This window comes from Limnospira indica PCC 8005 (assembly GCF_000973065.1).
Classification (GTDB): domain Bacteria; phylum Cyanobacteriota; class Cyanobacteriia; order Cyanobacteriales; family Microcoleaceae; genus Limnospira; species Limnospira fusiformis.
On sequence record NZ_FO818640.1, the window covers coordinates 4,408,146 to 4,523,488 of the forward strand.

Annotated in this window: 84 protein-coding genes and 34 pseudogenes (2 of these 118 cut by a window edge); 66 read left to right on the forward strand and 52 right to left on the reverse strand. The window is 44.8% G+C overall.

The genetic code is table 11. From position 1 onward, the window contains the following. Positions 1-229: the 3' portion of a methylmalonic aciduria and homocystinuria type D protein gene (locus tag XZ46_RS19175; protein ID WP_228116375.1), read on the forward strand. 110 nt of this gene lie to the left of the window's left edge; the window shows 229 of its 339 coding nt (coding positions 111-339); its start codon lies beyond the left edge, outside the window; the stop codon is at positions 227-229. A 129-nt stretch (positions 230-358) separates the two neighbouring features. Here the strand turns inward: XZ46_RS19175 and XZ46_RS19180 are convergent, their stop codons facing one another. Then, positions 359-781 carry a hypothetical protein gene (locus XZ46_RS19180; RefSeq protein WP_006620193.1) on the reverse strand — a complete coding sequence of 141 codons (423 nt, stop codon included), beginning with the start codon at positions 779-781 and terminating at the stop codon, positions 359-361. Between the two features lie 130 nt (positions 782-911). Here XZ46_RS19180 and XZ46_RS19185 point away from each other — a divergent pair. Continuing rightward, positions 912-1,546: pseudogene (locus XZ46_RS19185) on the forward strand (M23 family metallopeptidase). Between the two features lie 78 nt (positions 1,547-1,624). Here the strand turns inward: XZ46_RS19185 and XZ46_RS19190 are convergent. Continuing rightward, entirely contained in the window at positions 1,625-2,284 is a 660-nt protein-coding gene (locus XZ46_RS19190; RefSeq protein WP_048895177.1) for a hypothetical protein, read from the reverse strand. Between the two features lie 461 nt (positions 2,285-2,745). Between XZ46_RS19190 and XZ46_RS30330 the strand changes: the two are divergent. Together XZ46_RS30330 and XZ46_RS19195 are read left to right on the forward strand one after the other, a co-directional pair. Then, a pseudogene (locus XZ46_RS30330) lies at positions 2,746-2,883 on the forward strand (MerR family DNA-binding transcriptional regulator); the annotation flags it as partial. Positions 2,884-3,047: 164 nt separating this feature from the next. Further along, a pseudogene (locus XZ46_RS19195) lies at positions 3,048-4,128 on the forward strand (IS4-like element ISAtsp3 family transposase). An 86-nt stretch (positions 4,129-4,214) separates the two neighbouring features. Here XZ46_RS19195 and XZ46_RS30335 read toward each other — a convergent pair. Continuing rightward, a pseudogene (locus tag XZ46_RS30335) lies at positions 4,215-4,473 on the reverse strand (transposase); the annotation flags it as partial. 50 nt (positions 4,474-4,523) lie between these two features. Between XZ46_RS30335 and XZ46_RS19200 the strand changes: the two are divergent. Further along, positions 4,524-5,004: pseudogene (locus tag XZ46_RS19200) on the forward strand (IS630-like element ISAtsp1 family transposase); the annotation flags it as partial. Positions 5,005-5,044: 40 nt separating this feature from the next. Here the strand turns inward: XZ46_RS19200 and XZ46_RS19205 are convergent. Continuing rightward, positions 5,045-6,699: pseudogene (locus XZ46_RS19205) on the reverse strand (IS1634-like element ISAtsp2 family transposase). Positions 6,700-6,783: 84 nt separating this feature from the next. Then, positions 6,784-7,228, reverse strand: a pseudogene (locus XZ46_RS19210) (IS630 transposase-related protein); the annotation flags it as partial. Between the two features lie 157 nt (positions 7,229-7,385). On the opposite strand from XZ46_RS19210, the gene XZ46_RS19215 reads away from it, so the two are divergent. Continuing rightward, positions 7,386-7,580, forward strand: a complete 195-nt coding sequence (locus XZ46_RS19215; protein ID WP_006669249.1) for a hypothetical protein — start codon at positions 7,386-7,388, stop codon at positions 7,578-7,580. Between the two features lie 18 nt (positions 7,581-7,598). On the opposite strand, the gene XZ46_RS19220 is transcribed toward XZ46_RS19215, so the two are convergent. Further along, positions 7,599-8,021, reverse strand: coding sequence for a heavy metal-responsive transcriptional regulator (locus XZ46_RS19220; protein WP_006616244.1), 423 nt, complete (start codon positions 8,019-8,021; stop codon positions 7,599-7,601). Between the two features lie 9 nt (positions 8,022-8,030). Next, positions 8,031-8,330 carry a hypothetical protein gene (locus tag XZ46_RS19225; RefSeq protein WP_006616243.1) on the reverse strand — a complete coding sequence of 100 codons (300 nt, stop codon included), beginning with the start codon at positions 8,328-8,330 and terminating at the stop codon, positions 8,031-8,033. Between the two features lie 362 nt (positions 8,331-8,692). On the opposite strand from XZ46_RS19225, the gene crtD reads away from it, so the two are divergent. Both crtD and XZ46_RS33005 read left to right on the forward strand, forming a co-directional pair. Next, positions 8,693-10,258 (forward strand): C-3',4' desaturase CrtD, encoded by a 1,566-nt coding sequence (gene crtD / locus XZ46_RS19230; protein ID WP_006624164.1) that lies wholly within the window; start codon positions 8,693-8,695, stop codon positions 10,256-10,258. Positions 10,259-10,318: 60 nt separating this feature from the next. Then, positions 10,319-11,195 (forward strand): IS630-like element ISAtsp1 family transposase gene (locus tag XZ46_RS33005; protein ID WP_157883454.1). Its coding sequence is split into 2 segments (ribosomal slippage): positions 10,319-10,648 and positions 10,650-11,195, totalling 876 coding nucleotides; the frame shifts between segments, so codons are not numbered across the junction. A gap of 548 nt (positions 11,196-11,743) precedes the next feature. Here XZ46_RS33005 and XZ46_RS19245 read toward each other — a convergent pair. From XZ46_RS19245 to mnmG, 6 genes and pseudogenes are all read right to left on the reverse strand, one after another. Next, positions 11,744-12,137: pseudogene (locus tag XZ46_RS19245) on the reverse strand (hypothetical protein); the annotation flags it as partial. A gap of 70 nt (positions 12,138-12,207) precedes the next feature. Then, a complete protein-coding gene (locus XZ46_RS19250) occupies positions 12,208-12,915 on the reverse strand; it encodes a Uma2 family endonuclease (protein ID WP_006624159.1) in 708 nt (235 codons plus the stop codon). A 57-nt stretch (positions 12,916-12,972) separates the two neighbouring features. Next, positions 12,973-14,196, reverse strand: a complete 1,224-nt coding sequence (locus tag XZ46_RS19255; protein ID WP_006624158.1) for a glycosyltransferase family 2 protein — start codon at positions 14,194-14,196, stop codon at positions 12,973-12,975. 3 nt (positions 14,197-14,199) lie between these two features. Further along, positions 14,200-14,412: a hypothetical protein gene (locus XZ46_RS19260; protein WP_006624157.1), complete on the reverse strand. Its 213-nt coding sequence runs from the start codon at positions 14,410-14,412 to the stop codon at positions 14,200-14,202. 82 nt (positions 14,413-14,494) lie between these two features. Then, a complete protein-coding gene (locus XZ46_RS19265; RefSeq protein ID WP_006624156.1) occupies positions 14,495-14,989 on the reverse strand; it encodes a DUF1269 domain-containing protein in 495 nt (164 codons plus the stop codon). Between the two features lie 173 nt (positions 14,990-15,162). Then, positions 15,163-17,076, reverse strand: coding sequence for a tRNA uridine-5-carboxymethylaminomethyl(34) synthesis enzyme MnmG (gene mnmG, locus XZ46_RS19270; protein WP_006669245.1), 1,914 nt, complete (start codon positions 17,074-17,076; stop codon positions 15,163-15,165). A 1,092-nt stretch (positions 17,077-18,168) separates the two neighbouring features. On the opposite strand from mnmG, the gene XZ46_RS19280 reads away from it, so the two are divergent. After that, the gene (locus XZ46_RS19280; protein ID WP_006669243.1) at positions 18,169-19,158 is read left to right on the forward strand and encodes a hypothetical protein; all 990 of its coding nucleotides are present in this window, start codon (positions 18,169-18,171) and stop codon (positions 19,156-19,158) included. A gap of 27 nt (positions 19,159-19,185) precedes the next feature. Here XZ46_RS19280 and XZ46_RS38415 read toward each other — a convergent pair. From XZ46_RS38415 to XZ46_RS30370, 9 genes and pseudogenes are all read right to left on the reverse strand, one after another. Then, positions 19,186-20,245, reverse strand: a pseudogene (locus XZ46_RS38415) (adenylate/guanylate cyclase domain-containing protein); the annotation flags it as partial. Positions 20,246-20,431: 186 nt separating this feature from the next. Next, the gene (locus XZ46_RS19295; protein ID WP_006669242.1) at positions 20,432-20,653 is read right to left on the reverse strand and encodes a hypothetical protein; all 222 of its coding nucleotides are present in this window, start codon (positions 20,651-20,653) and stop codon (positions 20,432-20,434) included. Between the two features lie 86 nt (positions 20,654-20,739). Next, complete coding sequence (locus XZ46_RS19300; protein WP_006624149.1) at positions 20,740-21,273, reverse strand: Rab family GTPase; 534 nt, start codon at positions 21,271-21,273, stop codon at positions 20,740-20,742. A 4-nt stretch (positions 21,274-21,277) separates the two neighbouring features. Beyond that, on the reverse strand, positions 21,278-22,246 hold the full coding sequence (locus tag XZ46_RS19305) for an OmpA family protein (protein WP_006624148.1): 969 nt from the start codon (positions 22,244-22,246) through the stop codon (positions 21,278-21,280). A 12-nt stretch (positions 22,247-22,258) separates the two neighbouring features. Beyond that, positions 22,259-22,903, reverse strand: a complete 645-nt coding sequence (locus XZ46_RS19310; protein WP_006624147.1) for a hypothetical protein — start codon at positions 22,901-22,903, stop codon at positions 22,259-22,261. 61 nt (positions 22,904-22,964) lie between these two features. After that, a pseudogene (locus XZ46_RS33015) lies at positions 22,965-23,908 on the reverse strand (IS630 family transposase). Then, on the reverse strand, positions 23,905-24,297 hold the full coding sequence (locus tag XZ46_RS19330) for a hypothetical protein (RefSeq protein ID WP_006624145.1): 393 nt from the start codon (positions 24,295-24,297) through the stop codon (positions 23,905-23,907). Before XZ46_RS19330 ends, XZ46_RS33015 begins: the two are co-directional and overlap by 4 nt. 306 nt (positions 24,298-24,603) lie before the next feature. Continuing rightward, positions 24,604-24,894, reverse strand: a complete 291-nt coding sequence (locus XZ46_RS19335; protein ID WP_006624144.1) for a hypothetical protein — start codon at positions 24,892-24,894, stop codon at positions 24,604-24,606. A 107-nt stretch (positions 24,895-25,001) separates the two neighbouring features. Continuing rightward, positions 25,002-25,343: pseudogene (locus tag XZ46_RS30370) on the reverse strand (HNH endonuclease); the annotation flags it as partial. Positions 25,344-25,508: 165 nt separating this feature from the next. Here XZ46_RS30370 and XZ46_RS34610 point away from each other — a divergent pair. After that, positions 25,509-25,691: pseudogene (locus XZ46_RS34610) on the forward strand (IS4 family transposase); the annotation flags it as partial. Positions 25,692-25,696: 5 nt separating this feature from the next. On the opposite strand, the gene XZ46_RS19340 reads toward XZ46_RS34610, so the two are convergent. Further along, positions 25,697-26,573, reverse strand: a protein-coding gene (locus XZ46_RS19340; protein WP_006669240.1) for an IS630 family transposase whose coding sequence is annotated in 2 segments (ribosomal slippage) — positions 25,697-26,044 and positions 26,046-26,573 — 876 coding nt in all. Because the reading frame shifts where the segments join, the coding sequence is not laid out codon by codon here. 59 nt (positions 26,574-26,632) lie between these two features. Here XZ46_RS19340 and XZ46_RS19345 point away from each other — a divergent pair. The 5 genes and pseudogenes from XZ46_RS19345 to XZ46_RS19370 form a co-directional block, all read left to right on the forward strand. Further along, positions 26,633-27,040, forward strand: a pseudogene (locus tag XZ46_RS19345) (transposase family protein); the annotation flags it as partial. Between the two features lie 63 nt (positions 27,041-27,103). Further along, positions 27,104-27,980 (forward strand): IS630 family transposase gene (locus XZ46_RS19350; protein WP_006669238.1). Its coding sequence is split into 2 segments (ribosomal slippage): positions 27,104-27,850 and positions 27,852-27,980, totalling 876 coding nucleotides; the frame shifts between segments, so codons are not numbered across the junction. A 17-nt stretch (positions 27,981-27,997) separates the two neighbouring features. Then, a pseudogene (locus tag XZ46_RS19355) lies at positions 27,998-28,495 on the forward strand (IS4-like element ISAtsp3 family transposase); the annotation flags it as partial. After that, positions 28,496-29,646 (forward strand): annotated as a pseudogene (locus XZ46_RS37395) (reverse transcriptase domain-containing protein); the annotation flags it as partial. It lies immediately after the preceding pseudogene. A gap of 165 nt (positions 29,647-29,811) precedes the next feature. Then, entirely contained in the window at positions 29,812-30,882 is a 1,071-nt protein-coding gene (locus XZ46_RS19370) for an IS4-like element ISAtsp3 family transposase (RefSeq protein ID WP_006669216.1), read from the forward strand. On the opposite strand, the gene XZ46_RS19375 is transcribed toward XZ46_RS19370, so the two are convergent. Then, positions 30,859-31,164, reverse strand: a complete 306-nt coding sequence (locus XZ46_RS19375; protein WP_039932918.1) for a reverse transcriptase N-terminal domain-containing protein — start codon at positions 31,162-31,164, stop codon at positions 30,859-30,861. The genes XZ46_RS19370 and XZ46_RS19375 overlap by 24 nt on opposite strands. A gap of 889 nt (positions 31,165-32,053) precedes the next feature. Here XZ46_RS19375 and XZ46_RS33025 point away from each other — a divergent pair. Beyond that, a pseudogene (locus XZ46_RS33025) lies at positions 32,054-32,996 on the forward strand (IS630-like element ISAtsp7 family transposase). A 214-nt stretch (positions 32,997-33,210) separates the two neighbouring features. Here XZ46_RS33025 and XZ46_RS19395 read toward each other — a convergent pair. Next, a complete protein-coding gene (locus XZ46_RS19395) occupies positions 33,211-33,627 on the reverse strand; it encodes a hypothetical protein (RefSeq protein ID WP_006669234.1) in 417 nt (138 codons plus the stop codon). A 235-nt stretch (positions 33,628-33,862) separates the two neighbouring features. Here XZ46_RS19395 and XZ46_RS30385 point away from each other — a divergent pair. Next, positions 33,863-34,397 (forward strand): annotated as a pseudogene (locus XZ46_RS30385) (IS630 transposase-related protein); the annotation flags it as partial. Positions 34,398-34,417: 20 nt separating this feature from the next. On the opposite strand, the pseudogene XZ46_RS19410 reads toward XZ46_RS30385, so the two are convergent. Together XZ46_RS19410 and XZ46_RS33030 are read right to left on the reverse strand one after the other, a co-directional pair. Beyond that, a pseudogene (locus XZ46_RS19410) lies at positions 34,418-34,687 on the reverse strand (transposase); the annotation flags it as partial. An 18-nt stretch (positions 34,688-34,705) separates the two neighbouring features. Next, a pseudogene (locus tag XZ46_RS33030) lies at positions 34,706-35,777 on the reverse strand (IS630-like element ISAtsp4 family transposase). Positions 35,778-35,927: 150 nt separating this feature from the next. On the opposite strand from XZ46_RS33030, the pseudogene XZ46_RS19425 reads away from it, so the two are divergent. Continuing rightward, a pseudogene (locus XZ46_RS19425) lies at positions 35,928-37,077 on the forward strand (reverse transcriptase domain-containing protein); the annotation flags it as partial. Here XZ46_RS19425 and XZ46_RS33035 read toward each other — a convergent pair. Then, positions 37,073-38,016 (reverse strand): annotated as a pseudogene (locus tag XZ46_RS33035) (IS630-like element ISAtsp7 family transposase). The pseudogenes XZ46_RS19425 and XZ46_RS33035 overlap by 5 nt on opposite strands. A gap of 67 nt (positions 38,017-38,083) precedes the next feature. Between XZ46_RS33035 and XZ46_RS19445 the strand changes: the two are divergent. Both XZ46_RS19445 and glgA read left to right on the forward strand, forming a co-directional pair. Next, positions 38,084-38,746 (forward strand): annotated as a pseudogene (locus XZ46_RS19445) (group II intron maturase-specific domain-containing protein); the annotation flags it as partial. Between the two features lie 483 nt (positions 38,747-39,229). Then, entirely contained in the window at positions 39,230-40,657 is a 1,428-nt protein-coding gene (glgA, locus tag XZ46_RS19450) for a glycogen synthase GlgA (protein ID WP_006617251.1), read from the forward strand. 85 nt (positions 40,658-40,742) lie between these two features. Here the strand turns inward: glgA and dxr are convergent, their stop codons facing one another. Together dxr and XZ46_RS19460 are read right to left on the reverse strand one after the other, a co-directional pair. Beyond that, a complete protein-coding gene (gene dxr, locus XZ46_RS19455) occupies positions 40,743-41,933 on the reverse strand; it encodes a 1-deoxy-D-xylulose-5-phosphate reductoisomerase (protein WP_006624138.1) in 1,191 nt (396 codons plus the stop codon). A gap of 176 nt (positions 41,934-42,109) precedes the next feature. Beyond that, positions 42,110-43,831, reverse strand: coding sequence for a glycosyltransferase family 39 protein (locus XZ46_RS19460; protein WP_006624137.1), 1,722 nt, complete (start codon positions 43,829-43,831; stop codon positions 42,110-42,112). Positions 43,832-44,692: 861 nt separating this feature from the next. Between XZ46_RS19460 and XZ46_RS19465 the strand changes: the two genes are divergently transcribed. The 3 genes from XZ46_RS19465 (at position 44,693) to XZ46_RS19480 (ending at position 48,318) form a co-directional block, all read left to right on the forward strand. Further along, positions 44,693-45,253, forward strand: coding sequence for a hypothetical protein (locus XZ46_RS19465; protein ID WP_006624135.1), 561 nt, complete (start codon positions 44,693-44,695; stop codon positions 45,251-45,253). Between the two features lie 430 nt (positions 45,254-45,683). Next, the gene (locus XZ46_RS19470) at positions 45,684-47,549 is read left to right on the forward strand and encodes a 3'-5' exonuclease (RefSeq protein WP_008052966.1); all 1,866 of its coding nucleotides are present in this window, start codon (positions 45,684-45,686) and stop codon (positions 47,547-47,549) included. 262 nt (positions 47,550-47,811) lie between these two features. Next, positions 47,812-48,318 carry a hypothetical protein gene (locus XZ46_RS19480; RefSeq protein WP_006669227.1) on the forward strand — a complete coding sequence of 169 codons (507 nt, stop codon included), beginning with the start codon at positions 47,812-47,814 and terminating at the stop codon, positions 48,316-48,318. Positions 48,319-49,914: 1,596 nt separating this feature from the next. Here XZ46_RS19480 and XZ46_RS19515 read toward each other — a convergent pair. Continuing rightward, a complete protein-coding gene (locus tag XZ46_RS19515; RefSeq protein WP_006669223.1) occupies positions 49,915-51,027 on the reverse strand; it encodes a CAP domain-containing protein in 1,113 nt (370 codons plus the stop codon). A 480-nt stretch (positions 51,028-51,507) separates the two neighbouring features. After that, the gene (locus XZ46_RS19520; protein WP_006624129.1) at positions 51,508-53,103 is read right to left on the reverse strand and encodes a sensor domain-containing diguanylate cyclase; all 1,596 of its coding nucleotides are present in this window, start codon (positions 53,101-53,103) and stop codon (positions 51,508-51,510) included. Positions 53,104-53,731: 628 nt separating this feature from the next. Between XZ46_RS19520 and lpxC the strand changes: the two genes are divergently transcribed. The 7 genes from lpxC (at position 53,732) to XZ46_RS19555 (ending at position 59,401) form a co-directional block, all read left to right on the forward strand. Beyond that, positions 53,732-54,577: a UDP-3-O-acyl-N-acetylglucosamine deacetylase gene (lpxC, locus tag XZ46_RS19525; RefSeq protein ID WP_008052971.1), complete on the forward strand. Its 846-nt coding sequence runs from the start codon at positions 53,732-53,734 to the stop codon at positions 54,575-54,577. Positions 54,578-54,587: 10 nt separating this feature from the next. Further along, entirely contained in the window at positions 54,588-55,082 is a 495-nt protein-coding gene (gene fabZ / locus XZ46_RS19530) for a 3-hydroxyacyl-ACP dehydratase FabZ (protein ID WP_006624126.1), read from the forward strand. Between the two features lie 118 nt (positions 55,083-55,200). Further along, a complete protein-coding gene (lpxA, locus tag XZ46_RS19535; RefSeq protein WP_006617111.1) occupies positions 55,201-56,013 on the forward strand; it encodes an acyl-ACP--UDP-N-acetylglucosamine O-acyltransferase in 813 nt (270 codons plus the stop codon). Further along, positions 56,010-57,167, forward strand: coding sequence for a lipid-A-disaccharide synthase (gene lpxB, locus XZ46_RS19540; RefSeq protein WP_008052972.1), 1,158 nt, complete (start codon positions 56,010-56,012; stop codon positions 57,165-57,167). Before lpxA ends, lpxB begins: the two co-directional genes overlap by 4 nt. A gap of 18 nt (positions 57,168-57,185) precedes the next feature. Beyond that, on the forward strand, positions 57,186-58,535 hold the full coding sequence (locus XZ46_RS19545) for an AAA family ATPase (protein ID WP_008052973.1): 1,350 nt from the start codon (positions 57,186-57,188) through the stop codon (positions 58,533-58,535). 44 nt (positions 58,536-58,579) lie between these two features. Continuing rightward, positions 58,580-58,909: a DUF4435 domain-containing protein gene (locus XZ46_RS38420; protein WP_008052974.1), complete on the forward strand. Its 330-nt coding sequence runs from the start codon at positions 58,580-58,582 to the stop codon at positions 58,907-58,909. Between the two features lie 312 nt (positions 58,910-59,221). Then, positions 59,222-59,401: a hypothetical protein gene (locus XZ46_RS19555; protein ID WP_228116376.1), complete on the forward strand. Its 180-nt coding sequence runs from the start codon at positions 59,222-59,224 to the stop codon at positions 59,399-59,401. 167 nt (positions 59,402-59,568) lie between these two features. On the opposite strand, the gene XZ46_RS19560 is transcribed toward XZ46_RS19555, so the two are convergent. Continuing rightward, positions 59,569-60,789 carry an HhoA/HhoB/HtrA family serine endopeptidase gene (locus tag XZ46_RS19560; protein ID WP_006669221.1) on the reverse strand — a complete coding sequence of 407 codons (1,221 nt, stop codon included), beginning with the start codon at positions 60,787-60,789 and terminating at the stop codon, positions 59,569-59,571. 360 nt (positions 60,790-61,149) lie between these two features. Between XZ46_RS19560 and XZ46_RS19565 the strand changes: the two genes are divergently transcribed. The 11 genes and pseudogenes from XZ46_RS19565 (at position 61,150) to XZ46_RS19620 (ending at position 68,644) form a co-directional block, all read left to right on the forward strand. Further along, positions 61,150-61,590: a response regulator gene (locus XZ46_RS19565; protein ID WP_006617108.1), complete on the forward strand. Its 441-nt coding sequence runs from the start codon at positions 61,150-61,152 to the stop codon at positions 61,588-61,590. Further along, positions 61,591-62,064 (forward strand): annotated as a pseudogene (locus tag XZ46_RS19570) (GAF domain-containing protein). Positions 62,065-62,166: 102 nt separating this feature from the next. Further along, on the forward strand, positions 62,167-62,493 hold the full coding sequence (locus XZ46_RS19575; protein WP_008052980.1) for a GAF domain-containing protein: 327 nt from the start codon (positions 62,167-62,169) through the stop codon (positions 62,491-62,493). Between the two features lie 12 nt (positions 62,494-62,505). Continuing rightward, entirely contained in the window at positions 62,506-62,808 is a 303-nt protein-coding gene (locus XZ46_RS19580) for a histidine kinase dimerization/phospho-acceptor domain-containing protein (RefSeq protein ID WP_006624115.1), read from the forward strand. 36 nt (positions 62,809-62,844) lie between these two features. Continuing rightward, positions 62,845-64,074: an ATP-binding protein gene (locus XZ46_RS19585; RefSeq protein WP_006624114.1), complete on the forward strand. Its 1,230-nt coding sequence runs from the start codon at positions 62,845-62,847 to the stop codon at positions 64,072-64,074. Positions 64,075-64,168: 94 nt separating this feature from the next. Continuing rightward, positions 64,169-64,579, forward strand: a complete 411-nt coding sequence (locus XZ46_RS19590; RefSeq protein WP_006624113.1) for a hypothetical protein — start codon at positions 64,169-64,171, stop codon at positions 64,577-64,579. A 272-nt stretch (positions 64,580-64,851) separates the two neighbouring features. After that, positions 64,852-65,460, forward strand: a pseudogene (locus XZ46_RS30420) (IS607 family transposase). Next, complete coding sequence (locus XZ46_RS19600) at positions 65,423-66,532, forward strand: RNA-guided endonuclease InsQ/TnpB family protein (protein WP_230428117.1); 1,110 nt, start codon at positions 65,423-65,425, stop codon at positions 66,530-66,532. Before XZ46_RS30420 ends, XZ46_RS19600 begins: the two are co-directional and overlap by 38 nt. A 129-nt stretch (positions 66,533-66,661) precedes the next feature. Then, the gene (locus XZ46_RS19605) at positions 66,662-67,183 is read left to right on the forward strand and encodes a photosystem I assembly protein Ycf3 (protein ID WP_006624111.1); all 522 of its coding nucleotides are present in this window, start codon (positions 66,662-66,664) and stop codon (positions 67,181-67,183) included. 20 nt (positions 67,184-67,203) lie between these two features. After that, positions 67,204-67,497, forward strand: coding sequence for an Asp-tRNA(Asn)/Glu-tRNA(Gln) amidotransferase subunit GatC (gene gatC / locus XZ46_RS19610; protein WP_006624110.1), 294 nt, complete (start codon positions 67,204-67,206; stop codon positions 67,495-67,497). Positions 67,498-67,768: 271 nt separating this feature from the next. Then, positions 67,769-68,644 (forward strand): annotated as a pseudogene (locus tag XZ46_RS19620) (IS630 family transposase). A gap of 30 nt (positions 68,645-68,674) precedes the next feature. On the opposite strand, the gene XZ46_RS19625 reads toward XZ46_RS19620, so the two are convergent. The 5 genes from XZ46_RS19625 to XZ46_RS19645 all read right to left on the reverse strand — a co-directional run bounded on the left by XZ46_RS19625 (position 68,675) and on the right by XZ46_RS19645 (position 73,159). After that, entirely contained in the window at positions 68,675-69,745 is a 1,071-nt protein-coding gene (locus tag XZ46_RS19625) for an IS4-like element ISAtsp3 family transposase (protein WP_006669216.1), read from the reverse strand. 498 nt (positions 69,746-70,243) lie between these two features. After that, positions 70,244-71,233 carry a nucleoside hydrolase gene (locus XZ46_RS19630; RefSeq protein WP_006669215.1) on the reverse strand — a complete coding sequence of 330 codons (990 nt, stop codon included), beginning with the start codon at positions 71,231-71,233 and terminating at the stop codon, positions 70,244-70,246. An 8-nt stretch (positions 71,234-71,241) separates the two neighbouring features. Beyond that, complete coding sequence (locus XZ46_RS19635) at positions 71,242-72,057, reverse strand: hypothetical protein (RefSeq protein WP_006617174.1); 816 nt, start codon at positions 72,055-72,057, stop codon at positions 71,242-71,244. A 262-nt stretch (positions 72,058-72,319) separates the two neighbouring features. Next, positions 72,320-72,613 carry a TIGR03792 family protein gene (locus XZ46_RS19640; protein WP_006617175.1) on the reverse strand — a complete coding sequence of 98 codons (294 nt, stop codon included), beginning with the start codon at positions 72,611-72,613 and terminating at the stop codon, positions 72,320-72,322. Positions 72,614-72,634: 21 nt separating this feature from the next. Next, complete coding sequence (locus tag XZ46_RS19645; RefSeq protein WP_006624102.1) at positions 72,635-73,159, reverse strand: DUF937 domain-containing protein; 525 nt, start codon at positions 73,157-73,159, stop codon at positions 72,635-72,637. 368 nt (positions 73,160-73,527) lie between these two features. Here XZ46_RS19645 and XZ46_RS19650 point away from each other — a divergent pair, with 368 nt between their 5' ends. The 3 genes and pseudogenes from XZ46_RS19650 to XZ46_RS30425 all read left to right on the forward strand — a co-directional run. Next, entirely contained in the window at positions 73,528-75,249 is a 1,722-nt protein-coding gene (locus tag XZ46_RS19650; RefSeq protein ID WP_008052988.1) for a sensor histidine kinase, read from the forward strand. A gap of 217 nt (positions 75,250-75,466) precedes the next feature. Further along, entirely contained in the window at positions 75,467-78,085 is a 2,619-nt protein-coding gene (gene clpB / locus XZ46_RS19655) for an ATP-dependent chaperone ClpB (protein WP_008052989.1), read from the forward strand. 57 nt (positions 78,086-78,142) lie between these two features. After that, positions 78,143-78,388, forward strand: a pseudogene (locus tag XZ46_RS30425) (transposase); the annotation flags it as partial. An 803-nt stretch (positions 78,389-79,191) separates the two neighbouring features. Here the strand turns inward: XZ46_RS30425 and XZ46_RS33045 are convergent. Together XZ46_RS33045 and XZ46_RS19680 are read right to left on the reverse strand one after the other, a co-directional pair. Beyond that, positions 79,192-80,072, reverse strand: a pseudogene (locus XZ46_RS33045) (IS630 family transposase). 544 nt (positions 80,073-80,616) lie between these two features. After that, positions 80,617-81,240 (reverse strand): annotated as a pseudogene (locus XZ46_RS19680) (group II intron maturase-specific domain-containing protein); the annotation flags it as partial. 164 nt (positions 81,241-81,404) lie between these two features. Between XZ46_RS19680 and XZ46_RS19685 the strand changes: the two are divergent. Together XZ46_RS19685 and XZ46_RS19690 are read left to right on the forward strand one after the other, a co-directional pair. Further along, a complete protein-coding gene (locus XZ46_RS19685) occupies positions 81,405-82,475 on the forward strand; it encodes an IS4-like element ISAtsp3 family transposase (RefSeq protein ID WP_006669216.1) in 1,071 nt (356 codons plus the stop codon). Positions 82,476-82,507: 32 nt separating this feature from the next. After that, a pseudogene (locus XZ46_RS19690) lies at positions 82,508-82,840 on the forward strand (helix-turn-helix domain-containing protein); the annotation flags it as partial. 27 nt (positions 82,841-82,867) lie between these two features. Here XZ46_RS19690 and XZ46_RS33055 read toward each other — a convergent pair. Further along, a pseudogene (locus XZ46_RS33055) lies at positions 82,868-83,802 on the reverse strand (IS630-like element ISAtsp7 family transposase). An 87-nt stretch (positions 83,803-83,889) separates the two neighbouring features. Here XZ46_RS33055 and XZ46_RS33060 point away from each other — a divergent pair. Then, positions 83,890-84,766 (forward strand): IS630 family transposase gene (locus XZ46_RS33060; protein WP_157883455.1). Its coding sequence is split into 2 segments (ribosomal slippage): positions 83,890-84,219 and positions 84,221-84,766, totalling 876 coding nucleotides; the frame shifts between segments, so codons are not numbered across the junction. Between the two features lie 64 nt (positions 84,767-84,830). Here the strand turns inward: XZ46_RS33060 and XZ46_RS19715 are convergent. Beyond that, positions 84,831-85,401, reverse strand: a pseudogene (locus XZ46_RS19715) (reverse transcriptase N-terminal domain-containing protein); the annotation flags it as partial. An 842-nt stretch (positions 85,402-86,243) separates the two neighbouring features. On the opposite strand from XZ46_RS19715, the gene XZ46_RS35070 reads away from it, so the two are divergent. The 4 genes and pseudogenes from XZ46_RS35070 (at position 86,244) to XZ46_RS19735 (ending at position 90,548) form a co-directional block, all read left to right on the forward strand. Continuing rightward, complete coding sequence (locus tag XZ46_RS35070; protein ID WP_162198544.1) at positions 86,244-86,405, forward strand: hypothetical protein; 162 nt, start codon at positions 86,244-86,246, stop codon at positions 86,403-86,405. 227 nt (positions 86,406-86,632) lie between these two features. Beyond that, positions 86,633-86,791 (forward strand): hypothetical protein, encoded by a 159-nt coding sequence (locus XZ46_RS35900; RefSeq protein WP_228116377.1) that lies wholly within the window; start codon positions 86,633-86,635, stop codon positions 86,789-86,791. A 771-nt stretch (positions 86,792-87,562) separates the two neighbouring features. Next, positions 87,563-89,342: pseudogene (gene ltrA, locus XZ46_RS19730) on the forward strand (group II intron reverse transcriptase/maturase). A gap of 99 nt (positions 89,343-89,441) precedes the next feature. Continuing rightward, on the forward strand, positions 89,442-90,548 hold the full coding sequence (locus XZ46_RS19735; protein ID WP_006616179.1) for a sensor histidine kinase: 1,107 nt from the start codon (positions 89,442-89,444) through the stop codon (positions 90,546-90,548). An 88-nt stretch (positions 90,549-90,636) separates the two neighbouring features. Here XZ46_RS19735 and rpsU read toward each other — a convergent pair whose 3' ends face one another. The 3 genes from rpsU to XZ46_RS19750 all read right to left on the reverse strand — a co-directional run bounded on the left by rpsU (position 90,637) and on the right by XZ46_RS19750 (position 91,822). Continuing rightward, entirely contained in the window at positions 90,637-90,834 is a 198-nt protein-coding gene (gene rpsU / locus XZ46_RS19740) for a 30S ribosomal protein S21 (RefSeq protein WP_006616180.1), read from the reverse strand. Between the two features lie 139 nt (positions 90,835-90,973). Further along, the gene (locus XZ46_RS30460; RefSeq protein ID WP_006669199.1) at positions 90,974-91,174 is read right to left on the reverse strand and encodes a hypothetical protein; all 201 of its coding nucleotides are present in this window, start codon (positions 91,172-91,174) and stop codon (positions 90,974-90,976) included. A 321-nt stretch (positions 91,175-91,495) separates the two neighbouring features. Then, the gene (locus XZ46_RS19750) at positions 91,496-91,822 is read right to left on the reverse strand and encodes a calcium-binding protein (protein WP_006624095.1); all 327 of its coding nucleotides are present in this window, start codon (positions 91,820-91,822) and stop codon (positions 91,496-91,498) included. Positions 91,823-91,987: 165 nt separating this feature from the next. Between XZ46_RS19750 and XZ46_RS19755 the strand changes: the two genes are divergently transcribed. Further along, a complete protein-coding gene (locus tag XZ46_RS19755; RefSeq protein WP_008053036.1) occupies positions 91,988-92,863 on the forward strand; it encodes an IS630 family transposase in 876 nt (291 codons plus the stop codon). Positions 92,864-93,020: 157 nt separating this feature from the next. On the opposite strand, the gene XZ46_RS19760 is transcribed toward XZ46_RS19755, so the two are convergent. After that, the gene (locus tag XZ46_RS19760) at positions 93,021-93,260 is read right to left on the reverse strand and encodes an ABC transporter permease (RefSeq protein WP_006619180.1); all 240 of its coding nucleotides are present in this window, start codon (positions 93,258-93,260) and stop codon (positions 93,021-93,023) included. 201 nt (positions 93,261-93,461) lie between these two features. Between XZ46_RS19760 and XZ46_RS19765 the strand changes: the two genes are divergently transcribed. The 3 genes from XZ46_RS19765 (at position 93,462) to XZ46_RS19775 (ending at position 97,935) form a co-directional block, all read left to right on the forward strand. After that, a complete protein-coding gene (locus XZ46_RS19765) occupies positions 93,462-94,604 on the forward strand; it encodes a DegT/DnrJ/EryC1/StrS family aminotransferase (RefSeq protein ID WP_008053038.1) in 1,143 nt (380 codons plus the stop codon). A gap of 155 nt (positions 94,605-94,759) precedes the next feature. Further along, positions 94,760-96,436 carry an ABC1 kinase family protein gene (locus XZ46_RS19770; RefSeq protein ID WP_008053046.1) on the forward strand — a complete coding sequence of 559 codons (1,677 nt, stop codon included), beginning with the start codon at positions 94,760-94,762 and terminating at the stop codon, positions 96,434-96,436. A 104-nt stretch (positions 96,437-96,540) separates the two neighbouring features. Continuing rightward, the gene (locus XZ46_RS19775; RefSeq protein ID WP_228116378.1) at positions 96,541-97,935 is read left to right on the forward strand and encodes an AAA-like domain-containing protein; all 1,395 of its coding nucleotides are present in this window, start codon (positions 96,541-96,543) and stop codon (positions 97,933-97,935) included. Positions 97,936-97,996: 61 nt separating this feature from the next. Here the strand turns inward: XZ46_RS19775 and XZ46_RS19780 are convergent, their stop codons facing one another. Then, positions 97,997-99,007: a dihydroorotate dehydrogenase-like protein gene (locus tag XZ46_RS19780; protein WP_006624090.1), complete on the reverse strand. Its 1,011-nt coding sequence runs from the start codon at positions 99,005-99,007 to the stop codon at positions 97,997-97,999. 141 nt (positions 99,008-99,148) lie between these two features. Then, entirely contained in the window at positions 99,149-102,727 is a 3,579-nt protein-coding gene (gene nifJ, locus XZ46_RS19785; protein ID WP_008053047.1) for a pyruvate:ferredoxin (flavodoxin) oxidoreductase, read from the reverse strand. Positions 102,728-102,749: 22 nt separating this feature from the next. Between nifJ and XZ46_RS34625 the strand changes: the two genes are divergently transcribed. Continuing rightward, positions 102,750-102,935, forward strand: coding sequence for a hypothetical protein (locus XZ46_RS34625; RefSeq protein ID WP_157234454.1), 186 nt, complete (start codon positions 102,750-102,752; stop codon positions 102,933-102,935). A gap of 183 nt (positions 102,936-103,118) precedes the next feature. On the opposite strand, the gene XZ46_RS19790 is transcribed toward XZ46_RS34625, so the two are convergent. Further along, a complete protein-coding gene (locus XZ46_RS19790; RefSeq protein ID WP_006669195.1) occupies positions 103,119-103,385 on the reverse strand; it encodes a HypC/HybG/HupF family hydrogenase formation chaperone in 267 nt (88 codons plus the stop codon). Positions 103,386-103,743: 358 nt separating this feature from the next. On the opposite strand from XZ46_RS19790, the gene hoxE reads away from it, so the two are divergent. From hoxE to XZ46_RS19840, 10 genes are all read left to right on the forward strand, one after another. Beyond that, positions 103,744-104,280 (forward strand): bidirectional hydrogenase complex protein HoxE, encoded by a 537-nt coding sequence (gene hoxE / locus XZ46_RS19795; RefSeq protein ID WP_006669194.1) that lies wholly within the window; start codon positions 103,744-103,746, stop codon positions 104,278-104,280. Between the two features lie 48 nt (positions 104,281-104,328). Continuing rightward, a complete protein-coding gene (locus XZ46_RS19800; RefSeq protein ID WP_006669193.1) occupies positions 104,329-105,942 on the forward strand; it encodes a NuoF family protein in 1,614 nt (537 codons plus the stop codon). A gap of 59 nt (positions 105,943-106,001) precedes the next feature. Continuing rightward, a complete protein-coding gene (gene hcp / locus XZ46_RS19805; RefSeq protein ID WP_048895447.1) occupies positions 106,002-107,651 on the forward strand; it encodes a hydroxylamine reductase in 1,650 nt (549 codons plus the stop codon). 75 nt (positions 107,652-107,726) lie between these two features. After that, positions 107,727-108,443, forward strand: coding sequence for a bidirectional hydrogenase complex protein HoxU (hoxU, locus tag XZ46_RS19810; RefSeq protein ID WP_174447165.1), 717 nt, complete (start codon positions 107,727-107,729; stop codon positions 108,441-108,443). Beyond that, entirely contained in the window at positions 108,431-108,979 is a 549-nt protein-coding gene (locus XZ46_RS19815; protein ID WP_008053055.1) for an NADH-quinone oxidoreductase subunit B family protein, read from the forward strand. The genes hoxU and XZ46_RS19815 overlap by 13 nt, the downstream gene beginning before the upstream one ends. A gap of 98 nt (positions 108,980-109,077) precedes the next feature. Next, on the forward strand, positions 109,078-110,508 hold the full coding sequence (locus tag XZ46_RS19820) for a Ni/Fe hydrogenase subunit alpha (RefSeq protein WP_008053057.1): 1,431 nt from the start codon (positions 109,078-109,080) through the stop codon (positions 110,506-110,508). 111 nt (positions 110,509-110,619) lie between these two features. Beyond that, a complete protein-coding gene (locus XZ46_RS19825) occupies positions 110,620-110,898 on the forward strand; it encodes a (2Fe-2S) ferredoxin domain-containing protein (RefSeq protein WP_048895188.1) in 279 nt (92 codons plus the stop codon). Continuing rightward, a complete protein-coding gene (locus XZ46_RS19830; RefSeq protein WP_008053061.1) occupies positions 110,898-111,401 on the forward strand; it encodes a PAS domain S-box protein in 504 nt (167 codons plus the stop codon). The genes XZ46_RS19825 and XZ46_RS19830 overlap by 1 nt, the downstream gene beginning before the upstream one ends. 39 nt (positions 111,402-111,440) lie before the next feature. Then, a complete protein-coding gene (locus XZ46_RS19835; protein WP_008053062.1) occupies positions 111,441-112,607 on the forward strand; it encodes a SpoIIE family protein phosphatase in 1,167 nt (388 codons plus the stop codon). Between the two features lie 74 nt (positions 112,608-112,681). Next, positions 112,682-113,161 (forward strand): hydrogenase maturation protease, encoded by a 480-nt coding sequence (locus XZ46_RS19840; RefSeq protein ID WP_008053063.1) that lies wholly within the window; start codon positions 112,682-112,684, stop codon positions 113,159-113,161. An 86-nt stretch (positions 113,162-113,247) separates the two neighbouring features. On the opposite strand, the gene XZ46_RS19845 is transcribed toward XZ46_RS19840, so the two are convergent. The 3 genes and pseudogenes from XZ46_RS19845 to XZ46_RS19850 form a co-directional block, all read right to left on the reverse strand. Further along, the gene (locus XZ46_RS19845; protein WP_008053064.1) at positions 113,248-114,237 is read right to left on the reverse strand and encodes a glycosyltransferase family protein; all 990 of its coding nucleotides are present in this window, start codon (positions 114,235-114,237) and stop codon (positions 113,248-113,250) included. Between the two features lie 149 nt (positions 114,238-114,386). Then, positions 114,387-114,767 (reverse strand): annotated as a pseudogene (locus XZ46_RS30465) (zinc ribbon domain-containing protein); the annotation flags it as partial. A gap of 329 nt (positions 114,768-115,096) precedes the next feature. Next, positions 115,097-115,343 (reverse strand): annotated as a pseudogene (locus XZ46_RS19850) (Uma2 family endonuclease) (it continues 610 nt past the right edge of the window).

The window sequence follows — 115,343 nt, forward strand, 5'->3', positions numbered from 1 at the left end:
TATTTGGATAGTGATTTTTTTACAGCGATCGCAGTTCCCCTTAACCACAACTAATGATATCATTGAGCAGGAGAAAAACAGATTATGCGATCGCTTTTTAGAATTCGCCCAACCCGTAGCCCAACAACTCAATTCCCAGGGATGGATGACCGATATCATCTACCCTCCCAGCGGTTATCCGTTGCTGTCCTGTCCCAACCCGGAGAAATCAACCATAGCGATGCTTTAACTGTCGCCACATCCTTAAACCTTTCTCTGCAAAAGGGACCCTGTACCATCGTAATTCATCCCCAATGGGGAACCGCCGTTTATCCCAGTGTGTTGATATCCTCTGCGCCGCCAGATGAAATCAACAAAGCTATCGATTTTGCTGGCTATCGCGTCGCCCCAACTCATAAACCCCACAGGTAACCGCCGCAATGACTCCCACACTGATAGACCAAGAAGGTCCCAACCCCAATTCAACTCCCCAATTCAATAATCCCCCCACCATTAGAAACGGTACAACGCTGAAGATAGAAGCAAAAAAAATATTTCCCGACTCCCTGCTAGTGCGCGTTTCCTCAAATTGTTCATCTGACCCATAAAAGGGACGTTCAGCCCAATCTAGCCAACCCGTGAGTTTTTCCATGAGTAATTCACTGAGGGGGGAAAACCCCAAACTTAATGCCAGCGACCATAACGCCGTCCCAGCCATAGCCGTTGTATTCAACGGGAACCAACCCAGAAATATCGATATAACAGGGGTTTCCATCGCCCATGAAAAATAATCAGTTAACATTATGTTCTGTTTATGCCTAATGGTGGCAGAATATCAAATGTGTGCTATACGGGAATTGATTTAAATATAACCCTTGTGGGTGCATCCGGTAATTCATTAATAGATTTTGGTGATTGAGGAATCAATAATCATGGCAAAACTCAACCCCCTGCAAGTTTTCAAGCGTCCGACCCTCCTGAAACGAATGCTATGGGTTCTGGTCGGTTTCGTGTGTCTGACTCTAATTCCTTGGGGGGGACAACAGTTAGATATAGGTGCAACTAAGGCATCAGCCTCCCAAGTAGCGGTAGGGGTCGATTGGGGTAATGCTTCTTTTCCGGTGGAAAATTTCCAGCAGTATACATCACCTTTTGGCTATCGTGCTGGTGGGTTTCACTATGGTTTAGACTTAGCCGCACCTATGGGGAGTTATATCCGCAATTGGTGGAGCGGACAGGTAGTCGAACTCTGGGAGGATAATCGCTGCGGCACGGGAATTATTATCCAGTCAGGACAGTGGGAACATATCTATTGCCACGTTCAGGGTCATGTACAAAGTAATGCTAATGGTACTTACTTTATTGACCGTGGCGGCGGTCTGGAACTTCGCAAAGGTCAAATTGTGGCAGCCGGGACTAGAATTGCGCGGGTTGGGATGACCGGGAGAACTACCGGACCTCACTTCACTTGCACTGGGGACTCAAGTATAGTAATCGGTGGGTTGATCCAGCCCGTGTTCTGATTGCTATGTATCATCAACAAAACCAGCGTTTGTCTCAACGTTGAACAAATAGCTGGTTAGGTGTTGTGGGGCGTAGAGTACAGGTTTGTACTGTGCGCCCGGTTGTTTTGTTTTTTGTGGTCTTAGTTAGGATTGCTAACAGAGGTCAATTTAGCCCTGGGAAAGTAGAGTAGATCAATGGATACCCGTTCCGATGGACTGCTTTGGGAAAAGGTGGGCAATTCTACGGAATTCTGACGCAATGCTGCTACTGGGTTAGTGGCGTTGCAGGCGTAGGTGTTGTCAGTATCGCCGTGGGTGAGGAAATTACAAGGTTGACTTGGGTTGGACTGTTGCCAAGTACACTCAAGGGCTGCATAGTAAGCATCCTCATTTCGACTTTTCAGACATCTCGCCCAGGCTTCAGGATCGTAACCTGAACCGATACATTGGAGACTGAGACCTAAACCAATGGCTTTTAAGGCGCAGTCGGCATTCACACTACAGCCGTTTTTGTGGAAGACACCGAAGCTGTCTCTGTTGATTTCTTGTTTACTGCCAGTGTGCAAGCCATCCATTTGGCTAGGATCATTGAGTAAATCTTCGGTGGTAATTCCTAGGAAATCTGTTACATCATAGACAAACTCTGTTTGGTCATCATTGAGGACTTCGCCATTAAAGATTAATTCCTCATCTGGTTCTTCTGGTGGCATTGCCCAAGGGGGAAAGGCGGCGGCGGGAGACACACTCCAGCCTACTACCAAGAAAGAGACGGTGCCGATGGTTGTTAGTAATTTTTTCATAGTTAGTTATAATTTAGAATCAGTTGGTGAGGGAATTTCACAGTTAATAGCCGGGGTCTGAATCCATCAAAAAATCAAGACAATTATGGGTTGCTGAAGTCGCTTAACTTTCCTCCAGCATAGCTAAAGATAGGTGTTGATGTCAATATTTGTTGTGTAAAGATGTTGTAAAATCTGAGAAAATTATGTAAAGGTGGTTGAGGGTAAGTGTCTACTTAAAATCTGCTGTCAAGTCGGTATTTTCACGGAAAAAGTGGCTAGGGTTTTGGGGATAAAGGGGAAGCCGGCAATCAATATTGAGCGGAAAAATGGTGGCGAGACGGTGGTTTTGAGGTAATATCATAGCGAGTTCAGGGGAATGGTGGCTAAGGATAGAATGAGAGAGCATGATTTCATCTCAAATTAGGTTAACATTTTAGGGCAATACGGTATAATAAGCGAGAAGAGTTGAGGATAAACCTATTGCCAGATATGTCAAACCCAAGGAAGCGGCCCAAATCCTTGGAGTCCATGAAAGAACACTCCGCAGATGGGACGACAATGGCTCAATCGAGACCATCAGAACCCCCGCTGGGCAACGACGATACAACGTTGAGTCCTCAGTACAGGACAAAAAAGCTGAAAGTCTTAGCCAAAAGGGAATCTAGCCGAAAATTCTGAAGGGGGCGCTCCGGGCTGAGGTGAAAGTCGAGGGGTGGGGGGGTAGCGCCAAGTTGGGGTGAGAGGGTTACATCGGAATTACCACAAACCAAACTTCCCTCTCATGAACGAGCTTAACCGATTACGAGACACTTTGCGCCCTCACTTGCCCTGGCACGGGGCGAGATTAAACTTTGTCTGCCTGTTCCTGATGGCGCTATTCCAAACAAAGACGGTTAATCTGATGGAAATAGCGACTGTATTCGCAAATCCTGTGCAAATTTCCTCAAATTACCAGCGATTACAACGTTTTTTTCGGGAATTCAAATTTGACCGGGCAGAGATTGCCCGTTTCGTCGTTAGCCTCATTGACATTCCCCAACCTTGGACTGGACTCTTAGTCTCGACCGCACCTGTTGGTCTTTCGGTCAAACCCATTTCAACATCTTGATGTTGGCAGTCGTCCACGAGGGGATTGCCTTTCCCCTGCTGTGGACGATGCTTGACAAAAAGGGCAATAGCAACAGTGGCGAACGCATGGACTTATTCGACCGCTTCGAGGCACTATTTCCTGACGTGGAGGTGGCTTGTCTGACCGCTGACCGGGAATTTGTGGGGCGAGATTGGCTCTCGTATCTTCTCATCGACCCCGAGGTTCCTTTCCGCCTACGCATCCGCCACAGCGAGCTGATTAGTCCTAAGTTAGGAGGAACTCGGCGTAGCGGCGAACGAATGTTTGATTCTCTGCGACCCGGAGAATTTCGCCAGCTTTCGGGTCGCCGTTGGGTTTGGGGACGGCAGGTTTACGTCATTGGCTCTCGTCTGGCTGATTCGGGGGAGTTGTTGATTCTCATCACTAACGCTTGCCCCGAAACGGCCCTCCCCGACTATGCTCGGCGTTGGGGTATTGAAAACCTCTTCGGAGCCTTGAAGACTCGGGGCTTCTGTCTCGAATCGACTCACTTTAAGGACCCTGAGCGCTTGAGCCGTTTATTGGCTTTGCTTAGCCTGGCTTTTACTTGGGCTATGAAGGTGGGTTTGTGGATTCACCAAGGTTCACCCATTCCTTTGAAGTGAAGGCTCACGGACGACGCTCCCAGAGTCTTTTCCGCACTGGCTTCGATTTTCTACGCCGCACTTTCTCTAATCTGCCTTTGTTTTCAGGGCGGTTTCACCAGGCTCTACAGCTTTTGTCCTGTACTTAGCGTTGAGTCATATTCTGATTCCATATCAGGCAGTGACAAACGCAAAGTCGTTATCTATGCCAGAGTTATAGCATTAGTCAAGGTGGTTAGGACGCAGCTTTGAGAACGGAATCCATGGCATCATGGAGAGAATCAAACTGCTCACGTGCAGTGGCGAATACGGGCTTTCAGCTACGACCAACATTTCTCTATCTTGTTGAGGTCTGGCGAATAAGGTGGTAGATAGAGTAAACGGCATTGAGCTGCCTCCACCAGTTCAGCAATCCGCCCCCCTTTATGAAACGTTGCATTGTCCAATACTAGAGTCTGACCTGGCTTCAATGTTGGAATTATAGCACAAGACAGAACACTTAGGACGTATAATGGAGAGGACGAGATGACTAAGAAGACCAAAAATGCCAGCCCCCTATAGTTACGACCTCAGACAAAAAGTTATTGATGCCATTGAACTAGACGGTATGCCCAAAACAGAAGCCAGTCAAGTTTTCCATGTCAGCCGGAACACCATTAATCTCTGGCTGCAAAGAAAAGCACAGACCGGAGACTTCCTCCCTAAACCTCATCACCGACCTGGCAATAACCACAAAATTACCGACTGGCAGAAATTCAAGGCTTTTGCCCAAGAGCATGGCGACAAAACAGCAGCTCAAATGGCTGAACTTTGGGATGACGACATCTCTCCTCGCACCATATCCAGAGCCTTGAAGAAAATTGGCTTCACCAGAAAAAAAAACTTACGGCTACCAAGAACGTGATGAGCAACAGCGAGAGGAGTTTATGGCTCAGATTGAACAGATGGAGCCGGAAGAAGTGGTCTACCTCGATGAAGCCGGCATGAATAGTCAGGACTCGGATTACCCTTATGGTTACTGCGAGTCTTGACTATTCATCCTACATTCCGCAGGTTGATAGGTAATTAACCGGATGCGTAGTAATAGCGCTCAACGGGTGGACCGAAGAGGTGAATAATCAATCGCCGTTCATCATTGAGATTGCTAATCTGCCTTTGCCCATCGAGATTAACCCAGTGGATTCCTTGAAACTTCTGCATAATCCAGCGAAAGGTCGGTTTAGCGGTGGGTTGTTGGCGTTGGTCGCGCACCGTTTGCTTCTGAGCATCTAGCGCCTGTCGCAGTTGGCGTTCGGCGAGGGTATACACCATAAGGGTTAGGGCCATGATGAGAGCTAAGGCCTCGACCCGCTGCGGCTTTTTGACAAAGACGCTACTGGCAAAGAAGAGGGGGTCTTGGAGGAAGCGAAAGCCTCTCTCGACGGTCTGTTGCCCTTTATATTCGCTCAAGCAGGTCTGAGCCGGCCAGAGGGATTGCTCCAGTTGATTGGTGGCTAGAATAAAGCGACTACGCTGACGGCTAAAGCGGTCTTCCGCCGTGGCGGTCTGCTGTAACGTGGCCTGGAGCCGATAGCCCTGAACTGGGGTGGGTTCGGCGGATTTGGCGGGACGACCGGGGGGTCGCTTGGCCCGCACCGTCTCCAGGGAGACCTGAGTGAGCTGATGCACCTCGAGTCCATCTTGAAACTGCATCAAGGCCTCGAGGGCATCGGGTTTGCAAGCAAAGACCCGCTGGGTCAGCTTTTTCAATTGGCGGTTGAGGCGGTGTTCGAGCTTCTCTAATTCGGGTTGCCAGAGGTCGGCATTGGCTTTGCGGGTTTGGCTTTCGACGAGGCGCCAGCGCTGGCGCACTCCGGCATAGGTCTGCTCAATCTCCCACATCCGGTAATCCTTGGAGTTGCAGGGGACTTCAGTCAGTCGGGTGACATCGCTGTGCACCAGCTCTTGAGCCGCTTTTAGGGTCAGCGGCATCCGTGATAGCCACCCCGTGGTCTCCATCTGCTGCAGATTGGCTGCTGTGTAAAAGGCGGCATCCATCACAACGATACCGTCGCTAGTCCATTGGTCACCAAACGCCTTGAGCACCTCTGCAAACTGCTGAGTGTCCTGTTCATTGCCACTGGCCAACTGCAACCATAGCGGCACGCCACCGTCGGCGGCACAGACTAGAGTCATCAAAAACTGTTTCAAATCTGGACGATGGTCTCGGGAATAGCCTCGACACAGCCGAATTGGGCTGGGTTCTGCTGATGTCTCACCGGGGGGAGCTGACTCAAGTCCTACCTCGGATTTCCCCTTCGAGCACCGCTGATACTTCCCTTCTACTGAGATCGAGGTGGCATCGAGATGACGCTGTTGAATATCAATTCCAAATCGTTCCACAGCCTGGAGCGCCACCTGGAGAAAAAATGATGTCGTCCCTTCTGCGTAGAGTAGAGTTCATCCAACACTCGACCTAAGCGGTCGTCATTCAAGTGACGAGCCTCTACCCCTTCCCCGAGCAGATGAGACACCGCTTTACTCTCAAAAAACTCGCTGAATAAATACAACGGTGCACTGAGAAAGCCTAGGGCGTTCAAAATCATGGCTTTAACCACTTGTCCGGCACTCACATGCTCCAAGCTATGAGGTTCAATCCGCTTATCCGTCAACTCGACCAGGCCAAGTTCGTCAATCACTCCAGCCACTAAACCCAGATGGTCTAAATTTTTAATCTGCATCGCCAGAGCCTACCGCTCGAAGGAACCCTTTCTAGCCTAGACTAGCACCATATCTTTTATTCCCTGTCAACCTGCGGAATGTAGGTTCATGCCAGCTTCATCGAGGTAAACCAACCCTTCCGGCTCCATCTGTTCAATCTGAGTCATAAACTCCTCTCGCTGTTGCTCATCACGTTCTTGGTAGCCGTAAGTTTTTTTTTCTGGTGAAGCCAATTTTCTTCAAGGCTCTGGATATGGTGCGAGGAGAGATGTCGTCATCCCAAAGTTCAGCCATTTGAGCGGAGGTTTTGTGGCCATGCTCTTGGGCAAAAGCCTTGAATTTCTGCCAGTCGGTAATTTTGTGGTTATTGCCAGGTCGGTGATGAGGTTTAGGGAGGAAGTCTCCGGTCTGTGCTTTTCTTTGCAGCCAGAGATTAATGATGTTCCTGCTGACATGGAAAACTTGACTGGCTTCTGTTTTGGGCATACCGTCTAGTTCAATGGCATCAATAACTTTTTGTCTGAGGTCGTAACTATAGGGGGCTGGCATTTTTGGTCTTCTTAGTCATCTCGTCCTCTCCATTATACGTCCTAAGTGTTCTGTCTTGTGCTATATTTTCGGGCATTGCAGCCCTATTTGATGCCTGAACGTCTCGCACAACTCAGTTACACTATAGGTATTATCCTAAAAATAATAATATAACCCCATGGCACAACAACTAAAGCGCTGGGAGTCCCCGCGTCGCCAAGGGCGCAACCACAAAGGTAAAGGTGGTGCGGCTAGAATGCGACAGCTAAAAAAACAACAGCAACAGTTGCGTAAACAACTCCAAACCAACCAACCCAAAGACCAACACCAACACCAAAACCCAAAATCACCAATTCAGGGGAAGGATAAATGATCCTTCCCTCTTTTGATTTTAGGGTTTCAGTTGAATATTGGGGCAAATAGTATCAGCCATGCGACTCGCTGACGGCTGATCTTCCCACTGACTCAGTAACTCCTGAAGTTCTCCCTTCAAGCCTTCTAGGGCGATAATTTGTTGATTAATATCCGCTACCTTAGCTTGTAAACGCTGCTTCACTTGGTCACAGGGAATGTCACCACGATCGCGAATTTTCAGAATTTCCGCAATTTCCGCCAAACTCAACCCCAACCCTTGCGCGCGTTTAATAAATGCCAGTCGGGTCAATACTTCCGGAGCAAATAGCCGATAACCCGACCTGCTACGATCAACAGTCGGCCAGAGTAACCCAATATCATCATAGTAGCGAATTGTTTTCACCGATAAACCACTTTCGGCCGCTACCTCTCCAATTTTCAGCAACTTATCAACCCCCAACCTAACTCATTAGTAGGGAGGACGAGGCTTTTTATTCTGAGTCAGCATAGGTAAGGAAGGACGGGAACCACTCGGCGGTAAATAGTATTCCGGCGCGGTTTCGGTTTGTTGTTCCACTGGCGATCGCTGTATAAGCCACCAACGCCAGGCTACCGCTACTCCCACGGTTCCCAGACCGAGACTCAACAGCGGTAAACTCGCAGTTACACCACCAATTACAGTATCAACCGCCCCAACTGTAATCACAAAACTGACAATTGGTTCTCTGCGGTAAGCAGACTTTAAAATTCTCGGTAACAAAGCGTTCATATTACTTTGACTCTGCTGTTTAGTATTAGTTTAGACGGAATCAGACTCAACCAGGTTGCTACAGCATTTAGGCTCCTTGTGAATTGTAGGGCAGCTAGGTCAACTTGAAAAGTCGCTTAGGTATCAATTTTTTGATCACCCCCCTACTCGTCCCTACTGGTCCCTACTCCTCCGACCCTCACCCTTACCCTTCCCCAATACGATTATAACTTCAGTCTCGGTGAACTGGAAACCGGGATAGTTTGACAAACCTACTCACCACCCGCCCGATTAGATTTTAACACAATACAGAGCCAAAATAGGTAGTTAAGATTCCCCAAAATTTGCTATAATCCAAAACCAGCATTCCCACCTAATAATTAATGAAAGAAATTGATAACCTTCCCCGTCCAAATAGGGTAATTGTAATTGGTGCTGGTATAGGCGGATTAACCACCGCCGCACTACTGGCTCATCGAGGATATTCCGTGTTAGTCCTCGACCAAGCCATAGTTCCGGGCGGCTGTGCTTCCACGTTTAAACGTAAAGGTTTTACCTTTGATGTAGGGGCGACCCAAGTGGCTGGTTTAGAACCCGGCGGCATTCATCATCGGATTTTCTCGGAATTAGAAATAGACTTACCAGCCGCCACCTTCTGCGACCCTGCTTGTGCGGTATTTTTACCCGGAGAAACCCAGCCGATTCGAGTTTGGCGAGACCCAGAAAAATGGCAGCAGGAACGACAAGAACAGTTCCCAGGGAGTGAAAAGTTTTGGCAATTAATGGGAACTCTATTTGAAGCTAGTTGGCGGTTTCAAAGTCGCGATCCGATTTTACCTCCTCGGAATTGGTGGGATTTAGTGCAACTGGTGAAAGCCTTGCGTCTCGATACCATGATTACCCTACCTTTTACCCTATTGACGGTAGGGGATCTATTGCGGATCTATGGAATAGACAACGATCGCCGTCTGAAAACCTTTCTGGATTTACAATTAAAATTATACTCCCAGGTGAACGCCGATGAAACGGCATTACTGTATGCAGCCACAGCGTTGGGAGTATCCCAATCACCCCAAGGACTCTATCATTTACAGGGGAGTATGCAAGTATTAAGCGATCGCCTAGTAGCCAGCCTGAAACGGGACGGAGGAACCCTATTAATGGGTCATACCGTAGAAGCGATCGAAACCGAAAACCGTCAAGTCGTAGCGGTCAAAATTCGCGATCAAAAAACCGGGAAAGTGTGGCGAGAAACCACCGATCTAGTAGTTGCTAACGTCACAGTTCAGAACATAGTTAAGCTATTAGCTTGGGAAAACCACATTTCCACCAATCCCCTCGATCGCATTTACCACCACCGTATTAATAAACTCCCCCCAGCTTCTGGGGCTTTCGTCATTTATTTAGGAGTTGATCAGTCAGCCATTCCCCCCGAATGCCCCCCCCATCTCCAATTTCTTTACGACTATAACCGACCCATTGGCGAAAACAATTCCCTATTTGTTTCCGTCAGCCACCCAGGGGACGGACGCGCCCCCCACGGACAAGCCACCATTATTGCTTCTAGTTTCACAGATACGCAGCAATGGTGGCATAACCCAGATTATCAGAAACTCAAACACGAATACACCCAACAGGCCATTAATCGTCTAAGTTCCTACTTTCAGCTTACCCCAGAAACAATCATTTATTCCTGTGCTGCCACCCCCCGCACTTTCGCCCGTTATACCGCGCGTGACCAAGGCGTTGTCGGTGGTGTAGGTCAGCGGATTTCCACCTTTGGACCCTTTGGCTTTTCCAATCGTACCCCCATTAATGGATTATGGCTAGTGGGAGACTGTACCCACCCCGGAGAGGGAACAGCAGGGGTATCCTATTCAGCTTTAACCGTAGTCCGACAACTCGAAAACCAGTTCACCCCTCCAAAACATGAGGGCGGCGCAGTATAGCACAAGACAGAACACTTAGGACGTATAATGGAGAGGACGAGATGACTAAGAAGACCAAAAATGCCAGCCCCCTATAGTTACGACCTCAGACAAAAAGTTATTGATGCCATTGAACTAGACGGTATGCCCAAAACAGAAGCCAGTCAAGTTTTCCATGTCAGCAGGAACACCATTAATCTCTGGCTGCAAAGAAAAGCACAGACCGGAGACTTCCTCCCTAAACCTCATCACCGACCTGGCAATAACCACAAAATTACCGACTGGCAAAAATTCAAGGCTTTTGCCCAAGAGCATGGCGACAAAACAGCAGCTCAAATGGCTGAACTTTGGGATGACGACATCTCTCCTCGCACCATATCCAGAGCCTTGAAGAAAATTGGCTTCACCAGAAAAAAAAACTTACGGCTACCAAGAACGTGATGAGCAACAGCGAGAGGAGTTTATGGCTCAGATTGAACAGATGGAGCCGGAAGAAGTGGTCTACCTCGATGAAGCCGGCATGAATAGTCAGGACTCGGATTACCCTTATGGTTACTGCGAGGAAGGAAAACGCTTCCATGCACTCAAATCAGGGAAGAGGCAGGGCAGGGTAAGTATGATAGCCGCATGGTGTCATCAACAACTCTTAGCTCCCTTTAGCTTTGAGGGTTGTTGTAATCGGACAGTGTTTGAGTTGTGGTTGGAGTTCATCTTAATTCCAACATTGAAGCCAGGTCAGACTCTAGTATTGGACAATGCAACGTTTCATAAAGGGGGGCGGATTCCTGAACTGGTGGAGGCAGCTCAATGCCGTTTACTCTATCTACCACCTTATTCGCCAGACCTCAACAAGATAGAGAAATGTTGGTCGTGGCTGAAAGCCCGTATTCGCCACTGCATTGAGCAGTTTGATTCTCTCCATGATGCCATGGATTCCGTTCTCAAAGCTGCGTCCTAACCACCTTGACTAATGCTATACCTGCCGAGAGCCTAAAAGGGGTTTAAACGTACCGTTTATATGGGCATTCCATCTTTAGACTTGTCCTTTCCACCGGGGTACCTTTAAAGGTCTGTGTAGGTGATAACAAGATTACCCTACTTTTCCCCTTGCCCTTTTGGACGCAGCGTATCAACCTATTTCGCTGCTTCTAGATTACGATGGTTCAAGCCGGAACATTCAGATTTCCTTAGTCATGGATGGTTGGCAGTGGTCGGATTGTTGGGATTAGGTTTCCCTCATGCCTTCCGTTCCCCGCTTCAATCTCACGGGTTGTGAATCCTGAAACTGGGGGTGGCTATCGCCGTTACTCTCAACGCCCTGATTTCTCAGTTTGTTTATGACCTTGAGTCCCCTGCCTTGCTTAGATTTCTCCAAGCGTCGGGACATATAAACAGTTATGGGATGGTCAGGAATGTGAATCCCTTATATTCCACCAAGGGGTGAAAGTCCCATTAGGAAGTTATTTCAGGCATTGCAGCCTTATTTGATTCCTAAACGTCTCGCACCTCATCCTCTAGTTGTTGGAATATTTCCCGATAGGTTATCAGATTATCCTCAATCTGGTTCTTTCCTAAGATAGTCGCATCGTACCAGTCCCAGAATTCACTATCGCTGCTGATAGTTCCCAGGGCTTGGTGCCACTAACTTGGCTTTCTTAACCCCGTCTATCACCCCTTGGGGTGTACACTCAAGATTAGCTGTCTTGGGTAGCCGTTTTCCGGTAGGTGGCTGCTTAAACTGCAATAGCAAATTATACCTAGTCCCGGACTTTTGTAACTTGAGTGTCACTCCTTTGGGACATTCCCCTTTAAAGTCTTGATAGGCTTTCAGGAATCTGCTATAGCTCTCATCATAGTTACCCTTTCCCCCCACTGTAGGGAGTTTAGTAGCACTACTCATTTTTTACTCACTTGTTACTCTACTACGGTTTTGAGTAACACCTAAGTAACAGTAGAATGGGGGTTATAGGCTATGTATCAGGTTCAATACCCGCCGCCCGCAATTGGGCGATTAATTTTTCAGATCGTTGACGTTCCTGGTCTAATAGTTCAGTCGCCCATAGGAGTAGGTTTCCCTGTTGATCCCACCAACGTAGCCAGTAGCCAGTGAGATTTTCGCGGGTTCCTTGCTCTGCACCTAAGAAAAGCTGCATTTCTGGTATCCAAAATCTGCCCTGTTCATTAGGTGACTCTAGGTGATATCGTTGGTTCTCGTCTAAACGGTAGAGTTCTAATGTGCCTGTGTCTGTATCAAAAATGCCATAATTAGGTACTTGCAGAATCTGTTGATAGAAAAAGAACTTTCCAGGAGGATAGGTTTCTTTTATTGAATATTCACTCCCACCTGGATCTGATAAAAATTCTAGTACCAGTGCGGGAATATCCCCTTGTAGTCGGGGGGTATAACTACGAACTACCTCTTCCCGATTGACGGTAATTTGCGGAATATACGCCCAATCTGGCGCTTTTATGCTTATTTTACCGTTTATGGTGGCACAAATGCCGTAGTTGGTCGGAGTGAGCGATGTTTCTGGCAGTTTTCCGGCTAACCTTAAACTTTCGGTAACGGCTGCTGCTAGGGCTGGTTGATATATATTATCCACGGGGTCATCGGGTAACACAAAATCATCTGGCAACTTTTCCCAAGTGATAGTGTAAGTTGGGGAAGTGGCTAACATGACTAACCTTGCAGGTATTTGAACACTTTGATGATATCACAATTTGAGAAAGTGGATCTATATTTTATCGGAATTTAGCGAAGATTTATCCAGGGGTTCTCTTTGAGTCCTTACCCATTCTTTTTGGGGTTTAATGAAATAGGTTAAATATAGGGGAATTTTCCACAGTATATACAGGGGGATACCTAAGAGGGTTTTGAGGGGGATAAGCGATCGCCCAAAATTTGCCCAAGCCATACCAATGGCAGTAGTTAGCAGCAGCCCCTCTAGGGCTATGATGATGGTGGGAATAGCAGAGACTCCTAGGCTACTAGCGATTAAGGATATGGCGGATGCACCGACCCACAAAATTACCAGAAGGGAGAGGGGGGGAACACATAGATCTAATGCCATTTGTAACAGTTCAAAACGTCTTTGGCTTAGGGAGGCTTTGAGCAGGCGCGGCACTTGAGTTTTCAGGGTTTGTAAATGACCGTGTTCCCAACGGGTGCGTTGACTGGTGCTGGCGGTTTCGTCTTGGGGAAGGTATCCAATTACTTTGGCTTTGGCTGTAAATTGGGGGGAATAACCAGCGATCGCTAAATCGACACCTAGCTGCATATCTTCGACTATATTACTACTCGCTAAGGATATGCTTTGAATAATTGACCAGGGAAAAGCCATCCCAGTTCCGGTTAATAAACAAGGTCCCCCTAGTTTCGCTAATCCTTGGGGACGCACCCAATTTTTGACTAAGAATGCCAACGCAGAAATGGAGTTCTTGACAGATGGATTGGGGGGTGTTTCCATTAAATATAATGCTTGCACTGGCTTGGCTGTGATTAATGCTTGTTGAGCAATAGTGGCGATCGCTCCTGGTTCCACTAAACAATCAGCATCAATCATAACTACCACCTCTGGCGGGTTTGGCGCTAGGTGGCGTAATCCATAATCGAGAGCATATCCTTTTCCTCGGTTGTCTGGATCTTGCCTTTCCAGAACTTGCACTCCGTTTTCAGTGGCGATCGCTACAGTTTCATCTGTGCAGTTATCCGCAATTACAATTATTTCATCGTCCGGTTTCAGTTGAGGTAAAATATTAGCCAAAGTTTGACCAATAACTAACCCTTCATTATGAGCCGGAATTAATACAGAAATTGTCGGTTCTGGTAGGTCGTCATTTGATATAAAACCTGGGAAATTAAACCCGGCTGCCAAACATTCAACGAACAGAACCATGATCGGAATTGCCCAACCAAAAGCTATTAATCCCAGCGTGAAACCAACCCAGATAGTGATCATTTTTTACATAGGCTCCATTTCAGGCACATCGGCTTCTGGCGCATCTAAATCAACTACAACATTGAGAGATTGGGAAATGAACCATTGACGCGGCACACCTTGAATAGTAATCTTTTTACCATCTCTTTCGATTTTCACATTGCCGCTTACTTTCTCAATATGTATATCTGAATTCATTAAGTAGGTAGCTTTATCTGTAACTTTAATCCACATCATTTAATTGCCTTATTGGGGGGTATATTTGGGGGAATAATTCCAGCTTATCCCCCACATTTTACCAAGCTAAATTAGGGAAAAATTACTCGTCTGCGCCGAAATCTTCCCGTAACTTAGCTTCCTGTTCATTGGTCAAGTTGGATTTAATCAACTCACCTTTTTCTTCATCTTTGAAGGCTTCCTCTACTTTATCTAAAGTCACACTACTGGTTAGTAAAAATAGTGCGGAAGTACCTTCAGTTACTTGATTTCGGACATCTTTGATAAATTCATCATCAATGCCGTAGTCAGTGAAATATCCTGACAATGCTCCGGCTAATGCACCGACCGCCATTCCTAATACCGGAACAAAGAAAATCAAGCCGAATAATAGACCCCAAAAAGCGCCGCCAAATGCACCAGAACCCACTAGGTCAACGGCTTGGGTGGTTTTGGGCTTCTTGCGACCTTGTGGCCAGAATACTATAGCCGCATCTTCGATTTGAATTAAACGTTGTTTCTGGAGTTCAGCGAGTTTAGCCAGAGCATTTTTAGCACCATCAGCGCTATTGTATTTCCAAACTGTTAGAGTTGCCATTGTTATCAATCTGGTGATAATTGTATGAGGGTAGTATAATGATAATTGTATAAAATTGTACAAATTTAAGAAAAATTTTATGATTCGTAGATGGCAATGTGGTTATATTGAAAATAAAAACCGGATTTCTGAATCAATAGAAACCCGGCGAATAGATAGTTAATCATCAACCCTTATTTAATGGCGATCGCCGGTTGACGGTGGCGCACTTCCAGATAAATTAACAAGGCGTTAATATCTGCGGGGTTGACCCCACCAATACGGGAAGCCTGACCAATAGTTAAAGGTTTGATCCGGTTTAATTTTTCCCGTGACTCCATAGATAGGGTTTCAATGGTAAGATAGTCTAAGTCTCGAGGGAGTTGGCGGTTAGCATGACGGCTGATCTGATCAATTTGGTTTTGCTGGCGTTCCATATAGCCGGAATATTTAATCTCAATTTCTGCGCCTTCTTTTTCCTCTAAGGATAACTGAGAATTACCTAGGTGATAATGTTCTAAATTACCATAGTGGAAACCGGGACGACGCAACAATTCCGCCAGACTAATTGACCCTTTAATTTTTTGTTGAGTATCAGAGGCGATCGCTATACCAATTTCGTCGCGTTCCTTAACTCTGGTCTGGTCTAGCCGCTGCTTTTCCGCGATAATATTAGCCTGTTTTTGTTGGAATAATTCCCAACGGCGATCGTCAATTAAACCAATTTCCCGACCCAAGGGAGTTAGGCGGCGATCGGCATTATCCGATCGCAATAATAACCGATACTCCGACCGACTGGTTAACATTCGATAGGGTTCTCGCAGATCCTTCGTACACAAATCATCAATTAAAGTACCGATATAACTTTGTTCCCGAGGAAACACAATCATATCTTCACCGCGCACCAATTTAACCGCATTAATTCCCGCTACAATTCCCTGTGCGGCTGCTTCTTCATATCCAGTTGTACCATTAATTTGACCCGCACAAAATAATCCCTCAATTTTCTTAGTCATCAACGTAGGATAACACTGAGTTGCCGGTAAATAGTCATACTCCACCGCATAAGCAGGTCGTAGCATCACGCAGTTTTCTAAACCCGGAAGACTCCGTAACATTTCTAACTGTAATTTTTCCGGTAAACCCGTAGAAAATCCCTGAATATAAAGTTCAGGAATATGACGGCCTTCTGGTTCAATAAAAATCTGGTGACTTTCCTTGTCAGCAAACCGCACAATTTTATCTTCAATACTCGGACAATAACGGGGTCCTTTGGCATCCACCCAACCGCCATAAACGGGGGATAAATGCAAATTTTCCCTAATTAATCGATGGGTTTCCGCCGTAGTTCTGGTTAAATAACAGTTCATTTGTTCCCTTTCAACCCACACTTCAGGGTCAAAACTGAACCATCGCACTCGTTCATCTCCGGGCTGAGGTTCTAAGTTGCTATAATCAACCGATCGCTTATCGACTCGCGCGGGAGTTCCGGTTTTTAGTCGTCCCGTTTCAAACCCTAAGCGGTTCAGGGTGTCTGTAAGTCCTACGGCGGCGAATTCTCCGGCTCGTCCCGCTGGCATGGATTTGTTACCCACCCAAATAATTCCACCTAAAAAAGTCCCTGTAGTTAGGATGAGCGCTTTACAGGCAAATGCTACACCAAAATAGGTTTTTACTCCTATGATTTCGTCATTTAATCCTAAGACTAAATCCGTTACCATTCCCTCCCGGATTGATAGATTTTCTTGGTTTTCGACTATTTGTCGCATTACTGCTGCATATTCGCGCTTATCCGTTTGCGCCCGTAACGCCCAAACAGCCGGTCCGCGAGAGTTGTTAAGTAGCCGTTTTTGCAGGTAGGTGCGATCGGCCATTTTGCCAATTTCTCCCCCCAGTGCATCGACTTCGTGGGTGAGTTGAGACTTCGCCGGAGCCCCCACAGCCGGGTTACAGGGTTGCCAGCCAATTTTATCTAAATTTAGGGTCAGCAGCAACGTGCGACAACCCAAACGCGCTGAGGCTAAAGCCGCTTCGCAGCCTGAGTGTCCGCCACCGACTACGATGATCTCAAATTCTTCTTGAAAGTCTACGGGTGAATTTACTGTCATAGTTGGGATATTTTACAATGTCGCTCTATTTGATTTTAGGGATATCTAATGATGTTATGGTCGAAGGGAAAGTCACCTTTCCCAACTCCAATTCAAAACCGTGCTTGCGAGTTTCCCAGCACACGGCTCCTGATGTGGATACCCTCTTTGTCAAAGGAACAAGGTTACGACCCCCTGCTTTATGACTTCAACTTTGGGAGCTATATGCTTGCGTTAGTCTTTAAACTCGCTTTCGCCATTAAACTCTTACTTATCGCAGTCTCTATATCCACACCGTGACTAGTGGGCATATCCCAACCATTACAGTTAGGCATTGGCTTTCAGTCACATCCCTTCCCCTTATGAGCTTGCGCTTACACTTTTCACTACTCTACGAGATGTACTCGTAGAGAGCCCAACAGGGGTTTCAACGTTCCGTATATATGGGCATTCCATCTTTAGATTTGTCCTATCCACCGGGGTACATTTTAAAAGTCTGTGTAGGTGTTGATAACAGTACCCTACTTTTCCCCTTACTCTTTTGAGCGCAGCGTGTCAACCTATTTCGCTACTTAATACTTACGGTGGTTCAAGCCAGACATTTGGTTTCCCTAATCATGGATGGTTGGCAGTGGTCGGATTGGGAATAGGTTTCCCTTACGCCTTCCGTTCCCCGCTTCAATCCCAGATTTGTGATTTCTGAAACTGGGGGTGGCTATCGCCTTTACTCTTTCCCAAATCACCCCAAGTGGGTTAAATACTCCTCCTTATAGTATACTTGGAGGATAAATAGTGTATTCTGTGATTTCTTATATGGGATTGACCTTGAGTTCCCTGCCTTGCTTAGTCTATGCTTAGTCTATACTCTAAGCACTCTAAGCGTCGGGACATATATACAGTTAAGGGGTTAGACTGGTTGAAGGTCTAATTGCCCTCTAGGAGGTTATTTCAGGCATTGCAGCCTTATTTGACTCCTAAACGTCTCGCACATTATAGTTATTTTAACATTGATTGGGGATTATCCTATAGATAATTGGGGGCATCACCCTAATTAATTGTGTCCCAGAGGTATAATTGATTAATTAAATGCTGATTTAATCACCCACCCAAATTATGAATATACCCGCTTTAGTGAATGTGGCTATCGGTCTGTTTTTTATTTACCTGATTTTTAGTCTTTTCGTCTCAAATTTACAGGAACTTATTGCCTCTTATTTGTTTGACTGGCGCGCCAAAAATCTGAAAGCATCTATTCAGAGTATTTTGGGGGAACCCATGACCGAAAAGATTTATAATCATCCTTTAATCGGGTCTTTACAAGATTATAAAATTGATAGATTTAACCGGGGTGTGGGTCCTTCTTATATTCCTGATGATACCTTTTCTTTGGCGTTGATTAGTGTGTTGATGGAAACGGCGGGACAAGAATCAAAAATTGTCACTTTATCTGTGGATGATTTTAAGGAGGCGATCGCTTCTCAACCCGTCGCCAAAATTCTCAAGCCGGAACATATAGGATTAATGCGATCGCTCGCTAATCAAGCACAAATTAATTGCTTTGAAAATGATTTTATTAAGGCTTTAGAAAATCAAATAATGGCATGGTTTAATCAATCAATGGAACGCGCTTCTGGTGTATTTAAGCGTCGCGTTAATTTGATGATTTTAGCACTCGGATTTGGTGTGGCTGTCATCATGAATGTGGATAGCATAAATATTGCTAACCGCCTCTCTTTAGAACCTGTCATTCGCCAACAAGTTAGCCAAGATATTCAGATAATTTTAAGTGATAGTGAGTCCTGGCAAAACTATATCAATTGTTTAAGTCAAAATTCCTTAGATAAAAACGACTGTGAAACCATTGTCAGTCGCGATTTTATCAAGATAGCACAAGAGAAACTCTTAGCTCTTCCTTTGGGTTGGAGTTCCGCTAATTTAGCCTACCAATTCGGCGGTGAAATTTCGGGATTGACAATTCTTAGAGTCATTGGTGGTTGGCTATTAACAGCGATCGCTATATCCATGGGTTCTTCATTTTGGTTTGATCTCCTCAACCGATTGATTAATGTTCGCAACGGGGGCAAAAAACCAGATGATACATAACAGTAAATAGTTAACCGTGACAAGTTATCAATTCACATTAGTTGTGGCTTCACTATGATTAAGGCTCGTATTTCTTTTGGGTACTAACAAAAAATAGGTAATCATTTTACCTTTCCCTTTGACATCTATCATCTCTCGCTTTTCAAATAAATACTGATGTTGTAGGAGTTGATAAGTATCCTCAGAAACATGAATTTTACCAGGTACGCCATGGGACTCCATGGGAGATGCAGTGTTAACCGTATCACCCCATAAATCATAAATAAATTTTTTCAAACCAATCACACCCGCCACTACTGGTCCGCTGTGAATACCGATGCGGATACTTAATGTTCGGCTTTGTGTCTTATTTAATTCAGCCATAACTTTTTGCATATTAATAGCCATTTCCGCAATAGCAATAGCATGATCATCTCGACGGTGTGGGAGTCCTCCCACTACCATATAAGCATCTCCAATAGTTTTAATTTTTTCCAATCCATAGGCTTCTGTAAGCATATCAAAAGCCGAAAAAATTTTGTTTAAAAAGTTGACTAAATCCACAGGAGAAAGTTCCGATCCTAACTGGGTAAAACCGACAATATCAGCACATAATACTGTAACTTCCGCAAAAATTTCCGCTACCCGGTTGTTGTTTCAGCTTATCAGCAATTTTTTTAGGCAATATATTAAGTAAAAGACGTTCCGTTTGTTCTCGCTCATGCTGTCAAGCTGCTTCTGTTAATAAGCGTTCCGTAATGTCCCGTAAAATGGCTCATGTGGCGATCGCTTTACCATTTTATAATTTACAATTAATACTACCTTCTACGGAAATTTTCTGACCATCTTTAGTAATTAATTCTGCTTTAATATAATTGACCAACTCTCCCGCCATTATGCGAGCTAAAATCTGCAAAAAATGAAATTTATTATCAGGATGAATCATATCAAAAATAGTGATATTAGATATTTCAGATTCAGTATATCCCAGGGTTTCTTTCCAAGCTCTATTGACATAGATAAAATGACCATCCATCCCAAAAGACTGAATTAAATCACTAGCATTTTCAAATAAATCTCGATATTTTCCTTCACTTTCCGCTAACGCTAGTAATAACAGGATAGTTTCGTTCGTACTTTGAACTAATTTCTGCTCTAAAACCATTCTATCTGTCACATCAGAAAAAAAGATAATTAGCTGATATTCTTGTTTCTGATCATCATAATAGCGATTGACAAAAAAATCTAAGTAAAGGGGGGAGTTGGGGTCAGGAAAACGACCAATTGCTTTTAGTTAAAAAGATGGTAACTCTCCCCGCAATACCTCTATTAACATCTCCTCAGTTCCGAATAGTTCTGGTAAACCATTGCGGATATCTTCACCCGGTTTAAATTGCTCCGGTTCCTCAGAAAAACGATCCACGTTGGTTGACACTTCACAGATGGTTAAATTAGCATCAACAATTAAATATTCTAAGTGATGGGGAACTACAATTTGGGAGCCAAGTTGCTTCATATAATCCTCTGGTATATTCAATCTTGTTTGAGACCCTGATTTTCACTAATTATACCTGATTCGCGCCCTCCTAAAATTGGGAATGATTAAATTTTAACCACCATACTGTAAGCCAATTTTTGGAATATTTCATCCACATAATCACCGGTTTTAGCCGAAGTTTGATAAATACCCAGGGCTTTTTCGGCAACCGGTTGGGGTACATATTGAGTCAATTTTTCCAGGTCTTTTTCCGCCACTAAGTCAGCCTTATTTAAGGCTACAATTATTTCACATTTCGGGTTCATATATGAAAACAAATTCAAGTGTTCAATTAACCGCTCAATAGTTTCTTGGCGACTGAGATCGGCTACCAAAATCACCCCACTGGCTCCCTGTAGGTAAGAAGGCGCAATGGCTTTAAATTTGGTGTGCTCTTCTATATCCCAAATTAACAACTGTAAATTAACCGTTTCTTGCTGTTTGACGTTCTGTAATTCAACCGCTTTGCGGGAAATTTTCACCCCCACTGTTGACAGATATTGGTCGCTGAATTGACGATCTACAAAACGCCGAATTAGGCTGGTTTTTCCCACACTGAAATCACCAACCATACACATTTTTTTAGAAATTGTAGACATTTGATTAAGGTTGTTCTCCCTGGTTATCGTCTGGGTTGTCTATTATTTCAAATACCACAGTTCTCCCCAATAAGAAAGGCTGATGAGATATAACATCTGTAGGTGGCTGGGCGTTACCTACTATCTCTAGGCGCTTGGGGTCGATTCCTTGTTTGGTCAAAGCGTCGCGAACTGCTGTCGCTCGATTGAGGGCTAATTGCTGATTTATAGCAGCACTTCCCCTGAGATCTGTATGACCAATAATTCTCAGCGACAGTTTTGGATACTGATCCAAAAATTCTGTTATTCTGGTTATGATTTTCATATCCTGGGGGTTAATTTGTGCTGAACCGAAATTAAAGTAGATGCGATTTTCTATGCGGACTGGATCTATTTTTAAGGTGCTAAAAACTGATTTGACGCCGGGAATATTATCAAAGGCAGCGGGAATTATTTGAGCATCTCTCATGTGTCTGACTTGACCACTAATAATAACTTGGCGATCGCTATAATTGCTTTCAATATTAACGCAAGCCATTTCATTGCAAATCCCCGTCATGCGTTCCACTTCTCCAGCCGTTACTATAGGCTCTGGCGGTACATCAACAGCGATAATTTGGTTATCTATCTGCAAGTCAGAAGCCGTATATACAGCTAAGTTTTCCGCTAATTCCCGTAATCTTTCATTAGGAACCTTTCCACTCAGTCTTAATTGCTCACCTTCCACTGAGACAGCAATCTTATAAATCGCTAACTCAGGAGTTGCCGCTAGGGTTTGGGCGGTTTTATCTGCTATGCGTCTTTGTAGGTATTCTTGATAAGAAAAATATCCCCAGGGAATTAAAATTAACAACCCGCTCAATACCCCTAAACTGATTAGAGCCACAGGTACTCGCTTCAGTCTTTGTTCACTTACAAATTGAATTAAACTTTCTAATAACTGATGTACAGCAATCGGAATATTGTCGCGATCGCCATCAAAATTCTCGATCAATTCTCCGTAATCTCAAACAATTATACCCATAGTTTGTCGCATTTTTGTGATAAATTCTGGGCTGGGTTCCCCTTTAGTTACCACAGCGAAATAACAGTAACCTGCCACCTCTAGGATGATTTTAGAATTCCCATACTCAATCTCATTTAGTTCTGAATAATTATTAATTTGGACAATGCAATCATTCACAAAACTGCGAATAGCAGTTAACATCCCTGCCACCATTTCTGACTCAAGGCTATAGCTACCAGAAGCCTGCACCTCCGAAATCACTAACCCTGAGTTTTTATGAATTAAAAATATGGCTTGAACTGCAAAAGGTATAGATTCTTGAAGGATTAATTCTGCTTCCGAAACCCCCTTAACTTTAGCTTTAATTTTCCGCGCCACTCCCTCCACACTAAAAGCATTAGCTACTTTGTCGTTAATATTCTGAACAGCCTCGGCTAGATATTTACTGATGGTATTACCAATCACCGGATATAAAGCATCTACCATCGCATCACTTTCTAGGCGAATTTGCTCCTTAATAGCTTTACCCATTTCTGGCGCTAAAGCATTAGCTATGGCATTTTGATCTAATTTTCTTTGCTCACGAAGAGCGATCGCTATTTCCTGCGCTAAAGCCTTCGCCACTTCTTCCGGGCAGTTTTTCATGTGCTGAGAAATAGCCCCAGGTAATAAATCAGCGATCGCACTACAGCCTTTATCTCAATCATTAAGCACAGTAACAACACTTGGTAAACCAGTTATTCAAACACTGTAAATCCACAAGGCTTACCGCCACTTCTACCAATCTCACTAATAATTCCATGGTCTCCGTCCTGAACTTGCACACTACACTTTTGAGCTGTGACCACATCATCTCTATCGGGTTAAACTCAGGGGAATACACCGGCAGATATTCTACCCTGGCTCCTACTGACTCTATCATTTCTTTGACTTCTTCTCGATGATGAGAATTTCAGTTATCCATTACCACTACATCTCCTTTTTTTAATTTTGGCAATAAATCTAACTTGATGAATTGGAGAAAATCCTCTTTTTTCATTGACCCTTATAATGTTTGAGTCGCTACCACTCCGGAGAGCTTAATTGCACCAATTATTGTCATTTTTTGACCTCGATAGGATTTCCGCAGTTCATAGACTTTTTTCCCTTTCGTCGCTCTGGCTAAGGGTCTGCTCATCCCTACCCATAACCCACTGTCATCAATAAACACAAGCTTTTCAGGAGCTACATCTCTAATTCTTTACCAATAATCTACTCGCGCTTTCTGTACTTCTTCAGTTACTACTTTTTCGCTCCTGTATGTTTTTTTTTGAGACTTATATCGTGCTGCTTTAAAAATCTATCTATCATGGTCGTACTGACATTTATGCCCAGCTTGTCTCTGAGCTTCTCACTATATTGCCATAAGGTCAGGTCGGGGTGGGCTTCTACAATATCTATCACGGCTTCCTCATGCTGAGATCAAATGCTTTTCTTTTTAGTGCCACACTTACGAGGAGATAAGTCTCCCGTTAATCGATACTGTTTGACCAGTCGCCTTACCGTGTCTGGACTCACCAAAAAGCGTTTCGCTACTTTTCGGATAGAAGTGTCTCCTTTTTCATAGGCTTCTACTATCTTTTTCCGAAAATCTAAAGAGTAACGGCTCATGGTAGTTGGTTGTGATAACTTATACAATAGCCATACATTATACCGTACTTTGTGTTTTGTGTAAAGGCTGTAATCATCCCCGACTTGTCTTGTCGCTTTTTCCCCGCAATAATTTCATCAATAATCGGCACAATTGAGTCTATAACGTCTTGTTTAGACAGAACCATTTTATCATTAATGATAGCTGTTAGAGCCGGGAGTAATAGGTTAAAAATCTGGTCAGGATCATCAAATTTATCCTGAACCGCTTGCAGTTTCTGTTCCGCTGACTGAATTGGGCTCTGTAGCCTCGGTAACTCAGTCTCAAGATAACTTTTAGTGACTTTTTCAAACTCCGAGAATTTGGAACCTAGCAGCAGATCCTGTAATGGGTCGAAAGGGTCGGACAAGTCCTGACTTAGATCTACTTCTGTATCGCTGGTTTGGTTTTATGGCGGCGCAGAAACAGAGGTTTTCTCCTCCTCCAAATCATAACCATTATTATTATTTGCATGAGATTTAGCAGTTTCTCCAGACTGGACAGACACTGGATCATCAAAATACTTACTAAACTCATTTGGGGAAATTTAAATTAATCGAACCGCCTTAGTCACCACTTCCTCATCCTCTGGGATTAACTCAGAGAATGCTGTCTCTACCTGAGTCTCTATCTTCTTAGTAGTCTCTACCTTCTTAGTCTCTACCTGGGTAAAATCTTATGGTTGAGCAGAAAGTAGATCCTCCCTTTTCACACCCAGATTTTGTGAATTACTTTTCCGAGAATATGAGGATTTGTGTTCATGCTTAATATTGCTATTTTGAGATGGATAATTATCAACTTTGGGAGTTTGAGGTGAGTTAGTGATAGATTCATCATTAGGCTTCCCAAGCAACACATCAATCAAAATATCAACCAACTCATCCAGTTGTGGTTCAGACTCAACAGATTCTAACTCAACCTCTTGTGATTGATTTATGCTCTTGGGAGTTTCTTGCGATCTAGTCATAAATGCCACCCCTGATAGATAATTCAGTCAAGTAGGGGTCGAGAGAGATGTCGCCATCTCCCCCTCCCATACAAAACCGTACTTGAGACTTTCACCTCATACGGCTCCTAATTTGATTGCTCCATTGTTAGGGATACAGCGTTGACATTATCTAATGCCGTCTTATCATCGTGGGTGTGGCGATGTAGTAGTTGAAGATTTTTGTATTCATCCTTTCCGCCTAAGCTTCGAGGTACAATGTGGTCTACTTCAATTAAATCCGATGGTGCAAAATACTGTCCGCACCAGGTACATCTGCCTTTTTGCTTTTTGAGTAGTTTTGCTACCCTATTTGGCGTGTCAATTGCTTGTCCTTTCCTAGTTGCCCAGTAAGTCCAATTTCCGTCATATGGTGTTGCGTCAGGGCGTATCAGGGTGTGTCTGACAATCGGAGTCCAATTATGTTGCCACTCAGTACAGGACAAAAAAGCTGAAAGTATTAGCGAAAAGGGAATCTAGCCGAAAATTCTGAAGGGGGCGCTCCGGGCTGAGGTGAAAGTCGAGGGGTGGGGGGGTAGCGCCAAGTTGGGGTGAGAGGGTTAGATCGGAATTACCACAAACCAAACTTCCCTCTCATGAACGAGCTTAACCGATTACGAGACACTTTGCGCCCTCACTTGCCCTGGCACGGGGCGAGATTAAACTTTGTCTGCCTGTTCCTGATGGCGCTATTCCAAACAAAGACGGTTAATCTGATGGAAATAGCGACTGTATTCGCAAATCCTGTGCAAATTTCCTCAAATTATAGCACTAGTCAATACGGTTAGGACGCAGCCTTGAGAACAGAATCCATGGCATCATGGAGAGAATCAAACTGCTCAATACAATGGCGAATGCGGGCTTTCAACCACGACCAACATTTCTCTATCTTGTTGAGGTCTGGCGAATAAGGCGGAAGATAGAGTAAACGGCATTGAGCTGCCTCCACCAGTTCAGCAATCCGTCCCCCTTTATGAAACGTTGCATTGTCCAATACTAGAGTCTGACCTGGCTTCAATGTTGGAATTAAGATGAACTCCAACCACAACTCAAACACTGTCCGATTACAACAACCCTCAAAGCTAAAGGGAGCTAAGAGTTGTTGATCACACCATGCGGCTATATAGCTCACCCCTGCCCTGCCTCTTCCCGGATTTGAGGGCACCGAAGCGTTGTCCTTCCTGGCAGTAACCATAAGGATAATCCGAGTCTTGACTATTCATGCCAGCTTCATCGAGGTAAACCAACCCTTCCGGCTCCATCTGTTCAATCTGAGCCATAAACTCCTCTCGCTGTTGCTTCCAACGTTCTTGGTAGCCGTAAGTTTTTTTTCTGGTGAAGCCAATTTTCTTCAAGGCTCTGGATATGGTGCGAGGAGAGATGTCGTCATCCCAAAGTTGAGCCATTTGAGCGGAGGTTTTGTGGCCATGCTCTTGGGCAAAAGCCTTGAATTTGTGCCAGTCGGTAATTTGGTGGCTATGACCAGGTGGGCGATTAGGTTTAGGGAGGAAGTCGCCGGTGTGTTCTTTTCTTTGCAGCCAGAGATTGATGGTGTTCCTGCTGACATGGAAAACTTGACTGGCTTCGGTTTTGGGTATACCGTCTAGTTCAATTGCATTAATAACTTTTTGTCTAAGGTCGTAACTGTAGGGGGCTGGCATTTTGGGTCTTCTGTAGATATCCTTGCCATTATACGTCCTAACTTTTCTGTCTTGTGCTATACAAGCGATTACAACGTTTTTTTCGGCAATTCAAATTTGACCGGGCAGAGATTGCCCGTTTCGTCGTTAGCCTCATTGACATTCCCCAACCTTGGACTCTTAGTCTCGACCGCACCTGTTGGTCTTTCGGTCAAACCCATTTCAACATCTTGATGTTGGCAGTCGTCCACGAGGGGATTGCCTTTCCCCTGCTGTGGACGATGCTTGACAAAAAGGGCAATAGCAACAGTGGCGAACGCATGGACTTATTCGACCGCTTCGAGGCACTATTTCCTGACGTGGAGGTGGCTTGTCTGACCGCTGACCGGGAATTTGTGGGGCGAGATTGGCTCTCGTATCTTCTCATCGACCCCGAGGTTCCTTTCCGCCTACGCATCCGCCACAGCGAGCTGATTAGTCCTAAGTTATAGCACAAGACAGGAAAGTTAGGACGTATAATGGAGAGGACGAGATGACTAAGAAGACCCAAAATGCCAGCCCCCTATAGTTACGACCTCAGACAAAAAGTTATTGATGCAATTGAACTAGACGGTATGCCCAAAACAGAAGCCAGTCAAGTTTTCCATGTCAGCCGGAACACCATTAATCTCTGGCTGCAAAGAAAAGCACAGACCGGAGACTTCCTCCCTAAACCTAATCACCCACCTGGCAATAACCACAAAATTACCGACTGGCAAAAATTCAAGGCTTTTGCCCAAGAGCATGGCCACAAAACCTCCGCTCAAATGGCTCAACTTTGGGATGACGACATCTCTCCTCGCACCATATCCAGAGCCTTGAAGAAAATTGGCTTCACCAGAAAAAAAACTTACGGCTACCAAGAACGTGATGAGCAACAGCGAGAGGAGTTTATGGCTCAGATTGAACAGATGGAGCCGGAAGGGTTGGTTTACCTCGATGAAGCTGGCATCAATAGTCAAGACTCGGATTATCCTTATGGTTACTGTGAGCAAGGACAACGCTTCCATGTCCTCAAATCCGGGAAGAGGCAGGGCAGGGTGAGCATGATTGTGGCATGGTGTCATCAACAACTCTTAGCCCCCTTTACCTTTGAGGGTTGTTGTAATCGGACAGTGTTTGAGTTGTGGTTGGAGTTCATCTTAATTCCAACACTGAAGCCAGGTCAGACTCTAGTGCTAGACAATGCAACGTTTCATAAAGGGGGACGGATTCCTGAGCTAGTGGAGGCGGCTCAATGCCGTTTGCTCTATCTACCACCCTTATTCGCCAGACCTCAACAAGATAGAGAAATGTTGGTCGTGGTTGAAAGCCCGCATTCGCCACTGCATTGAGCAGTTTGATTCTCTCCATGATGCCATGGATTCCGTTCTCAAAGCTGCGTCCTAACCACCTTGACTAATGCTATAGGAGGAACTCGGCGTAGCGGCGAACGAATGTTTGATTCTCTGCGACCCGGAGAATTTCGCCAGCTTTCGGGTCGCCGTTGGGTTTGGGGACGGCAGGTTTACGTCATTGGCTCTCGTCTGGCTGATTCGGGGGAGTTGTTGATTATCATCACTAACGCTTGCCCCGAAACGGCCCTCCCCGACTATGCTCGGCGTTGGGGTATTGAAAACCTCTTCGGAGCCTTGAAGACTCGGGGCTTCTGTCTCGAATCGACTCACTTTAAGGACCCTGAGCGCTTGAGCCGTTTATTGGCTTTGCTTAGCCTGGCTTTTACTTGGGCTATGAAGGTGGGTTTGTGGATTCACCAAGGTTCACCCATTCCTTTGAAGGCTCACGGACGACGCTCCCAGAGTCTTTTCCGCACTGGCTTCGATTTTCTACGCCGCACTTTCTCTAATCTGCCTTTGTTTTCAGGGCGGTTTCACCAGGCTCTACAACTTTTGTCCTGTACTTAGGTTAAGAACATTAAAGGAAACCTCAAAGCAAAAGCACTTAGGAGAGTATGGATACCAAAACCTGGTAGGGATGAAAAAAGCTGGAATAGGCATTCCTACAATCCAAGATAGAGCAAGGCAAGCCTTGGTTAAATCGGCTCTCGAACCTGAATGGGAATCGAGATTTGAAGACACAAGCTATGGGTTCCGACCTGGTCGGTCTGCCCAAGATGCAATAGAACGAATCTATCTATGTATTAAGCATAGTAGTTATTATGTATTGGACGCAGATATAGCAAAATGCTCTTACCGTGAACCATGATTACCTACTGTCCAAAATTCATTGTCCAAGCAGCCTGAAAAGAGACCTAAAACAATGGCTCAAAGCAGGTGTACTAGATAACGGTGTATTTGAGGATACTGAAACAGGGACACCTCAAGGAGGGGTAATAAGTCCAATACTCGCCAACATTGCACTGGATGGCATGGCTAGATTAATTGAAACAACGTATCCAAAAGTAAAAGGGGTTAAAATTAAAGCCACCGTAATAAGATATGCCGATGATTTTGTAGTGATATCACCATCACTAGAGATTATTGAACAGTGCAAGATTGCTATTTCTGAATGGTTAAAACCTATTGGGTTAGAGATTAAACCGGGAAAAACTCGAATCTGTCATACACTCAATCCTATTGAATATGATGGAAAACTTGAAGAACCCGGATTTGATTTTCTAGGATTCAATATTAGGCAATATCCTGCAGGAAAATATAAAACTGGGAAAACTGGTGGAGCAGCAAGCCGTCCAATCGGTCACAAAACTCACATCAAACCCAGCAACAAAGCAGTTAAAGCCCACACAGAAGTGATTAAGGATGCAATAAAACATCTTAAAACCGCACCCCAATCAGCCCTGATAAGCAAACTAAACCCAATCATAAGGGGATGGTCAAACTATTATTCAGCGGTAGTCTCATCAGAGACCTTCGTTAAGCTAGACCACACAGTCTGGTTAATGTTAAGGGCATGGACAGTATCAAGATGCGGAAAGACAAGTTACAAGAAGCTAAGAAACTATTTCAGTCATGGAACGGTTAGACTTAGTAATGGGAAAGAAAGGCATGAATCTTGGTTGTTCCAGACTAAGGATGGACTCACATTATGGCAACATCTCAGTACAGGATAAAAAAGCTGAAAGTCTTAGCCAAAAGGGAATCTAGCCGAAAATTCTGAAGGGGGCGCTCCGGGCTGAGGTGAAAGTCGAGGGGTGGGGGGGTAGCGCCAAGTTGGGGTGAGAGGGTTACATCGGAATTACCACAAACCAAACTTCCCTCTCATGAACGAGCTTAACCGATTACGAGACACTTTGCGCCCTCACTTGCCCTGGCACGGGGCGAGATTAAACTTTGTCTGCCTGTTCCTGATGGCGCTATTCCAAACAAAGACGGTTAATCTGATGGAAATAGCGACTGTATTCGCAAATCCTGTGCAAATTTCCTCAAATTACCAGCGATTACAACGTTTTTTTCGGCAATTCAAATTTGACCGGGCAGAGATTGCCCGTTTCGTCGTTAGCCTCATTGACATTCCCCAACCTTGGACTCTTAGTCTCGACCGCACCTGTTGGTCTTTCGGTCAAACCCATTTCAACATCTTGATGTTGGCAGTCGTCCACGAGGGGATTGCCTTTCCCCTGCTGTGGACGATGCTTGACAAAAAGGGCAATAGCAACAGTGGCGAACGCATGGACTTATTCGACCGCTTCGAGGCACTATTTCCTGACGTGGAGGTGGCTTGTCTGACCGCTGACCGGGAATTTGTGGGGCGAGATTGGCTCTCGTATCTTCTCATCGACCCCGAGGTTCCTTTCCGCCTACGCATCCGCCACAGCGAGCTGATTAGTCCTAAGTTAGGAGGAACTCGGCGTAGTGGCGAACGAATGTTTGATTCTCTGCGACCCGGAGAATTTCGCCAGCTTTCGGGTCGCCGTTGGGTTTGGGGACGGCAGGTTTACGTCATTGGCTCTCGTCTGGCTGATTCGGGGGAGTTGTTGATTCTCATCACTAACGCTTGCCCCGAAACGGCCCTCCCCGACTATGCTCGGCGTTGGGGTATTGAAAACCTCTTCGGAGCCTTGAAGACTCGGGGCTTCTGTCTCGAATCGACTCACTTTAAGGACCCTGAGCGCTTGAGCCGTTTATTGGCTTTGCTTAGCCTGGCTTTTACTTGGGCTATGAAGGTGGGTTTGTGGATTCACCAAGGTTCACCCATTCCTTTGAAGGCTCACGGACGACGCTCCCAGAGTCTTTTCCGCACTGGCTTCGATTTTCTACGCCGCACTTTCTCTAATCTGCCTTTGTTTTCAGGGCGGTTTCACCAGGCTCTACAACTTTTGTCCTGTACTTAGGTTCTTAACAAGTTCAAACCTTTGTCTTGGCGAAATTGCTTTCATTCCATCGACTCCGGCTGTTTTCTTGCCTTGATTATCTTGAGTCACTCGCCGCACTGCTAAGAGTCGGGCATAATATGACTTCACCAATAGACGTTGCCACCTTCTTGCCTTCGCGTCCTGTCCCGATTTAGCTGCTTGAAATATCCTCTTTTGGAGCTTGAAAACTTTCCTCTGGACTTTCGCCCATGGGATTTGTTTCCATACAAACGCACGTCTTGATTGGTTTTGATTTCTCAAATCCTTTCTTTAAACTCGCTTTCGTCATAGTAACTCCTACTAGACTCTATTCTTTACAATCAAACCGTGACCCGTTAGCATATCCTTACCATTACAGTATGGCTTTGGCTTCTGGTCACATCTCACCCCCTAATAGGCTTGCGCTTACACTTTCACTACTGACTTTCTCGACCAGATTGTCAGAGCCTAGAAGGGGTTAAAACGTTCCGTTTATATGGGCATTCCATCTTTAGACTTGTCCTTTCCACCGGGGTACTTTTAAAGGTCTGTGTAGGTAGTTCAAAGAGCCTCCTACTTTTCCCCTTACTCTTTTGAGCGCAGTGTATCAACCTATTTCGCTGCCTGCTGTTGACGATGGTTCAAGTCGGACATTCAGATTTCCTTAGTCATGGATGGTTGGCAGTGGTCGGAATTTTGGGAATAGGTTTTCCCTCACGCCTTCCGTTCCCCGCTTCAATCTGACGGGGTATGATTCCTGAATCTGGGGGTGGCTATCGCCGTTACTCTTTTCCACAATCGCCCAAGTGGTTTTAATCCTCCATGTTATATAATTGAGTATTGCGATTTTCTTTGTGGAATTGACCTTGAGTTCCCTGCCTTGCTTTCGCTTTGGGACATATAAACAGTTATAGGGATGGTCAGGAGTACGCTCCTTATATTCAACCAAAGGGTTGAAATCCCTACCAGGCAGTCATTTCGGGCATTGCAGCCCTATTTGATGCCTGAACGTTTCGCACCCTTAGTAACAGTATAACCAAACCAACCTCACCCCAAAATCCGTTAAAATTCAATCAGCAATACTGATTAATTACCCGATTACAGCCTTTACACAAAACACAAAGTACGGTATAATGTATGGCTATTGTATAAGTTATCACAACCAACTACCATGAGCCGTTACTCTTTAGATTTTCGGAAAAAGATAGTAGAAGCCTATGAAAAAGGAGACACTTCTATCCGAAAAGTAGCGAAACGCTTTTTGGTGAGTCCAGACACGGTAAGGCGACTGGTCAAACAGTATCGATTAACGGGAGACTTATCTCCTCGTAAGTGTGGCACTAAAAAGAAAAGCATTTTATCTAAGCATGAGGAAGCCGTGATAGATATTGTAGAAGCCCACCCCGACCTGACCTTATGGCAATATAGTGATAAGCTCAGAGACAAGCTGGGCATAAATGTCAGTACGACCATGATAGATAGATTTTTAAAGCAGCACGATATAAGTCTCAAAAAAAACATACAGGAGCGAAAAAGTAGTAACAGAAGAAGTACAGAAAGCGCGAGTAGATTATTGGTAAAGAATTAGAGATGTGGCTCCTGAAAAGCTTGTGTTTATTGATGAAAGTGGGTTATGGGTAGGGATGAGCAGACCGTTAGCCAGAGCGACGAAAGGGAAAAAAGTCTATGAACTGCGGAAATCCTATCGAGGTCAAAAAATGACAATAATTGGTGCAATTAAGCTCTCCGGAGTGGTGGCGACTCAAACATTATAAGGGTCAATGAAAAAAGAGGATTTTCTCCAATTCATCAAGTTAGATTTATTGCCAAAATTAAAAAAAGGAGATGTAGTGGTAATGGATAACTGAAATTCTCATCATCGAGAAGAAGTCAAAGAAATGATAGAGTCAGTAGGAGCCAGGGTAGAATATCTGCCGGTGTATTCCCCTGAGTTTAACCCGATAGAGATGATGTGGTCACAGCTCAAAAGTTGAGTGTGCAAGTTCAGGACGGAGACCATGGAATTATTAGTGAGATTGGTAGAAGTGGCGGTAAGCCTTGTGGATTTACAGTGTTTGAATAACTGGTTTACCAAGTGTTGTTACTGTGCTTAATGATTGAGATAAAGGCTGTAATTATCATTAGATTCCAGCAATTAAATATCAGTATACATATTAGTATCCGCCGCATCTTGAAGCTGTGGCACAAACTCCGTCCCCTTTAGCTTCATCCCCATTTCCCACAGTATTTATGCCATATCATGTTTAGAAACTTTGTCATTTCCCCTCATCGACAAACGTTGATAAAGTTGTTAAAATACCTCACTTGTTAAATTCCTAAAGTCTTCTTGCAACCTATCTCTAGTTTGCTAGTTTGGTTGAATTCATCACGGAGCAGGTTAGTTTGAGTATCCAGAGATTGATCCAAAGATTCAATACTGTTAGAAAACTTACGATTGATTCTCTCAAGATGCTGTCGCAGTTCCGTGGCTTCTTCTTTACTCTCTGTACTTAGAGATTTAAACTTTTTATCAAAGGCTTCGTTAGTCGCCCTAATGTCAGTCGAAAAAACACTTTTTAGCTGTTGCGCATAATCATGAAATTCTTGCTGAAGCCTAGATAAATCCGACTCCATTTTCTCGAAGCGGTTATTAAACTCCCGGATATTAGAACCAAAAATAATATCGCGAATTTGCTCAATATTAGCTAATTTTTCGCGCATTTCTTCTTTAGTTATATCGGACATAATTTCTCCTGGTAGTTGTAGCAGTTATCCTGGTTACGGAATATTTTGGGCTATCCTCCCGACTTAGCCCTGTGGATAAAGGGGGACATTTCCCAGACCCTATGATTGATAATTTTTGGGCTTTTTCCCCTAGGGCGGTTCTCGGGGGGTTGAGGGTTAGCGTGGCGAGATATAGCACAAGACAGAACACTTAGGACGTATAATGGAGAGGACGAGATGACTAAGAAGACCAAAAATGCCAGCCCCCTATAGTTACGACCTCAGACAAAAAGTTATTGATGCCATTGAACTAGACGGTATGCCCAAAACATAAGCCAGTCAACTTTTCCATGTCAGCCGGAACACCATTAATCTCTGGCTGCAAAGAAAAGCACAGACCGGAGACTTCCTCCCTCAACCTAATCACCCACCTGGCAATAACCACAAAATTACCGACTTGCAAAAATTCAAGGCTTTTGCCCAAGAGCATGGCCACAAAACCTCCGCTCAGATGGCTGAACTTTGGGATGACGACATCTCTCCTCGCACCATATCCAGAGCCTTGAAGAAAATTGGCTTCACCAGAAAAAAAAACTTACGGCTACCAAGAACGTTGGAAGCAACAGCGAGAGGAGTTTATGGCTCAGATTGAACAGATGGAGCCGGAAGGGTTGGTTTACCTCGATGAAGCTGGCATGAATAGTCAAGACTCCGATTATCCTTATGGTTACTGCCAGGAAGGACAACGCTTCCATGCCCTCAAATCAGGGAAGAGGCAGGGCAGGGTGAGCTATAGCATTAGTCAAGGTGGTTAGGACGCAGCTTTGAGAACGGAATCCATGGCATCATGGAGAGAATCAAACTGCTCAATGAAGTGGCGAATACGGGCTTTCAGCCACGACCAACATTTCTCTATCTTGTTGAGGTCTGGCGAATAAGGTGGTAGATAGAGTAAACGGCATTGAGCTGCCTCCACCAGTTCAGCAATCCGCCCCCCTTTATGAAACGTTGCATTGTCCAATACTAGAGTCTGACCTGGCTTCAATGTTGGAATTAAGATGAACTCCAACCACAACTCATATCAAGTCCGGATAATCAATTATAGTAAAGTCTCGGTTTGAGGCCACCAATGAAAACTGGTCAAGCCTCGAATTAATTCGCGCTGTTTCCACAAACTTCGGCAGCGAGCACACAAGAGTTCCTCTAGCTGATCAAGATTCTCAAATGAACGATTGGCAATGGGTTCATCTACCAGAGGCCACAGTCTTTCTGCTGGTTGTAGTTCCGGGGAATGGGACGGTAGAAACATTAAATGCAGTCCTTCGGGTACTTTCAGATTCTTACTGATATGCCATCCGGCTTGATCAACCACTAACATAATGTGTTGATTTGGACCTAATTTAAATTCGGCAGCAAACTCCTGTAACACTCGACTAAATAGAGTTGTATTGACGTAAGGTATAATCCACCAATAAGTCTCTCCCGTTTCCGGTCTCACAAAACCATATAGCCATAACCACTCGAATTTCCAATTAATATGGGCGAGTGGTTGACAATCTTCCGCTACATAAATACGTCGCATCACCGGTTTGAGTCCCAGACGGTGTTCATCTCATCTTCGCTCCACAATTGCACCTGTGCATCAGGGTATCTCCGGCGAAGTCCCTCTAACTCCGTTACCAGTTTTTTTTCCAGGCTTGCTGCTCGTCTTCGTCACTTTCGATGTGAGCCGGTCTCGGTACACGAAGCCGAAATGTCATTTGTCGCAGAATCTCCCATCCCCTTTGTCGGCTAATTTTTCGTCCAGTTACTCCTGTCAACCAGTCTGCCACCTGGCGACCGTTCCACAGTCCCCCATCCGGCGCTGTTCCTTGCAGGGCTTGCCATAACTGAGCTTGAGTCACATCATCAATTAACGGTGGATGTCCGGGATTTCCTTTTCGGCGCGCACCCAGCCCTTTTAATCCCAATTGGTTGTATCTCTTTACCAATTCATAAATCCAGATGCGACTGTAGCCCGTAATTTCTTGGACTTCCTCCGTGGTCTTCCCCTTAGCCAACAACCAAATAATTTGATATTGGCGACTTTCCAAGCCCTCTTGGGCTTGGTGATCAGCCCGGCCAAGTTCTTCGGTACTTAAGTGGGGAGCTATACTAATTCGTCTGGGCATAACGCAAGTTTGGCATTGGTCACTGATATTATAACCGATTAAGCGAACTTGATATGAGATGTGACCAGAAGCTAACGCCCGGCTGTAATGGACGGGATATGCCAACGGGTCACGGTTTGATTGCAAGGATAGAGTCGATTAAGGGTTAATATGACGAAATCGAGTTTAAAGAACGGATTTGGGAAAACCAGACCAATCAAGACGTGCGTTTGTATGGAGAAGTATCAACTGGACTAAGGTTCAGCGATACGTCTTTAAGCTCCAAAAGAGGATATTCCAAGCAGCTAAATCGGGACAGGACGCGAAGGTTAGAAGGTGGCAACGTCTATTGGTGAAATCATATTATGCCCGGCTCTTAGCGGTGCGACGGGTGACCCAAGACAATCAAGGCAAAAAGACGGCTGGAGTAGATGGGATGGTCGTAATATCCCCTAAGCAAAGGTTAGAAATGGCTGAGAAAATCAAGGGAAACCTCAAAACAAAACCACTACGAAGGGTGTGGATTCCAAAACCTGGAAGGGATGAGAAACGTCCTCTAGGGATACCCACAATCCAAGATAGAGCCAGGCAAGCCTTGGTGAAATCGGCTCTCGAACCCGAATGGGAAGGGAGATTTGAAGGCACAAGCTACGGGTTCAGACCAGGCAGGTCAGCCCATGACGCGATTGGTAGAATATACACGGCCATAAATCAGGGTCAATACTATGTCCTTGATGCGGATATAGCGAAATGCTTCGACCGAATAAACCATGATTACCTACTGTCCAAAATTCATTGTCCTAGCGTAATTAAACGCGACCTGAAACAATGGTTAAAAGCAGGAGTGCTAGACAATGGCGTATTCGAGGATACAGAAGCCGGGACACCACAAGGAGGGGTAATAAGTCCAATACTCGCCAACATTGCACTGGATGGAATGGCTAGGTTAATTGAAACAATGTATCCAAAAGCAAGTGGGGGTAAAGTTAAAGCCACCCTCATAAGATACGCTGATGATTTTGTAGTGATATCACCGTCACTGGACATCATTGAACAGTGCAAAACTGCTATTTCCCGTTGGTTAAAACCTATAGGATTAGAGATTAAACCGGAAAAGACCAGAGTGTGTCATACACTTAACCCCATACAATATGAAGGGAAAACAGAAGAACCGGGTTTCGATTTCTTGGGATTCAATATTAGGCAATACCCAGCAGGAAAACATAGAGTGGGGAAGATAAATAGGGACACAAGGAAAACCTTTTTAACCCACATCAAACCCAGTAAGAAGGCAGTTACAGCCTTTATCTCAATCATTAAGCACAGTAACAACACTTGGTAAACCAGTTATTCAAACACTGTAAATCCACAAGGCTTACCGCCACTTCTACCAATCTCACTAATAATTCCATGGTCTCCGTCCTGAACTTGCACACTAAACTTTTGAGCTGTGACCACATCATCTCTATCGGGTTAAACTCAGGGGAATACACCGGCAGATATTCTACCCTGGCTCCTACTGACTCTATCATTTCTTTGACTTCTTCTCGATGATGATAATTTCAGTTATCCATTACCACTACATCTCCTTTTTTTAATTTTGGCAATAAATCTAACTTGATGAATTGGAGAAAATCCTCTTTTTTCATTGACCCTTATAATGTTTGAGTCGCTACCACTCCGGAGAGCTTAATTGCACCAATTATTGTCATTTTTTGACCTCGATAGGATTTCCGCAGTTCATAGACTTTTTTCCCTTTCGTCGCTCTGGCTAACGGTCTGCTCATCCCTACCCATAACCCACTTTCATCAATAAACACAAGCTTTTCAGGAGCCACATCTCTAATTCTTTACCAATAATCTACTCGCGCTTTCTGTACTTCTTCAGTTACTACTTTTTCGCTCCTGTATATTTTTTTTTGAGACTTATATCGTGCTGCTTTAAAAATCTATCTATCATGGTCGTACTGACATTTATGCCCAGCTTGTCTCTGAGCTTATCACTATATTGCCATAAGGTCAGGTCGGGGTGGGCTTCTACAATATCTATCACGGCTTCCTCATGCTTAGATAAAATGCTTTTCTTTTTAGTGCCACACTTACGAGGAGATAAGTCTCCCGTTAATCGATACTGTTTGACCAGTCGCCTTACCGTGTCTGGACTCACCAAAAAGCGTTTCGCTACTTTTCGGATAGAAGTGTCTCCTTTTTCATAGGCTTCTACTATCTTTTTCCGAAAATCTAAAGAGTAACGGCTCAGCTCATGGTAGTTGGTTGTGATAACTTATACAATAGCCATACATTATACCGTACTGTGTGTTTTGTGTAAAGGCTGTAAAGCCCAGATAGAAGTGATTAAGGGTGTAATAAAACAACATAAGACAGCACCCCAATCAGCCTTGATTAGCAAGCTAAATCCGATAATACGGGGATGGTCAAATTACTATTCAGGGGTCGTTTCAATAGAAACCTTCTCTAAGCTAGACCACATAATTTGGCAAATGTTAAGGGCATGGACAGTCTCAAGATGCGGAAAGGCAAACTACGAAAAACTGAGTAATTATTTCAGACCTGGAAAAGTTAAACTCAGTAATGGGAAAGAAAGACAAGAAAGTTGGATGTTCCAAACCAAAGATGGGTTACATCTCCACAAGCATAGCTGGACGCCAATTGTCAGACATACCCTAGTGCGCCCGGATGCAACACCATACGACGGAAATTGGACTTATTGGGCAACCAGGAAAGGTCAGGCAATCGATACACCAACAAGGGTAGCAAAACTACTTAAAAAGCAAAAAGGTAGGTGCGCCTGGTGTGGGCAATACTTTACCCCATCAGATTTAGTTGAAGTAGACCACATAGTACCTCGAAGCCAAGGTGGTAAAGAGGAGTACAAGAATCTTCAACTATTGCACCGCCACTGTCATGATGATAAAACGGCACTAGATGAAGCCGATGCTGTGTCCTTAACAATGGAGCAATCAAACTAGGAGCCGTGTGAAGGGAAACTTTCATGCACGGTTCTGAATGGGAGGGGGTGAAGGTGACTTCACTCTCGACCCCTAATCAACTGGCACGGTAATGGGCGGGCATAGAACCCGAACTCCCCAGAGACACGATTGGTTGAGAAAGGTAAAGCGGCCTATAAGTCCTCTGTAGTCGGTTAATCAACGTCAGACTCAGGGCAAAACTATTCATTAGCCCGAAGCGGAAACGACTTAGGGGTGTATGCGGGCAAAAGTTCCCGCAACACGGTGAGAATGCCACCTGTCACGAGGGATAAATCCTTGTCCCCACCCCCACCTCGCGGAACGCAGGTGGCGGAGCATTCATGTGTGAACGTTGATCACTTCTTGCTCTAGGCTGACCGGTGGGATCATTCTAGGTACTTTCGGAAAAATGTAAAAATATTGCAACGGCCTCCGGTATGATCACGTTACGCATCTCGATCTAAGGGAACGCAAAATACAATTATGCGAATTTTATTTGTAGCGGCGGAAGCGGCACCCCTGGCCAAAGTCGGGGGTATGGGGGATGTCGTGGGTGCTTTGCCCCAGGTCTTGCGGGCAATGGGCCATGATGTCCGGGTATTTATGCCCTACTATGGCTTTTTACCAGACAAAATCAAAATACCCAAGGAACCTATATGGTGGGGAACCGCCATGTATCAAAAATTTGCGGTTTTTGAGACGACATTTCCCAAAACTGATGTTCCATTATATTTATTTGGACATCCTTCGTTTATGCCTCGTCGGATTTACTATGGAGAAGATGAGGATTGGCGGTTCACCCTATTTGCGAATGGGGCTGCTGAATTTTGTTGGAATTACTGGAAACCCCAAATTGTTCACTGTCATGATTGGCATACCGGGATGATTCCCGTATGGATGAAAGAAACCCCTGATATAGGTACTATCTTTACCATTCATAATTTAGCTTATCAAGGACCTTGGCGCTGGTTTTTGGAACGGATTACCTGGTGTCCTTGGTTTATGGAAGGTCATAATGTCATGGCGGCAGCGGTTCAATTTGCTGACCGGGTAACTACAGTATCTCCCACTTATGCTAGTCAGATTCAAACGGCTGGCTATGGGGAAAACATGGAAGGTTTGCTCTCCTATATAAGTGGCAAAATGTCGGGGATTCTTAATGGGATTGATACGTCGTCTTATAACCCGGAAAACGATCGCTATATCGTGGAAAACTTTAATGCTGATACCGTGGAAAAACGGAAAACCAATAAAGTTGCCCTTCAGGAAGAGTTAGGACTAGAAGTTAACTCCGGTGCCTTCCTGATTGGTATGGTAACACGACTGGTGGAACAAAAAGGACTCGATCTAGTAATTCAAATTATGGATCAGTTTATGTCCTTTACTGATTCCCAATTTATTTTACTGGGAACAGGCGATCGCTATTACGAAACCCAAATGTGGCAAATGGCATCCCGCTATCCGGGGAGAATGACGACCCAAATTCTGTTTAATGATGCCCTATCACGGCGGATTTATTCTGGTGCGGATGCCTTAATTATGCCCAGTCGTTTTGAGCCTTGCGGAATTAGCCAAATGTTAGCAATGCGTTATGGCTGTATTCCCATTGTGCGGCGTACAGGAGGCTTAGTCGATACGGTATCCCATAACGACCCAGTAGGGGAAGGCGGCACAGGTTACTGTTTTGACCGCTACGAACCTCTGGACTTCTTTACCTCTATGGTTCGCGCTTCGGAGGCTTTCCGCTATAAAGACCATTGGCGGCGACTCCAACAGCGAGCCATGCACCAAAACTTTAGCTGGGAAAACTCAGCCCGGGAATACATCAAGGTTTATGAGGAAGTAGCGGGATACTATTCCTACCAACCCCCAACCCCTGAAGCAGAACCGGAAACTGGTGTCACTACTTAGGGCAACACTCCATTATTAGCTAAAAGACCCGGTTTCTCTAGTTCCTACTGGACACAGAAACCGGGTTTTTCTGGGATAGAATCAACTACAAAGCGATCGCCGTTTTTTGATGAACCCTGGAACTAGCCTCTATAACTGCTTGACGCGCCCATAGGTCGGCGGCTAAGATATCATCCAAACTCGGATTTTGACAATTATCTTGTTCATGGCGCGCGCAGACCATTTCAATGACCTTGGGAATATCCAAAAAGCTAATCTTTTCATCTAAAAACAAAGCCACAGCCTGTTCATTAGCGGCATTTAACACGGCTGGCATAGACCCCCCAGACCGTCCGGCTGCGTATGCTAACTGCATACAAGGATATTTTTGATTATCTGGTGCTTTAAAAGTCAAATTACCAGCTTTGACCAAATCCAACTGTTCCCAATCTGTATAAATTCTTTCAGGCCAAGATAGAGCATATAATAGGGGTAAACGCATATCCGGCCAACCCAACTGCGCCAACACAGAAGTATCCTGCAACTCAATCAAAGAGTGAATAATACTCTGGGGATGAATGACAATATCAATTTGATCATAATCCAAACCAAAGAGAAAATGAGCCTCAATCACCTCGAGACCCTTATTCATCATGGTAGCGGAATCAACGGTAATTTTACGCCCCATGGACCAATTAGGATGTGTAGTTGCATCAGCCACTGTCACCTCGGTTAGCCTTTCCACAGGCCAATCACGAAAAGCGCCCCCAGAAGCGGTGAGAATAATCCGTCGTAAACCCCCAGCCAGAACCCCTTGCAGACACTGAAAAATAGCGGAATGTTCGGAGTCAGCGGGTAACAATTTAACGCCATATTTCTCAATCATAGGATTGACGACAGGTCCCCCGGCGATGAGAGTTTCCTTATTAGCCAGGGCGATATCCTTACCGGCTTGAATGGCTGCAATTGTTGGCAATAATCCCGCACAGCCAACAATACCAGTCACGACAGCTTCGGAGTCTCCATAGCGGGCAACCTCGACTATACCAGACTCTCCCGCTTCTATAATAGGTTGGGGGTCAAGATCGGCGATCGCCTCCCGCAATTCCCACAACTTCTTCTGGTCACAAATAGCGACAATTTCCGGCCGAAACTGTCGCACCTGTTGCGCCAGGAGAGTCACATTACTACCTGTGGCTAATCCCACAATTTTAAACTTATCGGGGTGATGAGCAACAATATCCAGAGTTTGAGTACCGATAGAACCCGTAGAACCGAGAAGAGTAATTGCTTTCATGTCTTTGTAACTTATGTTATTAAATAACCATAGTATCTGTAATTGTCACCCTGATGCAAACCCGATAGGGAAATTAAAGCACAATTGCCAATTCACAATTACCCGATTTAGGAAGATTATTGAGCATAGCCACAAAAGCGCGACATCATCAGTATATATACGGTGGAAATTTACGCTCATAAACTCTCATTATACCCACAGCGATACATCCGCAAGAAATAACCAGGAACCCGAGATTTTATCCCCAATTCTCGCTCACAATTAGACCCGGAATGGTCAAATTCAGCGGCAAAATTAATCAGCCATAAATTCATGGGTTGCGGCCATTGATTAAGGGTGGTCACTAAAGTATTAGTAGCGGTGGAAGAATCACGATTATGGCGATGTGCCAGCAGAAAGAAAGGCGATTTTTCCCGGACCCCTAAATTTTTGAGTTCCCCAGCAATGCTCATCATTTCCCCGGTTTGTTCATGGCTTTTATGAACTGTAGCAATTAAGGTGGGAATATCTGACCTTAAATAAGCGGATATTTCCTCAGCCACAAGTTCGGAGCGATCGGGTTTTTGGTAAGCTAAGTTATACACGACCATCAACCCACCCAATAAAGACATGAAACCGATAAAAGCGATCGCATATCGTCGCCATTGAGATTTTCCGGGCAACTCCCAACTTTTAGCTAACCCGGCGGCTAGGATGAGTAAAACCACGGGAAAATAGATAAACTGATATCGCGCTGCTAGGGTTAAATCCAAACCAATCGCCCAAGCGATCGCGATAAATATCGCCATAATCACCAAAGTAAAGCCTAGCCAAAATTTGATTAGTTTTCTTTCCCTATGACTGGCAAAGTGCCAACCATCAATTAAGACTTTTCCTAACAGGCATAAAACTAGCAAAGCGACGGCACTAGAAACTATAATAATCGGCAAAGGTTGCTTTTCGACGGGTAACATAATCACCATAGTAATCACCCAAGCCACCAGCCGAAAAATCGGATCAATAAAATGATTCCGACTCGGTGAAGTCCAAGCAATTAACTGGCTATCTCCGGTGGAAATTTTCAGAAAAATCGGCAACCATACCAAGACACCTATAGCTGTACCTAATGCGATCGCATAAAACCCTTTCCAGAGTTTCAGCTTGGGAAACCGTAGAGGATCGTAGCGGATATCCTGAATCCAAAATGCGAAAACGATTAACCCTTGCGCTATCAGCAGGAAGATAAAAAAGAAATGGACGGCCATTCCTAGGCTATTAACTATGACAGTCGCCAAAATTAGCCAGACCGGGAGGGAGATTTGTGCTTTGAGACGTTCAACAGCAACGGTGAGACAGGCGAAAGAGGCGATCGCCAAAAACATTGCCAAAGTGTAGTGTCGTGCTTCTTGGGCTAAATATACCCCAAATGGTGAAACGGCCATCAACCCCGCCGCCAGATGTCCGACGAGTACAGATCTAAAACATAGCCACCCCAAGCCAAATATAGCGGGAACCGTAGCGACCCCAAACAGAACACTAAGGGATCTGGCTATATGAATGGAGACTAAATCCCCAGGAGTTCCCCACCAGTGAACCCAGAGATGGGTCAACATAAAGTAAATGGGGGGATGGTTACTTTCAATAAATAGCCTTTCGGGAACCGAAGCGATCGCCATATTATCCCCCAACTGTAGGGGAAACAGCAGTAATTCTGGAGCGATCGCTGTATCCAACGGGACTCTATGGAAACCATGACCCAGACTAAAGGCTAGAGTCGCGAATTCATCACTCCAGATTGGTTTAGCGTCTAAGTTGATCAGACGCAAAATTAAGGCGATCGCGCACCAGACCAGGAGTAATACCAAATTAATGCGATCGTGCTTAACCAAACTTTCCCAGAGATGAACTCGCTTTCCCATATTTACCGCCAGATTTGAGCCTACCAGACGAGTATTGTCTCACGGTCCAGGAAACGGGACAAAAAAAAAGAGAGAACTGCTTGAGCAGCTCTCTCTACCATCAGGGTGCATCTACATAACACAATATAGCCTTTTTGCTATGAGGGGTCAAGCCCCCTATTGTAAAGATTTTGTAAAGAAACCCCCAGCAACCCAAATCGACACAAAAAAACGCACCGGAAGCCAAAAGCATTCCGGTGAGAACATTGGATCATCGAAACTAATCGCCTCGAACCATGAGATCAACCCTCTCAGACTGAGGTAGAATGATGATAGATATTTTGAGTAAAGGAAATGCACCCTGATGAAAAAAACACCCTAATGATCGACGAACTTTCCGATAACTTTGGTAGATTTCCTATCCGTCCCAATCCCTGAACTAGGGGAATCAAGTCGGATCTGAGTGGACAACTCACGGACACTACGGACAAGCCCGATTCGTGTTACCGACCAATCAAGGTTTGCGAGTCTGTATTCATTATTACAGGTCGGTTTCGGAGATTTCAAGGGGTCTATTGCAATCACCCGCTTTTTCTGAAAGTGGGATAACTGTTTTATAGACCATTAACCGGAAAAATCCCCGCCACGCTTGGTTTTGTTCCTGTCCAACTCCCCCAAATCAAGATCCTATTTCTCTGTGGTAGCTAAGTGACTCGGGCTGAAAAATTAATCTCGTACCCCCGTACTGATACACTGTCAAAAGCTAGGAGCGATCGCCATCATGGGAAATATGGATTTCAACACACCAAAGTTAATCCGGTCTTACTGACAACTGAATAGTTTTACCCAGATTTTATTATCGTCAGCAGAGAACCAATTGAGATGGATACTAAAACAAGACGGCAACCGACCCATAATTTAGTGAGGCGACAAGCCACACCCAAAGAACGAGAGTTAATCCATCTGCTGGCTAACCTCGGATGTTCCCAAGCTAGATATGGTCTTAAACACGCCACCAGTAAAGGAGTTATTTCACCGAAAGAAAGACTACGTTTAGCAGAATGGCACTTTCTGAGACTCCAGCAAATACGACGGATAGAAAGAAGTTTAGCTCCCGTGGCTACCCTTAAACGGGTTTATTTTAAAAGTAACCTGGGTCCGCGCGACCTCAAATCTTTAAAACTGGTTTGGGTCGAAGATGACAAAACAAGGGTTAAGCGAGTCCCCCCGGAGTTAGACGAAGTCCTGAGTGATGCCTTAGACAAGGGAGATACTCTCAAACAGATATTTTATATCGTGGAGACCAAAGCTCGGCTATTTGCTTCAACTCCTGATGGGGGTAAAATCCCTCTGTGGGTCAAAGAATGGGAAGATTCAGGCTATGAGGTCAATTTCTTTCCCCCGTCATTTGCTAAGTGGGCAAATATTGTCGATCTTTCTTAATCCGTGAAAACTTGGCTTAACATTCCTCACTATTGAGGAATGTGCCACACCCCAATCAGGGGAGTGTCAATTCTATCTATTTAACCACCCTCCCTCTCAGATGCGATCGCCAAGAGAACAAACTATTCTTTATAATTGACACTTACAATTTTACTCCCCATTCTCCTGCTTAATCGCAGATGTAACCGCCTCACGGAGAACATTCACCAAACAACCTCCTGTCATTTCTCTGGGGGATAAAAGGCTCCCCATGGTAGCTGTTAGTAGTTAATCCGTTAAATTACTGACACTGACCAACACTCAATCATGAAGTTAAGTAAACCCATTGTGAAATCGTAGGAATTGCTTTATACTGAGTTTATCAGTGCGGCGACAAGCAAATTTACTCAAAAGCTCAAGGCTGCTATTCTGGTCTATTAGCTCATCAACCATGGCATTAATCATCCCTGATTCAATTCCATCGAAAGCCAGCAAAGGAGAAAAAATGCTGTTCCGCTTGTTGTGGGATGAACTACCTGACGACTTCTTTGTTTACTATGAACCCATTACCAGCGGATTTTACCCCGATTTTATTATCCTTAGTCCCAGCTTCGGTTTACTGATACTAGAAGTTAAGGGTTGGTCGGTTAAACAAATCCACAAAGCAGATAGTTACTTCTTTCATATTGAACAAGACGGCCAATTAGAGCATTGTCAGTCTCCTCTGAGACAGGCGAAAGGCTACCTAGATGCTCTCCTTAATAAACTTAAAGGCTATTCTATCCTGTGCGAAGATGATGGAGATTATCAAGGGAAGTTGGTATGTCCTATCGGTGTCGGTGCAGTGATGACTAATATCACAGAAGCACAGGCGCGGGAAAATCATATTTATACCTTACTAGAAAAGCCACAGGTCTGCTACAAAGATGAACTGATGACATGGCAAGAAATCGGAGAAAGGGCATTGATTAAACGCCTGGAAGCCATGTTTACGGTGCGATTTAAATTTCCTGATTTAGAAGATGACCAAATTAATACTATTCGAGGGGTAATTCACCCGGAAGCTCAGGTTAGACAGGAACCAGCTAAATCTAGCAGTGTCCCGCCAGGTAAACTGGTGAAGCCGGATGCTATTATTCTGACAACTCTCGATTATCGCCAGGAACAATTGGCACGTTCTTTGAATTCCGGTCATCGACTATTTTCGGGAGTAGCAGGTAGTGGTAAAACGTTGATTCTTCTCAGCCGCGCCAAAATTTTAGCGGGAGGTTGGACAGATACCAAAGTCTTAATTCTCTGCTATAATATTACTCTGGCATCTTATTTGCGATCGCTCATCAAAGAAGACTATAACCTTTTATATCGCCAACGCATTCAAGTTATGCACTTCCATGCTTGGGCAAAATCAGTCCTAGGAGGTCTACCAAATCCTAAACATTTTCAAGACAGAGATATATACGACTATGAAATGGGTACTAGGCTGTTAAATGCACTGCAAAAAATGCCCAGTGATGACAGGTGGGATGCCATCTTAATAGATGAAGGTCATACTTTCCATCCCAAGTGGTTTGAATGCTGTACCGCCGCTCTCAAAGACCCAGAAGATGGCGATTTAGTAATTGTATCCGACCGTTCCCAGAGTATTTATCGCCGACGTAAGTTTACCTGGAAATCTGTGGGAGTGAAAGCACAGGGGAGGATGCGAAAACTTACCCAAAACTATCGCAATACTGAGGAAATATTACAGTTAGCATGGGATATGGTTCGTGATCTATATTCATCAGAAGATGATGAACTGGAAGACGAGGCTTTTCCTGTAGTAGAACCCTTGGCAGCAGTTAGACATGGTAATATGCCACAGCTTCATATCAAACAAAACCGTATGGATGAAATTAATGGTGTGATTGACACTATTAAGAAGTTGGTAAATGAGGGATATAAACCTCATGAAATTGCTGTTATTTACCGCTATAAGTCAGAAAATGAGCGTCAACCTTTTGAGTATCTAATTGAAACCCTAGACCATATTGGCATGGGAGTTTTTTGGGTTAATGATAATAAAAATGACCACAAAAATAACTACTGTTCTAGTCATCCTGGTGTCAGGGTGGTTACGGGTAAATCCGCCCTGGGTTTAGAGTTCAAAGCTGTAATTATCCCGTGGGTGCAGCAGTTTGGTGTGGGTTCAAAAGCAGAGGGTCGTCGGGAACTTTATGTAGCGATGACCCGCGCTCAGGATCTGTTATATCTATTTGGATCAGGTCATTTTGATTTCCTGAGAGAGTTAAAAATATGCGATCGCTTAGTGGTCGCTTAGTGGTCGCTTAGCGATCGCTTAGTCCCCTTCCTACCCCCTAACCATATCATCTGAAATTGAGGAGGTGTTGGGTTGCGTACCTCCACCCAATTGACGGTGTTGGGTTTCACGGAGTTTCACCCAACCTACTACTCCACCCAATTGACGGTGTTGGGTTTCACGGAGTTTCACCCAACCTACTACTCCACCCAATTGACGGTGTTGGGTTTCACGGAGTTTCACCCAACCTACTACTATATCATCTGAAATTGAGGAATTGATTATGAGTGACTCACAAGATGCTGAAAGAATTAGCAAATTGGCTAAGAAAAATGCTTGGACTACGGGATTATTGACCTTTTTCTTTCTGCCGATTGGCTATATTTATACCGGACGTTATAAAGCCTTATTTAAAGGATTTGGAATAGTTGTTTTGATAATGGTTTTTGGCTCCATGTTGGAAGATGATGATGAATTTTTTGACTTAGTAAGAGGTTTGTATGTTGTGGGTGCTACTATTGAAAATGTCCGTGCTGTTAATCAAGCCAAAAAACTGAATGGCGGTTTAAAGCAGAATAATTCAGCCAATCTTCCCTCAGACAATAATGTTGAACTTAAGCTGCTAAAACTTATTAAAAGAAACAGAGAAGTCACCCTGGCTGATTGTGTAATAGAAACCAGTTTAAGTTCTCAACAAGTTCGCGAAACCTTAGAAGAAATGATGAAACAGCAGTTAATTACCATAGATAATCGTGAGAGTGATGGGTCAATTGTTTATCGGTTAATCTAACACTCAGAGTTGCGTAACTCCATCCAACCTACGGTGTTGGGTTGCGTACCTCCACCCAACCTACGGTGTTGGGTTGCGTACCTCCACCCAACCTACGGTGTTGGGTTTCACGGAGTTTCACCCAACCTACGGTGTTGGGTTTCACGGAGTTTCACCCAACCTACGGTGTTGGGTTTCACGGAGTTTCACCCAACCTACGGTGTTGGGTTTCACGGAGTTTCACCCAACCTACGGTGTTGGGTTTCACGGAGTTTCACCCAACCTACGGTGTTGGGTTTCACGGAGTTTCACCCAACCTACGGTGTTGGGTTTCACGGAGTTTCACCCAACCTACGGTGTTGGGTTTCACGGAGTTTCACCCAACCTACGGTGTTGGGTTGCGTACCTCCACCCAACCTACGGTGTTGGGTTTCACGGAGTTTCACCCAACCTACGGTGTTGGGTTGCGTACCTCCACCCAATTGACGGTGTTGGGTTTCACGGAGTTTCACCCAACCTACGGTGTTGGGTTGCGTACCTCCACCCAACCTACGGTGTTGGGTTGCGTACCTCCACCCAATTGACGGTGTTGGGTTTCACGGAGTTTCACCCAATTGACGGTGTTGGGTTTCACGGAGTTTCACCCAACCTACGGTGTTGGGTTGCGTACCTCCACCCAATTGACGGTGTTGGGTTTCACGGAGTTTCACCCAATTGACGGTGTTGGGTTTCACGGAGTTTCACCCAACCTACGGTGTTGGGTTGCGTACCTCCACCCAATTGACGGTGTTGGGTTTCACGGAGTTTCACCCAACCTACGGTGTTGGGTTGCGTACCTCCACCCAATTGACGGTGTTGGGTTTCACGGAGTTTCACCCAATTGACGGTGTTGGGTTTCACGGAGTTTCACCCAACCTACGGTGTTGGGTTGCGTACCTCCACCCAACCTACGGTGTTGGGTTTCACGGAGTTTCACCCAACCTACGGTGTTGGGTTGCGTACCTCCACCCAATTGACGGTGTTGGGTTTCACGGAGTTTCACCCAACCTACGGTGTTGGGTTGCGTACCTCCACCCAACCTACGGTGTTGGGTTTCACGGAGTTTCACCCAATTGACGGTGTTGGGTTTCACGGAGTTTCACCCAATTGACGGTGTTGGGTTTCACGGAGTTTCACCCAACCTACGGTGTTGGGTTGCGTACCTCCACCCAACCTACGGTGTTGGGTTTCACGGAGTTTCACCCAACCTACGGTGTTGGGTTGCGTACCTCCACCCAACCTACGGTGTTGGGTTTCACGGAGTTTCACCCAACCTACGGTGTTGGGTTTCACGGAGTTTCACCCAACCTACGGTGTTGGGTTGCGTACCTCCACCCAACCTACGGTGTTGGGTTTCACGGAGTTTCACCCAACCTACGGTGTTGGGTTGCGTACCTCCACCCAACCTACGGTGTTGGGTTTCACGGAGTTTCACCCAACCTACGGTGTTGGGTTGCGTACCTCCACCCAACCTACGGTGTTGGGTTTCACGGAGTTTCACCCAACCTACGGTGTTGGGTTGCGTACCTCCACCCAATTGACGGTGTTGGGTTTCACGGAGTTTCACCCAACCTACTGCTAAAAGGCAAATTTCTGGGTCCAGTAGTTGTTCAAATTAAAACTTCCAGTGTCATTGGCGAGGAAGTAGTGACCAATACCAATTTGGGTATAACTGGGATTGAGGATATTCTCGCGGTGTCCTGGGCTATCCATCCACCCCTCAACAACAGATTCTGGTGTACGATGACCTGCGGCAATATTTTCTCCGACCCCAGATGTAAATCCTACGGCTCGGGCGCGGTCACTGGGGCTAGAACCATCAAGCCCAGTATGACTAAAGAAATCTTGCCGCGCCATGTTGGTGCTATGGTTTCGTGCGGCTTGGTTTAATAGGGGGTTCAAAGATAAGGGCTGTAAACCCGCCTGGGCGCGTTCTTGGTTGACCAGTTGTAGCACCTGTTGCTCAAAGACTTGGTTATGTCCATCATCAGAATGATCTGTGGTTGTGTTTTGAATGGATATTCTGCCACCGATAAAGTCATTGGTACTAATAGATGAAATGCTGACATTATTTAATGTGGCTAATACGCCACCATTTTCGAGAATTTCGGTGGTGAAAGGGTCTAAGGCTTGAACTACTAATTGTCTCGCGCCATTAGGAACAATGATTTTATCAACTCCCGGCTGGAAGTCAGTAATTAGGTCCCGGTCAGCAGTTGATGAAGCTAGGATAAATTGATTAGCGCCTCCCCCTCCTGTTAAGGTATCCAAGCCTTTATCGCCGGATATCAGGCTATTTCCCGGACCTCCAATAATCACATCATTACCAGCGCCGCCATAAAGACTATCGTTTCCCGACCCTCCAATTAGGGTATCATTACCCAAATTACCGAATAGGAGATTATTACCGCCACCTGCTTCTAATAAGTCATTATCCTTACCACCAAAAAGGGTATCATTGCCACCGCCTCCAATAATGGTGTCATTGCCTTGGTTTCCGTAGAAAATGCGTCCGGTATTATCATTCACTGCATAATCATTTCCCGCCAACAGAGCGATCGCATCTGGAAAAGGTGAGGATCTAAAATAGGAAAGCTGTTCTGGGGGAAGTTCAGACATGATAATTCTGTCATTCCCAGGAGTAGCTATACCTAGGTCTAATCCGTTTTCGGTGATGATGTCAAAAAGCATGATTCCATGTAGATGATGGTTGCCAATTTTTTCTATGGTAGATGATTTTTGGGAAAGTGGCTAGGAGTTTACAAATAATTACATATAGTGATAATTCTTAGCATAATTTAATTTTAATTTTGACTCCCTTCAGACAATTACAGCCTGTTCATAAATCATCTGATCACTTCTCAAAGTCCCTCTCCCTCTCTGGGAGAGGGATTTAGGGTGAGGGCAATGTATTAAGCGACTGGTGAACAAGCTGTAATATTGTCTAGGCGGGTTTAGATATTTTTAAAAGCTACAAATACTTTGACAAATAGATGGTAAAATCGCGGATAAATTCCTATTTTATGGGGGTTGCAGCGATAGACAAAAAAGGCGATCGCGCTTCGAGCGCGATCGCCCAGATATGTTGTCGGAAGCCAGAAATGTGGTCAATCGAATCAGAAGGCATGGGAGGGTTTCATAATTGTTGCCTAATAGACAACAACTCTTTTTTTAGTCTTTTTGGGAAAGCAGACACTGACAAAATCGAGAAGCACCCCGATTAAGGGCTTGTTCTGCAGCCATAGTTAGGGTTTGAGTCTGTGAACCGATCGCCGGAGTGCTACTGGCGACCCCAAAACTGAGTAATCTTTGGGAATAAATCGACACTTGGCTAAGTTGTCCAATTTGTTCCTGGATAGTATCCACTAGGCGCACCGCCCATCGAGTATTGGTAGAAGGCAATAATACCGCAAATTCTGCCTGTTGATAACGAGCAACCAAACCGTGAGGGTGGGTGACAGTATGTTTAATGATTTTGGCAACATTACGCAAACATTGATCAGCGGCGTTGTCACCCTGTTGCTCTCGGTATTGTTCCCAATCTTCAACGCGCGATAAAATCAGAGATAGCGGCGCTTGTTCCTCCATCATTCGCTGCCATTGGCGACTGAGATAATCATTAAACCCATGACGGCTTACCAGTCCGGTGAGACTGTCGATGATGTCAAGTTGCTGGAGTTTGCGGTTAGACTCTTCTAGCTGGTGGTAGAGTTCGGCTTGATAAATGGCGATCGACAGTTGATTGGCAAAACCATGGATCAGTTTCAGGTCGGACTCTTGCCACTGATAACCGGGGTCAGTCATCACTAGGCTTAAACTTCCCCATAAACGACTGCGACTATACAGCGGAATTGGTAGCCACCCCCCTGGACAGCTTTGTAGGAAGTCTTGAATGGTGGCTTCATCTTGGGAATTGGGGACCTTCAGGGTTAGCGATCGCAACACTGACCGTAATTCCGACCCCACCTGTTTAGTGTAGGTTTTACCCGAATTAGATGGGATTTTAGCCAATATAGAATTAGTCGGTTGTCGATATTCAGCCCTATTTAACCATGATTTGCCTTGGGCAATAAACTGCACAATTTGCACCGACTCGACTTTAAAAATTTTCCCCAGTTCAGTCACTGCCATCTGAAATATCCGCTCTAAATTCAGGGAATTTCGGATCACTTGGGTTAACCTTTCCATGGCTTCTTCCCGTTGTGATTGTTTCTTGATGGCATCTTCCATCACTTTTTGGGAACTGGTGTCAATGGCAATGCAGAGATTTCCTTCAAACTGGTTTTCTTCATCAAATAGGGGACGCACCGACAGTGTTACCCAAACCGATTTTCCTAAACGGTGTCGCAGACTCAGATTATATTTCTCTTCGCGATCGCCTGGGTGATTTTGGTGAGCGATCGCCGAAAATGCTGGGTGTCTCTCATCCATAAATTTCCACAGAGATTTACCAATCATCTCTTCCGGAATATATCCCAGGATTTCTGCCATTTTCGGATTAACAAATGCCGTCTTCGTCTGGCGATCCAAAATCCAAATTCCCGCCGCCGTGGTCTGGAGGGTTCCCCGAGAGACTTGATCCCGACTCAGTTGCTCTGTGTTTATGGTGCTAACATCTACAGGTTCGGTCACAGTAGCCATTTGCCGACTTTGCTCAATTAGTGGCATTTCCTGATGACAGTTCATACAAAAGCCAATTTTCTTATGGGCGATAATATGAATGAGAAGCGGCTCAGAACAGCACGGACACAAATACTTATCCATCATTCTGGTTTACCTCAATTTTTATTAGCTTTTTGTTATTATTAAACGGTCTTTCTTTTAGGATAAGTTGGTTTTTCCGACTTTGTTCCTTAGTGATACAAATCTTGATATAACAGTAGATACAGCCCTGCTATGATGGGCTATTCCCTAGACGAAATATCTCCATCTTTACCTGGCTAATGGCCCACCCATCAGTTGATCCCTTCAGGGACTCTACAAAACTACATAGCCATAACTACTCCAACGAATCCCGGCTTTAGTTAAGTTTCCCTGATGTATTTCGGCAAAAACTTTTGATTTTCCAAAGATTGATAAATTTTTGTTGATAACTTCTCTCAAAAACTTGACGACAGGATGCGGGTTAGAGTATCATCATATAAATCGCTGCCAAGGCCTTGCTGTGTCTATACGCCAAAAAAGCAGCTAAAACCCTGATTATATCGCCCCTCATAAAATTATCCGAGTAAAATTTAAAAATCCCGATGCACGAGTTTTTGAGGAAAAAGCGATCGCCCCAAATCCGCCTCTTGACAAAAACGACATTTTGTGCATATACCCTGAACGATCCGCGCCTAGGGTGCGTCAAACTGTATCATGAGCGGTCATAAATGCCATAAATTCATAAAGTCCCATGAGTCTTGCTCAACAATACACCCTAGCCCAAGCCATAAGCCAATCAGGAGTCGGACTCCATAGCGGTGAAATCACCACCGTAAAAATTCTGCCAGCCACCAGAGGCGGAAGGCACTTTGTCCGAGTTGACCTACCGGAATGCCCAATAATTACAGCCAGTTGTGAATCAGTAAGGTCTACCACCCTATCAACAGAACTGGGAAATAGTGATAGCGCCAGTATTCGCACCGTAGAACACCTGTTATCTGCCCTCACCGCAGGGGGAGTCAGTCACGCACGCATAGAAGTTAACGGACCAGAATTGCCCCTATTAGACGGCTCCGCCAAACCGTGGTCAGAAGCCATAGCAGCAGCCGGGCTGAAAGAAATTGAACCACAGCCTAGTGCACCCCTCAATCAAGAAATCTCTGTGCGTCAGGGAGATGCCTTCGTGATGGCTATACCCTCCACCGAAACCCGATTTACCTACGGCATTGATTTTGAAGTGGCGGCTATCGGGAACCAGTGGCATAGTTGGAGTCCCGATGAGCAAAACTTTATCACAGAAATTGCCCCCGCCCGGACTTTCACCCTAGCCTCACAGATAGAAGCCCTACAAAAAGCTGGATTAATCAAGGGAGGAAGCCTAGATAATGCGATCGTCTGTTCCCATTCGGGTTGGATAAATCCGCCCCTAAGATTTGCAAATGAGCCAGCGCGTCATAAAATCTTAGACTTAGTAGGAGATCTCAGTTTACTGGGAACTATCCCCCAAGCCCACTATCTTGCCTATAAAGCTGGTCATCACCTGCACGTCGAGTTAGTGCGGCGCATTAGCCAAACCCCTACCAACAGCAACGTTTAATATTTAAAGAATGTCCACAGTTAACACGACCGCCGATCTTCAGGATAACAACAACTCACAATTAGCACCGGAAAACACTTTAGCGATCGCAGAAATCCAAAAACTGCTACCCCACCGCTATCCTTTCGCCCTAGTCGATCGCATTATCGAGTATATTCCCGGAGAACGAGCAACCGGAATTAAAAATGTCACCATCAACGAACCCCACTTTCAGGGACACTTCCCCGGTCGGCCAATTATGCCTGGGGTGCTAATCGTAGAAGCCATGGCTCAAGTCGGCGGCATTGTACTGACCCAACTGCCAGACATGGAAGGTAAACTATTCCTATTTGCGGGAATTGATAAAGTCCGCTTTCGCCGCCCAGTAGTTCCCGGCGACCAGTTAATCATGCGAGTACAACTACTGTCCGTCAAACGCCGTCGTTTTGCTTATATGCAAGCAGCCGCCGAAGTTGATGGGCTAAGAACCTGTGAAGGAGAACTAATGTTTTCCCTGGTAGACTAAAGCCTAAACTTTAAACTGGACCAATGGAATTACACCAGATCAGGTTCAGGAATTGCCACAGTTCCGTATAATTGCGGCAGCAAACCAATTTGGTCAATCAGTAACATATTTGATTTCCATGACCACTTTAATCCACCCGACAGCAGTGATCGAGCCTGGTGCTCAGTTGCACCCGACCGTGCGGGTGGGTGCATACGCCGTTATTGGAGAAAACGTAAAAATAGGCCCTGGCACTACCATTGGCCCCCATGCCGTCATTCAAGGATGGACAGAAATAGGAGCCAGAAACCAGATATTTCCGGGGGCTGCTATTGGGTTGGAAACCCAGGATTTAAAATACGAGGGGGCGGTGAGTTTTGTTACCATTGGCGACGACAACCGCATTCGGGAATATGTGACCATTAACCGGGCTACCTATGCCGGAGAAGCCACTAAAATTGGCAATGGTAATCTACTTATGGCTTATGTTCATGTGGGCCATAACTGTACCATTGAGGATGGAGTGGTAATTGCCAACGGGGTAGCTTTGGCGGGTCATGTTCATATTGAGTCTAAAGCACGGTTGAGCGGCGTTTTGGGAGTCCATCAGTTCGTCCGCATTGGTCAGTTTTCTATGGTTGGAGGTATGAGTCGCATTGACCGCGACGTACCACCATTTATGTTAGTGGAAGGCAACCCGTCCCGAGTGCGATCGCTTAATTCTGTCGGTCTTAAACGCGCGGGTTTGACTAATGAGGAGTTGGGACTAATTAAAAAGGCATTTCGGATTTTATACCGCACCCCACACCGTCTCTCAGAAGCGATCGCTCAATTGGAACAACTCCCCCAAAATTCCTATCTTGACCATTTGATTAATTTTGTCCGTCTCTCACTCACACCGGAAAGGCGCGGTCTTATTCCGGGAAAACGGGTCACACCAGAAGCGCCATGAGGATTTTTATTAGCACCGGGGAGGTTTCAGGAGATATGCAGGCGGCGCTATTGGTAGCAGCCTTGCGCCGACAAGCCGAAATTAAAGGTTATAGCTTGGAAATTACTGCTTTGGGAGGGCCGCAAACCGCAGCCGCCGGAGCCCAATTGTTGGGGGATACTACCGCTATTGGTGCGGTCGGAATTTGGGAGTCTTTGCCCTATTTTATCCCTACATTGCAAATGCAGGCTAGGGTCAGGCGTTATCTGCAAGAAAACCCTGTCGATGTCGCTATTTTAATTGATTACATGGGACCTAATATCGGTATCGGTAATCTGATTAAAGGCAGATTCCCCGAGATTCCCATTATCTATTATATTGCCCCCCAGGAGTGGGTTTGGTCTCTGGGATCGCGCAATACTAATCAAATCGTCAATTTTAGCGATCGCATCCTTGCCATTTTTCCCCAGGAAGCCCGCTATTTTGCCGCTAAAGGCGCGAAAGTGACCTGGGTAGGGCATCCGCTTATTGACCGGATTACAGCCTACCCCAGCCGCCACCAAGCCCGGGAAAATTTGGGTATTGCTACTGAGGAAATAGCGATCGCCTTACTTCCCGCTTCCCGACAGCAGGAAATTCGCTATTTGATGCCCATTATATTTCAAGCCGCCGCCACTCTTCAGGCTCAGTTTCCATTGGTGCGTTTTTGGATTCCATTATCTTTAGAAAAGTATCGGGCAGATATTGAACGGGGTATTTTACAATATAATCTCCGGGCTTCTTTAGTAGAAAATAAAACTGATGTACTAGCCGCCGCTGATTTGGCGATCGCCAAGTCAGGTACCGTTAACCTTGAATTAGCTTTACTGGAAGTTCCCCAAGTTGTCGTTTATCGAGTGAGTCAAATTACCGCTTGGGTCGCTCGTCACCTTCTCCATTTTTCCATCCCCTTTATGGCTCCTCCCAATTTAGTCCAAATGAAGGAAATTGTGCCAGAATTGCTACAAGATGAAGTGACACCAGAAGCCATTGTTAACCAGGTTATCCAACTTTTTCCTAACTCCACAAAACGAGAACAAATGTTAACTGAATATCGACAAATGCGCCAGGTATTGGGGGGAGAAGGAGCAGGCGATCGGGCAGCCATAGAAATTTTAAATGCTGGTAAAACTTGAGGTATCCGAGGTAAATTTATGCAAATCATTAAAGTTTATGTTGGCGGCTTATTTGGAATTTTTAACCACGAAATTCCTGTTAATTTAAATGATAGAATTACCATCATTCACGGCCCTAATGGCTTTGGCAAAACCGTGATTTTGAAACTACTTAACGGCTTATTTAATTGCCAGTATTCAGAATTAAGAAATCTTCCCTTTGAAACTTTTAAAGTAGAATTTGATGATGGTAATTATCTGGAAATCGATAAAAAAACAGGCAGACAAGACCAATCAAATACCATCAGGTTTAATTTTTCTAAAAATTCCGAAACCTTTATTTTAGACAAGTCCCAAATCAATGATATTGATGAAATTTCTATCAGTGACTTGGACTATCTAATTCCTGAACTTATGCGGGTTGGTCCTCAAAGGTGGCGATACTTACCCACGGAAGAAATGCTCTCAATATCAGACATTGTAGATAGGTTCCCAGATTTATTGAGAGGTATTAAATGTGAACAACAACCTGAGTGGCTACAAGATTTACAGAGGCAGATTAATGTCAGACTTATAGAATCACAAAGACTCCTCAATATTGCCTCTAATTATGAACGCAGAATCGCTTATAAAAGATTATCTGATTTATCAACAGTATCCGTATATTCCCGTGAATTAGCGCAAAAAATGCAACACAAATTTACTGAATATGGCACAATATCTCAATCTCTCGATAGAACCTTTCCCCTCAGAGTGGTTCAGCAGCAGCCATCAACTTACTTAACAGATGAGCAACTTTATGATAAATTAGACCATCTTGATAAAATGCGATCGCGACTTATGGAAGTGGGTTTGTTGAATCAAGATGAAAGTTCAGAAGTTGATATTCATCCACCATCTATAGACGAAACAACCAAAAACATCTTATCTGTTTATGTAGAAGACATGGATAAAAAACTAAGTGTTTTCGATGATATAGCAGACAAAATTGATTTGTTTCGTAAAATAATTAACAAAAAGTTCGCCTATTCTTATAAAAATATTGGCTTTAGTAAAGACCAAGGATTTATTTTTACATCATCCTATAAATCATCATTATCTGAATATAAACAAGTTTTAAATCATGAACTTTGTCCAACGGATTTATCATCAGGCGAACAACATGAGTTAATCCTTATATATGAATTACTATTTAAAGTTAAACCCGATTCTTTAGTATTAATAGATGAACCAGAATTATCCCTTCATGTTGGCTGGCAAGTTGAGTTTATCAAAGACTTGCAAGAAATCACTAAACTCGCCAAACTCAATATTGTAATGGCTACTCATTCTCCAGATATCATTCAAGACCGTTGGGATTTGACAGTGGAACTCCAGGGACCCAAATGAGATAGTTTATTTCCGTAGACCGTGAGGTTAATAAAGTCCGCCTATTGCGAAGTACCTTTAAATGTACTTTTCTGTTAGTTGAAGGTCATACTGACAGGATTTTTTATAATTGGCTTATTGATAAATCAGTTTGTCAATCTGTCATCATTGCTGGTAAGCCATCTAACAAGCAGCTTGTTATTGATGTTCTCCAAAAACTTGAAAATTCAGATTTTCCAGGAGTTGTAGCAATTGTTGACGCTGATTTTGATCACTTAATTGATGATTTACCCAGTTATAGTTCTAATTTACTTAGGACAGATACCCACGACCTAGAAACCATGTTATTAAACTCTCTAGCCTTTAATAAAGTCTTGGATGAATTTGGTTCATAATCAAAAATATCTAGCTTTCCGGGAGATATTAGGGAGGTTTTACTAGCAGCCGGAAAGCCTGTCGGATATTGGCGTTGGATTTCCCAGACGGAAGGATTAAACTTAACTTTTCAGGCTATTGATTTTAGTAAGTTTGTTGATAAAAATCAAATCAAGATTGCCTACAAAAAGCTAATTGATGTTGTGAAAAATAAATCCCAAAAGTCCTATCTAAGCACTCCAGATATTATCTCTAAAATCACGAATTTAAATAGTCAAAGTGACGATCCTTGGCAAATTTGTTGTGGTCATGATTTAGTATAAATATTGTCTTTGGCTTTATGCAAAGCAATTGGTTCTCATAATTCCCAGGATGTTAAACCTGAGATAATCGATCGCAGTCTGCGACTTGCTTACGAAAAAGCCTACTTTTATAAAACCCACCTCTACTCTGAAATTTGCCGTTGGGAAAGGGATAACCAACCCTTTAGAATTTTAGAACCACCAGCCTAAAATCTTGATATTAGGTGCTTAATATAATCGGACATATCCCCACAACTATCATACAGGAAACCCAGAAATTAAATACAGCCTGTCAATTATAAAATGGAGGGGACAGTTTAGGAGAGTTGCCAACAACCCAACTAATTGTCCCCAGGTGTAGTTAATGTCAAGTTAACCTAACTTTGTTCTCTCAAAGTTCCGGTGCGAACAGCGAAACCTTGATTTTGACCATTGCGGCGTAATTCCAATCGTAATTGATGACCTACTCCCGTTTGTTCAACCAACTGTTGAACCTCCGCTGCGTCCCGAATGATTTGACCATTAATTTGAGAAATCACATCACCCACTCGGAGTCCAGCCTGAGCCGCTGGAGAATTAGGAACCACACGGACAACTAACACCCCTTGGTCTGTATCAACCTTTAAACCACTGTTGGGATCATTATTAATATTCTGCTTAACTTCGGGGTTTAAACTCACCATTTGAATACCCAAAAATGGATGATCAACGTGACCATTAGCCACAATTTGATCAGCGATATTCCCAACCCGATTAATCGGAATAGCAAAACCTAAACCCTGTGCGCCTTGGATAATAGCCGTGTTCATACCAATGACCTCACCATTTTGATTAAGTAAAGGTCCCCCCGAATTACCCGGATTAATCGCCGCATCAGTTTGAATAAAACTCACCCGTTTATCCGGTGCGCCAATAGAGCCACTAGAGCGACCGGTAGCACTAATAATACCCATGGTGACAGTGTTTTCTAAGCCTAGGGGATTACCAATAGCGATCGCCATTTCTCCCGGTCTCAATCGGTCAGAATTACCCAAACTCACAGTTGGGAGATTTTGCGCCGGAATTTTCACCACAGCCACATCAGTCACCGGGTCAGTTCCCAACACTTCCCCATCAAACTGGCGACCATCGCGCAAAGTCACCCGCACTCGGGTGGCTCCCTCCACCACATGAGCATTAGTCAAAATCCGACCATCAGAACCCACAATAAAACCGGAACCCGAACCCTGAACAACTCGCCGCCCCGGACCACTAGGGAGTCGTTGGCCAAAAAACCGTCGGAAGAACGGGTCATTAAACACATCAGGAATCTGAGTTTCTACAGTTCTGGCTGTATCAATTTGAACCACTGCTGCTCCCACCCGCTCCACCACAGCACTGACTACATTAGGATTTTGTGCCAAAACGTGACCCGGAGAAACCATCCCAGGGTTCATATCTGCCGCTCCACTGTTAGTTTCACCGGTACTTTCACGGGAAGAACCAGCATTAGGAGTAAGGGAAACAACACCAAAAGTAAGCCCCGCACCCAACAAAAGCATCGATAAATAAGCCACAGGCTGAATAGGACGCACAGAGGATTTTAGAGAATCTTGCATCGTTAACACTCCCATTAATCGCTTGATAGTTCTTAGATTAAATGAGAGATTTGGCGAAGTTGTAGCATTGATATGACATCTCTGTGAACGACCAGCACCAACCCCGCTACAGGAGCGGTTATCAAAAATTATCCCTGGACAGCAATTATGGTAAACTAGGAAACTGCGAGACATCCCACCTCACCTGGCGGGATATCTATAAACAAGACAGCCCTCCTGCTTACCTTCTAGGTAAATGGTAGGGTTGCTCTCAAGGCAACCATTGGGGGAAAATATCAACTGTCCTCGATTTTGAGGTATTTTGTCAATTCCCTTGACTATTGGCTACCTATTCTAGCTATCCGGTTTACCGACACGCTAATGATGCGGCCCCCAAACACATCCCAATTTGGCAATATTTTACTGGTTGACGATAAACCGGATAACTTGCGACTGCTTTCCCAAATGTTGACGGAGCAGGGCTACAATGTCAGGAGAGTGACCAAAGGAAAAATGGCCTTGATTACGGCTAAAGCGTCACCTCCTGATTTGGTGCTACTAGATATCAAAATGCCTGATATGGACGGTTATGAGGTTTGTTTGCAACTGAAAGCTGATGAAATTACGGCAGAAATTCCGGTGATTTTTATGAGCGCTTTAGATGAACTTCCTGATCAAGTCAAGGCTTTTACTATAGGTGGAGTAGATTATATTACTAAGCCTTTTCAGGTAGAAGAAGTCCTAGTGCGAGTCAAAACTCAAATACGTCGCCAAGCCGAACACTTAGCCAGGGAAGCCCAACGAGAACGAGCCTTAGCCTAAGTGATTGATAAAATCAGGCGCACCTTAGATATTAACACAATTTTGGCTACAGCTACCGCCGAAGTCCGTCAACTTTTGAACGCCGACAGAGTGGCTATATTTAGCTTTCATCCCCTCTCTAATTACCGGGATGGTAATTTTGTCTCGGAAGATGTTTTACCTGAGTTTGAATCAGCTTTAAATTGGCAAGTTCATGATTCTTGTTTCGCCAATTCATTTGTGGAGGAATACAAAAACTCCCGCATTCAATCCATTGCTGATATTTATGAAGCAAATTTAGACCCTTGCTATATTCAACTTTTGGCTAAGTTTTAGGTGAGAGAAAATTTGGTAATTCCCAGGCAAAAAGGGAGCCATCTCTGGGGTTTACTATGTATTCATCAATGCTCATATTCTCGCAATTGGAAAAGTTCTGAGGTCGAATTTGTACAGAAAATAGCCCTACAATTGGTGGTGGCTTTGCCACAAGCATAATTGCTCACCCAGGCGCAGAAACAATCCCCAGAACAAACCAAAGCCGCTCAACAGGAAAGGACTTTATCTAGGTGAATTGAAACCATACGCCCAACCCTGGATATGGATATGATTTGGAGGGCTACTGCTCAAGCTGTGCGCCAAATTCTCAGATGCGATCGCGTTGTGGTTTACCGACTTTTACCCCAAGGAAACGGCCAGTTTTTGTTTGAGTCGGTAGCCCCAAACTGCCCCCAGTTTATCAATATGACTGACCCTAATACTTGGTTGTCTTGGCATTGGAAAGAGACCCAAGGAAATCTCAATCAAGTTTATAATCAACAGGCAGTTAATGATATTTACAAATCCACCCTTTCTAATTCTCATCAAGTCCTCATCGATGAATTTATGATTAGATCCTATATGATTACTCCCGTATTTTTAGGCTAAACTCAATGGGGAATGATTGCCGCCTATCAACACAATTTCCCCAGAGAGTGGATGCATCGAGAAGTGAGTCTATTAGCTCAAATTGCCAATCAATTAGGTGTCGCTCTCCAACAAGTAGAACTGATGAAACAGTTACATAAAGCCAAAGAAACCTCTGATGCGGCTAATCGAGCTAAAAGTGAATTTCTCACCAAAATTAGTCATGAGTTACGCACTCCTTTAAATGCTATCTTAGGCTTTACCCAAATTCTGGCTAGGGATGAACAGTTAAATTTAGCTCAACAGGAATATATCAAAATTATTGGTCGTTCGTGAGAGCATCTGTTAGAACTGATTAACGATGTCCTAGAAATGTCGAAAATTGAAGGGGGTCGCATTACGTTTAATCAAATCAGTTTTGACCTTTACTATCTTCTGAGAAACTTACACGAAATGCTGGGTTTAAGAAGTAAAACTAAGGGCTTAAAATTAGAGTTTCAGGTGCATCATAATTTTGTCCCCTATGTGAAAACCGATGAAAATAAACTGCGACAAGTTTTGATTAATTTATTGGGAAATGCCATTAAGTTTACGGAATCAGGACGAGTGACCCTGCGAGTTCAGTCTCAGAACTATGAAACCCCTGATCTAACTGTCCTCAGTTTTGAGGTGGAAGATACCGGACTAGGAATTGCTCCCGATGAAATTGATATGCTATTTAAACCATTTGGGCAAACTGAAACGGGTCATAAGTCTAATGAAGGGACGGGTTTAGGATTACCAATTAGCCAGAAATTTGTACAAATGATGGGCGGCGAAATTGAGATTATCAGCGAGGTGGGAAAGGGTACAATAGTCAGATTTACCATTTTCGTACAAGCAGCAGACCCTCAAGAAATCCCGGCTCAACCTATCCAAAAACGGGTGATTGCTTTAGCTGACGGACAACCATCTTATCGGATTTTGGTGGTAGAAGATGCCCAAGAAAATCGCCAGGTACTGGTCTGTTTACTGTCTAAGGTGGGTTTTGAGGTGCAGGCGGCTGAGAATGGCTTAGAAGCGATTAAAATGTGCGCTCAGTGGCAACCTGATTTGGTCTGGATGGATATGAGAATGCCAGTTATGGATGGTTTGGAAGCTACTAAACAGATTAAAGCCACGATACCACCAGATCGCGCCCCTATCATTATCGCTCTGACAGCTCATGCTTTTGAAGAGGAGCGATCGCAAATTTTAGCTATGGGTTGTGATGATTTTGTCAGTAAACCCTTTCGAGAAGCAGTGATTTTTGATAAGATGGCTCAATACTTAGGGGTGCGCTATCTATACGAAGGAAGTCCTGTAGAGGATGTATCATTAACTTCCGATCTGCAAAACCAGCCTGCTGTCCCCCTTGACAGGGACTCCCTGCAAGTGATGCCGACGACTTGGATAGAGCAACTACATCAAGCGGTTTTGTGTACCAACGAACCGGAAATTCTAGCCTTGATTGCTGAAATTCCAGAGTATCATGGCGCTTGGGCTGATTTATTAAAGGGATGGGCTGATAATTTTGAATTTGACCGAATTTTGGCTTTTATTACCGGAAACCCAGATCTTTGAGCGGTTAAGTTCCAAATATCATCTTGGATTTGCGGAACAAGGATGCCAAAATAGGAACAAAGGATATGGTGAGATGTAGCATCCAGGAGTGTCAATGAATAGCAATCACAAAATTTTAGCAGTTACTAGACCAAACAAACCCCCTGAGCCTAGTTCCGAATCGCCCACTACCAACACCCAAGAACATTCTCGGTCTACTGGGACTGTCAAACACATTCCTAGTCGCACCGTGAAACCTTCAAAACCCATTAAACATAAGCCGAAAGTGGCGGTGAAACTTCCCCAGGCTGACAATTCTGAGGGTGAGGTGTTTGTGGTCGGAGATCATATTCTGGTCAGAGCGCCTTGGGGACTGTGGGCACGGGCAGAAATTAAGACTTTCTATCAAAGTAGTCCAGATACTGTCATGGCTCATTTTATACCAAAAGAAGAACGCACAAACTGGACTTGGATGGGTGGTTTAATTCGCTCTGATTTGTTGAAACGAGCCAATCCAGACTCGTAGGGATTTTGGCGATTTTCTCCCTGTTATCGTAAATTCAGTTTCTGGGAACCGGATTAAACCCCCACCGCCATACCTTGGGAATATAAAACGGTTCCCGCCACCCCGCAGACAAGATGAATTTGGGCCAGTAACTCAAGGATCTGGAAGCGAATGGGTGTAGGCTGCATCGCAAGGCAATCATTGCTACAGTAAAGAGCATGATTTAATCTCAAATTAGGTTAATATTTTAGGGCAATAGGGTATAATAAGCGAGAAGAGTTGAGGATAAACCTATTGCCAGATATGTCAAACCCAAGGAAGCCGCCCAAATCCTTGGAGTCCATGAAAGAACACTCCGCAGATGGGACGACAATGGCTCAATCGAGACCATCAGAACCCCCGCTGGGCAACGACGATACAACGTTGAGTGATATACTGCTGCCAAATCAGGCAGTGACAAACGCAAAGTCGTTATCTATGCCAGAGTTAGTAGCCGCGCCCAGCAGTCCGACCTCAACCGACAGGTGGCCGCACTGTCCAACCTCTACCCCGAAGCAGAAGTCGTCTCAGAAATCGGAGGCGGGCTCAACTTCAAGGGAAAGAAAATGCTGGCCTGACTGGGACATCATTTGTCAGGAGATGTCCGCATGGTTGTCATTGCCCACCAAGACCGATTGGCAAGGTTTGGATTTGACTTGTTTCGATGGCTCTGTGAGCAAAACAGGTGCTCACTCATGGTTCTCAACCAGACAAGTCTCAGTCCAGAACGAGAAATGGTTGAGGACATCCTCGCCATCCTCCACTGCTTCAGTTCCCGATTATACGGACTGCGTAAATATAAAACTCAGGTCAAAGAAGATCCGGATTTACCCCAGCCCGGAGCTAAATCAAGTCTGGCGTAAATGGCTGGCTGCTTGTCGGTATTGCTACAACCAAGCAATTGCATTATCTAGGAGTGGTAAACGACTAAGCAAGTTAAAGTTACGCAATAAAGTGATGCAGAGCGACTTGCCTGCATGGGTCAAAGAAACACCCGGCCATATTCGGCAGAATGCTATCTTTGATGCCTATCTCGCCTTTTCAGCCAGTCCAGGCGCCAGGTTTAGGAGCTGTCGGGATAGTTCTCAAGCCATCAAGTTTAACAATGCTAATTTCTCTTCAGGGAGTTGGTATCCAAGACTAACGAAAGGATTAACTTTCATGGTTTCCGAAGCTATCCCTAAAACTTGCGGGCAAGGGACTCAGTTGGTGTTTACCAAAGGTCGATGGTTGGCGATTTTCCCTGAACCAGTTGCCGTTACCCCAACTGACGCTACTAGCGTAATTGCATTAGACCCGGGCGTCCGAACTTTCATAACTGGGTTTGATGGTTCACGATTTCTGGAATTGGGCTCCGGGGATATTGGAGGCATTACTAGGCTATGTCAACATTTGGATGATTTGATGAGCCGAATCGCCAAGGAACCCTGTCGTTCAAGAAGGCGACGGATGAGGCAAGCGGATCAACGAATGAGAACCAAAATCCGCAATCTAGTTGATGAAGCCCACAAACAAATTGCTCACTACTTGACTCACAACTACAGTATAATTTTTCTGCCGACCTTCGAGACTTCCAACATGGTTGCCAAGGTGAAGCGTCTAATCAAATCCAAGACTGCCCGCGCCATGCTGACATGGGCGCATTATCGATTCAAACTAACCCTGAGACATCAAGGGGAAATAACTGGAACCACAGTTGTAGATGTGACGGAAGAATACACCAGCAAAACCTGTACTCACTGTGGTCATGTGCATTCCCAGCTAGGTGGCTCAAAAGTGTTCCGATGTCCTGAGTGTGGGTTCACTCTACCCAGGGACTGGAACGGTGCTTTTGGAATCTTTCTAAAAGCTTTGCGGGATACCGCCTCTGTTACCTTAACGGGTAATAGTGCTATCGTCGCATTGTCAGGCAATAGCCGGATAAATGTCGCGTAAATGTATCAGAAACAAGAATACCCGGTTAGATTGCTCTAGCAATTAACGAAGGTGTAAACTTAATATTGGTTTTGCCCCTGATGCGGTAACTCCAAGCGATCGCCCCCCTACTGTGGAGACTCCTATAATATGCCCAGAACTCAACGTAACGATAATTTCATTGATAAGACTTTTACGGTCGCGGCTGATATGCTTCTGAAAATGCTACCTACCAGCCGGGAGGCAAAAGAAGCCTTCGCCTACTATCGCGATGGAATGTCGGCTCAAGCTGATGGAGAATATGCAGAAGCTCTCGAAAACTATTATGAGGCTCTCAAACTTGAACAAGATCCTAACGATCGCAGTTATATCCTCTATAACATTGGTTTGATTCACACCAGCAACGGCGAACATGACCAAGCACTAGATTATTACCATCAAGCAATTGATCTCAACCCCCGCCTTCCCCAGGCTCTCAATAATATTGCTGTGATTTTCCACTATCGTGGCGATCGCGCCAAAGAAGCGGGAGATGAGGATGCCGCAGAACAAGCCTATCGGGAAGCGGCAGAATACTGGAAACGCGCTATTCGTCTCGCTCCTAATAACTACATTGAAGCTCAGAACTGGCTGAAAACAACAGGCCGCAGTGATATTGATGTTTACTTCTAAATAGGAGTTGGATTACCAGCATGATTGATCGCGAAGAAGTCCGCAAAGTGGCTCACTTAGCTCGCTTACAACTACAGCCCTCGGAAGAGGAAAAGTTTACTAAGGAATTGAATGGTATTTTGGATTACTTTGAACAACTCAAGGAGCTGGATACGGAAAAAGTCGCCCCTACTATGCGGGCGATCGATGTCAGCAATATCACCCGTCCTGATCAACTTGAACCCTATCCAAATCGCGACGCTTTACTCGCCGCCGCCCCAGAACCTGATGGGGATTTCTTCCGAGTTCCTCAAATTCTCAGCGACGAAAATTAATCCTTTCAACCATCAATAATCGGCAATGGACAATCGGTAATCGGTAATTAATTATAAATTATAAATTGTCCATTATTAATTGTTAATTATTAATTATTAATTATTAATTGTTAGGGAATTTCTTCCGAGTTCCTCAAATTCTCAGCGACGAAAATTAATCCTTTCAACCATCGATAATCGGCCATGGACAATCGGTAATCGGTAATTATAGCACAAGACAGAACACTTAGGACGTATAATGGAGAGGACGAGATGACTAAGAAGACCAAAAATGCCAGCCCCCTATAGTTACGACCTCAGACAAAAAGTTATTGATGCCATTGAACTAGACGGTATGCCCAAAACATAAGCCAGTCAAGTTTTCCATGTCAGCAGGAACACCATTAATCTCTGGCTGCAAAGAAAAGCACAGACCGGAGACTTCCTCCCTAAACCTCATCACCGACCTGGCAATAACCACAAAATTACCGACTGGCATAAATTCAAGGCTTTTGCCCAAGAGCATGGCCACAAAACCTCCGCTCAAATGGCTGAACTTTGGGATGACGACATCTCTCCTCGCACCATATCCAGAGCCTTGAAGAAAATTGGCTTCACCAGAAAAAAAACTTACGGCTACCAAGAACGTTGGAAGCAACAGCGAGAGGAGTTTATGGCTCAGATTGAACAGATGGAGCCACAAGAAGTGGTCTACCTCGATGAAGCCGCCATGAATAGTCAGGACTCGGATTACCCTTATGGTTACTGCGAGGAAGGAAAACGCTTCCATGCACTCAAATCAGGGAAGAGGCAGGGCAGGGTAAGTATGATAGCCGCATGGTGTCATCAACAACTCTTAGCTCCCTTTAGCTTTGAGGGTTGTTGTAATCGGACAGTGTTTGAGTTGTGGTTGGAGTTCATCTTAATTCCAACATTGAAGCCAGGTCAGACTCTAGTATTGGACAATGCAACGTTTCATAAAGGGGGGCGGATTGCTGAACTGGTGGAGGCAGCTCAATGCCGTTTACTCTATCTACCACCTTATTCGCCAGACCTCAACAAGATAGAGAAATGTTGGTCGTGGCTGAAAGCCCGTATTCGCCACTGCATTGAGCAGTTTGATTCTCTCCATGATGCCATGGATTCCGTTCTCAAAGCTGCGTCCTAACCACCTTGACTAATGCTATAATTATCAATTCTAAGTACAGGACAAAAGTTGTAGAGCCTGGTGAAACCGCCCTGAAAACAAAGGCAGATTAGAGAAAGTGCGGCGTAGAAAATCGAAGCCAGTGCGGAAAAGACTCTGGGAGCGTCGTCCGTGAGCCTTCAAAGGAATGGGTGAACCTTGGTGAATCCACAAACCCACCTTCATAGCCCAAGTAAAAGCCAGGCTAAGCAAAGCCAATAAACGGCTCAAGCGCTCAGGGTCCTTAAAGTGAGTCGATTCGAGACAGAAGCCCCGAGTCTTCAAGGCTCCGAAGAGGTTTTCAATACCCCAACGCCGAGCATAGTCGGGGAGGGCCGTTTCGGGGCAAGCGTTAGTGATGAGAATCAACAACTCCCCCGAATCAGCCAGACGAGAGCCAATGACGTAAACCTGCCGTCCCCAAACCCAACGGCGACCCGAAAGCTGGCGAAATTCTCCGGGTCGCAGAGAATCAAACATTCGTTCGCCGCTACGCCGAGTTCCTCCTAACTTAGGACTAATCAGCTCGCTGTGGCGGATGCGTAGGCGGAAAGGAACCTCGGGGTCGATGAGAAGATACGAGAGCCAATCTCGCCCCACAAATTCCCGGTCAGCGGTCAGACAAGCCACCTCCACGTCAGGAAATAGTGCCTCGAAGCGGTCGAATAAGTCCATGCGTTCGCCACTGTTGCTATTGCCCTTTTTGTCAAGCATCGTCCACAGCAGGGGAAAGGCAATCCCCTCGTGGACGACTGCCAACATCAAGATGTTGAAATGGGTTTGACCGAAAGACCAACAGGTGCGGTCGAGACTAAGAGTCCAAGGTTGGGGAATGTCAATGAGGCTAACGACGAAACGGGCAATCTCTGCCCGGTCAAATTTGAATTGCCGAAAAAAACGTTGTAATCGCTGGTAATTTGAGGAAATTTGCACAGGATTTGCGAATACAGTCGCTATTTCCATCAGATTAACCGTCTTTGTTTGGAATAGCGCCATCAGGAACAGGCAGACAAAGTTTAATCTCGCCCCGTGCCAGGGCAAGTGAGGGCGCAAAGTGTCTCGTAATCGGTTAAGCTCGTTCATGAGAGGGAAGTTTGGTTTGTGGTAATTCCGATGTAACCCTCTCACCCCAACTTGGCGCTACCCCCCCACCCCTCGACTTTCACCTCAGCCCGGAGCGCCCCCTTCAGAATTTTCGGCTAGATTCCCTTTTGGCTAAGACTTTCAGCTTTTTTGTCCTGTACTGAGTTATCAATTATAAATTGTCCATTATGAATTGTTAATTATTAATTATTAATTATTAATTATTAATTGTTAGGGGATTTCTTCCGAGTTCCTCAAATTCTCAGCGACGAAAATTAATCCTTTCAACCATCGATAATCGGCCATGGACAATCGGTAATCGGTAATTAATTATTAATTATTAATTATTAATTGTTAATTATTAATTATTAATTGTTAGGGGATTTCTTCCGAGTTCCTCAAATTCTCAGCGACGAAAATTAATCCTTTCAACCATCGATAATCGGCCATGGACAATCGGTAATCGGTAATTAATTATCAATTATCAATTATCAATTATTAATTATTAATTATTAATTGTTTCAAGTCTTCGACTAAAATCGCAAAAAACATATCATCATCTACCTCGGAAATTACCCAACTATTAACATCTAATTTGGGTTTATGGGTGCGGTCAAACCAGGTGAGACCGCGAGTTGATATTCCTTGGGTTTCTATCTCAACTTTCGCCCGGTAAAACTTGAATAATTCCGGGTAGAATATATAAGCGATAGTAGCGGCATCATGCACTAAAAAACCGGGAATCCCACGAGTGCGGCGGTTTTTTAAGGCGGTTGTTACCATGAACTTGACTAAATCAACTATAAATTCTGCGATCGCACTTTGGGGATTAACTGCGGCTATGCGATCGCTAATTTCTGGGGTGAAAATTAAATGCTGGGTAACATCTAAGGAAATCATCACCAAATCATGACGACTGGCGAAAACAGTAGCCGCCGCTTCCGGGTTATAAATAATATTAAACTCTCCATGGGGGGTAACATTTCCCCCCAAATGAAAAGAACCCCCCATAATCACAATTTCCCGCGCTAACTTGAGAATACCTGGGCGTATTTGTTCTGCGGCGGCTAAATTAGTTAAAGGGGCGATCGCTGCTATAGTAATTTCCCCTGGATATTTTTCTAAACAGTCAATAATCACCTGTGGCGAACCCAAAGCCTCCTCAAAATTATGGGTAGGCGGCGGTAAAGTATCCGACAAATTCCCGATACCATCATCCCCGTGAATATGACTAGCATTTCCCACCAAAGAATTAACCCCCATCACCCCACGACCCACCGTCACCCCATCCATTCCAGTCCAAGCCAGAACCTGACTAGCCGTGGTAAAAGTGCGTTGAGCCTCCACATTTCCTTCTGCAGTTGTCACCGCCACCAATTCAGCCATACCTTGGCTAACCAAACTTTGCAACCATAGCAAAGCGAACACATCATCCCCACCTGGGTCAGTATCTAAGAGAATTTTTCTCGGCTTTATTGTTAATGTCATATTGCCAGCTAATTCTTATTATTAGAATTGGGTTTGGGTGGACGAGGTAAATAATTATTACTCTCAGTTTTTTGCATTTGTTTAACTACCAAAAGCAAACGTTTTATATGAGGTTTAATAATTGTCTCGTTTTCATTAGATATGCGTTCTATTTCAGCCTGAATTTGAGACACATCACCCGCCTGCCGCTGAACAGGAGTTGTCAATTTACCCTGTTGATTTTGTAATAATGCGATCGCATTTTGTAACTCAATCACACTACCCTGTAAAGGGGCAATTTCCTGGTGAAACTGCTGTTCCATCTCATCCAAAGCCTGAGACATTTCACTCTGAAACGAAGCCACAGACTCCGTTAACACAGCCACCTGTTTTGACCCACGAACCCTCATCAATTCATCCTCACTTACAGGCTCTGGTAATTGGCTTTGTAGTGCCTCAATATCTCCCCTTAGTTGTTGGCGCAACCCCAAAATTGCCCGCACCGCCTTTTGTTCCAAAACCTCCACCGACTCCCGAACCTCAACCACATCAGCCTGAGTTTCCCCCATAGACTGTTGTAGGCGATGTCGGTTAGCAACATTAAGAGAGAGAGCCACAGTCAGAGGCGCAACCCCATAGAAAGCCTGACCCGAAAGCGCCACCACCACCGACCCAATAGCAGAACTTGCCAAAGAAATATATTCTGCCCACTCCAACCAGTGGCGCTGAGGTAAAGACGAGGCTAACAGATCAGACTCTGACGAATTAGGTTTGGGCATGGCAGCACTGTGATTATGGTTAAGTACAGATTGATTTGGGTGAGAAATCGGAGAAAACATAGCCATGATTTCAATTTAGGTTAAAAGTGAGCAGGTCGATTATGCTACAAGCAATTATGTTATAATCCCAGTCTAATCCGTAATTGTCCGATATGTTGCCTAGCAGGAGTTATCCGTTTTATGGAACCAAAACAAAACCAGGGATTCGCCAAAATTCGTCCATTTTTGAGTATTGCCACGTTTATCGGACTCCTGATTGGGGTAGGTTTACTGACCCTTAACCTTATGTTTGCCCTCATTGACAAATTCAGCTAATCTTCCTCAATCCTTAATGTAGGAACTTACGCACCTGATACTCATAGCTTTCAATAATCGGCATTTTCAGATCACCCATGGCTAGGTCTAGCTTTTCTAAGGCTTCTGTGGGAATGGACTTCCACTGTTCGCGAGTTTCCCAGCGAATTACTAGGATCACCTCTTCGAGTTTGGGGTCAACCCAAGTTTCCTTACCAATAAAACCCGGAAACTGCTTCAGTCCTTCTGTCCAAACCTGTTCATCCTTCTGAATAAAGGCTTCCCACAGTGTTGGGGGAACCTTAAACCGTAACCATTCAATCACCATATCATTAGACCAATTATCAGATTAGCGCTTAAAAAAGCTACTAGCTAGTCGCAGCACACCCGCAATATCAGCCTCTCCATCACCGGTACTATCTAAGAAACTCGTCAAAACCGGATTTTCGCCTTTTTGTGGATCTTGGCTATTAGTCCCAGTTTGCAAAAAGTTCAAAACCACAGGAACCAATAGGGGCAGCAAACTTCTAATAGTCTGAGCATTAACTCCGGTGCGCTGTTCGACCGCTTCAATCAGTCGATTTTGCGTTTGGGGAGAAAATAGCAATTGTACCACAGCAGGATTCGCTTGGATACCACTATACTGATTAACAAAGGATTGTACTGACTCCTTGCCTTCCTGGTTGCACTTTTCCTTGAGTGCCGATCGCACATAGTCCCCCACCACAGACATCACCGCCTGGGTGGTTTCCGGAGACCCACCAAAGTTAACCCCTAGCTGTTGTGCCGTATTTATGAGATCATTAATTTGGTTAATGTTGGCTTGCAGTGCTGGGTTATTCAATGCACCGACAATTTGATCAAATAGTTTCATGGACAATTACCCGTCATTCACTAAATTTACTTCTAGTGTACCCCTAGCGCCATCACCATGCCAAAACCAAAATTTGCAGATAGCCTGGGGACTATCAAAGTTCCTTGACCCATGCACACTGTTGAGCGTGCATCTCCCAACTTCATTAAGTTTATCAAAGGTTGATCAAAATTGACTTATTAAAATGCTAGAATACTTGTCCAGTAGGTTCTCACCTTCTGCTCAACTTGATCCTGAATGTGCCGCCTGAATTATAGATACCGATAATAATATCAGACATCCCCAAAATCTAAAATTCTGACAGCCATCAGAACCGAGGGTTACGCCTGGTATTTTGTAGACCTTCCTGGCTAATTGTAAAGCAACGGATGCCTCAAACCTCACCCAAACCCAATTCTTCAAATACCCTAACTCCTTGGGGGTTGTCTCTGCCGTTTTTCAATAATTTGGGAATTCGGCAAAAAATTAGTAGTGGCTATATGATTGTTCTCGGTGTAGCCGTCGGGGGTGTGTTAACCGGATTTGTAGTTAACACAGTTCTCACCAATAACAGTAATAAACAGTTTAAGATTAATCACAACCAAGCCCATTTTTTAATTAACTTAGATACGAATATTTTTGACCTAAAAGACCAGCAAAAAAAGCTGGTTAATAATATCAACAACCCCGACAAAATATTAATCATAATTTCCCAAATTAGGTCAGAAATTTTTCAATTACAACTGGCTCTGAACAATTGGCAGGAAGTGCCTAGCACCACGGACCCTAAAATCCAGCCAGACTATCAAAGATTACAAGAAATTTTGCAGGATTATAGCAGTGCGATCGCTGTATATACAGAGGAAATAAACCGCATATTTCCAGCTACAGAAACTGGTAATAATAGCCCAGAAAATCTACAAATAATCCAACAATCATTAAACAACTTCAACAACAGCCCCGCCGCCACTAACCTCTATGATTTGTCTGGGGAAGCATTGCGGTTAGCGGTTAATTTCCGCGATCGCGCCGACTTAGCCTTAGTTGAATTACAAACCGGAAAAAGTATCGCTCGTAACATTATATTAATAAGTTTATTAACCGCTATAGTTTTAGGTTGGTTACTAGCCAAATATACAGGTAAAGCGATCGCCGATCCGATTGAAAAAATGATTGACATTGCTGATCAAGTAGGAGAAGATTCCGATTTTGCCCTAAGAATTCCCCTAATGGAAGACCAGCATACAGAAATCGGCAAACTCACAACCACCCTTAACCAACTAATTAAACGAGTGGCACAATACACCGAAGAACTCCAAAAAGCCAAAATTGCCGCCGAAGCAGCCAACCGATCAAAAAGCGTATTTTTAGCCAACATGAGCCATGAACTTCGCACCCCCTTAAACGCCATTATTGGCTATAGCGAAATGCTGCACGAAGAATCAAAAGATTTAGGCTACGATGATTTTTTACCCGATTTAGAGAGGATTCAAACCGCCGGGAAACACCTCTTAGACATGATTAGTGATATTTTGGATATCTCCAAAATCGAAGCAGGTCATGTCACCCTGTATCTCGAAGATTTTGCCGTACAACAATTAATTGATGATGTCGTAGCCACCGCCACCCCCTTAACCGAAAAAAATCATAACGCTCTGAAAGTCAAAACCGCCAAAGACCTCGGCACCATGTATGCCGACTTACCCAAAGTCAGACAAGTGCTATTAAACCTATTAAGTAATGCTTCCAAATTTACCAATAAAGGAACCATTACCCTGCAAGTGCAGCGAGTAACCAAAATTCCCAATGAGTGGAAAAAAGACACCTTGAATGCCGAAAAATTTGCCAGTGCTAAAACTCAGTATTTAGTTTTTCAGGTCAAAGACACAGGAATTGGTATGAATAAAGAACAGGTTAAACACATTTTTAAAGCCTTTATCCAAGCTGACGCTTCCACAACTAAACGATTTGGTGGCACTGGTTTAGGACTCGCTATCAGCCAACGACTGTGTGAGATTTTAGGCGGCGGCATTTATGTCAAAAGCCGTGAAGGAGTAGGCTCGACCTTTGTCGTTTGGCTGCCAGTCCACGTCTCTGGTCAGTATTTGTAGCCACCATAGCTCTGCTGATCACTTCGGTGATCCGTACCCCGAAGGTTAGGAATAGAGAACTAATGCCCCTAGTCAATTAAGCTAAAGTCTATAAATAGTCGGACAGACTCAAACCTTGAGAAAATGATGGCATTCTTATCAAAATCTTCCGCCAAAGGTCCCCCATGGTTAATAGCAGTCAATTATTAGATAAAATCAGTATAGGAGGTTATAAATTATGCAACCCACAGATCCGAGTAAATTTACAGAAAAAGCATGGCAAGCCTTAGCACAAACTCCCGATATAGTCAAACAGGCTCAACAACAACAAATCGAAACTGAGCATTTGATGAAAGCCTTGCTAGAGCAAGATGGACTGGCTAATAGTTTATTTAACAAAGCGGGAATATCAGTAGCTAAGGTCCGGGAAAGTACGGAAAACTTTATTAATCGTCAACCGAAAATTAAAGGAAACAGCACCAACGTATATTTAGGTCGCACTTTAGATACGCTGTTAGACAACGCTGAAGCCTACCGCCAACAATATGGAGACGAATATATATCGGTTGAGCATCTGTTATTGGCTTACACTAAAGATGCTAGATTTGGTAAAACTCTCTATCAAGAATTTCGACTAGATGAAGCGAAACTTCAACAAATTATTACCCAAATTCGAGGAAATCAAACTGTGACAGATCAGAACCCGGAAGGCAAATATGAAGCCTTGGAGAAATATGGACGCGATTTAACTGAAGCGGCGCGTATGGGGAAATTAGACCCGGTAATTGGTCGGGATGAAGAAATCCGCCGCACTATTCAAATTTTGAGTCGGCGCACTAAAAATAATCCGGTTTTAATTGGGGAACCAGGAGTTGGAAAAACTGCGATCGCAGAAGGATTGGCTCAACGTATTATCGCCGGAGATGTGCCTCAATCTCTCCAAGAAAGAAAACTAATAGCACTGGATATGGGGTCACTTATTGCGGGGGCTAAGTTTCGGGGAGAATTTGAAGAACGCTTAAAAGCAGTCCTGAAAGAAGTGACGGACTCGGAAGGTAAAATCATCCTATTTATTGATGAGATTCACACCGTTGTTGGTGCGGGAGCTACCCAAGGTGCGATGGATGCGGGAAACCTCCTGAAACCTATGTTAGCTAGGGGTGAGTTGCGCTGTATTGGTGCCACAACCTTAGATGAATATCGTAAGTATATTGAGAAAGATGCAGCCTTAGAGCGACGTTTTCAGCAGGTTTACGTTGATCAGCCTAATGTGGTTGATACTATCTCGATTTTACGAGGCTTGAAAGAACGCTATGAGGTTCATCATGGGGTGAAGATTTCTGATAGTTCTTTGGTGGCGGCGGCTACTCTGTCTACTCGCTATATTAGCGATCGCTTCCTTCCTGATAAGGCGATCGACTTGGTAGACGAAGCCGCTGCTAAGTTGAAAATGGAAATCACTTCTAAGCCGGAGGAACTAGACGAAATCGACCGGAAAATCCTCCAATTAGAAATGGAAAAACTGTCTTTGCAAAAAGAAAGTGATACCGCCTCCCAAGAAAGGTTAGAACGACTGGAAAAAGACTTAGCCAACCTGAAGGAAGAACAACGCACCCTCAGCGCTCAGTGGGAGTCGGAAAAAAATACAATTACCCATATTCAGTCCCTCAAAGAAGAGATTGATCGGGTTAACATTGAAATTCAACAAGCCGAACGTAATTACGATCTCAACCGCGCTGCTGAGTTGAAATATGGGACCCTGGAAGCTCTCAAAAAACAACTCCATCAAGCTGAGTCACAATTACAAGATACTCAAACCGGAGGGAAAACTCTCCTCCGGGAAGAAGTAACCGAGTCTGATATTGCTGAAATTATCTCTAAGTGGACGGGGATTCCTATTAGTAAATTAGTCGAATCTGAGAAGGAGAAATTACTGCATTTAGAAGATGAGTTACATCAACGGGTAGTCGGACAGGATGAAGCTGTAACAGCCGTCGCTGACTCTATTCAGCGATCGCGCGCTGGTCTGTCCGACCCTAACCGACCCGTCGCTAGTTTTATCTTCCTCGGACCAACCGGAGTCGGTAAAACCGAACTAGCTAAGGCTTTAGCCTCCTACCTATTTGACACCGAAGAGGCGATCGTGCGTGTTGATATGTCTGAATACATGGAGAAACACTCCGTTTCCCGCCTTTTGGGCGCTCCTCCCGGATATGTAGGTTATGATGAGGGAGGACAACTCACTGAGGCGATCCGCCGCCGTCCCTATGCTGTCATTCTGTTTGATGAGATAGAAAAGGCTCATCCTGATGTCTTTAATGTCATGCTTCAGATTCTTGATGATGGTCGAGTGACTGATGCTCAAGGTCGTACTGTCGATTTCAAAAATACTATCATTATTATGACCAGTAACATTGGGTCGCAGTATATTTTGGATATTGCTGGCGATGATTCTCGCTATGAGGAAATGCGTCACCGGGTTATGGATTCTATGCGATCGGCTTTTCGTCCAGAGTTTCTTAATCGCATTGATGAAATTATTATTTTCCACTCTCTCAAACCCCACCAATTGCGCGAAATTGTCCTCCTACAATTAGGCAATCTTTCTCAGCGCCTAGAGCAGCATAAAATGTCCTTAAAATTGTCTGAGAGCGCCCTGGACTACCTAGCTGATGTCGGTTTTGACCCCGTTTATGGAGCCCGTCCCCTCAAACGAGCTATTCAACAGGAACTAGAAACACAAATTGCCAAAGGCATTCTTCGGGGAGAGTTTAATGATGGAAATACCATCTATGTTGATGTCGAAAATGAGCGGCTTTCTTTCAAGAAATTACCCAGAGAACTAATCATCAAGTAAGAAACTCAATTTTAACTGATTCTTTATCCTTAACAATCACGAGGTTATTGAAAATATATAATTCCAACATTGAAGCCAGGTCAGACTCTAGTATTGGACAATGCAACGTTTCATAAAGGGGGGCGGATTGCTGAACTGGTGGAGGCAGCTCAATGCCGTTTACTCTATCTACCACCTTATTCGCCAGACCTCAACAAGATAGAGAAATGTTGGTCGTGGCTGAAAGCCCGTATTCGCCACTGCATTGAGCAGTTTGATTCTCTCCATGATGCCATGGATTCCGTTCTCAAAGCTGCGTCCTAACCACCTTGACTAATGCTATATATGCACCACGTAGTCTTTAAACTCGTCCTCGCCATTATACTCTTACTGACCGCAGTATCTATATCCCCACCGTGACCTGTGGGCATATCCCAACCATGACAATTGGGCTTTAGCTTCTGGTCACATCCTTCACCCTCTAAGCATGCGCTTACATTTTTCACTACTACCTTGTGAATAGCATTACTCACTTATTTATAGGCAGAGCATTAGAGGGGTTACAACGTTCCGATTATATGGGCATTCCATCGTTAGATTTGTCCTCTCCGCCGGGGTACTTTTAAAGGTCTGTGTAGGTAGTCGCACGAACCCCCTACTTTTCCCCTTGCCCTTTTGAGCGCAGCGTGTCAACCTATTTCGCTGCTAGTGTATTACGATGGTTCAAGTCGGACATTCGGTCTTCCTAATCATAGATGGTTGGCAGTGGTCGCGTCTTGGTAGTAGGTTCTACCTCACGCCTTCCGTTCCCCGCTTCAATCCTGGAGTTATGATTTCCAAAACTGGGGGTGGCTATCGCCGTTACTCTCTACTCCCTGATTTCTCAGTTCGTTTATGACCTTGAGTTCCCTGCCTTGCTTAGTTCCCTAAGCGTCGGGACATATAACCAGTTATGAGGATGGTCAGGAGAGGTCTCCTTATATCCAGATTCGGAGCTGGAATCCTCACCGGGTAGTTATTTCGGGCATTTCAGCCCTATTTCATACCCGAACGTCTCGCACCATACGCTTACACTTTTCACTACTCTTGTGAGTAATATTGCTCACTTATAGCATTAGTCAAGGTGGTTAGGACGCAGCTTTGAGAACGGAATCCATGGCATCATGGAGAGAATCAAACTGCTCACGTGCAGTGGCGAATACGGGCTTTCAGCCACGACCAACATTTCTCTATCTTGTTGAGGTCTGGCGAATAAGGCGGAAGATAGAGTAAACGGCATTGAGCTGCCTCCACCAGTTCAGCAATCCGTCCCCCTTTATGAAACGTTGCATTGTCCAATACTAGAGTCTGACCTGGCTTCAATGTTGGAATTAAGATGAACTCCAACCACAACTCAAACACTGTCCGATTACAACAACCCTCAAAGCTAAAGGGAGCTAAGAGTTGTTGATGACACCATGCGGCTATCATACTTACCCTGCCCTGCCTCTTCCCTGATTTGAGTGCATGGAAGCGTTTTCCTTCCTCGCAGTAACCATAAGGGTAATCCGAGTCCTGACTATTCATGGCGGCTTCATCGAGGTAGACCACTTCTTCCGGCTCCATCTGTTCAATCTGAGCCATAAACTCCTCTCGCTGTTGCTTCCAACGTTCTTGGTAGCCGTAAGTTTTTTTTCTGGTGAAGCAAGCCAATTTTCTTCAAGGCTCTGGATATGGTGCGAGGAGAGATGTCGTCATCCCAAAGTTCAGCCATTTGAGCGGAGGTTTTGTGGCCATGCTCTTGGGCAAAAGCCTTGAATTTCTGCCAGTCGGTAATTTTGTGGTTATTGCCAGGTCGGTGATGAGGTTTAGGGAGGAAGTCTCCGGTCTGTGCTTTTCTTTGCAGCCAGAGATTAATGGTGTTCCTGCTGACATGGAAAACTTGACTGGCTTCTGTTTTGGGCATACCGTCTAGTTCAATGGCATCAATAACTTTTTGTCTGAGGTCGTAACTATAGGGGGCTGGCATTTTTGGTCTTCTTAGTCATCTCGTCCTCTCCATTATACGTCCTAAGTGTTCTGTCTTGTGCTATATTTATTAGAGAGCCTATGAGGGGTTTAAACGTTCCGTTTATATGGGCATTCCAACTTTAGATTTGTTCTATCCACCGGGGTACCTTTAAAAGTCTGTGTAGGTGATGTTGCGATTACCCTACTTTTCCCCTTGCCCTTTTGGGCGCAGCGTCACAACCTATTTCGCTGCTTAGTGTTATCGATGGTTCAAGCCGAACATTCGGTTTCCCTAATCATGGATGGTTGGCAGTGGTCGCATCTGGTAGTAGGTTCTACTTCACGCCTTCCGTTCCCCGCTTCAATCCTGGGTTTGTGATTCCCAAAACTGGGGGTGGCTACCGCCTTTACTCTAAACGCAATTGTTAAGGAATCATTAAGATTTCCAGTTTGGCGTTTTTGACTTTGAGTTCCCTGCCTTGTTTTATTAGGGGTCGAGAGTGAAGTCACCTTCACCCCCTCCCATTCAGAACCGTGCATGAAAGTTTCCCTTCACACGGCTCCTAGTTTAATTGCTCCATTGTTAGGGATACAGCGTTGGCGTTATCTAGTGCCGTCTTATCATCGTGACAATGGCGATGTAATAGCTGAAGATTTTTGTATTCATCCTTTCCACCGAGGCTTCGAGGTACAATGTGGCCTACTTCAATTAGGTCTGATGGGGTAAAGTATTGCCCACACCAGGTACACCTGCCTTTTTGCTTCTTGAGTAGTTTTGCTACCCTACTTGGCGTTTCAATTGCCTGACCTCGTCTGGTTGCCCAGTAAGTCCAGTTTCCGTCATATGGTGTTGCTTCCGGGCGTATCAAGGTATGTCTAACAATTGGAGTCCAACTATGTTTCCATAACTGGAACCCATTTTTGGTCCTGAACAACCAAGCTTCCTGTCTTTCATTCCCATTGCTAAGTTTAACCGTTCCATTACTGAAATAGTTTCCTAGTTTTTCATAATTTGCCTTTCCGCATCTTGACACTGTCCATGCCCGCAACATTTGCCAGATTATATTGTCTAGCTTACTGAAAGTCTCCATTGAGACGACCCCTGAGTAGTAATTTGACCATCCACGAATAATCGGGTTTAGTTTACTAATCAGGGCTGATTGAGGTGCTGTTTTATGTTGTTTAACTCAGTACAGGACAAAAAAGCTGAAAGTCTTAGCCAAAAGGGAATCTAGCCGAAAATTCTGAAGGGGGCGCTCCGGGCCGAGGTGAAAGTCGAGGGGTGGGGGGGTAGCGCCAAGTTGGGGTGAGAGGGTTACATCGGAATTACCACAAACCAAACTTCCCTCTCATGAACGAGCTTAACCGATTACGAGACACTTTGCGCCCTCACTTGCCCTGGCACGGGGCGAGATTAAACTTTGTCTGTCTGTTCCTGATGGCGCTATTCCAAACAAAGACGGTTAATCTGATGGAAATAGCGACTGTATTCGCAAATCCTGTGCAAATTTCCTCAAATTACCAGCGATTACAACGTTTTTTTCGGCAATTCAAATTTGACCGGGCAGAGATTGCCCGTTTCGTCGTTAGCCTCATTGACATTCCCCAACCTTGGACTCTTAGTCTCGACCGCACCTGTTGGTCTTTCGGTCAAACCCATTTCAACATCTTGATGTTGGCAGTCGTCCACGAGGGGATTGCCTTTCCCCTGCTGTGGACGATGCTTGACAAAAAGGGCAATAGCAACAGTGGCGAACGCATGGACTTATTCGACCGCTTCGAGGCACTATTTCCTGACGTGGAGGTGGCTTGTCTGACCGCTGACCGGGAATTTGTGGGGCGAGATTGGCTCTCGTATCTTCTCATCGACCCCGAGGTTCCTTTCCGCCTACGCATCCGCCACAGCGAGCTGATTAGTCCTAAGTTAGGAGGAACTCGGCGTAGTGGCGAACGAATGTTTGATTCTCTGCGACCCGGAGAATTTCGCCAGCTTTCGGGTCGCCGTTGGGTTTGGGGACGGCAGGTTTACGTCATTGGCTCTCGTCTGGCTGATTCGGGGGAGTTGTTGATTCTCATCACTAACGCTTGCCCCGAAACGGCCCTCCCCGACTATGCTCGGCGTTGGGGTATTGAAAACCTCTTCGGAGCCTTGAAGACTCGGGGCTTCTGTCTCGAATCGACTCACTTTAAGGACCCTGAGCGCTTGAGCCGTTTATTGGCTTTGCTTAGCCTGGCTTTTACTTGGGCTATGAAGGTGGGTTTGTGGATTCACCAAGGTTCACCCATTCCTTTGAAGGCTCACGGACGACGCTCCCAGAGTCTTTTCCGCACTGGCTTCGATTTTCTACGCCGCACTTTCTCTAATCTGCCTTTGTTTTCAGGGCGGTTTCACCAGGCTCTACAACTTTTGTCCTGTACTTAGGGCTATTGTATAAGTTATCACAACCAACTACCATGAGCCGTTACTCTTTAGATTTTCGGAAAAAGATAGTAGAAGCCTATGAAAAAGGAGACACTTCTATCCGAAAAGTAGCGAAACGCTTTTTGGTGAGTCCAGACACGGTAAGGCGACTGGTCAAACAGTATCGATTAACGGGAGACTTATCTCCTCGTAAGTGTGGCACTAAAAAGAAAAGCATTTTATCTAAGCATGAGGAAGCCGTGATAGATATTGTAGAAGCCCACCCCGACCTGACCTTATGGCAATATAGTGATAAGCTCAGAGACAAGCTGGGCATAAATGTCAGTACGACCATGATAGATAGATTTTTAAAGCAGCACGATATACAGCCTTTATCTCAATCATTAAGCACATTAACAACACTTGGTAAACCAGTTATTCAAACACTGTAAATCCACAAGGCTTACCGCCACTTCTACCAATCTCACTAATAATTCCATGGTCTCCGTCCTGAACTTGCACACTAAACTTTTGAGCTGTGACCACATCATCTCTATCGGGTTAAACTCAGGGGAATACACCGGCAGATATTCTACCCTGGCTCCTACTGACTCTATCATTTCTTTGACTTCTTCTCGATGATGAGAATTTCAGTTATCCATTACCACTACATCTCCTTTTTTTAATTTTGGCAATAAATCTAACTTGATGAATTGGAGAAAATCCTCTTTTTTCATGGACCCTTCTAATGTTTGAGTCGCCACCCCTCCGGAGAGCTTAATTGCACCAATTATTGTCATTTTTTGACCTCGATAGGATTTCCGCAGTTCATAGACTTTTTTCCCTTTCGTCGCTCTGGCTAACGGTCTGCTCATCCCTACCCATAACCCACTTTCATCAATAAACACAAGCTTTTCACGAGCCACATCTCTAATTCTTTCCCAATAATCTACTCGCGCTTTCTGTACTTCTTCTGTTACTACTTTTTCGCTCCTGTATGTTTTTTTTTGAGACTTATATCGTGCTGCTTTAAAAATCTATCTATCATGGTCGTACTGACATTTATGCCCAGCTTGTCTCTGAGCTTATCACTATATTGCCATAAGGTCAGGTCGGGGTGGGCTTCTACAATATCTATCACGGCTTCCTCATGCTTAGATAAAATGCTTTTCTTTTTAGTGCCACACTTACGAGGAGATAAGTCTCCCGTTAATCGATACTGTTTGACCAGTCGCCTTACCGTGTCTGGACTCACCAAAAAGCGTTTCGCTACTTTTCGGATAGAAGTGTCTCCTTTTTCATAGGCTTCTACTATCTTTTTCCGAAAATCTAAAGAGTAACGGCTCATGGTAGTTGGTTGTGATAACTTATATAGCACAAGACAGAATACTTAGGACGTATAATGGAGAGGACGAGATGACTAAGAAGACCAAAAATGCCAGCCCCCTATAGTTACGACCTCAGACAAAAAGTTATTGATGCCATTGAACTAGACGGTATGCCCAAAACAGAAGCCAGTCAAGTTTTCCATGTCAGCAGGAACACCATTAATCTCTGGCTGCAAAGAAAAGCACAGACCGGAGACTTCCTCCCTAAACCTCATCACCGACCTGGCAATAACCACAAAATTACCGACTGGCAGAAATTCAAGGCTTTTGCCCAAGAGCATGGCGACAAAACAGCAGCTCAAATGGCTGAACTTTGGGATGACGACATCTCTCCTCGCACCATATCCAGAGCCTTGAAGAAAATTGGCTTCACCAGAAAAAAAAACTTACGGCTACCAAGAACGTTGGAAGCAACAGCGAGAGGAGTTTATGGCTCAGATTGAACAGATGGAGCCACAAGAAGTGGTCTACCTCGATGAAGCCGCCATGAATAGTCAGGACTCGGATTACCCTTATGGTTACTGCGAGGAAGGAAAACGCTTCCATGCACTCAAATCAGGGAAGAGGCAGGGCAGGGTAAGTATGATAGCCGCATGGTGTCATCAACAACTCTTAGCTCCCTTTAGCTTTGAGGGTTGTTGTAATCGGACAGTGTTTGAGTTGTGGTTGGAGTTCATCTTAATTCCAACATTGAAGCCAGGTCAGACTCTAGTATTGGACAATGCAACGTTTCATAAAGGGGGGCGGATTGCTGAACTGGTGGAGGCAGCTCAATGCCGTTTACTCTATCTACCACCTTATTCGCCAGACCTCAAGAAGATAGAGAAATGTTGGTCGTGGCTGAAAGCCCGTATTCGCCACTGCATTGAGCAGTTTGATTCTCTCCATGATGCCATGGATTCCGTTCTCAAAGCTGCGTCCTAACCACCTTGACTAATGCTATATTTCGGGCATTTCAGCCCTATTTCATACCCGAACGTCTCGCACCCGCATCTAACACGAAGTATTCACCTTTGTTAATACTTGAGTAAATTCGTGCTATTGCATCTTGAGCCGACCTGCCAGGTCTAAACCCATAGCTTGTGCCCTCAAATCTTGATTCCCATTCGGGCTCAAGTGCCGACTTGACCAAGGCTTGCCTTGCTCTATCTTGGATAGTGGGTATTCCCATTCCCGCTTTTTTCATCCCTTCCAGGTTTTGGAATCCACACCCGTCGCAGTGGTTTGGCTTTGAGATTTCCCTTAATGCTCTCAACCAGTTCAAACCTTTGCCTTGGAGAGATTGCTCTTACTCCATCGACTCCAGCCGTTTTCTTGCCTTGATTATCTTGGGTTACTCGCCGTACTGCTAGGAGCCGGGCATAATATGACTTCACCAATAGACGTTGCAACCTTCTTGCCTTTGCGTCTTGTCCCGATTTAGCTGCTTGAAATATCCTCTTTTGGAGTTTGAAAACTTTCCGCTGGACTTTCGCCCATGGAATTGCTTTCCATGCGTTTTTCGTAGTCTTGATTGGTTTGGGTTTACCAAAGCCTTTCTTTAAACTCGCCTGCGCCATTTGTGCTCCTACTAGACTCTATTCTTTACAATCAAACCGTGACCCGTCTGCATATCCTTATCATTACAGTAAGGCGTTGGCTTCTGGTCACATCTCACCCCCTAATAGGCTTACGCTTACACTTTTCGCTACTGACTCTCTCGACCAGATTATCAGAGCCTAAAAGGGGTTAAAACGTTCCGTTTATATGGGCATTCCATCTTTAGATTTGTCCTATCCATCGGGGTATCTTTAAAGGTCTGTGTAGGTGTCCTATAGAAAACCCTACTTTTCCCCTTACTCTTTTGAGCGCAGCGTATCAACCTATTTCGCTGCTTATTAGTTACGGTGGTTCAAGCCAGACATTCGGTTTCCCTAATCATAGATAGTTGGCAGTGGTCTCGATTCTGGTGTTAGGTTACACCTCGGAGCCTTCCGTTCCCCGCTTCGGTCTTGGTATTGTGAGTCCCAAAACCGGGGGTGGCTATCGCCGTTACCCTCACCTCTGTTTCGTACTTTCCATTATGTTAAGAATTATTACGATTTGTTACAGAGTGTATTGACCTTGGGTTCCCTGCCTTGATTTGGTATCCTAAGATACAAATCGTCGGGACATATAAACAGTTATGGGATGGTCAGGGGTGTGAATCCCTTATATTCCACCCAGGGGTGGAAGTCCCACTAGGAGGTTATTTCAGGCATCGCAGCCTTATTTGACTCCTAAACGAATCACACGTATATTTCTATACTAACGTCGGGACATATAAACAGTTATGAGGATGGTCAGGAGTGCGCTCCTTATATTCAACCAAGGGGTTGAAATCCTCACCAGGCAGTTATTTCGGGCATTGCAGCCCTATTTGATGCCTGAACGTCTCGCACCGCTACTTACTCTTTACGGCGGTTCAAGCCAGACATTCGGTTTCCCTAATCATGGATGGTTGGCAGTGGTCTCGGTTCTGGTGTTGGGTTACACCTTGGAGCCTTCCGTTCCCCGCTTCAATCTGACGGGTTGTGAGTCCTAAAACTGGGGGTGGCTATCGCCGTTATCCTCACCTTTTGTCGTAACTTTTCCGTTATGTTAAGAATTGTTACGTTTTGTCACAAAGTATGTTGAGCTTGGAGTCCCTGCCTTGATTTGGTATCGTGTGATACAAATATTCGGGACATATAAACAGTTATGGGGATGTTCAGGAGTGCGTTCCTTATATTCAATCAAGGGGTTGAAGTCCCCACCAGGCGGTTATTTCGGGTGTTTCAACCCTATTTCATGCTTGAACGTCTCGCACGGATTACCAGAGCATACCACAAAGGGAACACAGTTTCCGTGGCCGCGCTCAAGGCTGCCAGGAATGCCACCTCCAGAAAGCTGCCTGAGACTTTGTTTAAGGCTCTCTGGGATATGCGATAATCCTACTTTAAAGGTTTCCTTATAAAGGCCCCGCTGATTTGTTGGTCAAGCGGGGCTTTTTACTGTTGAAAGTTTGAGTGTAGGATAGAAATTATCGTGCGAGACGTTCAGGCATGAAATAAGGTTGCAATACCTGAAATAACCGCCTGGTGCGGATTTCAACCCCTCGGTTGAACATAAGGATAGCACACCTGCCCATCCCCATAACTGTTTATATGTCCCGACGCTTGGAGAAATCTAAGTAAGGCAGGGAACTCAAGGTCATAAACAAACTGAGAAATCAGGGAGTAGAGAGTAACGGCGATAGCCACCCCCAGTTTTGGGAATCATAACCTCAGGATTGAAGCGGGGAACGGAAGGCGTGAGGGAAAACCTATTCCCAATAATACGACCACTGCCAACCATCCATGACTAAGGAAATCTGAATGTTCCGACTTGAACCATCGTAAGTATTCAGTAGCGAAACAGGTTGACACGCTGCGCTCAAAAGAGCAAGGGGAAAAGTAGGGTTTTGTTAATAACACCTACACAGACTTTTAAAAAGTACCCCGGTGGATAGGACAAGTCTAAAGATGGAAAGCCCATATAAACGGAACGTTGTAACCCCTTTTAGGCTCTGATAATCTGGTCGAGATATCAGTAGTGACAAATGTAAGCGCAAGCCTATTAGGGGGTGAGATGTGACCAGAAGCCAAAGCCCGACTGTAATGGTAGGGATATGCTAACGGGTCACGGTTGGATTGTAAGAAATAGAGCCTAGTAGATGTACATATGGCGATAGCGAGTTTAAAGAAAGGATTTGGTAAGCCCAAACCAATCAAGACTACGAACAACGCATGGAAGGCAATCCCATGGACTAAGGTTCAGCGGAAAGTTTTCAAGCTCCAAAAAAGGATATTTCAAGCAGCTAAATCGGGACAGGATGCAAAGGCAAGAAGGTTGCAACGTCTATTGGTGAAGTCATATTATGCCCGACTCTTAGCAGTGCGGCGAGTGACCCAAGATAATCAAGGTAAGAAAACGGCTGGAGTCGATGGAATGAGAGCAATCTCTCCAAGGCAAAGGTTTGAACTTGTTGAGAGCATTAAGGGAAACCTCAAAGCAAAACCACTGCGACGGGTGTGGATTCCAAAACCTGGCAGGGATGAAAAACGCCCTCTGGGAATACCCACAATCCAAGACAGAGCAAGGCAAGCCTTGGTTAAGTCGGCTCTCGAACCTGAATGGGAATCAAGATTTGAAGGCACAAGCTATGGGTTCCGTCCCGGTCGGTCAGCCCATGACGCAATTGGTAGAATCTATACTGCCATAAATCAAGGACAATACTATGTTCTCGATGCTGATATAGCGAAATGCTCTTACCGTGAACCATGATTACCTATTGTCCAAAATTCATTGTCCGAGCAGCCTGAAGAGAGACCTGAAACAATGGCTTAAAGCGGGTGTTTTGGATAACGACGTATTCGAGGATACAGAAACAGGGACACCCCAAGGAGGGGTAATAAGTCCAATACTCGCCAACATCGCACTGTTGGGAATGGTTAGAGTAATTGAAACAATGTATCCTAAGAAAAAAGGGAAGGCTGTCAAAGCCAACTTAATAAGATACGCCGATGATTTTGTAGTGATATCACCATCACTAGAGATTATTGAACAATGCAAGATTGCTATTTCCGAATGGTTAAAACCTATTGGGTTAAAGATTAAACCGGAGAAAACTCGAATCTGTCATACACTCAATCCTATTGAATATGATAGAAAACTTGAAGAACCTGGATTTGATTTCTTAGGATTCAATATTAGGCAATATCCTGTAGGAAAATATAAAACTGGGAAAAGTCCACATGGGAAACCATTAGGGTTCCCAACCCACATCAAACCTAGTCAGAAAGCAATCAAAGCCCATACAGAAGTGATTAAGGGTGTAATAAAACGACATAAAACAGCACCCCAATCAGCCCTGATAAGTAATCTAAACCCGATTATTCGGGGATGGTCAAACTACTACTCAGCGGTCGTCTCAACAGAGACCTTCGTTAAGCTAGACTATATAATCTGGCTAATGCTAAGGGCATGGACAGCATCAAGATGCAGAAAGGCAAGTTACGAGAAGCTAAGAAACTATTTCAAACATGGAACGGTAAAACTTAGCAATGGGAAAGAAAGGCATGAATCTTGGTTATTCCAGACCAAAGATGGAGTTCAACTATGGAAACACAATTGGACTCCAAATGTTAGACACACCCTAATACGCCCAGATGCAACACCATACGACGGAAACTGGACTTACTGGGCAACCAGGAAAGGACAAGCAATCGACACGCCAAACAGGGTAGCAAAACTACTCAAAAAGCAAAAAGGTAGGTGTACCTGGTGTGGACAGTATTTCGCACCATCGGATTTAGTTGAAGTAGACCACATTATACCTCGAAGTTTAGGCGGAAAGGATGAATACAAGAACCTTCAATTATTACACCGCCACTGTCATGATGATAAGACGGCGCTAGATAACGCCAACGCTGTATCATTAACAATGGAACAATCAGATTAGGAGCCGTATGAGGTGAAAGCCTCAAGTACGGTTTTGTATGGGAGGGGGAGATGGCGACATCTCTCTCGACCCCTACTAGATCATACATACCCAGAACTAATGGCAAAGGTAGATTTGCGATCGCGCCTATTTTTATCCCACCTCCTGGTTATGCTGATTGGGGTCACATCCCTGGTGATCATCGGCAAAATTTCCTCTCCTCGGTTCTTTGTCCGTAGTTTGGAACAACTAGAAGGTCCTGGCTTTCGCTTACAATATGTAAGAACTCGCCTAGTAGAAGGCTTTGAAATTGCTTGGAATCGTAGCACTTTTTGGTCTGTTTTAGCCGGAACAACTGCTGCTGTCTGTTTAAGTTATTGGGTGACTAAACGCATTACTCAGCCTCTCACCGAGATGGAAGAAATTACCCATAAATTTGCCAAGGGTAATCTCTCAGAAAGGATGTCATCTAGTGAAATTCATGAATTAAATCAACTGGCGATGAGTTTTAATCAGATGGCTAGTAGTCTTCAAGATGTTGAACAAAAACGGCGGGAATTAATTAGTGATTTGACCCATGAATTGCGAACTCCGATCACTGTAGTTCGCGGATACTTAGAAGAAATGGCCGAAGGCAGAATTTCGCCATCACCAGATATTTATCAGCAGTTAACCAAGGAAACTAAACGCCTGGAAAGGCTGATAAATAACTTACAAGAACTCTCTAAGGTTGAATCTGGATATTTACCCATTAACCCCCAACCTTTAGCATTACGGCCTTTATTAGAGTCTTTGGTGCAGCGTTTTTCTGATCAACTTCTGGAAGAAGGACCGATGTTAGAATTAGATTTTTCTGAAGAATTACCCCTGGCTTTAGCTGATGTCGATCGCACTGAACAAATTTTAGTTAATTTATTAGGAAATGCCATCAGATACACCAAACATGGTCTAATTAAAATAGAAGTTTATACTCATGGTGGTTACTTGTTTGTGGATGTCAGCGATACCGGAATTGGTATTTCTGAGGCAGATTTACCCCATGTTTTTGAAAGATTTTGGCGTGCTGATAGATCGCGATCGCGCAATTATGGAGGTACCGGAATTGGTTTAGCTATTACCCGGCGTTTGGTGGAACTTCAAGGCGGCGAAATTTTCGTTAGTAGTCAGTTAGGCAAAGGTAGCACCTTCACATTTTCCTTACCAATACCCAGTTCCCAAATTATCTAATAACCAAAAAACCGCAGCCACCCCCACTCTAGTCCAATAGAACTAGAATAGGAGTTTTGTTCGCGGTTATATCGGGTTATGAAGCGCTTTAGAACATCCGCTTTTTACGGAAAGCTCGTCTCTGACGCTGATTAGCGATCGCCTTGCGCTTGCGTTTTTCTGGAGGGGTTTCAAAGTGACGTTTTTTGCGAACATCAGCCAGGATGCCAGCTTTAGACACTTCTCGCTTAAATCTACGCAGTGCGGATTCTAATTGTTCGTTTTCACCCAGAATAACTTGGGTCATGTTTTATCCTTCACCTCTCTAAAAAATAATAACTTTACTTGAGGTCTTCCCGTCTCCTCCTATATGAAAGATACTTGAGAAGACATGAACGCGACCACGAGCGATTGCTACGCAATAGAACCGTAGTTTCCCAATCCTGCTACCAGACTGGAAAGCGGCGTTCTCGCCAACTGCCAGGAAGTTTCACCTTAGCAGTTGCCCAGGCCATTTCTGGCTGTAGGCTGAAGCTCAATAAACAACACTGTCCTCTGAAAAACCCGATTGGTGCTATTCGGAATAAGTGAACCCGTCGCACACAACCTAGATTTAAGGAAGCGCCTTGTTTTAGGCCATTCGCCATTATAGCCCAACTCAACCCAATTCGTCTATCCCAGTGACCGAATAATTACCAAACCGAGCTATCGAGCCACTCTAGACAGAACCCCCATAGCGATGGTTGACAGCAACAACACCCAGATTATCAATCCAGGGATAAATCCCAGAACCCCTAACCCCCTAAGAACCCAAACCAGCAAAGTTAACCCAATCAAGATCCCAAATAACACAGAAAAGAAACGCTGCTCGATTCTTTGATATGGAGCCACAAACACCCCTCCATTCAACTTTAACCAGGAACCCATCTCCCCACAGCACAAACCGTGAGGAGTAGTCTCACCTAATCTTAGATCGCGAAAGTGATGAAATCATCCTCAGTTAAAGCTGCCGCTTGTACCCCTTCCCAAATCACCAACTCTTCCGTATCTAGGGTAATCACCGCCGACGAGACATTTTGAGTAATACTCAATTGCTCAAAGCGCAAACCACCACCGAGAACAATCAGGTCTTCCCCAGAGACAAAATCAGTAATAGTATCCGTGCCGCCATTAGCAAAAATCACAAAGCGATCGCGTCCTGGGCCACCAATCAGAGAATCATTACCCTCATCTCCAAACAACACATCATCACCATCACCACCGAAAATAGTGTCATTACCCGCACCACCGTACAAAGTATCATCACCGTGCGAAACGTTTGGGAGACCAAATAAGGCTGCAATGCCCGAAATAACGTCCCAGTGGGATTTCTACCCCTTGGTAGAATATAAGGAATACTTAGATTACAAGACAGAGAAGTTAGGACGTATAATGGCAAGGATATCTACAGAAGACCCAAAATGCCAGCCCCCTACAGTTACGACCTTAGACAAAAAGTTATTAATGCAATTGAACTAGACGGTATACCCAAAACCGAAGCCAGTCAAGTTTTCCATGTCAGCAGGAACACCATCAATCTCTGGCTGCAAAGAAAAGAACACACCGGCGACTTCCTCCCTAAACCTAATCGCCCACCTGGTCATAGCCACCAAATTACCGACTGGCACAAATTCAAGGCTTTTGCCCAAGAGCATGGCCACAAAACCTCCGCTCAAATGGCTCAACTTTGGGATGACGACATCTCTCCTCGCACCATATCCAGAGCCTTGAAGAAAATTGGCTTCACCAGAAAAAAAACTTACGGCTACCAAGAACGTTGGAAGCAACAGCGAGAGGAGTTTATGGCTCAGATTGAACAGATGGAGCCGGAAGGGTTGGTTTACCTCGATGAAGCTGGCATGAATAGTCAAGACTCGGATTATCCTTATGGTTACTGCCAGGAAGGACAACGCTTCGGTGCCCTCAAATCCGGGAAGAGGCAGGGCAGGGTGAGCTATATAGCCCCATGGTATGATCAACAACTCTTAGCTCCCTTTAGCTTTGAGGGTTGTTGTAATCGGACAGTGTTTGAGTTGTGGTTGGAGTTCATCTTAATTCCAACATTGAAGCCAGGTCAGACTCTAGTATTGGACAATGCAACGTTTCATAAAGGGGGGCGGATTGCTGAACTGGTGGAGGCAGCTCAATGCCGTTTACTCTATCTTCCGCCTTATTCGCCAGACCTCAACAAGATAGAGAAATGTTGGTCGTGGTTGAAAGCCCGCATTCGCCATTGTATTGAGCAGTTTGATTCTCTCCATGATGCCATGGATTCTGTTCTCAAGGCTGCGTCCTAACCGTATTGACTAGTGCTATCAAACGGCGCTTGATAACGCTAAAGCTGTATCCTTAACAATGGAGCAATCTGCGCGTGCGTCACATCATGAAGTTTTTCGTGTCTATGCCAATTATCGGGATGTGGAAGCACCACTAGAGCCGTATGAAGGGAAACTCTCACGTACGGTTTTGAAGGGGAGGGGGAGGTAGCAATATCTCTCTCGACCCCCAATCGATCGCCGCAGTGCTAATAAATAGGGAAACCCAAACCCAGAGTAAAAGTTGTGGAAGTTGGCGACTGATGCGGTTACGGGAGACAATGGCAACTAGGGTAATCATTGCCAGAATTAGGGCTCTGACTAGGAGAGGTTGGCCTGTCGTGGTGGGGTCAAAGACAATAGCCAGGACGTAACCCAAGACGACTAATTGGCGCTCAGGCGCGCCCGGCGGAAGTGATTAGCTTGAATTCTAAGCCTAATCCCCCAGATACTGATAGACCAATGGCGATCGCCATCAGTCCGAATATTAGCACTAAGTCTGTAAAATCTAAGGAAATCAACTAATTATCAGCAAACCCTGTGAACAACTCATTCTAGTATAGTGTGGTGTGAGAAGCGCGTGAACCTAATTCCTGCCCTTGATTTAACCCAACAGTATCAAATGATCAGCGATCGCCTTAGTCAGGAGGTACTCGACTTGCTGGCTAGTGGTCGCTACATTGGTGGCTATGCTGTGGACAGTTTTGAGAAAAAGTTTGCCGAGTATATTGGGGCTTCTGAGTTGGTCAGTTGCAACTCTGGTACTGATGCCCTATTTTTGGCTTTGCGGGCTTTAGAAATAGGCCCCGGCGATGAGGTGATTACCACTTGTTTTTCCTTTATTGCTACCTCTGAGGTGATTAGTGCCGTGGGAGCCACCCCGGTATTTGTGGATATTGACCCGGATACGTTCAACTTAGATATTAGTCAAATTGAGGCGGCGATTACTGCCCAAACCCGTGCTATCCTTCCCGTGCATTTGTTTGGTCGCCCTGTGGACATGACCGCATTAATGGCGGTAGCGCGGTCTCATAATTTGGCGGTGATTGAAGATTGCGCCCAAGCCACCGGAGCTAGTTGGGGTGATGCTAAGGTGGGTAGTATGGGAGATCTAGGCTGTTTTAGCTTTTTTCCGACTAAGAATTTAGGCGCTTGTGGAGATGGAGGGGCGATCGCAACTAATAATCCTGATCTGGCGCGTGTGTTGCGGGTGCTGAAAAATCACGGTCAGCCTGAGCGATATAATTCCGAACTGTTGGGGATTAATAGTCGTCTTGATGCCCTACAAGGGGTGATTTTAAGCATTAAATTAGAGTATCTCCCGCGCTGGAATCAACAGAGAAAGGCGATCGCCTCTCGATATAGTCAGGAACTGGAGGGGATACCCGGTTTAATTGTCCCAGCAGAAAGTCTAGGCGGCGAGACCGTTTGGAATCAGTACACTATCAGATATGTGGGTAATAATAGCGACTCGTCAGGACGCGATCGCCTGCGAGAACAACTCCAGAGCCTCGGAGTTAGCACTAATGTATACTACCCCATACCCCTTCATCTACAGGGGGTTCATCGCGATTTAGGCTATGGCTGCGGTGATTTTCCCATGGCAGAACAGGTCAGCCACCAAGTTTTGTCTTTGCCGATGTTCCCGGAACTTTCCAGCGAACAACAAGATAGGGTAATCTATGCTGTCAAAGATTGCCTAAAATTGAGGGCTATAGGTTGAGCGGGTGAGTGTTATATGTCGTTTTGTAGATTATAGTTAAGATAACGATAAGAAATCATCAATTCACCCTGGGGATGTATTTACCCCGACCTTGGTTGCAGGTAACTAAGCAACCAGTTGACCAAACTTAGGAATATGAAGAGGAAATAAAAGGAGTGAACCCCTACCAAAATAGCGATCGCCGAGTTTACGATCCTCAAGCCATTGCTCAATATTATCGCCGTCGGCTTTGGAAGGCCATCTGGCGCGTGATCACGGTTGTATGGTTTTTTTCAGGGTTCATTATTGGTCTACTTTGGGATCAATGGCGACATCGAAATGTTACGGAAACCCCGAAACGAGCCGCCCAGCTGCGTAATATTCTCACCCGCCTCGGTCCCACCTATATTAAAGTAGGTCAAGCATTATCAACCCGTCCTGACCTCATTCGCAAGGACTTTTTAGAAGAATTAACCAAACTCCAAGATCAGCTAACCCCTTTTGATACTAAGATCGCTATGGCGATCATCGAGAGAGAACTCGATCGCGATTTAGATACTGTTTTCCGACAAATTTCCCCTGAACCCGTAGCCGCAGCCAGTTTGGGTCAGGTCTATAAAGCACAACTGCTGACAGGGGAAGAGGTCGCCGTTAAAGTCCAAAGACCATTTCTCTTACCAACTCTGACCCTGGATCTGTATTTAATGCGTTGGGCTGCGGGTTGGTTGTCTCCCATTTTACCCCTGAATTTGGGTCATGATTTAACCCTAATTGTCGATGAATTTGGGTTCAAATTATTTGAGGAAATCGACTATATTAATGAGGGTCGAAATGCCGAAAGGTTTGCCACATATTTTGATGATGATCCGACCGTAAAAGTGCCATCAATTTACTGGAAATATACCAGCCATCAGGTGTTAGTCTTAGAGTGGATTAACGGCTTGAAGTTGACCGATATTGAAAGTGTTCAAGCGGCGGGTTTGGATATGAGTAAAATGATTTTTGTCGGTGTGACAAGTGGCTTGCGACAACTGCTAGAGTTCGGTTTTTTCCATGCTGACCCCCACCCCGGAAATCTGTTTGCTATGCCTGATGGTCGCATGGCATTTATTGATTTTGGCATGATGGATCAGTTAAGCCAGCAAACTAAGGAAACTCTGGTTGATTCCGTAGTTCATTTAATTAATAAAGACTATAAGGAGTTGGCGGAAGATTTTGTCAGGTTGGGATTTTTAGCACCTAATACTAATATGGCTCCCATTATTCCGGCTTTAGAGGCGGTTATGGGGGATATTATTGGGGAGAGTGTTAAGGATTTTAACTTTAAAACTATTACCGATAGTTTCTCGGAATTGATGTATGATTACCCCTTCCGGGTTCCGGCAAAATTTGCCCTGATTATTCGGTCTCTAGTAACTCAGGAAGGAATTGCCCTCAGTCTCGACCCGGATTTTAAAATCGTTGAGGTGGCTTATCCCTATGTGGCGCGTCGCCTGTTGAAGGGAGAAACTCCGGCTTTGCGACGACGGTTGATTGAGGTGTTATTTAAAGATGGTCGCTTCCAGTGGCATCGTCTGGAAAATATGATTACGATCGCTCAAACTGATGGCAATTTTGATATTCTCCCCACTGCACAGCTAGGTTTACAATATCTGTTTTCCGAAGAGGGTAGTTTCCTTCGTCGTCAAATTGTCATGGCGTTGACCGAAGACGATCGCCTACATACCGCTGAAGTCCAACGACTCTGGGGTTTAATTCAGGATGACCTCAAACCGAGTCGCTTATTTGATGTAGCATTGGGGGCAATAACTGAGTTTTCGACCTCCCAAGTGGCTGCTATGAGAATTCAATAAATATCGCTATTCATCAGATCATCACAATTCCCTTGTTAGGGATGCTTGAAAAAAAGGCCCAAGTCTAAGTATTTGGGTCTTTTATTGGTTATGATCTGTACAGTGTGATTATATATCAAATTGCCCTTGCTCAATTATTATGCCTTGGCATGAATGTCCCTGAAGCCTTAAAACTGATAGAAGAAAAATTCCTGCGGCGATCGCTTTCCCCTATTGAGCGTTTAATTTTATCTGAATCATGGATGGGTAAGACCTACAGTGAAATTTCCCAGAAATCTGCATACGCTAATGATTATGTTAAAGAAGTGGGTGGACGATTATGGCAGGAACTCTCCGAGGCTCTGGGGACCAAAGTTAGCAAAAAAAATATAAAACTTGTCCTCAAATCTCGGCACCAGATCCCATTAACTTCCCCCCCTGTTCAGAAATCAGGAACTTTGGCAGGTAATTCATTGAATCCTAATGATGGCAATAATATAGAAATACCTGGGAGTCCAATTTCCATAAACTCTCCCTTTTATATAGAACGTCCACCCATTGAAGAAATGGGCTATAATGAACTGCAACAACCGGGGTGTGTCGTGAGGATTAAAGCACCTCGGAAGATGGGTAAAAGTTCCCTACTTAATAGGATGTTAACCCAAGCAGTTTCTTGGGGATATGGAACTGTTTATCTGAATTTTCTGGAAGTAGACGCTGAGACTTTTAATTCCCTAGAACAATTGGTCAGATGGTTTTGTGCTAATGCGACTAAGCAGTTAAAGCTACCAGCGAAACTCGATGAATATTGGGATATAGATTTAGGGACTAAAGTTTCCTGTCGGCTGTATTTTGAGGAATATCTATTCATCACTAAAGACACCCCCATTGTGATTGCTATGAATGAGGTTAACCGCCTCTTTGAGTATCCGGTTATTGCTAGTGATTTTTTGCCCATGTTGCGATCGTGGCACGAACTCTCTAAACATAATAAACTCTGGGAAAATTTGCGCTTGATTGTAGTTCACAGCACCGAAGTTTATGTACCTTTACAGTTACATCAATCCCCTTTTAATGTCGGTTTGGTGTTAAAAATACCCCAATTTACACCGGAACAAGTGCAAGATCTGGCTTTGAGATATGAATTAAGTTGGGCGGCGGGAGAGAGTGGACTTAAACGCCTAGAAGGTTTAATCTCAATGGTCGGTGGACATCCTTATCTAGTACAACTGGCTTTTTATACTATTAGTAAATCAGGGATTTCTCTGGAAAATTTAATCAAAAATGCCCGCAAGCCTGATGGAATTTATAGCGCCTATTTGCGGGATTTATTAGTAACAATTCAACAAGATTCCGACCTGCATATTGCTTTAAATAAAGTCCTCAAGTCTGATAATGGTGTGCCTTTGGAGGCGATTACTGCTTATAAATTAGAAAGTCTAGGATTAGTTAACTTTGAGGATAACCTAGCACAAATTGGCTGTGATTTATATCGGCTATATTTTTTGGAACAGTTATAAACCCCCCCCCAGCAAAAACTGAGGGGTGATGATATGGTGAAATTATTATCCTAGAATCAACCTAGAATAAACTATGTTCTGGGACGTAGGAAGTAATCGCTTTCATGTATTGGGCGCGTTCATAGGCTGACTCATCATCACAATGGCGCTGAGACATAGAACCCTGCATCTGTTGAACAGAGTCATACTCGTGTTCTTCCATCCAGTGTTTCATCTCATTTTCCATCACTTGGATGTAACCAATACCATGGCGCAATAAAGCGGAACAAACATGAGTTACCTTAGCCCCCGCCATCAACATTTTAATAGCATCGTGACCGCGCGCGACACCGCTAGTGCAGGCTAAATCGGCATTAATCCGACCATACAAAATAGCAATCCAGCGCATAGGTAGGCGCATATCGTGGGGAGAACTCAAAACGGAACTAACCTCAATTTCTAGTTCTTCTGGGTTAATATCTGGCTGTATGAAGCGGTTAAATAAAGCGAGTCCATCGACTCCAGCTTCATCTAAACGTTTCGCCATATTGGCCATATTACTAAAGAAGGGGCTAAGTTTCATAGCCACAGGAATAGTAACCTCGGCTTTAACTTCCCGGAGAGTAGTGATATAGTTTTCCTCGACCTCAGCCCCACTCATATCAAAATCGGTGGGAACATAATAAATATTCAATTCGATCGCATCTGCACCAGCTTCCTGCATGAGTTTGGAATATTCCACCCAACCACCGGAGGAGAAACCATTTAAACTGGCAATAATGGGAATATCAACCAACTCCTTAGCTTGGCGAATATGCTCAAGATAAAGTTCCGGTCCGACGTGATATTCTTCTGGTTCAGGAAAATAGGTTAAAGCCTCAGCAAAGCTATTGGTTCCATATTCCAAATGGTGATTAAGTTCAAATTTTTCTCGCAGTAACTGTTCTTCAAATAGGGAGTGTAAAACGACTGCTGATGCGCCCGCATCTTCCATACGCCGAATATTATCGACATCTTCCGATAAAGGGGCGGCGGCGGAAGGGACAATAGGAGTCCTCAAATTCAATCCCAAATAGGTCGTACTCAAATCCATAATATAGATTCCTTATGAAAAGTGGAAACGGAAGCAGTGAAAAGTTCTAGGGGTCCGGTTTGTAGGGGCGAAAAATAGGCACGCCCCTATAATTGAGAACCGGACTAGGAGTTTCTGTCTACAATGGGTTTAGGAAGTTCACTATTTGTCACCAGAGGTGTCTGTATTGGGCTGATTGCCTTCTTGATCCAAGGGACGCGCCGCCAGATACTCATACATTTGCCAACGGGTGTCAACGTCTTTCTGTGCTTCTTTCAGCAAGCGTTTAGCATCAACGGGCTTAGTTTTGGTGAGCATTTTAAAGCGGTTTTCGGCATACATGGATTGTTCGATGGATTTTTTAGGCGATCGCGAATCCAAAAGTAGGGGATTTTTGCCTTCAGCTTTGAGGTCAGGATGATAACGATAAAGCAACCAACGACCACTTTCGACAATTGCTTTTTGGTGACTCATAGCCGTAGTCATATTAATACCGTGGGCGATACAGTGACTGTAGGCAATAATCAAGGAAGGGCCGTTATATGCTTCAGCTTCCAGGAAGACTTTAAGGGTGTGTTCATCGCGCGCCCCCATAGCCACAGAAGCGACATAAACGTTACCGTAGGTCATAGCAATTAAACCCAAGTCTTTCTTAGGTGACGGCTTACCACCAGCGGCAAATTTAGCGACCGCACCGCGAGGAGTAGCTTTAGAAGACTGACCACCAGTATTAGAGTAGACCTCAGTATCCATAACCAGGATATTGACGTTGCGACCACTAGCAATGACATGATCTAAACCGCCATAGCCGATATCATAAGCCCAACCATCGCCGCCGAGTATCCAGACAGATTTTTTGACGAGGTAATCAGCCAAACTGAGTAACTGTTTGGCGTTGGTATCATCAGACCCTTGCAATTTTTGCTTAACCTGGGCGACGAGTTCCCGTTGTTCCCAAATATCAGCCTCGGATTTTTGGGGGTTATTGATAATTTTGGCTACCAGTTCATCGCCAACAAGACCGCCTAACTTCTGCAACAATTCACAGGCGAAAGCGGTATGTTTATCAATGGACAGACGGAAGCCTAGACCAAATTCGGCGTTATCTTCAAATAGGCTATTAGACCAACTAGGGCCGCGACCTTCGGCATTTTGCGCCCAGGGTGTGGTGGGTAAGTTACCGCCATAGATAGAAGAACAGCCAGTGGCGTTAGCGACAACCATACGATCGCCAAATAGTTGGGTTGCTAACTTGATATAGGGAGTTTCGCCACAACCCGCACAAGCACCAGAGAACTCAAACAGGGGTTCTTGCCATTGTTGTTGTTTAATCATATCCGATCGCAAATTACGGCGATCGGGGTTAGGCAAGTTGAGGAAAAATTCCCAGTTTTCCCGTTCCGTGGCTCGTATGGGTGGCTGAGACTCCATGTTAATCGCCTTTTTGGAAGGCATGGATTTATTTTTCGCCGGACAGACATCAACACAGACACCGCAACCAGTACAGTCTTCTGGAGATACTTGGATGGTGAATTTTTGCCCTTCAAAGGCTTTATCGCGGACAGCAGTAGTTTTAAAGGTTTCCGGCGCACCATTGAGGGCGCTTTCATCGTAGGCTTTACCACGAATTACCGCATGGGGACAGACCATGATACATTTACCACACTGCACACAGACATCAGCATCCCAAACGGGGATTTCTTGGGCGACGTTGCGTTTCTCCCATTTTGATGTACCTGTGGGATAGGTTCCGTCACAGGGTAGTTGGCTGACGGAGAGTTGGTCGCCTTTACGCGCTAACATCATCCCTTCCACTTCCCGGACAAAATCAGGGGCGTTAGCGGGGACTGGTGGCGCTATGCGTACCTGGCTATTGGCTTCGCCGATATTGACCTCAAAGAGGTTGTCGAGGGTATTGTCTACGGCTTGGAGGTTCATGCGGACAATGGCTGAACCTTTTTTACCGTATGTTTTTTCGATCGCTTTTTTAATTTTGGCGATCGCCTCATCCTTGGGTAGAACTCCCGCCAAAGCGAAGAAACAGACCTGCATCACCGTATTGATACGGCTACCCATTCCACTGTCACGGGCTACTTTATTAGCATCGATGACATATAGTTTGAGGTTTTTGCGGACAATTTGCTCTTGAATTTCAATGGGTAGGTAATTCCATACTTCATCAGGTCCGTAGGGGCTATTCAGCAGGAAGGTCGCCCCATTGGTGGCTGCATCAACTACATTGAGTTTTTCTAGGAAATTCCACTGGTGACAGCCGATAAAGTTGGATTTTTCGATTAAATAGGGGGAGCGGATTAAGTTAGGACCGAAACGCAGGTGAGATACGGTGACAGCGCCGGATTTTTTCGAGTCGTAGACGAAGTAACCCTGGGCGTAGTTATTGGTTTCGTCCCCGATAATTTTAATCGAGTTTTTGTTAGCCCCTACAGTACCATCAGACCCTAGACCATAGAACATGGCGCGGATGACGTTATCCGGTTCGGTGGAAAATTCCGGGTCAAAGGGTAGGGAGGTGTGGCTGAGGTCGTCGTTAATACCGATGGTAAAGTGATTTTTGGGTTTGTCGAGTTGGAGGTTATCAAAAACGGCTTTTACCATAGCCGGGTTAAATTCTTTGGAGGATAACCCATAACGACCACCTACGATTTTGAGGGCGGGTCCTTCCCAGCTTTCGCTAATGGCGGTGACGACATCTAAATATAGGGGTTCGCCACTTGAACCGGGTTCTTTGGTGCGGTCTAAAACTGCGATCGCTTTTGCCGTTTTTGGTACAGCGCCAATAAAGGCGTTAGCATCCCAGGGTCGATACAGACGGACTTTTAGCACTCCGACTTTTTCTCCCTGGGCGGCAAGATAATCTACGGTTTCGTGGGCGGTTTCACAGCCGGAACCCATTAATATAATGATGCGATCGGCATCTGGTGCGCCATGATATTCAAATAGTTTATAGTGCCGTCCCGTCAGTTCCCCGAATTTGTCCATGGCTTTTTGCACAATTTCTGGACAGACGTTATAGAAGGGGTTAACGCTTTCCCGCGCTTGGAAGTAAACATCGGGGTTTTGGGCGGTTCCTCGTAAAGCCGGGCGATCGGGTGTTAGTCCCCGGGCGCGGTGTGCATAAACGTCCTCATCATCTATCATCGCCCGCAGATCACTCTCTTCCAAGAGTTCGATTTTCTGCACTTCGTGGGACGTGCGGAACCCATCAAAAAAGTGGATAAATGGAACCCTTGATTTTAGGGTACTTGCTTGGGCGACTAGGGCTAAATCATGGGCTTCCTGGACTGAGGCTGAACATAATAATCCGCAACCAGTAGCCCGCACTGCCATTACGTCACTGTGATCGCCAAAAATAGACAAGGCTTGGGCGGCGATGGACCTGGCGGCGACATGGAGGACCGCACAGGTTAGTTCCCCGGCGATTTTGTACAGGTTCGGAATCATTAATAATAATCCCTGGGATGCTGTAAATGTCGTGGTTAATGACCCTCCCTGTAGGGAACCATGGACAGCCCCCGCCGCGCCTCCTTCGCTTTGCATTTCTACTACTGCGGGAACCGTTCCCCAAATGTTGGGTTGTCCTTCCGATGTCCAAGCATCCGCCCATTCTCCCATGGGTGATGATGGAGTGATGGGATAAATGGCAATAACTTCATTGAGACGAAAAGCCACGCGGGCTACCGCTTCGTTCCCGTCTAGGGTGGCATACTGTCTGGTATTCATACTTGAAAATCCTCTCATTTACTTGGGATTTAACCCAGGTTCAAAAAACTGCGGAATTAACCGCCTTAATGGCTGTGACCGGACAACCATTGACGAGCTAATTTTAGGCGATCGCACTATTTGCCAAGACCATGTCCTTGACAGTTCTCTTTACCAAGCGATCGCGCTAAATTTTGTCATTCAACAACAAAAAAAATTGGGTCGATAATTTACCTAGATTTTGACAACAATACCTCTGCGCCGGTTGTCTGATTCAAAGGTTCCTTTCCCCTGAGTCAGATCACAATCTTTAAATCTTTGTTAAGGGTTTTTGGGAACTTGACTGCCTCCTACCTTACCCTATTTATTATCTTATAGGAAGCTGGAAATATAAATCAGGTCTTAACAAATTTTAACCTAATTTTACCATCTGTTGTAAATCTGCTAAGGTTTGTAAAGCATCCTCTGGTTCTACCCGACTGAGAGCAAAACCCACATGAACCAAAACATAATCACCCACTTGCGCTTCAGGAACATAAGCCAGACTCACCTCTTTAATGACCCCGCCAAAGCTGACGCGCCCTTTTTTTAGTAAAGGATCATCTCCCGATATACTCACGAGTTTTCCCGGAACTGCTAGACACATATATTTCATCCCTAGAATGACAATAATTCTCATTTAGGTTGACAATAGCAACCTGTAGGCTATCTCTAGGCTCTGTGGTAGTTTGATGACAGGCTAACTAAGTATAACCACTGTTAGCAGACCCACAAGCAGAGGCAGAAATTCTTTTAATTATCTTAATACTTTTTTCCGGGGTTTGCCGTTATACTTAACATTTAGAACAGAATGTTGTAATGTTCAACTAACGAAATATTTGGAGATAAACAACCCTACAGTTGTTTTGGGGATTTGTCCCAAAAATGTCCCCAAAATAGGATGAATTGTCATCAAAATAGAACATCAACCCTGTGGGGATCAACATTGATCATATTTAATAGGGTTGAAACTGTGTAGAAATTACTGTAAAACTACTATGCCATCTCCCACAGAAACCTCCCCCAAATCTGCCAAAAGCAAAGCAGCGTCAAACCATCCCAGTGGCGATAAACGTTTCAAGGTACTGGATATAACCATGAAACGCAGCCAATATAGTCAGGATGCCTTAATCGAAGTGCTGCACAAAGCCCAGGAAGCATTTGGCTACTTAGAAGAAGACGTATTAATATACGTTGCGCGACAACTGAAACTTCCCCTGAGCCAAGTTTACGGAGTCGCCACCTTCTATCATCTATTTTCCCTAAAACCCAGTGGCGCTCATACCTGCGTCGTCTGTTTAGGAACCGCCTGCTATGTTAAAGGCAGTGGAGAAGTCCTAGCAGCCTTAGAAGAGAAAACCGGAATCAAATCCGGGGAAACCACCCCCGACGGCCAGATATCTATTGTCACCGCCCGCTGTATCGGAGCCTGTGGTATTGCTCCGGCCGCAGTCTTTGATGGGAAAGTCGCGGGTCAGCAAACCCCAGAAATGGCCGTAGCACGACTGGAACAGTGGCAGGGTTCAGCCGAGTAAATGCCACTTGTAACCCCAACTCCATTGAGAGAGGAGATCTAAAATATTATGGAATTGACCGAATTAGTCGAACTAGCCGAAAAGGAACGCAACAATCAAAAAAGTATCCGTATCCACTGCTGCACATCTACAGGCTGTCAAGCCTCTGAGTCCCTAGAAGTCAAAAAAGCCATGGAAGATGCCCTGAAGGGGTCAGGACTTGAGGCTGACGTGCAAATAGTCGGTGTGGGGTGTATGGGGTTTTGCGGACGCGGCCCAATGGTGGAAGTCGAACCTAACGGCATTCATTATGAAAAAGTCACCCCCGAAGATGCGCCATCTATTATCGAAGCGCTGCAAGGCGGGGAAGCCAAACCGGTTCAAGGAGATCCTGATCATCCCTTCTTTAGTCGCCAATTAAAAATCGTTCGGGAATTTAGCGGCAAAATTGACCCGGAGAAAATCGGGGAATATATTGCGGTGGGAGGCTACAGAGCCTTACATCATGCAATTTATGACCTGACTCCAGAAGAAGTAGTGACAGAAATTACTAAATCTGGATTACGGGGACGGGGAGGCGCTGGCTATCCCACGGGTCTAAAGTGGGCGACTGTGGCTAAAATGCCCCCAGGACAAAAATATGTGATCTGTAACGCTGACGAGGGCGACCCTGGGGCGTTTATGGATCGTAGTGTTTTAGAAAGTGACCCTCACCGTATCCTAGAAGGAATGGCGATCGCTGGATATGCAGTCGGTGCGACCCAAGGCTATATATACGTTCGCGCGGAATATCCCCTGGCGATCACTAGGCTACAGAAAGCCATTCAACAGGCTAAACGTCAGAGTATGTTAGGTAGCCGCATCTTTGGTTCCTCCATAGACTTCAACATTGATATTCGGGTTGGTGCGGGTGCTTTTGTTTGTGGCGAAGAAACCGCCCTGATAGCTTCTATTGGTGGCGGTCGCGGCAACCCCCGTCCTCGTCCACCCTATCCCGCCGTTTCCGGGTTGTGGGACTGCCCAACCCTGATTAATAACGTGGAAACCCTGGGTAATATAGCCCCCATTATCCGCAACGGGGCGGACTGGTACAATCAAATTGGTACCGAGAAAAGCAAGGGTACTAAAATCTTCTCCCTGACGGGTAAAATCCGCAATAACGGCCTGATTGAAGTGCCGATGGGTATTACCCTACGCGAAATTGTCGAAGAGATGGGCGGCGGTATTCCTGGCGGTCTGCAAGTTAAAGCCGTGCAAACAGGGGGTCCCTCTGGCGGTTGTATCCCGGCTGATTTTCTTGATACCCCGGTAGATTATGAATCTCTCACCAGATTGGGATCTATGATGGGATCTGGGGGCATGGTGGTGATGGATGAAAACACTAGCATGGTGCAGGTGGCTCAATTCTATATGGAATTTTGCCGGGGTGAAACCTGTGGTAAGTGTATCCCCTGCCGTGTGGGTACTGTGCAAATGTACCAGTTGCTTACTAAGTTACTCAATAAACAGGCTACCTCCGCTGATTTGGAAAAACTGAAACAGTTATGCGACATGGTGAAGGCTACCAGTTTATGTGGCTTGGGAATGACAGCCCCTAACCCGGTTACCAGTACCTTGCAGTATTTCGAGAGCGAGTATTTGGAGTTGCTTCAAACTGCTAACGGTAAGGTGGCGGTTCACTAATATTTCACATCGGGAAGCTAAACGGGAAACTAGGAAGCTAAATGTATCAGAAGGGATTTATGTTTTGTGAACAATGTGAACAAACTGCCAGCGGTCAAGGTTGCCACCAGTGGGGCGCTTGTGGTAAAGGACCGGATGTAAATGCGGTTCAAGACCTATTAATGTACTGTCTGCGGGGTATTGCGCCTGTGGCTTTGAAGGCTAAGGAATTGGGCATTGATACCCATGCTGTAGATGTGTTTTCCTGTGAGTCGATGTTCGCCACTATGACGAATGTTAACTTTAACCGTAAACGCTTTTACCATTATATTCGTGAGGCGATCGCTCAACGGGAAAAACTCAAAACCCAAATCCAACAGATTAGCGATCGGCCCATCAGTTGGTCTGTAGCTGCTACCTATCAACCAGACTGGACTGATAGTTTAGTAGCCCAGGGGGAGGAAGTTTCCCGTAACTTTATTGCTGACTCTAGTCAAGACATCGATATCTTCTCCCTCAAACTTACCGTCCTCTACGGTCTGAAGGGCTTGGCTTCCTACAGTTTCCACGCCCAGGAACTTGGTCAGGAAGACGATCGCCTTTATAGTTTCACACACCAAGCCCTCGCCGCCTTGGAAGAACCTAACCTCAGTTTAGAAGATTGGGTTAATCTAGCCATGAAAGTCGGGGAAATGAACCTGTTGGCTATGGAACTTCTCGACGCGGGACACACTAACCATTATGGTCATCCTATCCCCACCGTTGTTCCTCTGAATGCGAAAGCCGGAAAAGCCATTTTGGTATCTGGTCACGACATTAAACAACTCGAAGCCATCCTCCAACAAACAGCCAATACTGGTATTAATGTTTACACCCACGGGGAGTTACTACCCGCCCATGGCTACCCAGTCCTTAAACAAAAATATCCCCACCTCTACGGTCACTATGGCACTGCTTGGCAAAATCAAACCAAGGATTTCGCTAAGTTCCCCGGTGCTATAGTCATCACCACTAACTGTTTGATGCCTCCCCACGAACACTATGAGGATAAATTATTTACCCTCGGTCCGGTGGGATATCCTGACATCAACTATCTCGAAGATAGGGCAAATCTTACCCCAGATTTTAGCGCTGTTATCCACAAAGCCCTCTCTTTACCTGGCTTTGCAGAAGATGAACCACCCCGTCAGGTGAAAACTGGCTTCGCCCGTAATGCGGTATTAAATGTTAGCGACCAGGTGATTGAGGCGGTTAAACAAGGCAAAATTCGCCATTTCTTCCTAGTGGGAGGTTGTGACGGCGCTAAACCCGATCGCAATTATTATACAGAGTTTGTCGATCAGGTTCCGTCCGATTGTGTGGTGTTAACTCTCGCCTGTGGAAAATTCCGCTTTTTTGATAAGGAAATGGGGGAAATTGGTAACATTCCTCGGCTGATGGATGTCGGACAGTGCAATGATGCCTATTCCGCTATTCAAATCGCCCTAGGACTCGCCCAAGCCTTTGATATCGGAGTTAATGAACTCCCCCTATCTATGATTTTGTCTTGGTATGAACAGAAGGCTGTGGCGGTTCTCCTGACACTATTATATTTGGGTATCAAAGATATCCGTTTAGGTCCGACTTTACCAGCTTTCATTTCCCCTAATGTCTTCGCTATCCTCTCGGCTAAATACAACCTACAGGCTATTACCACTCCCGAAGCTGATTTAGCCGCCTGTTTGAATTAGAAATAACTGGGAAAATCGGGAATATACAATATTCCCGACTCCCGGTAAGATGTTCCCTTAATGAAAGGAGAAACTATGTCCGTTGTCACCTTAAAAATTGATGGCATTGATGTGGCGATCGAACAAGGATCGAGCATTTTAGAAGCCGCTAAAGAGGCGGGGGTCAGAATACCAACTCTCTGCCATTTGGATGGTATTTCTGATGTGGGTGCTTGTCGCTTATGTCTGGTGGAAATTGCCGGAATTAATAAACTTTTGCCCTCCTGTGTAACTACCGTTGCGGAAGGGATGGAAGTTTGCACTAATAGCCCCCAGATTAAAGAATATCGCAAAATGGTTGTGGAAATGCTATTTGCGGAAGGCAACCATGTTTGTGCCGTTTGTGTGGCTAATGAAAACTGCGAATTGCAAGATGTCGCCGTTGAAGTAGGTATGGATCATACCCGCTTTACCTACCGTTTCCCACAGCGAGAAGTTGATATCTCTCACCCTCAATTTGGCATTGATCACAACCGCTGTATTCTCTGTACTCGCTGTCAAAGAGTATGTGATGAAATTGAAGGCGCTCATGTTTGGGATGTGGCTTTTCGCGGCCCTGCTGCTAAAATGATTACAGGACTTAATCAACCTTGGGGGGCTGTCGATGCCTGTACTTCCTGCGGTAAGTGTGTTGATGCTTGTCCGACGGGTTCCATTTTCCGTAAAGGTGCGACCGTCGCCGAAATGACTCGCGATCGCGCTAAATTAGAATTCTTAGTTAATGCACGGGAGAAACACGAATGGAAAAGATAAGATTTGCTACGGTTTGGTTAGCAGGATGTTCCGGTTGCCATATGTCTTTTTTAGACCTGGATGAATGGCTGATTGAACTATCGGAAAAAGTGGAAGTGGTTTACTCCCCGGTAGGTTGTGACCTGAAAGAATATCCCGAAAATGTTGATGTTTGTTTGGTCGAGGGTGGTATCGCTAACGAAGATAACCTGGAACTAATTAAAGAAGTGCGATCGCGCACCAAACTCTTGATTTCTTTTGGAGATTGTGCCGTAACTGCTAATGTTCCCGCCATGCGGAATATGTTGGGTAGCACCGATCATGTACTCAAACGCTGCTATTTGGAACTAGGGGATTTTACCCCACAACTTCCCAGAGAACCGGGTATTGTTCCTGAATTGCTTGACCGTGTGACTCCAGTGCATGAAGTCGTCGATGTTGATATTTTTATGCCGGGATGTCCCCCTAGTGCCGATCGCATTAAGGCTACCCTAGCGCCTTTGGTGGAAGGGAAAATGCCGAAAATGGAAGGGCGAGAAATGATTAAGTTTGGCTAAGGTTTCCCTGTTGTTGACTGACTAGAAAATTAATGGTTAGCCCGCAATTATCGGGTTAATTATTAATTGTTGATTCCCTGGAGAGGTGATTTTATACTATGGCTAAGACAGTTGTTATTGATCCAGTGACCCGCATTGAGGGTCATGCGAAAATTTCCATATATTTGGATGATGCGGGAGAGGTGGAAGATGCCCGATTTCATGTGGTAGAATTTCGGGGTTTTGAAAAGTTCTGCGAAGGACGACCCATGTTTGAAATGGCCGGAATTACTGCCCGTATTTGCGGGATTTGTCCGGTAAGTCACCTCTTAGCAGCCGCTAAAACGGGGGATAAAATTCTGGCGGTAAAAGTGCCACCAGCCGGGGAAAAATTGCGGCGGATGATGAATTTAGCCCAGTTAACTCAGTCCCATGCTTTGAGTTTTTTCCACCTCAGTAGCCCCGATTTTCTGTTGGGTTGGGATAGTGACCCCGCCAAAAGAAATGTATTCGGATTAATTGCCGCTGATCCAGATTTGGCTAGGGCGGGTATTCGTCTGCGCCAGTTTGGTCAGACCGTGATTGAACTATTGGGCGCACGGAAAATTCACGCGGCTTGGGCAGTCCCTGGAGGAGTGCGATCGCCTCTTTCCCCAGACGGTTTGGAATGGATAAAAGACCGCCTCCCAGAAGCGCGCCAAACTACCGAATTAGCCTTAAATCTATTAAAGCGTCTCCTCGATAGTGACTTGGCTTCTGAGGTCGATATATTTGGGAAATTCCCCTCTCTATTTATGGGGTTAGTCGCCCCTAATGGTAATTGGGAACACTATGGCGGACATCTGCGCTTTATCGATAGTGACGGTAATATTGTCGCTGATGGTTTGAGTGAGGATAATTACCAAGACTATTTGGGTGAGGCTGTGGAAAATTGGTCTTATCTCAAATTCCCCTATTATAAACCTCTCGGATATCCTGATGGTATTTATCGGGTAGGACCTTTGGCGCGGCTGAATGTCTGTGATCAAATTGGAACTACCGATGCTGATCGGGAATTGCGGGAATTTCGCGATCGCTCTGGTGGTCGGGTTGCTACTTCTTCCTTCTTCTACCATTACGCCCGTCTCGTGGAAATTATGGCTTGTATTGAGGCGATCGAGGCTTTGGTAGAAGACCCTGATATTACCTCCCCCCGCGTTCGCGCTGATGCCGGAATTAACAACTTGGAAGGGGTGGGAGTTAGTGAAGCCCCTCGCGGTACTCTATTTCACCATTATAAAGTCAATGAAAATGGCTTAATTGAAAAGGTGAACTTGATTATTGCCACCGGACAAAATAACTTGGCAATGAATAAAACTGTTACCCAAATTGCCAAGCATTATATCCATGGTAATGAAATCCCAGAAGGCTTGTTAAACCGAGTTGAAGCTGGAATTCGCTGTTTTGACCCTTGTTTAAGTTGTTCAACTCATGCTGTTGGTCAAATGCCACTACATATTGAGTTACTTAAACCTGATGGCACAATTGTTGATGAGGTTTATCGTAATTAACTACGATTAAACACAGAGGCAACCGCCGCAGGTTGCCTCCCCTCCCCCCCCCACCCCAGACTATTTGCTTGCGGACTATCTCTTGTTCACTTCCTTTCCTTACTAATCGATATGGCAAAACAAAACTTATACCTGTGTATGGGGTCTGCTTGTCACCAAATGGGCGTTTATGAAGTGTTACCAAAACTTCAGGAATTAATCGCAGAATATAAACTAGAAAACCGCATTGAACTTAAAGGTTCGTTTTGCTTGGAGACCTGTAGTTCCGGTATTGTCATGAAATACCAAGACCAACACTTTATTAATATCAGCCCTAAAAATATCGAAGAAAAATTTGTCGGTGAAATTTTGCCGATAATTCAAAATAGTAATTTACCATTGAATTCATAATGCTAGAAAATAATGAAAATCCCCATTTATGGCGACTGCTTTGGGAATATGATCCTAACGGTTTAATTGCCGTGGATGTCTCCATGAATATTAAAGTTGTGAATCCGGCATTTTGTAACTTTTTTAAAGTCGAGGCTGCCGAGATTATTGGGACTCCCGCTTTTAATTTGTTGGGGAATGTAGACCGATTTAAAAAAGTTTGGGAAAAAAACCAAATGATGCAGGGGATAGAGGTGGAATATGAAAATCATCATCTGTATTTAAAAGAGGTGATTTTCCCGATTAAAGATGAAAATATCATCGCCTGCATTATGACTGATATTACCTCGGAAATGCAGCGAAAAAAGGAAATCCATGATATCCGGGAACAAACAGTTAAAAAAGTGAACGAAGTGGTTGACAATCAAATGAAGGTTGCCCAAGAAATCGCTGGACTACTCGGAGAAACTACCGCCGAAACTAAGGTTAGTCTTCTCAAAATTATCCAAATGATTAACCAATAGCATATTTTTGTTTACCAAACCAAGTAGTTGAGTCGGCTTATGGGTCAAGATAACTTTTTTGATATTTGCGATCGCAGCCTTAATAAAAAAGGCGAGGAACTCTGTGGAGACCAGGTTAAGTTTACCAAAACTGAAACTAAAAGCACCATCGTCCTCTCTGATGGTTTGGGAAGTGGGGTAAAAGCTAATATCCTAGCTACCCTGACTACAGAAATTTTAATCACTATGTTAAATGCTGATGTTCCCCTAGAGGAAGTCATCAAAACTGTGATTGGAACTCTGCCAATTTGTCAAGTTCGCCAAATTGCATACGCCACATTTACCATTATTCAAATTGACCACCAAACCAATCAGTTTAAGGTGATTAATTTTGATAACCCCCCCGTCTTTTATTTTAACAAAGGACGGGTAATTAAACTAGACACTAAGACTGAAAAAATCCTCGGCAAAAAAATACTTTCCTCGGAAGGACAGCTAGAAAGGGGAGACTTTCTGGGCGCTATTAGTGATGGTGTTCTTTATGCTGGTTTAGGGGATACCATGAATTTTGGTTGGGGGTGGGATAATATCGCTAAATACATGGAAAAAGTGTTTATGACTCAAGCGACTAACTCCCGTAGCATTATTGAACAGGTGATGGCGGAAACGCGATCGCTTTATCGAGATAAAATCGGAGATGATGCTACTTTTGTTGGTATTTATGTCCGCAAACGTAACCCGGTTATGATTTTTACCGGACCTCCTTTAGATATTACCAAGGATGAGTTATATGCTGAACGTTTGTTAAGTTTTAAAGGTCGTAAAGTTATCTGTGGGGGTACTACCGGAAATCTGGTGGCTAATTATATGGGGGAAACTGTCGAAATGGATATTTCCACCATGCGAAAAGATTTACCCCCTATCGGTAAATTAACCGAAATTGATTTGGTCACTGAGGGAATTTTGACTATTTCTAAAGCTACAGCAGTTCTCCGACAGTGTAATTGTGATATCACCCGACTTCCTTCTGACCAAAATGGTGCGGTACTTCTGGCGCGAGAAATTTTAGAGGCTGATTCTATTTTCCTTTTGGTTGGTCAACAGATTAATGAGTTTTACCAAAATCCTCTCCTTCCTAAAAATATCTCGATTCGACGCAGTTTAATTGAAGATTTGGTAAACTTACTCAAACAAAAACAGAAAGAAGTTACCGTAGAATATTGTTAAATTATCTGACTATGGTCTTACCATCAGATACTCTTAACAGATAATTACGACTAACTATACGACTAACATATACCATGGAAAATGTCAAGTATTTCTTAATTATTGGCTATGGTAATCAGTTAAGGGGTGATGATGGCATTGGACAGGAAGTAGCCAGGTTGGTAGAAGAGTGGGAAAAACCTAATGTGCGATCGCGTTCAGTTCACCAATTAACCCCGGAAATAGCCGAAGAATTAACCCATTTTGACTATGCCATTTTCGTCGATGCTAGTATTACTGGGGAAGTCCTGGAAGTTTCACCCCTGACACCTGATGACTCAGAAACAGTGGTTAACTTGGGTCATTCTATCAATCCGCGATCGCTTCTTTCCTTAGCCAAAACTCTCTATGAATACACACCCCAAGCCTGGCTAGTAGCAGTCCCCGGCGATAACTTTGATTTAGGCGATCGTCTTTCTCCCACCGGAGAAGAGGGAGTTAATCATGCTTTAACCCAAATTCAAATGCTAATCGACACTTATAGCAATACCCGACCAAATGAGGACAGTAATTAAACCCTGAATATACAAATTATAAATTTTCTTTAAATCTGGTTAATGAACTGGCAAATACCAAATTTATCATCAGAAAATTGAACCTGTCAGCCTCGATTTTGACCCACAGTTGAGGTGTTAGAAAATAGACTACTGGGGGATTTGACCAAATACCAAAACAGTTTTTTAATAAATTTTCGGGTGGGTCGATATCGCCACAAATCTTCCAGCAGCAAATTAATCTTAACATTGCCATAAATTAGGCATTCAGAGTCTTCATAAAACTTCTGCTGCATAAAATTCATCGGGTCTGAATAAACATCATTAACCAGAAATGGTTTTATCCCAGCCCAATGAATAACACAAGCCTCTTTCTGCCAATCGTGATTCCCAATTTTTCCGTCCTCAATGGGGAAACGTTGACGCATTTCTTCTTGGGAATAGTTCCACATCAAAACCTGAATTAGCGCAGTTTTTACATTAATTTTGCCCTCATCTAATGCCCGAAAAATCATGAAATTTAATAGCCCTTGTTCACCATATTTAAAAACATCAGGGTATCGATTCTTAAACTCCAACATTTCCGCATATTCAGCCAAGCTAAAAATCCCCCTCTTTCCCCAAAATACCCCGGTAACAAAATAGGGTCTATCTTGATAATTAAAATCAGGGAAGTGCTTTTTCATCCCCTCCAAGTCAAAGAATAAACGCGAAATATCTTCAGCCTTCCAATTTTCCAAGTTATGATCAATAATCATGTCATAATGTTCAAGATCCCCAAAATCTAGCACATCCCCCCAGACTATTGTATCCGCATCTAAAAACAGAAAATTCTGCCAAGGACTTTCCCAAAAGGCAATCATTTTAGTCAAGCCCCAACCAAAACTATTTTCCTTGAGAAACGGATGCTTGACCGTCTTTTGATTAATAATCTTAACACCGTAAGTGCTTTCTAAGCTGGTTGTATTAAAATCACCATCAACGATTAAACAGATAGGAACATCCCCCAAAAAGTAGCGAATACTAGCACAACATCCTGCCGCAAAGTGGTAGTCCTTAAAACAACAAGCAATGATAATCCCAAAGTCCTGAATCATGGTTTTAGTTTCCTAGGTTTTAGTTTCTAATGGTATGTTTTCATGACACTATCGAATAATAGGGTCTAGTTACCCCTATCATCAATCAAAATACCTTTTCCACCGATTTACCTAACCAGGACGTGATTCAGAGAAGCTATCTGATACATTTACGCGACATTTATCCGGCTATTGCCTGACAATGCGACGATAGCACTATTACCCGTTAAGGTAACAGAGGCGGTATCCCGCAAAGCTTTTAGAAAGATTCCAAAAGCACCGTTCCAGTCCCGTGGTAGAGTGAACCCGCACTCAGGACATCGGAACACTTTTGAGCCACCTAGCTGGGAATGGACATGACCACAGTGAGTACAGGTTTTGCTGGTGTATTCTTCGGTCACATCTACAACTGTTCAGTTATTTCCGCGCTTATGTCTCAGGGTTAGTTTGAATCGATAATGCGCCCATGTCAGCATGGCGCGGGCAGTCTTAGACCTGATTAGACGCTTCACCTTGGCAACCATATTGGAAGTCTCGAAGGTGGGCAAAAAATCAGGCTGTGTTATGGGATGGCCAGGGATGCGACCCAATCAAGCAAGGGGTTGAAGTCCTCACCGGGTAGTCCCCACGCCCATTTCAGCTCGATTTCATACCCGAAGGTCTCGCACCATACTTGGTATTATACCGTATTGCCGTCAAATGTTAACCTAATTTGAGATTAAATCATGCTCCCAACTTTTGGCTACTATTATCTCATTGGGCGATGGTCATAGTCAATAATTTCTCATAGCCTATTATGGCAGACAGTATAGCATTTGGGTAGGATTTTCGAGAGCGATCGCCCTCCCCAAAATAGGTAGGTGCGATCGCCTCTATTTATTTAAAGTTCTTCGGGGTCAATTCCCTGGGCGCGTAATAACTCAGCTAGTCTTTCCGCCCGTTGGCGTTCAGCTTCGGCTCGTTGGCGTTCCTGCTGTAACTCCACTTCGGCTTGTTCAAAACGCTGTTCAGCTTGTTCCGCCCGCTGGCGTTCATTTTCCGCCCGCTGGCGTTCAATTCTAGCTCGTTCATCCCCAGTTAATAGCAAATTACCCTGGCTATCCCACCAGCGCAACCAAGGCAATTCT

What these genes read in the sequence shown, in the direction of transcription:
- XZ46_RS19575 (WP_008052980.1), top strand. Translation starts at nt 62,167, where the DNA reads ATGGATATGATTTGGAGGGCTACTGCTCAAGCTGTGCGCCAAATTCTC.
- XZ46_RS19225 (WP_006616243.1), bottom strand. Translation starts at nt 8,330, where the DNA reads ATGAACGCTTTGTTACCGAGAATTTTAAAGTCTGCTTACCGCAGAGAA.
- XZ46_RS19640 (WP_006617175.1), bottom strand. Translation starts at nt 72,613, where the DNA reads ATGGTGATTGAATGGTTACGGTTTAAGGTTCCCCCAACACTGTGGGAA.
- XZ46_RS19845 (WP_008053064.1), bottom strand. Translation starts at nt 114,237, where the DNA reads ATGATTCAGGACTTTGGGATTATCATTGCTTGTTGTTTTAAGGACTAC.
- XZ46_RS19625 (WP_006669216.1), bottom strand. Translation starts at nt 69,745, where the DNA reads ATGAACGAGCTTAACCGATTACGAGACACTTTGCGCCCTCACTTGCCC.
- XZ46_RS35070 (WP_162198544.1), top strand. Translation starts at nt 86,244, where the DNA reads ATGCCTGAACGTCTCGCACCGCTACTTACTCTTTACGGCGGTTCAAGC.
- XZ46_RS19565 (WP_006617108.1), top strand. Translation starts at nt 61,150, where the DNA reads ATGATGCGGCCCCCAAACACATCCCAATTTGGCAATATTTTACTGGTT.
- XZ46_RS19735 (WP_006616179.1), top strand. Translation starts at nt 89,442, where the DNA reads ATGGCAAAGGTAGATTTGCGATCGCGCCTATTTTTATCCCACCTCCTG.
- hcp (WP_048895447.1), top strand. Translation starts at nt 106,002, where the DNA reads ATGTTTTGTGAACAATGTGAACAAACTGCCAGCGGTCAAGGTTGCCAC.
- XZ46_RS19590 (WP_006624113.1), top strand. Translation starts at nt 64,169, where the DNA reads ATGAATAGCAATCACAAAATTTTAGCAGTTACTAGACCAAACAAACCC.
- XZ46_RS19470 (WP_008052966.1), top strand. Translation starts at nt 45,684, where the DNA reads ATGGCATTAATCATCCCTGATTCAATTCCATCGAAAGCCAGCAAAGGA.
- clpB (WP_008052989.1), top strand. Translation starts at nt 75,467, where the DNA reads ATGCAACCCACAGATCCGAGTAAATTTACAGAAAAAGCATGGCAAGCC.
- XZ46_RS19605 (WP_006624111.1), top strand. Translation starts at nt 66,662, where the DNA reads ATGCCCAGAACTCAACGTAACGATAATTTCATTGATAAGACTTTTACG.
- lpxB (WP_008052972.1), top strand. Translation starts at nt 56,010, where the DNA reads ATGAGGATTTTTATTAGCACCGGGGAGGTTTCAGGAGATATGCAGGCG.
- XZ46_RS19545 (WP_008052973.1), top strand. Translation starts at nt 57,186, where the DNA reads ATGCAAATCATTAAAGTTTATGTTGGCGGCTTATTTGGAATTTTTAAC.
- XZ46_RS19645 (WP_006624102.1), bottom strand. Translation starts at nt 73,159, where the DNA reads ATGAAACTATTTGATCAAATTGTCGGTGCATTGAATAACCCAGCACTG.
- XZ46_RS19650 (WP_008052988.1), top strand. Translation starts at nt 73,528, where the DNA reads ATGCCTCAAACCTCACCCAAACCCAATTCTTCAAATACCCTAACTCCT.
- rpsU (WP_006616180.1), bottom strand. Translation starts at nt 90,834, where the DNA reads ATGACCCAAGTTATTCTGGGTGAAAACGAACAATTAGAATCCGCACTG.
- XZ46_RS19300 (WP_006624149.1), bottom strand. Translation starts at nt 21,273, where the DNA reads ATGTCTACAATTTCTAAAAAAATGTGTATGGTTGGTGATTTCAGTGTG.
- XZ46_RS19280 (WP_006669243.1), top strand. Translation starts at nt 18,169, where the DNA reads ATGAATATACCCGCTTTAGTGAATGTGGCTATCGGTCTGTTTTTTATT.
- XZ46_RS19560 (WP_006669221.1), bottom strand. Translation starts at nt 60,789, where the DNA reads ATGCAAGATTCTCTAAAATCCTCTGTGCGTCCTATTCAGCCTGTGGCT.
- XZ46_RS19780 (WP_006624090.1), bottom strand. Translation starts at nt 99,007, where the DNA reads ATGGATTTGAGTACGACCTATTTGGGATTGAATTTGAGGACTCCTATT.
- mnmG (WP_006669245.1), bottom strand. Translation starts at nt 17,076, where the DNA reads ATGACAGTAAATTCACCCGTAGACTTTCAAGAAGAATTTGAGATCATC.
- XZ46_RS19580 (WP_006624115.1), top strand. Translation starts at nt 62,506, where the DNA reads ATGATTGCCGCCTATCAACACAATTTCCCCAGAGAGTGGATGCATCGA.
- XZ46_RS19815 (WP_008053055.1), top strand. Translation starts at nt 108,431, where the DNA reads ATGGAAAAGATAAGATTTGCTACGGTTTGGTTAGCAGGATGTTCCGGT.
- hoxE (WP_006669194.1), top strand. Translation starts at nt 103,744, where the DNA reads ATGCCATCTCCCACAGAAACCTCCCCCAAATCTGCCAAAAGCAAAGCA.
- XZ46_RS19830 (WP_008053061.1), top strand. Translation starts at nt 110,898, where the DNA reads ATGCTAGAAAATAATGAAAATCCCCATTTATGGCGACTGCTTTGGGAA.
- crtD (WP_006624164.1), top strand. Translation starts at nt 8,693, where the DNA reads ATGAAAGAAATTGATAACCTTCCCCGTCCAAATAGGGTAATTGTAATT.
- XZ46_RS19255 (WP_006624158.1), bottom strand. Translation starts at nt 14,196, where the DNA reads ATGATCACTATCTGGGTTGGTTTCACGCTGGGATTAATAGCTTTTGGT.
- XZ46_RS19180 (WP_006620193.1), bottom strand. Translation starts at nt 781, where the DNA reads ATGTTAACTGATTATTTTTCATGGGCGATGGAAACCCCTGTTATATCG.
- XZ46_RS19520 (WP_006624129.1), bottom strand. Translation starts at nt 53,103, where the DNA reads ATGATGGATAAGTATTTGTGTCCGTGCTGTTCTGAGCCGCTTCTCATT.
- XZ46_RS19630 (WP_006669215.1), bottom strand. Translation starts at nt 71,233, where the DNA reads ATGACATTAACAATAAAGCCGAGAAAAATTCTCTTAGATACTGACCCA.
- XZ46_RS19310 (WP_006624147.1), bottom strand. Translation starts at nt 22,903, where the DNA reads ATGAAAAACTGCCCGGAAGAAGTGGCGAAGGCTTTAGCGCAGGAAATA.
- XZ46_RS19800 (WP_006669193.1), top strand. Translation starts at nt 104,329, where the DNA reads ATGGAATTGACCGAATTAGTCGAACTAGCCGAAAAGGAACGCAACAAT.
- XZ46_RS19260 (WP_006624157.1), bottom strand. Translation starts at nt 14,412, where the DNA reads ATGATGTGGATTAAAGTTACAGATAAAGCTACCTACTTAATGAATTCA.
- fabZ (WP_006624126.1), top strand. Translation starts at nt 54,588, where the DNA reads ATGTCCACAGTTAACACGACCGCCGATCTTCAGGATAACAACAACTCA.
- glgA (WP_006617251.1), top strand. Translation starts at nt 39,230, where the DNA reads ATGCGAATTTTATTTGTAGCGGCGGAAGCGGCACCCCTGGCCAAAGTC.
- XZ46_RS19215 (WP_006669249.1), top strand. Translation starts at nt 7,386, where the DNA reads ATGGCACAACAACTAAAGCGCTGGGAGTCCCCGCGTCGCCAAGGGCGC.
- XZ46_RS19755 (WP_008053036.1), top strand. Translation starts at nt 91,988, where the DNA reads ATGCCAGCCCCCTACAGTTACGACCTTAGACAAAAAGTTATTAATGCA.
- XZ46_RS19685 (WP_006669216.1), top strand. Translation starts at nt 81,405, where the DNA reads ATGAACGAGCTTAACCGATTACGAGACACTTTGCGCCCTCACTTGCCC.
- XZ46_RS19460 (WP_006624137.1), bottom strand. Translation starts at nt 43,831, where the DNA reads ATGGGAAAGCGAGTTCATCTCTGGGAAAGTTTGGTTAAGCACGATCGC.
- XZ46_RS19265 (WP_006624156.1), bottom strand. Translation starts at nt 14,989, where the DNA reads ATGGCAACTCTAACAGTTTGGAAATACAATAGCGCTGATGGTGCTAAA.
- nifJ (WP_008053047.1), bottom strand. Translation starts at nt 102,727, where the DNA reads ATGAATACCAGACAGTATGCCACCCTAGACGGGAACGAAGCGGTAGCC.
- lpxA (WP_006617111.1), top strand. Translation starts at nt 55,201, where the DNA reads ATGACCACTTTAATCCACCCGACAGCAGTGATCGAGCCTGGTGCTCAG.
- XZ46_RS19190 (WP_048895177.1), bottom strand. Translation starts at nt 2,284, where the DNA reads ATGAAAAAATTACTAACAACCATCGGCACCGTCTCTTTCTTGGTAGTA.
- XZ46_RS19825 (WP_048895188.1), top strand. Translation starts at nt 110,620, where the DNA reads ATGGCAAAACAAAACTTATACCTGTGTATGGGGTCTGCTTGTCACCAA.
- dxr (WP_006624138.1), bottom strand. Translation starts at nt 41,933, where the DNA reads ATGAAAGCAATTACTCTTCTCGGTTCTACGGGTTCTATCGGTACTCAA.
- XZ46_RS19515 (WP_006669223.1), bottom strand. Translation starts at nt 51,027, where the DNA reads ATGCTTTTTGACATCATCACCGAAAACGGATTAGACCTAGGTATAGCT.
- XZ46_RS19835 (WP_008053062.1), top strand. Translation starts at nt 111,441, where the DNA reads ATGGGTCAAGATAACTTTTTTGATATTTGCGATCGCAGCCTTAATAAA.
- XZ46_RS19635 (WP_006617174.1), bottom strand. Translation starts at nt 72,057, where the DNA reads ATGGCTATGTTTTCTCCGATTTCTCACCCAAATCAATCTGTACTTAAC.
- XZ46_RS19585 (WP_006624114.1), top strand. Translation starts at nt 62,845, where the DNA reads ATGTCGAAAATTGAAGGGGGTCGCATTACGTTTAATCAAATCAGTTTT.
- hoxU (WP_174447165.1), top strand. Translation starts at nt 107,727, where the DNA reads ATGTCCGTTGTCACCTTAAAAATTGATGGCATTGATGTGGCGATCGAA.
- XZ46_RS19790 (WP_006669195.1), bottom strand. Translation starts at nt 103,385, where the DNA reads ATGAGAATTATTGTCATTCTAGGGATGAAATATATGTGTCTAGCAGTT.
- lpxC (WP_008052971.1), top strand. Translation starts at nt 53,732, where the DNA reads ATGAGTCTTGCTCAACAATACACCCTAGCCCAAGCCATAAGCCAATCA.
- XZ46_RS19465 (WP_006624135.1), top strand. Translation starts at nt 44,693, where the DNA reads ATGGATACTAAAACAAGACGGCAACCGACCCATAATTTAGTGAGGCGA.
- XZ46_RS30460 (WP_006669199.1), bottom strand. Translation starts at nt 91,174, where the DNA reads ATGGCGAATGGCCTAAAACAAGGCGCTTCCTTAAATCTAGGTTGTGTG.
- XZ46_RS19250 (WP_006624159.1), bottom strand. Translation starts at nt 12,915, where the DNA reads ATGTTAGCCACTTCCCCAACTTACACTATCACTTGGGAAAAGTTGCCA.
- XZ46_RS19335 (WP_006624144.1), bottom strand. Translation starts at nt 24,894, where the DNA reads ATGACTAGATCGCAAGAAACTCCCAAGAGCATAAATCAATCACAAGAG.
- XZ46_RS19840 (WP_008053063.1), top strand. Translation starts at nt 112,682, where the DNA reads ATGGAAAATGTCAAGTATTTCTTAATTATTGGCTATGGTAATCAGTTA.
- XZ46_RS19295 (WP_006669242.1), bottom strand. Translation starts at nt 20,653, where the DNA reads ATGAAGCAACTTGGCTCCCAAATTGTAGTTCCCCATCACTTAGAATAT.
- XZ46_RS19480 (WP_006669227.1), top strand. Translation starts at nt 47,812, where the DNA reads ATGAGTGACTCACAAGATGCTGAAAGAATTAGCAAATTGGCTAAGAAA.
- gatC (WP_006624110.1), top strand. Translation starts at nt 67,204, where the DNA reads ATGATTGATCGCGAAGAAGTCCGCAAAGTGGCTCACTTAGCTCGCTTA.
- XZ46_RS19370 (WP_006669216.1), top strand. Translation starts at nt 29,812, where the DNA reads ATGAACGAGCTTAACCGATTACGAGACACTTTGCGCCCTCACTTGCCC.
- XZ46_RS19395 (WP_006669234.1), bottom strand. Translation starts at nt 33,627, where the DNA reads ATGTCCGATATAACTAAAGAAGAAATGCGCGAAAAATTAGCTAATATT.
- XZ46_RS19820 (WP_008053057.1), top strand. Translation starts at nt 109,078, where the DNA reads ATGGCTAAGACAGTTGTTATTGATCCAGTGACCCGCATTGAGGGTCAT.